This is a genomic window from Maribacter aquimarinus (assembly GCF_047345505.1).
Classification (GTDB): Bacteria; Bacteroidota; Bacteroidia; order Flavobacteriales; family Flavobacteriaceae; genus Maribacter.
The window spans coordinates 1-81,681 of record NZ_JBLFEO010000022.1 but is presented as its reverse complement, the minus strand read 5'-3'; the positions used below and the strand labels follow the sequence as shown (position 1 = coordinate 81,681).

Below are 81,681 nucleotides of genomic sequence, written 5' to 3'. Positions count from 1 at the left end.
GGACATCTCCTTTATATACCACGGATCGGTAAGACCCAGGGCGAGTGCGAATATTTCCTTGGAATTTTCCATCCCCCGAAAATAACAATTTACTAACTTACCCACTCAAAACACGATAGAGCCTTAATTAATAGGTGTTTAATTACCGACCTCAACAAATAAACATCAACAGATGAAAAGTGTCGTAATCCTATTTGTGGCAATGACCATGCTCGCAAGGCCCTTGTGGCCCATTGCCGAGTACATTGCCAATTACGACTATATTGTGAACGTGCTCTGCGAGAACAAGGACCGGCCCGAGCTGGAATGCAACGGTAAGTGCTACCTCTCCAAAATGCTGGCAGAGGCCACCGATCGGGAACAGCAAAACCCCTTCCAAGAGCATAGGGGCACGGCAGAAGTGCTGCTGGTCTTTTTGGAGGCGGCCCCCGACCATGACCTTGCCGGTCCGGCCCTGTTTGGGAAAGAGGACAATTTCAAGACCCCTTCCAAATGCATGCAAGGGCCGTACCCTGCGGACATTGCCCACCCTCCACAATTGGGCTGATCATTTTTTGGATCGTACCGTGACCCCGACCGTATGGTAGCACCATATGCGGTTTGGCAGTACCCAAAACACATCACCCATCCCCCTTAATCCGTTTCAAGATGAAAACCATATTCGTGGGCCTACGGCATGTCCGTGTCGTGGCCCCAAAGCCATGCGGACTCCTTTTGGTCCCGCTGCTTGCCCTTTTGCTGTGGGCACCCACCCTGTTATCGCAAGAAAGGCCCCAGGTGGTGCTGTACCAGGATTCCATTTTGCCCATAGACTTGAACGAGGTCATTGTTGTTTCCTTGCGCAAACAGGGCCTTGAGCACCAAAAACAACACCATCCGCTGGCCACCTTGGACGCCTATTTGGAGTCTTCCAACCGGGTGAACATGATCAAACGCGGGGCCTATGCCTGGGAGCCCATATTGAATGACATGACCACGGAACGCCTGGCCATCACCATAGACGGGATGCGCATTTTCGGGGCCTGTACGGACCGTATGGACCCCATTACGGCCTATGTGGATGTCTCCAACCTCTCCAGTGTTGCCGTAAGCAGCGGCCAACAGGGAGCGGAGCACGGCAGCACCATTGGTGGGGCCTTGGACATGCGCTTGGAAAAGAGCAACTTTAGACCTTTGGGCTGGACCACCGCCGTGGAAACCGGTTTTGAGGGGAACAACAGTGCCCAGGTCCTTGGCGGGGAGCTCAACTATTCCGGGGAACGTTTTTATGCCGATACCGATATCATCTACCGCAAAGCCGAAAACTATCTGGCCGGTGGTGGCAAAGAAATCGCATTTTCCCAGTTCACCAAGTACAACCTCTCCGTGAACACGGGCTACAAAGTGGCCGAGGGACAAAAATTGTTGGCCAGTTTTATCTTTGATGAAGCGGTGGACGTGGGCTACCCAGCCCTGCCCATGGACGTTTCCCTGGCCCGGGCCTTCATTGGCTCGGTGAGCTGGGTACAGGAGGAGTTCTTGGGAAAATTCCAGGATTGGGAGACCAAGCTCTATGCCAACAGCATTACCCATGTCATGGACGACAGCCAGCGGCCGGACGTGCCCATACGGATGGACATGCCAGGATGGAGCGACACCTACGGGTACTACACCCAGGCCAAGCTCAAGACCGGCAGGCACACCCTGATGCTCAAATGGGACGGGTTTTACAACCGCTCCCTGGCCGAGATGACCATGTACCCCAACAACCCCAACGAGATCCCCATGTTCATGCTCACTTGGCCGGATGTGCGCACCCTGAACAGTGGCATCTATGCAGAAAACGTCCTGAAGCTCAAGGAAAGCACCTTAAAGCTGAGCACGCGCTTGGCGGTACAGGGGTTTCATGTGGCAGATGAGCTTGGCCTGAACAGCCTGCGCATTTTCCATCCGCAGATGGAAGCGCGGCAGACCCGGTTTCTAAAGAGCGTGGCCGCGCAATACCGAAAGGAAATGGAAAAGCTCTCCGTGGTGGGCGGACTCTCTTTTGGAGACCGGGCGCCCACGGTCTCCGAGGGGTTTGGGTTTTATCTCTTCAACAGTTTTGACAACCACGACTATATTGGAGATCCGGACCTTAAAAACGAACAGGCCGTGGAGGGCCATGCCAGGGTGCTTTTCCCCCTAAAAAAGTTGAATTTGGGGCTGGAGGGCAATTTTTTCCACACCCGCAACTTCATCATAGGGGAAATTGATCCGGACCTGAGCACCATGACCATAGGGGCAGATGGGGTAAAAATCCACAAAAACCTGGATTACGCCAATTTGTACAATGTCTCGCTCAACGGCGAATATGACCTCACCACCCAGCTCCGGTTCAGCGGTCTGGTCTCTTACCACCGGGGCGTGGATCAAGACAATCGGAACCTGCCCTTTATAAGCCCACTGTCCTACAGCGGCACGGTGCAGTACACCTCCAACGGTTTCACGGGGGCGGTAAGCATGCGCGGGGCCGCGGACCAAGTGAACTTTAACCCCGAATTTGGGGAAGACCGCACGGATGCCTACACGGTGTTCAACATCTCCGTGGGCAAGACCTTTCGCCTCAACAATGATGAGGTGTTCGTAAAGGCGGGCGTGGAAAATATCTTTGATACGTTCTACTCCACCTATACCGATTGGAACAACCTGCCGCGCATGGGGCGCAACATCTTTGCCACGGTTTCCTACAACATAAACTAAAAGAAAGATCGAACCAAATCGAGAAGCAACAAACGCTCCATCAAAAAAAACGGAGCACAAAACAAAAAATCATGAAGATCATAAAACCCATCATCGCCATCGCTTTTTTAGCCATTGCCCTTACGTCTTGCACCGAGGAAGACAATGACCCCATAAACCTTGCTGAAAACCCCCTGGAAGAGTTTAACCTGCTCACCACCATCGAGGCCAATGCCCACAAGATCGAAGTTTACTCGGACCAAGACCAGTACACCGTTGGCTACAATGAGCTGTTTTACCGCATAAAGGACCAAAACACGGATAATTACGTGTCCAATGCGGAAATTGTACAGACCCCCATCATGCACATGACCTCCATGATGCACTCCTGCCCAAAGTCGGACATCATCAAGACCGAAGATCTCGGTGTTTACCGGGGGTTCACCGTGTTTCAAATGCCGGGGAATGCAGAGGAGCACTGGGAGTTGAACCTGGAATATACGCTGGATGGCCAAACCTTTACCGCCAGCGAACGGATCGCCGTGAAGGCACCGAAAGACGATAAAAGACGGGTGGCCAGTTTTATGGGGGCCGATGACAAGCGCTATGTTGTGGCCATGATGCCCATGGCCCCAGCCGTAAAGGTGAACGATTTTGCCGCCATGGTCTTTACCATGGAGAACATGATGCAATTCCCTGCCGTGCCCGATCACTTCTTGAAAATTGACCCCAGAATGCCCGGCATGGGCAATCACAGTTCTCCCAACAATGAAGACCTGACCTATGACGCGGCCACGGGCACCTACAAAGGAAAACTGTCCCTGACCATGACCGGATATTGGAAAATAAATCTACAGCTGATCGATCCGCAGGGCACAGTGCTAAAAGGGGAGGAAGTCACGGAAGATAACGAAGCCAGCAGCCTGTTCTTTGAACTGGAGTTTTAATCCCATTGCCTTTTTCATTTGTGTTGAAAGGCCATCCTGCAAGGGGTGGTCTTTTTTTATCACCTAAAACTGCTTTTTTGGATTACGCTCTGGGAGCTTGGGGAAAAGAACGACCCAAAGTGCCCACGGAGCGGACCCCTCCGCTTTTCCACAGTGAAGTGGAAAACCACCTCCCCTTGATCAAGGGGAAAGGCCCCCTAGCCCCCAAAGGGGGAACTTTATTCTGTCGTGGGGGGCTGATTGCCCTGAAATATGGTTTCTTTAAGGAAAGAAGCTCAAAAGACCCCCTCCTCGATCAAGGGGAGGAGCCGCCTCTGGGTTTTCAGATGCGGCCAAAGGCCAAACCGGGCCGTCTTCGCGGGGCACGAAGCGATCTGTTTGTTTCGGGTTTCCAGATTCAACAGATGGCCGCGTCGCCATTGGTCTCAATGCCGGATTTCACCTTTGTGGTGGCTACTCACCATCTCGGTTGATTCAAATGAAAGTACAAATTCAGCCTAAAATCCAAACGATGAGGTCCTGTTGAAGCCCGCTCTGGGAGCCTGGGGAAAAGAACGACCCAAAGTGCCCACGGAGCGGACCCCTCCGCTTTTCCACAGTGAAGTGGAAAACCACCTCCCCTTGATCAAGGGGAAAGGCCCCCTAGCCCCCAAAGGGGGAACTTTATTCTGTCGTGGGGGGCTGATTGCCCTGAAATATGGTTTCTTTAAGGAAAGAAGCTCAAAAGACCCCCTCCTCGATCAAGGGGAGGAGCCGCCTCCGGGTTTTCAGATGCGGCCAAAGGCCAAACCGGGCCGTCTTCGCGGGGCACGAAGCGATCTGTTTGTTTCGGGTTTCCAGATTCAACAGATGGCCGCGTCGCCATTGGTCTCAATGCCGGATTTCACCTTTGTGGTGGCTCCGCGCGATGACGGTCAATTTATCCAAAAGAATAAATGAAACCCTTTGCTGTTCCTTTATCCTCCAAAACAAAAAGGGTCAGGGCCGGTATTGGCCCCAACCCTTTCCTTGGTTGGTTGGTTGTTGTGTCCCCCATCAAAGGACAGGGTATTCCATTGGTTATCTCACGATGAATTCGGAGCGTCTGTTGCGCTCGTGCTGGTCTCTGGAGCACACGCTGCCATTGCCACAGTCGTTCTTGAGCTGCGTTTCCCCGTAGCCCTTGGCGGTCAATCGGTTGGCATCTATCCCATTCTGGACCAAGTAGTCCATAGTGGATTGCGCACGCCGTTCAGAGAGTCGCTGGTTGTAGGCGTCGTTGCCCCTGGAGTCGGTATGTGATCCTATTTCAATGCTCACATCCGGGTTTTGCTCCATGTAGGCGAGGACCTTGGCCAAGCTTTCCCGGGCATCTTCCCTGATGTTCCACTTGTCAAAATCAAAATAAATGGGCTCAATTTCCAGCAAGGCCGCCAGATCGGTTCCTTTTTCGGGCCCTGTCACCTTGTTGCCCAGGTCCAGGTCGGCATCGGTGAGGTCGCTTCCGGCCTCTTTGGTGAACATGCCGTTGGCCAGGTCGTACCCCTCTTTGGTGGCAACGATCTCATATTCGCCCTCTTCACAGTCGCCCTCCAAACGGTACATTCCGTTTTCGTCCGTTGTGGCGGTGGCCAGGGTCTCCCCCTCTGCGTTTTTCAGGGACACGGAGGCATTGGCCAGGGCGCTTCCCGTTTTGATGTCCCTCACGGTGCCGGCCACCATGGCGCTGCACTCAAACTCGAGCGGAACGTTCTCAACAAAGCCATAAATGTCATCATCTCCCTTGCCCCCTGCCCGGTTACTGGCAAAGAATCCGCTTTTGGTGTCCTCGTTTATGATAAAGGAAAAATCGTCCTGTTCGCTGTTGATTTCGCGCCCCACGTTCACAATATGCCCGTTGGACCCTTCTTCCAGGTCGGTGGCAAAAATGTCCAGTCCGCCCAGTCCGGGATGGCCGTCCGAGGCAAAGTACAGTTTGTTGGAGGCGGTAACAAAGGGGAAGGTCTCCCTGGCCTCCGTGTTCACCGTACCGCCCAGGTTTTTTGGCGTTCCATAGCTGCCATCGTCGTGTAGGTCCACGACAAAAATGTCCGAGGCGCCCAGTGTGCCGGGCATGTCAGAGGCAAAGTACAACTGCTTTTCATCCGGCCCCAGGGCAGGGTGGGCCACAGAATACTCGTCCGAGTTAAAGGGAAGTTCCTTTGGGGCGCCCCAGGTGTCCCCGTTGCGCTCGGCCCTGAATATCTTGAGCCTGCTCAGTCCGGCCTGGTCCCTTTCAAAATTGCCCCTGGAGGAATTGTTTCGCGTAAAGAACACGGTGTTGCCGTCCTTGGAGAAGGCCGATGAGGACTCATGGGTCTTCTTATTTAGCACCTTTCCCAGTTTTTTTGCCGTACTTAACGCTCCGCCCGTTGCCTCGTTTGTCTCGTAGAGGTCCAGAAAAGGTCTGTTGTTCCAGGTATGGATGTTTCGCTTGGTGATGCCGGAGTCCCGTGCCGAGGAAAAGACCAGCCTGTCCCCCTTGAAAGAGGGGGCAAAGTCAGAGAATTCCGAGTTGAAGGCCTCGTTCTTGATGGTGTACCTTCCGGAGTTCTTGGCAATCGCGTCCAGGTAGTCGGCATTTTCGGTCCATTTTGCCACCCTTCCGTCCTTGGCCTCCAGGGCCTTCAGTTTTTCCATCCACCGATCAGAGGAGCCGTAGTTCTCCAGGGACTTGAGGGCCTGTGCATATTGGAACATGGATTCCGCATCTTCCAGGTCGGGGTCCGTTGAGAACAGTTTTTCGTACCAATTGGCCGCCTCTTGATAATTGGCGTTCATATAGTGCGATTTTCCCAGGTTTTTGTAGATCTCTTTTTTGGAATACCCTTTTTCCAATAGGCTTTCATAACTCTCTATGGCCTGGTAAAAGGAGTGTTCCTTGAAATCGCCGTCCGCTTTTTTCAATCCCCTTTCCTGGGCACTGGCCAGAAAGGTTCCCACGGCACATAACAGTGCAAATGATATATGTTTTCTCATGTCTTTGGTGTGTTAGAAGAATCTTGGGGTTAGGATGCCGCGTCTCTGGTTAAGGAATTCATATCTCAGGAGCACTTCAAAAGAGCCATCGTTGAACTGTGTGCCCCCCAGTTCCGTCACTTCCCGGTCATAGGCCAGCCCCAGCATGAACTGGTCCGTGATCTGGAACCCGAACAGGGCGCTCACCGCGGCGTCCCATCTGTATGCGGCCCCCAGGGTAAACCTTTCGTTGAACATAAAATTGGCCGAGAGGTCCACTTGCAGCGGCGCCCCTGTCACTGCCTTTACCAGGGCAGCGGGCTTAAACTTGAGGTTCGGGTTAAGGTCCAGCACCACCCCGGTGATCAAATAGAGGTTCATCCGTTCCCGGGCCAAGAGCTGGGCGTTTTGCCCTGAATTGTCAAAATGTTCTGTCTGTAGGAAATTGGGAACCGAGAGTCCTGCATAGAACGTATTGGTATGGTAGTACACTCCAGCTCCAAAATTGGGTGAGAACCTTTGGTCTATGTCCTCGTTGCCCGTGGTATTGAGGGCCGGATTGTAATTTTGAAGCTGATTGAAATCAATATTGAGCAAATGGCCGCCGGCCTTGAGCCCAAACGACAGTTTTCCTTGGTCCCCGGTGGGGATGGTATAGGAGAACACAGCGTCAAAATAGGTGTCCTGGTTGGTGCCATTGCCAATTTCATCGTTCACGATGCTCAGGCCCACGCCCACCCTTTCCGAAACCGGGGTGTTAAAATTGAAGGTCTGCGTGGTCGGTGCCCCGTCCAGTCCCACCCATTGGGAGCGGTGCAGCGCATTGATGCTGAACACGCCCCGCGATCCGGCGTAGGCCGGATTAATGGCCATGGTGTTGTACATGTACTGGGTATATTGGGCGTCTTGCTGTGCGGTTGCGCCCCAAAAGGAGACGATGGTGAACAGCATTGCTAAACTTATTTTTTTCATGGTGACTTCTTTAATTCTTTAAGGGTATGGCTTATCGGTTCACGTATAGGTATCCGGACAGACTTTTGCCCTCTCCATTGTTCTCATAATCGATAACATAGAAATACACCCCTACCGGTAGTTCTTCATTCTTTTGTATGGTTGCCCTACCGTTGGATATGCCGGTGAACGCCTTGTTTTGGTTGTCATAACCTTCGGCCTCAAAGACCAGCACGCCCCAACGGTTGTATATGCGCACCGTATTGTTGGGGAACTGTTCTATGTTGATGATCCTGAAGATACCATCTCCCACACCGGGCCCCACCAGGTCATTTTCAATGCTGATGTCACAGGCGGTGCCAGCGGGCGGCGTGCCTCCTCGTGAGCTACAAGGGTCTGCCGGGTTGGTACCGTCGGTAATCTCTTGCCCGTTGGCAATGCCGTCACCGTCACAGTCCGCATCCAGATAAGCTCCGGAACGCTCCAGGGTAACGCTCGGCTCCAAGAAATCACAGGGATCTGCTGGATCGGTACCATCGGCCGCTTCGGTCTCGTTGGTAACCCCGTCGCCATCACAATCGGAGATCAAATAATCTCCAGATGTGGCCACGGTAACACTCTCCACTGCAAAATCACAGGGATCCTCGGGGTTGGTGTTGTCGCCATCGGTCAACGGATCGCCGTCGGGGCCCGCCAGCTCGTCGCCGTTGGTCACACCATCGCCGTCACAATCCGCGGCCAAATACAGGCCACCTTGGGGTTCGGTAATGCTCGCGATCTCATAATCACAGGAATCGTTGGGATCGGTACCGTCGGCGATCTCTTGATCGTCCAGTACACCGTCGCCATCGGCGTCGGCCCCTTGTCGCCAGTCCCTGTCGCCACCGCTCACCTGAACATCAGGGAAATCGGTGGGCACCTGACCATTGCTCGGGTCCGGGTTGGCGGTATCGGTATCGAAGGCATCGTCCAATCCGTCGCCATCGGCATCGATGCCGGAGGGCAGGGTTTCGGGGGTGCCGTCGCCGTCAATATCCCATCCTTCTATGGCATCGGCGATACCGTCGTTGTCGGTGTCTAGATCCAAGTAGTCGGGCAAATCGGTACCATCTGTATTTACAGGTACTATCGCCGTTCCGCCATTATCGGTATCGTAGGCATCGTCAAGACCGTCGTTGTCGGTATCGTTGCCCGTTGGGGGCACATAACCTTCGGTGGACTGTCCTTCGATGTTATCGACGATTCCATCGTCATCGGCATCGATGTCCAGGTAATCCGGACCGTCGTTCGCGTTGCCGTCCGAGTTCGGGACGGGTAACGGGGTCGCTGCCGTGGCATCGTCCAGGCCATCGCCGTCCGCATCGGTAAAGCCATCGATCTCGCCGTTTCCGTCGGCATCGAGACCACCGGCTTCGGTGGCATCGGTGATGCCATCGTTATCGGAATCGATATCCAAATGGTTGGGTCTGCCATCGCCATCGAAATCATCCGTTGGTAATGGTGTTCCAGTGCCATCCAAAGGTGCTGGTGTGTTATTATCATCGGTATCCACGCTATCTGCGAAGCCATCGTTATCAGCATCTACAAAATCGTCGATACGCCCGTCGCCATCAGCATCTGTTCCGCCTGCTTCCGTAACATCGGTAATACCGTCGTTATCAGAATCTAAGTCCAGCACATCTGGAATACCATCTCCGTCAGAATCAGGATTCTCCAATGGCGTTCCTGGAGTTGTTGGCCCAACAGGGTCAACGCTATCCGCTAATCCATCATTATCCGTATCTGTAAAGTTGTCGATCGTTCCGTCGCCGTCGGCATCGGTGCCACCGGCTTCCACCACATCGGGAATACCATCGTTGTCGGAATCAAGATCCAAGACATCCACTACACCGTCTCCGTCGGAATCAGGGTTCGGTAATGGCGTGGCTGCCGTGGCATCGTCAAGGCCATCATTGTTCGCATCCGTGAATCCGTCTATGATTCCATCGCCATCTTCATCAACGCCACCGGCTTCGCTAACATCCGGGATACCATCGTTATCGGCATCCAGATCGAACTGGTCTATGATGCCATCACCATCGGTATCGAAGTTGTCGTTGACACCATCGCCGTTCGCGTCGGTAAAGTTCGGTGCATCGGTGTCGATGTAATCAGGTGTACCGTCGTTGTCGCTGTCGGCAAAGGGATCGTTCCCTCCGTTTTCGACCACATCGGGAATACCGTCGTTGTCATCGTCCAAGTCCACATTATCGGGAATACCGTCGCCGTCGTTGTCAGGGTTGTCCCTGTAATCCACGTCTCCGCCGACCATCGTGTCGGGAAGGTTCGTAGGATCATCGATCTCATCGTTGACATCCGTTGGGTCGTTGGTGTTCGCGCCCTCGAAGCCATCATCCAGACCATCGCCATCGGCATCGGTTCCTATAAAGATTCCCCTTCCGGCCTCCACGATATCGGTAAGTCCGTCGTTGTCGGCATCCGTATCGATATAATCCGGGGTATCCGCGCCATCCGTGTTTACGGGCGTTATGGCCGTGCCACCATTATCGGTGTCGTAGGCATCGTCCAGACCATCGCCGTCCGTATCGTTTCCAGTTGGAGCGATATAGCCCGCAGTGGTCTGCGCCTCGATATTGTCGGGAATACCATCATCATCGGCATCAATGTCCAGGTAGTCCGGGCCATCGTTCGCATTGCCGTCCGAGTTCGGGATGGGTAACGGGGTCGCTGCCGTGGCATCGTCCAAGCCGTCGCCATCCGCATCGGTAAATCCGTCAATACGTCCGTCACCATCAGCGTCAACGCCTCCAGCTTCGGTAGTATCGGTGATACCATCGTTATCGGAATCCACATCCAGATGGTTGGGTCTGCCATCACCGTCAAAATCATCCGTTGGCAATGGGGTTCCCGGAGTCGCCGGCCCAACAGGGTCAACGCTATCCGCCAGACCATCATTGTCGGTATCCGTAAATCCGTCTATACGTCCGTCGCCATCGGTATCGGGGCCACCGGCTTCGGTAACATCGGTAATACCGTCGTTATCGGAATCCAAGTCCAGCACATCGGGAATACCATCGCCGTCAGTATCGGGATTCTCCAGTGGAGTGCCCGGAGTGGCTGGCCCAACCGGGTCAACACTATCCGCTAATCCATCATTATCTGTATCTGTAAAGTTGTCGATCGTTCCGTCGCCGTCAGCATCGATTCCACCGGCCTCGGTTACATCGGGAATACCGTCGTTGTCCGAATCCAGGTCCAATACATCAACAATACCGTCTCCGTCGGAATCCGGATTCTCCAATGGAGTGGCTGCCGTGGCATCGTCCAGACCATCGTTGTTCGCATCCGTGAAACCGTCTATAACACCATCGCCATCCGCATCCGTTCCACCGGCTTCGGTAACATCCGGGATACCATCGTTGTCAGAATCCAGGTCTAAATAATCTGGCGTACCATCACCGTCTGTATCTTCCGTTGGAAGTGGTGTTGTTTGCGTAGCATCATCCAAACCATTACCATCGGCATCTGTGAAACCATCAATGATTCCGTCTCCGTCGTCATCTGTTCCACCAGCTTCGGTAACATCTGGGATACCATCGTTATCAGAATCCAAGTCCTGGAAATCTGGAATACCGTCACCATCCGTATCAGGATTTTCCAATGGTGTTCCTGGCGTTGTTGGCCCTACTGGGTCAACGCTGTCCGCTAATCCATCATTATCTTCGTCTGTAAAGTTGTCAATGGTTCCATCACCATTTGCATCGGTTCCGCCAGCTTCGGTAACATCTGGAATACCATCGTTATCAGAATCCAGGTCTAGCACATCAGGAATACCGTCACCATCCGTATCAGGATTTTCTATTGGAGTTCCTGGTGTTGTTGGCCCAACTGGGTCAACGCTATCCGCTAATCCATCATTATCTTCATCTGTAAAGTTGTCGATAACACCATCGCCATCCACATCTGTTCCACCAGCTTCGGTAACATCTGGGACACCATCGTTATCAGAATCCAAGTCCTGGAAATCCGGGATACCATCACCGTCCGTATCTTCGGTCGGTAGTGGCGTAGTTGCCGTATTATCATCCAAGCCGTCGTTGTTGGCATCGGTAAATCCGTCAATGACTCCGTCTCCGTCAGCATCAAGGCCACCCGCTTCAATAACATCTGGAATACCATCATTATCAGAATCCAAGTCCAATTGGTCTATGATGCCGTCGCCGTCATTATCAAAATTATCATCGATACCATCGCCGTTTTCATCCAAGAACCCTGGGGCATCTGTATCTAAATAATCTGGGATACCATCGCCATCGGTATCATTTAAAGGATCATTCCCTCCGTTTTCAACGGCATCAGGAATACCATCATTATCGTCATCCAGGTCGATATTATCAGGAATACCATCACCATCGCTATCCGGTTGTTGTCTATAATCCACTTCATTGCCGCCTATTGCATTTGGTAAGGTCGTTGGGTCATTGATTTCATCGTTGACATCGGTTGGATCATTAACATCTGCACCTTCAAAACCATCGTCCAAACCATCGCCGTCGGTATCCGTTCCCGTGAAGGTGCCTCTATTGGCTTCCACTACATCCGTAAGACCATCGTTGTCCGAATCGGTATCCAAATAATCCGGTTCGTCAGCACCATCCGTGTTCACAGGGACTACTGCCGTGCCACCATTATCGGTGTCGTAGGCATCGTCCAGACCATCGCCATCGGCATCGTTGCCGCTAGGGGCCAGGTAGCCCACGGTGGACTGTGCCTCGATGTTGTCTGGAATACCATCATCATCGGCATCGATGTCCAAATAATCGGGACCGTCGTTGGCATTGCCGTCGGAGTTCGGGATGGGTAACGGGGTCGCTGCCGTGGCATCGTCCAACCCATCGCCATCCGCATCGGTAAAGCCGTCAATACGTCCGTCGCCATCAGCGTCCACGCCTCCAGCTTCGGTAGTATCGGTGATACCATCGTTATCGGAATCCACATCCAGATGGTTAGGTACACCATCGCCGTCGAAATCTTCGGTGGGCAATGCCGTTCCCGTACCATCCAAAGGAGCGGGGGTATTGTTGTCATCGGTATCCACGCTATCCGCGAAGCCATCGTTATCGGCATCGGCAAAGCCGTCTATACGTCCGTCGCCATCGGCATCGGTGCCACCGGCTTCGGTAACATCGGTGATCCCGTCGTTATCAGAATCAAGGTCCAACACATTTGGAATGCCATCACCATCTGAATCAGGGTTCTCCAATGGCGTTCCCGCAGTGGCTGGCCCAACAGGGTCAACGCTATCCGCAAGACCGTCATTGTCTTCATCCGTGAAACCATCAATTACACCGTCTCCATCTGTATCCGTTCCACCGGCTTCAACGACATCTGGAATACCATCGTTATCGGAATCCAAGTCCAACACATCAACAATACCATCACCGTCAGAGTCGGGGTTGGGCAGTGGGGTCGTTGCCGTATTATCATCCAATCCATCGTTGTTGGCATCGGTAAATCCGTCGATGATGCCGTCACCGTCATTATCCGTTCCACCGGCTTCAACGACATCTGGAATACCATCGTTATCGGAATCCAAGTCAAATGCATCGGGTGTTCCATCATTATCAGTGTCCAATGGCGCACAAACAGATAACCAAATATTATTTGTTTGGGCGGTAATTGAAGTTGAATAAAAAGAGACAGACTTTGCAAAACCTACCGATTCCCAAATAATACTACCGGCATTGCTTGGTGCACCGGCACCTTTTAATGCATAATAATCATTGCCAACAATAGTTGAGGTGTAACCCGTAACCAAACTTCCAGTAAAGGCATAGATGCTTGAGTCCTCAGAGAAAATACCATCTCTAATACCTGCTGCACCAGTAATAATAGAACCATGTTGTGGTCTTAACTTAACCGGAACAGTACCCGAAAACGTAAAGGTGGTTTTATCGGATAATCCCCCATTTGTCACATTAAAACCATTACTTGAATTGGTGTCACCATTAACAACGGTCACCAAAATACTACCTGTTGGATAACCAAAATTTGCACTTATGTCAACCGTTCCCGAATTATTATTTGTTGAAGGTAAAAAACCAAAATCGGCACCATTAATTTCTACGAAACCTGAACAATTGAGTTCTTCGGTATCCGGGATACCATCGTTGTCATCGTCCAAATCTGCACTATCAGGAATACCGTCACCATCGGTATCGGCTTCTATGCTTACGGTAGCGATGGCGGTACCACAAACGGCATTGTCAACGGCCAAGCAAATTTCATAGCTAATGTCATAGGTTCCGGCCGGGGTGTTGGCGGGTATGTTCAAGGTACCGTCACTATTTATGGTAACCCCTGTGAGTCCGCCGTCGGCCACGATCGAAATGTTATCATCGACATTGGCATCGTTGGCAGGGGTGCCATTTGCGACATCGGCGCCGTTGCCGTTGTCATCAAACACACTGGGGGTAGTGCCTCCTGTGAGTCCGTTAATAGGCGAGGTACTGAAGTTGTCATTTTCGGGTAAAATGGAACACGTACCGGTAGCGGATGCGTTTCGGATTACGAACACCTTTCCGTCTGCACCATCGCCATTTTGTTCTTGGGTGTAACGAATACCGTAAATTTCGGTGCCCGGGGCCAGACCAAAGGCGGTCAAGGGCCATACCGTGGCCTCAATGGCCTGGCCGTTTCCGTTGGCCATACCGGTGGGGCCGTAATTGACGCCATTGATGCTCTGTACCGTGTTGCCTATGGGGGTGCCCGAGGCATCCAAAGCCTGCATGGAAGAGCTGTTGTTGCCGCCCCTTTCGGTGGCTACCGCATATCGGTCAGCAGAAATAAAGATCGGGTTGGTGTAAAAATTGTCAACAAAATCGCCCAAAACGGTATTGGCATCCAATTTTAGGATGTTGTTCATATCACGGTCTTGTGCCTGGGCCAAAACCAAGGGGGCAAAGGAAGGCTCACCATCGGCTGCACTGCCAATGATGTTGATGTTACCATCGGTGACCACATTTTTGTTGGTATCAGGGTTGGCAAAAGAATAGGCAATGGCGTCGGGGGTCACCAGTTCGGTATAGGCTTCACCATTAACGGTAATGCCATCAAGAATGACCGGTAAACCGTCGGCACCGTTCGAGCCGCTGGGGCTGGTGAACTGAAAACCCACATTGCCAGTAGGTACCTGGTTAAGGTCGATGTCCGGGGAGATTGCGGGCCCGCAGGGACCAGTCGCAGCACAAGCCGAACTAACAGTATCGTCTAACACGGCAGCCGTACTTGCTTGGCCCCCGCCTGCCGCCACTGGAACACCATTGGCGTCAACCGCACCGCTAAGGCCACCATTTCCTGCAAGGTCTGCGGTTGTAAAAGTACCTGCTGCTTCTATGGCATCGGCACAACCGTCTTCATCACTGTCGGTGTCTAAATGGTTTGGAATGCCGTCTCCATCAATGTCGCAATCGCTACCTGATACATTGGTTTCTTGGGCAGGGTCGGCAAAGGCGGAATCATCAAAAGAATACCCGGTAGCCGAATTTCTTTTTCTCAAGGAAAAAACAATGCGATCACTTTGCACCAAATTTGCCGTCACCCAATTGTTTTGGGCGTTGGGCGTACCACTGTCGCCGCCCCTAAAACGAATATAGTCGCCGGTATCACCCAGGGCCGAGGTAGTGATTCCCGTATCAACGATAATATCAGAAGCAGGTGTTTGCGACAGGGTATATCCAATTACGTTATCCGCAAGAAACTCGACCGTTTCATCTACGCCGGTATCGTCAATATCAATAAATGTCAAGGCTACGGGAACGTTAATTGGGGTTGTGGTTCCTGCCAAGAAAAATTCCATCGACATTTCAACCCAAGCATCGCTGGTCGATCCTTGCAATGAAATGGGGAAATAGAAACCACCGGAATTGATACCAGAAATAATGGGCCTCAACCTGGAGGGGTCTGAATTTCTGAGCACCGTAAGTCTTACATCTACGGGTTGGCCCTGAAAGCTCGTAGCATTTTGATAGGTGTTGAAAGCACCTACACCATCGGTTCCGGCACCGTTTGCGTCGTAGTTTGAATTGGACGAGGTCAAATCTACGGTCACTGGAGGAAAAATGGTATTGCATTCATCCACATCCAAAATACCATCATTATCATCATCCAAATCATCCGAGGCAAGCAGACCGTCACCATCAGGATCGTCAAAATTGAAATCTTCTGAGTCATTTACGTCGTTTACCTGTTCATCACTTGTGTTTGCCGCGCTGACCAGTACTTGATTGACCAAAGGATTTGGAGCACCGATCAAAGAAACTTCTACAGTGTAGGTAATTACAAAACTTTGGCCAGGACTTAAAATATCTGCTTGGGAACCGGCCAATAGGTCAATGCCACTTCCGGTTCCGTTGCCCGTACCACCATCATAATTTGTATTGGCATTTGGAGCTGAATCGGCATCAATATTGGTTACGTTGGGGCCGCTTACCACCCCTATGAAGTTGGGGCCAAAATTACCGGCCAAATCATCAATGGCAGACAAGCGTTTCAAGTCAATGTCGTTTGCCGCATCTGCCTCTACCAAAATACGGTAAGACAAATCATAGTTTCCAGCGATACCACTGGCCGCCTGAACCGTGTTCGTCAAGGTTTTTGTGGCATTTAAAGCACCTGCATATCCAAAACGGACACCGACACCGCCTCCACAAGCATCTGCCGGTCCTCGTGAGTTTCCTTGTTCTGGATCCAAACCATGAACCGATCCCTCGGTAACCCTATTGCCCAAAACATCTTGGTTGGCAGATACTGTACCAGTTGTAAATCTATTTACATTGATCTGACTTTCGTTTATAGGACCTACGTTAAGAACAATTTCCACGTAATCGGTTTGATCAGGGGCCAAAGTGCCATTTGTGACCAAATCAATATCTGGAGCTACGCTAGCACCTCCTATGGTGGTAGCCCCTCCGTTAAAGTTTGGATTATGGGTAAGGTTTCCTCCTGCCGAGGGTGTAACCGAAATTGAATTGATTGGTAGAAAGTTGAACAAGTGATTGAAGTTGTCCGTAAATTGGATACCTGTGGCGTTAATTCCGGTTCCGCTGTTATTTTGATAGTTACCAATGGTTACCCTATAGGTGAAATCGTAGGTGCCATCTAGATTTACATCCAAGGTGGCATTATTGTTTACGGCTACCCCGGCTTGGTAGGCCTGCATTGCGGAGCCCAAGATCACATTGGAACGTGTTAAGGTTTGTGTGGTATAGTTGTCCGAATCGTTGAGCGTGGTACCTGCACCATTATCGTCTATTCCTGAAACCGATGTGGCATGGGTAAAGGTGTTACCGTCGCCTATGCCGGGAACGGTAGGATCTAAGTACACTCTAAAATTTAATGTGATCGCTTGGTTAGGAGCTATACATTTAGTCGTTGTGGGATCTATGGCGGCACCGTTTGGGCTAGCAGTGCCAAAAACACCTAAATCCGAATTGTTGAAACCAGATCCACTCAAACTTATGGCCTCTATCCTTAATATGGATGGATACCTAGGGCTAGATCCAATTAAATTGTTTATAATTTGTGGACTACATAAGTCGGTTGTCCCATTATTTACAACACGGACCCTGTGACAAACTACATACTCTCCCTCCGTAGTGTAACCACTACTGTTGTGGGAAGATTGCACCTCTACTTGCGCCTGTAGCGACCAAGAAGAAGATAAAAAGGTCAAAAGACCAAGGCATATAATCGCAAGTACATGCCGGAAATCTGTTGAAATATTTGTCATAATAGATAGTTTTTTATCACAAAGGATAGTATATGAGCTTGTTTTTATGAGCGATGTAACTTTAGTTAAATCCCCTAGAGACAACCGTAGAATGTAAGGTCTTTTTTCTTGTCCAGGTTTGTAGGAGTTACTATTGGTTAAGCTCAAATCTTTTATATTTTTAAAGTTGTCCTTTAGGTTCTTGCGATCGGCAACTCCGTTTTCAGTTTTCCTGGTAGATTGTAAAAAGGTTGTTGCCGTTCCCATGGAGGAAACATCAGCTTTTAATGAATTTCCTGACATCTTATGAGAACTTTGCTTGCGGCTCCAAGGTTTTGAGTTGTTGCTAACATCAGGTTGGCTACTGGTAAGAAAAACATCTCTTGAAAAGGAGGAGTAGCAAACGTTCCTAAAGAATCCAGATAAATTCTTCATATTCGGGGGAAATTTGGTTCGTGTTTATGTCAGGTTCAAATGCACATCTATTCGTTCAAATGCACTAAACTTCGACGAATGTAAAGGCAGCAATCGAAGCAATTCAAAGTTTGTTGGGTCGAAAAGACAAAGTTGTTGCGAAATTGGAGAAAGATGATGTTTGTCGATCAGGCACGTACCACAAGTGCCCAACAAATGGTTCAAGTCTTGGGAAATCAATGCTGTCTGCCAGATTCTTTGGTTCATTAAGGAATTGGATGCCCGCTTTTGCTGCACCGGCATCACCGCCATCAATACCATTTCCGTTGGCCGCAGTGGTGCTAGGGGACCCATGGTGTACTCTCCCCAAATTTATCCAAGCTGCATCTGCGAGGCCTGCACGGACTTTGGTTCCTACATTAATAAGGGATATGGCCTGTACCCATAAGAATAGGGTTTTGAACCATCCGAAGCGTTTTGTCAAAAAGGCATCACCGTCAGCTTTGGAAAAGCAACTGTTCCTTTTTAAAAGAAAGACGTTCCAACGGGGATTGCCATAAGCTTGCACCGATGGTGCCCATACGGGAGTAAATCGTTCAAATACAACAAAACTGAAAAAGAATTCAGATAAATTCTTCATTTGTGGAGAACATTTGGTTAGTGTTTGCTCTTCGTTCAAATGCATTTATTTTCGTTCAAATGCACAAAACTTCGACCAATGTAATGCTAGAAGCTCGTAAAGACCCAAAGTTTGTTGGGAGGAAAGGACATTGTTGTTGTGAAATGGGACAATGGTGTTGTTTGTCGATCAGGCACGTACCCTAGGCACTTAGCGGATGCCCCGTTTTTAAGGCCATCAAAGTTGTTCAAGAGTTTTTTTGGGTTCATTGGGGAATTGGCCACCTCTGGTCAATGGAATGGGTGGCCGGAAAACGGGTATGTGAGCCTTGCCATTTACCGCAACGGCCTTGGTGCCTTTCCTTGTTCCATACAAGTCTTTGAGGGAGCATCTCATTTCCCGGCAGAAGGCCGGTCAGGGAAGGACAAGGACATATTTGGCCATGGGCTTGTACCTGAAAACGGGATTGTGTAACTTTCCACATAGATGGTAAAGAACAAACAAATGATTTCCAAGAACAGCTTTACAGTATTTGCCTTAGTGTTGCTCATCACAGCTGCGCCGGCCCTGTCCCAACCAACCAGCGAAAAGTTGCGCGTACTTATCGTGGATGGCCAGAACAACCATGTGCAATGGCCCAAGGTCACCGCCATGCTCAAAGAGCACCTAGAGGGCACGGGGCTTTTCGCCGTGGATGTGGCACGCTCCGGCTATACTTGGAAAGGGGCGGAGTACATAGCCCAATATCCCCTGGAAGACATGCAGACCACCATTGCCTTGGAAGATCCCCGGGCCGACCCTGATTTTCATCCCGACTTCAAGTCGTATGATGTGGTGATCTCCAATTTTGGATGGAACGCGGCCCCCTGGCCCGTGCAAACCCAAAAGGCCTTTGAGGCCTATATGGAAAATGGCGGGGGCCTGGTGGTGTTTCACGCCGCCAACAATTCCTTTCCAAAATGGGAGGCCTACAATAAAATGATAGGCCTTGGCGGTTGGGGCGACCGTAGCGAAAAGGACGGGCCCTATGTCTATTATAATGATGCCGGTGAAATGGTGCGCGATACCACGGCGGGTCCAGGCGGCGGCCATGGGCCGCAGACCGCCTACCAGGTCATGTTGCGAAATACGGAACATCCCATTACCAAGGACCTGCCCCAACGTTGGATGCACACCAAGGACGAACTCTACAATAAGCTCAGGGGCCCGGCGACGGACATGGAAGTGCTGGCCACAGCCTATGACGACCCCAGGAACAAGGGCACCGGACGCCATGAACCCGCCCTGATGGTGCTGCGTTATGGCAAGGGCCGCATTTTTCACAATATCATGGGCCATGCCGATTATTCCGTGGCCTGCGTGGGCTTTATGACCACCATGCTCCGGGGCACCGAGTGGGCGGCAACGGGCAGGGTTACACAGGCCGTGCCAAGCAATTTTCCCACCGCCAACCAAACCAGCAGCTTAACCTATGAGTAAAAAAAAGGTGGTTTTACATTTTTTTGGCCCCATTCTTTTCGCCACCCTAACCTTAGGCTGCGCGGGCACACCCCAAATGACAAAAGGCTTTTTGCCCGTGGAGGAAGTGGCTCGGTTTTCGGAAATGGAAAAAAGCACCATATCCTTTTCACCCCAGAGCTTTGACAATACCGCACTGGGCAACAAGGCCCAGTTGGTGCACCACATTGAACACACCGGCTTCCACCTCTACAACGCGGCCGCGTTCGTAAATCCCCAAAAAGGGGTGCTTGTTGGGGGCGCGGGCCTGCGCATTGGGACCACCGCAGATGGTGGCCTAAATTGGGAAGAGCTCCGGCTGTCCCGCTATGCCAATATGTTGCACAGCGTGGCCCTTGGCAAGGAGGGTGCCTTTGCCGTAGGGGAGACCCCTTTTATCCTAAAGAGTGATGCCGAGCTAAAAAATTGGAAGGCCCTGCCACTGAAGACCCTGGAAGGCTTGGGGGAAGGGGAGCTTACCCTTTACAAGATAAGGTTTAACGGCGACATAGGTTTTGCGGCCGGCGTCCATAGCACCTATGGGGCACCGCAGCGGCCGTTGTTGCTAAAGACCGTGGACGGTGGCGTGCACTGGGATGTCATGGCCACCAAGGGATTGGAAAAAGATTCCACCGCGATATCGGATATCAGTTTGCCCCATCCCCATACGGCGTTCATTGTCACCCAACAGGGCCTTGCCCATAAGAGCGTGGATGGCGGCAGCACTTGGGAAACGGTGTTTACAACAGCAAGCCCCGGGCCACCGCTCAACTCCATTGCCTTCAAGGATGGAAAAACGGGTTTTTTGGGAGGAATGGGCGGCCAGCTCCATTTTACGGATGATGGAGGGGCCAACTGGCAAAGGCCACCCGAGTTGAAGGGCACGGGCCATTGGAACTTTTCAGACCTGGAGTATCTTCCCAATGGCATGTTGGCGCTTACAACCGCCGCCGATGACTACGATGAACGACCTGTTTTTGCCTTTGCCACGGACGGAAACGGTGGCGGGGGTTTGCACCCTTTGCTTTCAAAACAAAGGCCCTCGATTTTTTTTGAGGGCGATTCTTATGATATTTTTCCTGTGGATACGGAGCATTTGATGGTGGTGGACCGCAACAACGTTTATTTGGTAAACACCAAGAACATCGTACCAAAAACTAACCGTAAAGAAAACAAATAGCCTTTTATGGAACTTACCCTAAGCATTCCCGCGCTCTTGTTCCCGGCCATCTCTTTGACCATGTTGGCCTACAATGCCCGGTATCTGGCCATTGCCGCTTTGATCAGGCAATTGTACGAAAAGTACAGGGAGTCTTCCTCACAGCCCTTGGAACGGCAGATTTTTCAGCTCCGTAGAAGGTTGATCATCATCAAAAACATGCAGGCCAGCGCCATCTTGAGCTTTTTGCTCTCCGCGATCACCATGTTCCTCATTTACGTGGAGGTCGGTTTTTGGGCCAATGTGGTCTTTGGCGGCAGCCTGCTGTTCCTTATGCTGTCCCTATTGCTTTCCCTTAGGGAGGTGCAGCTTTCCACCAAAGCCCTGGAAATACAGTTGGCCAATATGGAATCCAATTGATTTATGTAATAAAGTTCAGGGGTTTTTGTAGTGGTTATCTTATATTCTGTTTGCCATAAATTCCATAACTTGGAAAGGCTGGGGCAACATGGGTCAGATCAGTATGAAAAACGTAAAGGACATACCATATTTTAAAAACATCCGTGAGGTTTGGGAGTTTGAGTTTGGGGTGTTCTATTTTTTTGATCAATTGGTCATTTCAGAGATAAAGGAAGGTGTTGTCTTTCAGTGGCCCATGGCAAAAAAGGCCGTAGAGGTGGCCAAGAAACGGTACGGGGAAGATGGTGTCATCGCCTATATTTCCAACCGTGTAAACACCTATTCCGTGGCCCCAACGGACTGGCTCAAGTTTTACATCAACCGGGCTCAGATCGCTTATTTCTGCACCGTGGGAAGCACCAAGGGCAGTCTGCCAAACAAGTTTTTGGAACAGATTTTCTTCAAGGATTCCCTGAGGCAGTTCAACGACCTTGAAGAGGCCATCGCCTGGGCTTTGGGAAGAATAGAACAACATTCAACCCAGAATATGCACTAGAAATGCTATTACGGCTGCAAATCCCTGCAAAATCAATCGTTGCACTGACTTTTGCTCAATCACCTTAGCGATGGCTACCCGCCGGTACCGAATGGTACATTCGGGCGGGTGCCTCCATCGCAAAAGTCTTGATTTTCTTGGGCTTTGAACCCTCATGACGAAAGTCTAATGCATATTTTGGGTTCAAAAACAATTCCCCTGCCCCGGAGCGGCCCCTCCAAATGATGGTGGTGTACCCAAACAAGGTGGTTTTTCCACAATCCATCCATAGCTGAAAGGATAAATTTTCCCATAGAAAAATGCTGAAATAATTTATCTGTTACGTGAGCTTACCAGGGTTGTCCATCTGCATCTTTTTCACTTCCCGGGCCGGGAAGCACAGTGAGGGGAAAAACCAGTGGGTAGGCGCAGCCCGGTCATTTTATGGAATGGCCCTTTCAAGAAGGCCGGTGCTGCCCACCAGCCTTTTCGCCCATTCGCCATGGCACAGGGCACTACCCATAACGGCCGTAGCGCAACTAAGGGCTTCCAAGGTGAAAAATGGCATCTCCCTGATTTACCACCGCGGTCTGGTTAATGCAGATGACAATGCCGTCAAAGGGTGCCCGGATTTCTTTGGTCCTGAGGGCGTAGGTGTCCGATACCTGGCCCAAAACCTCCCCCTTTTTTACGGCCTGCCCATTTTCAATGACGGGCATGAACATGCCGGCCGTAGGGGCCCTCAGCCATTTTCGTTTCAAAAGGTACATGGTATCCGGTTTCCCTTGGGATCCGGCCGCTCCGGTGGTCATGTTCAGGTAATGCATCACGTTTTTGATGCCGCTCACCCCTTGCGCTATGGCAAAGGTGTTAAAGCGCATGCTCTCCCCTGCCTCATAGACCACGGTGGGTATGCCCAGTTTGTGGGCCGCGTTGCGAAAAGATCCCTTGATCAGTTTGGAGGGAAAGGCAAGTGGGGCTTTAAAGGCCGCGGCCAGGGCCTTGCTTTGCGCATCGTTTTCGGTATAGCGGGCCTGCGGATAATTGTGTCGCTGTGCCCCACCGGTGTGCAGGTCAATGGCCACATCCGCTTGCCGCACCACTTCGTTCAGATACCGGCCCGCGATGCGGCTTGCCAGGGAGCCACGCTTGTTGCCCGGAAAGCTGCGGTTCACATCCTTTCCGTCCGGCACTTCGCGGGAGAAATGGATGAACCCAAAAACATTGAGCACGGGAACCGCAATGACGGCCCCTGCTTCGGGATAAAACTCCTTCTGCTGCAGCATACGTCTTACGATCTCAATACCGTTGATCTCATCGCCGTGCAGGCCTGCCTGGACCAAGAGCACCGGGCCCGGCTTTTTGGAGTTGAAGACATAAACGGGTATGTCTATCAACGTGCCCGTGGGCAGCCGGTCTATGGGAATGCTCAGACTTTTGTGCTTTCCCGGCGCCACGGCCTGCCCGTTTACCAAAATGGTCTTATTTTCCCTTACGTCGAACATTTTTTTCCAAAAATTTTATGATTTCGCCGGCCACGTTCACCCCGGTGGCGGTCTCTATGCCCTGCAATCCGGGGGAAGCGTTCACCTCAAGGAGCAGTGGTCCTTTTTTGGAGACGATCATGTCCACGCCGGCTACGCCCAGGCCCAAGTGCTTGGTGGCGTTCAGGGCCAGGAAACGTTGCCTTGGGGTAAGGATCACCGCCTCCGCACTTCCGCCGCGGTGCATGTTGGAGCGAAAATCGCCTACTTGGCAGCTCCGCCGCATGCTGGCCACTACCTTTTGCCCCACCACAATGGCACGGATGTCCTGCCCGTTGCTCTCCGCAATGTACTCCTGCAACAGCATGTTGGCGTTCATTTTGTAGAAGGTCTCCAAGATGCTCTTGGCAGATTTTATGGATTCTGCCAAGATAACGCCCATGCCTTGGGTACCCTCCTGTATCTTTATGATCAGCGGGGCACCGCCCAAAATATCCAATTGCCGGTCCAGGGAGCCGGGGTCTATGGAAAACAGGGTCCGGGGAATGGGAAGGCCCTTGCGGGACAGGATCTGCAGTGCCCGTACCTTGTTGCGGGCACGGTCTATGGCCATTGCCTTGGCCGTGCTAAAAATGCCGTTCATCTCAAATTGCTTCACAATGGCCACCCCGTGCCGGCTCACCTTGGTGCCTATCCGCGGCACAATGGCATCAAAGGCGTGGGTAATGTCCTCTCCGTCCATAAAGATCTTGGGCTTGCCCTCGCCCAAGAGTACCGCGCATTTGGTGTGGTCCACCTGTTCCACATAGTGGCCGGAAAGTTGTGCCTCTTCCGCAATACGTTTGGTGGAATAGACGTTCATACTCACGGAAAGAAGGGCAATGTCCATGAAAACCAGGTTATGTTTAAGTGGGCTAAAAATAGGTTTTATCGCCGAGAACCGATCGCCATCACGTTGTTTAAGCGCAACAAGGGGACATTTTAAAGGATGCTCCATAGGTTTTTAGGTTGGTTTACCTGCGGCTTTGGCCCGGAACTTTTTTTTAAAGTACCTTGGTGGGCAGGTGTAAAAAGAGGCTGCCATGTAAAAACGTTTAAGTTTTTGGCCGCTTGGCAACCTTTCCCAAGGCAATGGTTAAACAAGTTTTTAGCGTCCGATCAAAATGGGTCTAAATAGAAGCGAAAACGAAACAAAAGGTTGTCTGAGACCCTGGCGTGCCGTAAATTTGTTAACACAAAAATTTTAAATAATGAGCGGATTGATGAAGTCTTCTATAGCCCGTAAGGTAGTCATGGCCCTGTCGGGATTGTTTTTGGTGTTCTTCTTGGCGCAGCACTTCACCATCAACATCACATCGGTCATTGCCCCCGATGTTTTTAACTCCTGGTCGCACTTTATGGGTTACAATCCCTTGGTGCAGTACGTGCTGCAGCCCATTTTGATCGCTGGTGTCATCATCCACTTTGTGGTGGGCTTTATTTTGGAGGTCCAGAACAGGAAGGCACGTTCCGTGAAGTACGTGAAGTTCGATGGGGGTGCCAATGCCCCTTGGGTCTCCCGGAACATGATCATATCCGGCGCTGTGGTACTGGCCTTCATTGGCCTGCACATGTACGATTTCTGGGTGCACGAAATGGCCTATAAGTACATTGAGGCCAAGCCGGAAGACCCCACCCGGTACTATGCCGAGACCGTGGAGAAATTTGAGCCGATCTGGCGCGTGGTGCTCTATGTGATCTCCTTCGCCCTGCTCAGCCTGCATCTCTTGCACGGGTTTGCCTCGTCTTTCCAGACCATGGGCCTCAACAACAAGTACAGTGCCGGCATACAAGTATTTACCAAAGCATTTGCGATCGTCATTCCCCTTGGGTTTGCCTTCATCGCCATATACCATCACCTTAACCCAATAACACACTAATTATGGGAGTATTGGATTCTAAGGTCCCCAAAGGCCCCTTGGCCGAGAAATGGACCCGACACAAAAACGAGATAAACCTGGTGAACCCCGCCAACAAGCGGAACATTGATGTCATTGTCGTGGGCACCGGCCTTGCGGGAGGTTCCGCCGCCGCCACCTTGGCAGAACTGGGCTACAACGTAAAGACCTTTTGCTATCAAGATTCGCCCCGGCGTGCGCACTCCATCGCCGCCCAGGGCGGTGTAAACGCCGCCAAGAACTATCAAGGGGACGGTGATAGTGTGTACCGCCTGTTCTACGATACCGTAAAAGGGGGCGATTACCGTTCCCGGGAAGCCAACGTGTATCGTTTGGCCGAGGTGAGTACCAACATCATTGACCAGTGCGTGGCGCAAGGGGTTCCCTTTGCCCGTGAGTACGGTGGCCTGTTGGACAACCGTTCCTTTGGAGGCGTACTGGTGTCCCGAACGTTTTACGCCAAAGGGCAGACCGGGCAACAATTGCTTTTGGGGGCCTATGCGGCCATGAACAGGCAGATACAGCGGGGCAAGATCAAGAGTCATACCCGCCACGAAATGTTGGATTTGGTCTTGGTCGATGGCAAGGCACGCGGCATCATTGCCCGAAACCTGGTCACGGGAGAGATTGAAAGACATTCGGCCCACGCCGTGGTGTTGGCCACCGGTGGATACGGAAACCTCTTCTTCCTTTCCACCTATTGCATGGGCGCCAATGTCATGGCCGCATGGAAGGCCCACAAGCGCGGAGCCTATTTTGCCAATCCCTGCTTTACGCAGATACACCCCACCTGCATCCCCGTCTCGGGAGACCATCAGTCCAAGTTGACATTGATGTCCGAATCCCTCCGGAACGACGGGCGCATTTGGGTGCCCAAAAAATTGGAAGACGCCCAAGCCATACGCGAGGGCAAACTGAAGCCCACCGAACTGGCCGAAGAGGACAGGGATTACTACTTGGAGCGCAGGTACCCGGCTTTCGGGAACTTGGTGCCCAGGGACGTGGCCTCCCGTGCTGCCAAAGAGCGTTGCGATGCCGGTTATGGCGTCAATAAGACCGGAGAGGCCGTTTACCTGGATTTCAGTGCCGCCATCATGCGCTACGGCCGCGAAAAGGCACTGACCTCGGGAATGAAAAACCCCAGTGACGATACCGTAAGGCAACTGGGCGAGGAAGTGGTGGAGGCCAAATACGGCAACCTCTTCCAGATGTACGAGAAAATTGTGGACCAAAACCCCTACAAGACCCCAATGATGATCTACCCCGCGGTGCACTACACCATGGGCGGATTGTGGGTGGACTATAACCTAATGACCACCATTCCCGGTTGTTATGCGGCCGGAGAGGCCAATTTTAGCGATCACGGGGCCAACCGCCTGGGGGCATCTGCCTTGATGCAGGGACTTGCAGATGGTTATTTTGTGCTGCCCTACACCATTGGTGACTACCTTTCCGTGGATATACGGACCGGGGCCATTTCTACCGAGTCCCCGGAATTTGAGGAGGCCGAGAAGAACGTCAAGGACCGCATTGCAAAACTGATGGGCGCCAAGGGCAAGCACTCCGTGGACCACTACCACAAAAAATTGGGCAAGATCATGTGGAACAAATGCGGTATGGCCAGAAATGCCAAGGACTTAAAAGCCGCCATGGAGGAGATCGCCGCCCTACGGGCCGATTTCTGGGAAAACGTGAACGTGCCCGGCAGTGCCGATGCCAAGAACCAAGAACTGGAAAAGGCGGGCCGTGTGGCCGATTTCCTTGAACTTGGGGAGCTGTTCGCCAAAGATGCCCTGGAACGTAACGAGTCATGCGGAGGCCATTTTAGGGAAGAATACCAGACCCCAGAGGGCGAGGCGCTGCGAGACGATGAGAATTTTACCTATGTGGCCGCCTGGGAATACAAGGGAGAGCCCAGCAAGGCCGTGCTGCACAAGGAGGAGTTGAACTATGAAAACATTGAGGTTAAGACCCGTAGCTACAAGTAGCAAGGACGCGGACCAAGGGTTTTACCACAGAACGATAAAAAAATAGAGCTATGAAACTTTTTTTGAAAATCTGGAGACAGCAGAGTGCCAAAACAAAGGGAAGTATGGTGAGTTATACCCTGGATGGGATAGAAAGCGATATGTCCTTTTTGGAAATGCTGGATGTCCTGAACGAAGAATTGATCAACAAGGGCGAAGAGCCCGTGGAGTTTGATCATGATTGTCGTGAGGGCATTTGTGGCACCTGTTCCCTAATGATCAACGGAAGGCCCCACGGGCCGGACAGCCGCATTACCGTGTGCCAGTTGCACATGCGCAGTTTTAACGATGGGGACACCATTGTCATAGAGCCATGGAGGGCAAAGGCCTTCCCGGTGGTAAAGGACCTGATCGTAGATCGCAGCGCCTTTGACCGCATACAACAGGCTGGGGGCTACATTTCCGTGAACACCTCTGGCCGCCCGGTGGACGCCAACGCCATTCCCATTGAAAAAGAGGCCGCGGACGCCTCTTTCAATGCCGCTACCTGTATTGGGTGCGGGGCCTGTGTGGCCGCCTGTAAAAACGCCAGTGCCATGCTCTTTACCTCTGCCAAGGTATCGCAGTTTGCACTGCTCCCGCAAGGGCAGGTAGAGGCCACGGACAGGGTCTTGAACATGGTGCGGCAAATGGATATTGAAGGCTTTGGGAACTGCACCAATACCGGTGCCTGCGAAGTGGAGTGCCCCAAGGGCATCTCACTGGAGAACATTGCCCGCATGAACCGCGAGTACCTCAGTGCCAGTGTAAAGGGATAGCTGGGGCAAACACAGCATCAGAACCCAAATTCCCCCAGGGAGTTTGGGTTTTTTTGTACCTTGGGATCATGGCCAAAACGTATTCCGAAGAACCCATAAAGGTACCGCGCTTCAACGAGGAATCCGGTTTTTACACCACGCCCCAGCGTTCCAAGATCATGTCCAAGATCCGGGGCAGGAACACCAAGCCGGAGCTTGCTTTCAGGAAGGCCCTTTGGGCAGAGGGGTATCGCTACCGCATTGACTATAAAAAATTGATAGGCAAGCCAGACATCGTCCTAAAAAAGTACCGCACGGCCATTTTCATAGATGGGGAGTTCTGGCACGGCTATGATTGGCAGGAGCGCAAGAAAAGGATCAAGAGCAACCGAAAGTTCTGGATTCCCAAGATAGAGCGCAATATCCAAAGGGACAGGGAAGTGAACGCCAAATTGGAGGAACTGGGATATACGGTGTTCCGGTTTTGGGAACGGGAAGTGAACAAAAACTTGGCCCTATGCCTAAAACAGGTCATTGAGCATTTAAAGGAGCATGAAGAGCATTGAACCGAAATTGCCAGAGGTGGGCACCACCATTTTCACCAAGATGGGCGCCCTGGCCCGGCAGTACAACGCTGTGGACCTCTCCCAAGGCTTTCCCAACTTTGCGCCAAATGGGGAACTGCTCTCCCTGGTCACAGATGCCATGAAGAAAGGGCATAACCAGTATGCCCCCATGCAGGGCATTTTGCCCTTGAGGGAACGGATTTCAGAAAAAATTGCGGCCCGTCATGCCCACCATTACCACCCGGAGACGGAGATCACCGTTACCGCAGGGGCCACCCAGGCCCTCTTTACGGCCATTATGGCCTTTGTGCACCCCGGCGAAGAGGTCGTTGTGCTGGAACCCGCTTTCGATTGCTATGCGCCCGCCATTACGCTGGCAGGGGGCAAAATGGTGCCCGTGCCCTTGGATACCCAAGATTTTGGCGTGCCCTGGAAGCGGTTGGCGGAAAGCCTCACGGCCAAGACCCGCATGGTGATCATCAACTCGCCCCACAATCCCTCCGGGAGGGTGTTGAACCGCTCGGACATGGAACAATTGCAAACGCTTTTAAAGGGTACCGACGTTTTGCTGCTGAGCGATGAGGTCTATGAGCACATGGTCTTTGACGGTGCAGACCACGAAAGTGCTTGCCGCTTCCCGGATCTGGCACAGCGCAGTCTCATCTGCGCCTCCTTTGGCAAGACCTTTCATGTCACGGGCTGGAAATTGGGCTATATGGCGGGGCCCAAGGAACTGATGGACATTTTTAACAAGGTGCACCAGTTTAACGTGTTCTGTGTGAACCACCCCATGCAATGGGCCGTGGCCAACTACTTGGGGTCGCCGAAGGCCTATTTGGAGCTGAACCGTTTTTATCAGGAAAAGCGCGATTATTTCCTGGAAGCCGTGGCGCCCTCCCGGTTTACCGCCGTGCCCTCACAAGGGACGTATTTCCAGGTGATGGATTACCGTGCCCTGACCGGCGAGCCTGACCTGGATTTTGCCGTGCGGTTGATCAAGGAACACCGCTTGGCCACCATTCCCCTCTCGGTCTTCAACCATAACGGCAGGGAGCACGGCAAGCTGCGCTTTTGCTTTGCCAAGACCACGGAGACGCTGGACCGTGCCGCCGACATCATAAATGCCATTACCGCATAGCCGCGTACAACAAACGCATGAAATCGCCCATTTTGTTGGGCTCCAGCCATCGGGTCACCACCACAAGGCCCCTTTCTTGGTCCACCACAATGAAGTTACCGCCAAACCCGGCCGCGTAGAACAAGTGTTCGGGCAAGTTTTCCCAGTACCGGTTTCCCTGCTCGTTCAACCACCACATATACCCGTAGTTGGGATTGGCTTTGGAGGGGGCAAGGGCCTCTTTGATCCATGCTTCACTGATGGGCTGTTTGTCTTCCCAGCCACCATTGTTCAAAAAGAGCAGGCCAAAACGCGCCATATCCTGGGCAGTCATAAAAATGCCACCGCCCGAGTGGCCGCCCCCGGTCACGGATTTCATCCGTAGGCCATCAATTTCGGTCCAAGCGTCCCCATATCCGTGCCAACGCCAGGTGGTAGAGGCCCCAATGGGATCCATGATCTGTTCTTTGAGCACCATGGGCAAGGGTTTTCGCCACACATGGGTAAGGGCGTAGGCCAACACGTTTACGCGCACGTCATTGTACTCCATGACCGTTCCCGGCGCCTTGGGCGCCTCAAATTTCCAGTCGTCCACCCCGCCCTCGCGTGGCGGCCGATCGGCCCAGTCCTTGACGCCCCAAAGGGTGCCGGACCAGGCAGAGGTCTGTTGCAGCAGCTGGGTCCAGGTGATCTTGCCGTTGTGTTCCCCGCCAAAGGTGCCGTCCCACACATAGTTTGCCACCCTGTCCGCTGTGTTGGCAATGAGCTTGTGGTCCACCGCCAGGCCCGCAACGGTGCTCAGAAAACTCTTGGTAACGCTAAAGGCCATGTCCACACGGTCCGTAGCTCCCCAAGAGGCCACCAGATAGCCGTTCTTGAGGATCATTCCTGCGGGGCCTCCCCTTTTCTTGGTGGGCCCCAAGATTTCATGGTACGGCTCGCGCTCAAAACCCTTTAAGATGGCAATGCGAAGGTCGCGGCTGCCGGAATATTCATTTTCCTTGGCAAACTGGACCGCTTTCAACAGGGCGTCTGGATCCATTTTTGCCTTTTCGGCATCCATTTTGGCCCAAGGGCCGTTCTTTGGGGGAAAATGGATTTCCTGGGCGTTGAGGGCCAAGGCCAGTGTGGTGAACGCGGTAAGGAATAGAAGGTGTTTCATGGTCGTCTTTGTTTTGGTTACAAGAATTGAGCCCCAGATGGGGCAAAAAATATGCTTTGGCCCCACGCCATCATGGAATTTGAAGGCATAGCGCCAGAACTACGGGCAAAACACGGGCTTTTTGATCCTTTCCACTTCGGTCAAAGGCCGTTTCCATCCACCAGGGTTACCGCTCTGTTTCCCTTGGGCCGCATACCACATTGTACTTCATGAGCCAATCCGTTTGTTTGTCCGAGCCGATATGGTAGGGATGGGAACCAAATTTTGTAAAGCCCAGTTTTTCATAGAATGCAATGGCGCGGAGATTCTTTTCCCAGACCCCCAGCCACAAGCAGGACTTGTTCGCCGCCATGGCCAGGTCCAAGGCCTTGCGCACCATTTGGTGGCCGTATCCCATATTTTGGTGCTCTTGGAGCACATAGATGCGTTCCAGCTCCATACCGTGCCGCCACTTCAGGTCTGTTTGGGCCTCGTTCTGGTTTACCTTTAGGTAGCCACAAGGGGTCTTTCCCCGGAGGGCCAGATAAAAGGCACTGTCCTTTTCCTTTAGTTGGCGCAAGAGCTGCTCCCTACTGAAGGCGACATCCATATAGGTCTTGAAATCTTCGGCCTTGTTCTGCAGCTCAAAAGCGTCCTTGAAGGTCTTACGGCCAATGGCGAGCAAGGCTTCAATATCTTTTGGACCCCATTTTTTAAACGCAAGGTTCATTGCCCTAAAATAAGGTTCTTTTGGGCAAAGCCATTGGTTTTCCAAGGCAATTTTAGCTGTTTTCTTGCTTTTGGCATAAAACAGTTGGGTAGCGGGCGGTGCACTATCTGCGGGGCAGGGGTCATGGCCATCTGTAAAAATCATTTTTACTTGGGGGCACCCCGGGTTTGGAAGGTCTTACCGAAAAAAATCCGCTTACAACGATCATTTGGCCCAAGATACGCGAGGTTTGCTTTCTTTGGCGTACCCAAATCCCAAACCTATACCCTATGCCCCATAGTGCGTGGAATCCATTATTGCGTAAACAGATCGAATCTTTGTCATTGACCCAAAGGCAGTTGGAGGGTATGGCGCCCTTCCTGCATCTGGTGAACGAGTCTTACCGAAATTTTCAACGGGCCGAAAGGCAGTCCAGACAGTTGCTGGACATTCAGCAAAAACAAAAGAAGCATGCCGACCTTAAAATAGAAAACTTTAAGCGCCGCGCGGAGAATGCCGTGAACAATATAGAGGAAGTGGTCTTTGAGGTTGATTTGGATGGCCGTTGGATCTACCTGAACCCCGCCTGGGAGAAGCTCACCGGAAAAACGGTGCTGGATTCCTTGGGAAGACCCTTTTGGGAACAACTGGAAGATTTTGACATTGAGGATTATTCGCGCCTCACCTCTTTTTTTAAAAGTGCGGACCTATCTGTCTGTGAAGTGCTCAAAGTGACCAAGAACAAGGAAGTGTACTGGTTTGAGGTCAATGTTAAAAAATTGTTTCACTTCAACGGCAAGCCCAAGGTGTACATTGGCACCATTAACGATGTAAGCGCGCAGAAGCGCACGGAATTGGCGCTGATGCGGGAGAAAGACAGGGAAACCCTTTCCAACAAGGCCAAGGACGAATTTCTGAGCACCATCTCCCATGAGATACGCACCCCGCTAAATGCGGTCATTGGCACCACCCATCTCTTGCTCATGGAGCATCCCAGGGAAGAGCAGATGGAGAACCTCAACGTGCTCAAGTACGCCTCGGAACATTTGCTGACCTTGGTAAACGATATTCTTGATTTTGGAAAAATAGACAGCGGAAAAATAACCCTGGAGAACACCAGTTTCCATTTGGACAAGCGCCTGCATGCCCTAAAGGCCACCTACGGCAACATGGCCCAGGAAAACAACATTGGTTTCAAGATCAACAGGGACAGGAACATTCCCCCCATTTTGTTCGGTGATCCCAACCGGTTGACCCAGATATTGACCAATCTCATTGGGAACGCCATAAAGTTCACGCCCCGCGGGGAAGTGGCATTGAACATAAGCATGGTGTCCAAAAAGGCGCGATCGGTGAAGCTTTGTTTTGAGGTGGTGGATACGGGCATTGGCATATCCGAAAGTCAGCAAGAAATCATTTTTGATGCCTTTACCCAAGCGGACGCCAACATTGGCCGAAAATTTGGCGGGTCCGGATTGGGCCTCAGCATCAGTAAAAAATTGGTGGCTTTGATGGGTGGCGACATTGCCCTGACCAGTGAGCCTGGGGTGGGCTCTGTGTTCTTCTTTAATCTGGAGTTGGCCCTGCCCCCAAAGGACGTTAAATTGAAATTAACGGAGGATGGCAAGGAGGGCTGCCCCAAATCATTGGAAGGCATTAAGGTGCTCATTGCCGAAGACAACAAGGTGAACATTCTAATGCTGAAAAAATTCCTGTCCAAATGGCGCATTACCTCCCATTTCGTTGAAAATGGCGCCGATGCCGTGGCGGCCTGCAAGGAAAATGATTACGACCTTATTTTAATGGACATCTTAATGCCGGTGATGAACGGGTTTGAGGCCACCACGGCCATTAGGGCCTTTGACAAGGATACGCCCATTGTGGCACTTTCCGCCTCATCTGCCGCCCATATCCGGGAAGAATATGAGGAGGGCGGTTTCGATGCCCATCTGGGCAAGCCCTTTAACCCCAATAGCTTGTTTGACATTATGAAGCAGCTGCACGAGAACAAAGGGCAGAACACCCCGCACGACCTGGGATTGTTTTAACCCAGTTTAAGCCAATGTTGTCTGCGGCACGGGGGTTGCTTCAGCTTGCAAGCAAGCGCCCGTGTTTGGTTTTCAGATGCGGCCCAAAGCCAAACCGGGCCGTCTTCGCGGGGCACGAAGCCATCTGTTTTTTCCGGGTTTCCAGATTCAACAGATGGCCGCGTCGCCATCGGCCTCAATACCAGATTTCACCTTTGTGGTGGCTCCTCGCCATGACGTTTCCTTCAAATGAAAGAACGAATTCAGCCCAAAATCCAAGCGATGAAGTCCTGTTGAAGCCCGCGCTGGGAGCTTGGGGAAAAGAACGACCCAAAGTGCCCACGGAGCGGACCCCTCCGCTTTTCCACAGTGAAGTGGAAAACCACCTCCCCTTGATCAAGGGGAGGAGCCGGCTCTGGGTTTTCAGATGCGGCCCAAGGCCAAACTGGGCCGTCATGGCGGGGCAGGAAGCGATCTGTTTGTTTCGGGTTTCCAGATTCAACAGATGGCCGCGTCGCCATTGGTCTCAATGCCAGATTTCACCTTTGTGGTGGCTCCTTGTTATAACGGTTGCTTCAAATGCAAATGCAACTTCAGCCTAAAATCCAAGCGATGAGGTCCTGTTGAAGCCCGCTCTGGGAGCCTGGGGAAAAGAACGACCCAAAGTGCCCACGGAGTGGACCCCTCCGCTTTTCCACAGTGAAGTGGAAAACCACCTCCCCTTGATCAACCACTTAAGGTTTGTCCGTGATTTGGAGAGGAAAACCAGACGCCCATATGCCAATCGACATCTGCAAATTGAACTATCGCGATATGGCTATTGGGCCTCGGAAATGAGCTTGGTGTCCATTTTGCAAACGGGACAGCTGCCCGCCTCGGCATAGGTCTTTCCATCTTCACAATCCATTGGGCATTGGTACTGGTCGCCGGCAGCCATTTCGGTCTTGGCATCCTCGCCAGATTCCTTGGGCTTGTCCTTGCAACTGCCCAAGAACAGCACGGAGACCAAGGCCAACATAAAAGTAAGGTACGTAAATTTCATGGTGTTTCTATTTAAAACTAAAAATACAGAAACGCGGTCATTCCCGCACCACAACAGCCTCTTTTTTGGGTCTTTTTGGAGGCCCTTGGGATTCACGACCATTCTACAAGCTCAAAAAACTCCGGCCTTGCTGAATATCGGACACCAGGTCCTGAACAGAGGTACTGCCAAGGTTCTCCACAAATTTGGTCTTGGTGTCGCCCACAAAATGGTGAATGGGGCAGGGATGCTCATGGTCGCACTTGTGCAGGCCCAACATGCAGGAGGTAAGGCGATCGTCCCCGTCTATGAGGGTTACAATGTCCAGTAGGCTCACTTGCCGGTTCTCATCGGTGAGGTAAAAGCCGCCGTTGGGCCCGCGCACGGAACTGATCAACTTGTGCCTGGTGAGCTCTTGCATGAGTTTGGAGAGATAGGCCTTGGGCACCTTGGTGCCTTCACTGATCTGCACGGCCATCAATTTTTTTTCTTCGGAGGAATGTACGGCCAGATACAGCACGGCATTCAGTGCGTACTTGGAAGAATTGGACAACATGGAAACTGTTTTTTACAAAGATAAAGATTAAAATACTTTTTTATCCTTTATATGATATTTATCATGTTTTATACGTGTGGGGCTGGCTATTTTTGACCCATTCTTGAAAAGAACACCTTGTCTCACGGCAATAATCATGGCGAAAGCGTTGATCGTGATCCCCATTTTATGTGATCTTCTCATAAGTGATGAACCATAACCATAAATGATTGAAGAAATGAAAACAAAATTTTTGATCACCTCCGTTTTACTGTCCTTTCTGTTGTTGGCCTGTGGAGGCAAGGAAGAAAAAAAGAAAGATGGGTTTAGCGTGGATCGCCAAAAGACCACGGAAAAGACCGAAACCACCCCGGCCCAAAGTGACATTCCGCCTTCCCAACAGGTTACCCTGGATGAAAAGGGCGTGGGCCAAATAAAGGAAATAACACTGGATCCGGTAATTGACCAAGAAATGGCCGCAAGGGGCGAGGCGCTCTTTAAAAGCAATTGTATGGCCTGCCACAAACTGGACAGACGGTTCATTGGCCCTTCTCCCCAAGGCATCATGGAGCGCAGAAGTCCGGAATGGATCATGAACATGATCTTGGACCCTGCCTTGATGGTGGCGGAAGACCGTTGCGCCAAAGACCTTTTGATCGAGTTCAACGGGGCGGCCATGAGCAACCAAAACCTCACCGTGGAAGAGGTTCGCTCCATCCTGGAATTCTACAGGACCCTATAGATCATCTGGGAACCCTTGGTTCCCATACATATGCTAATCACCTAAAACAAACATTATGAAAACAACCCAGTTCACATCCGTATTCGGCGCGTTCCTGTTGCTGCTCTTTGTCTGCAGCTGCAAAGGGGAACCCAAAAACAACGAAAGTGCGCCCGCAGCCACGAGTGAGGCCGCAAGCACAGAAAAACAGGGACAGGCCTTTATAGAGGACGATGGCTCCCGGCCCAATGTGCTGCAGATCGCCATTGGTTCGGAAGACCACACCACCCTAGTGGCCGCCGTACAGGCCGCAGGTCTTGAGAACGCCCTGGTAAACGCAGGACCGCTCATGGTCTTTGCCCCCACGAACGCTGCGTTCGATGCCCTGCCCCCGGGCACGGTGGAAGATTTGTTGAAACCCGAGAACAAGGACAAATTGGCCCTGATCCTAAAGCACCACGTAACGGCGGGCAACTATAACATGGACCTCCTAAAAAAAATAAAGAAACTGGGCCAGGCCAGTGACCTGAGCACCACGGTAGAGGTAAAGGGAGAGGACATCTACGTGGGCGGCGCCAAGATCTTGGGCAGCGTGGATGCCGGCAACGGTACCGTATATGTGGTGGACAAGGTAATTCTTCCCCCATCGGAATAACATAAATATAAAACCCAATAACCCTTCTTAAATAAACATAAAATGAAAAAGTACACCTATCATTTATTTGCCTTGCTGGGATCGGCCTTGATGCTCACCGGCTGCGGCAACCAAAACGGCAGCTCCAGCAATGGGGCGCTCAGCGGCAGTGCCGCGGAAAAGGTCTATGTGGCCCCGGGCGAGCAAGACGAGTTCTACGCCTTTATGTCCGGTGGATACAGCGGCAACCTTACCGTCTATGGACTGCCCTCCGGGCGCATGTTCAAGGAGATACCGGTATTTTCCCAGTTTCCCACTTCGGGCTACGGATACTCCGAGGAGACCAAGCCCATGCTGGAAACCTCCTTTGGCTTTGTGCCCTGGGACGATGCCCACCACCCGGACATTTCCCAGACCAACGGGGAACTGGACGGCAGATGGATCTTCATAAACGGCAACAACACCCCACGCATAGCGCGGATAAGCTTGGAAACGTTTGAGACCGAAGAGATCATTGAGGTGCCCAACAGCGCGGGGAACCACAGTTCTTCCTTTATCACGGAAAACACCGAGTACGTGGTGGCCGGAACACGTTTTTCCGTGCCCGTGCCCCAACGGGACATGCCCATTAACGAGTACAAGGGAGAGTTCAAGGGGGCGCTTTCCTTCATTAGCATTGACCCGGAACACGGCCATATGGACCTGAAATTTCAGTTGATGATGCCGGGCTTTAACTATGACCTGTCCCATCCCGGACGCGGAAAATCGCACGGCTGGTTCTTCTTTACCACCTATAACACGGAAGAGGCCAGTTCGCTATTGGAGGTAAATGCCTCCCAAAACGACAAGGACTTCATAGCCGCCGTGAACTGGAAAAAGATAGAAGAGTACGTGAACAACGGCGGCGGAACCACCATGCCGGCGGAATATGCCCACAACATCTACGATGAGGCCACGCACACCGGTACCTCCACCATGAAAAAAGAGGTGCTCACGGTAAATCCCCTGGACGTGCCCGGAGCGGTGTATTTCCTGCCCACCCCAAAATCGCCCCACGGTTGCGATGTGGACCCTTCCGGAGAGTACATCATTGGCAACGGAAAACTTTCCGCAGACCTGACCATACACTCCTTTGACAAGATGATCGCGGCCATTGAGGGCGAAAAATTCGATGGCGAGGCCTATGGCATTCCCATTCTAAATTTTGATGATGTATTGGCCGGGGTTGTCAAGAGCGGTGGCCTTGGGCCCCTGCACACCGAGTTTGATGACAAGGGCAATGCCTATACCACTTTCTTCATCTCGTCCGAGGTGGTGAAATGGAAATTGGGCACTTGGGAAGTGATCGATAGGAAACCCACCTTTTACTCCGTGGGCCACTTGATGATCCCCGGGGGCAACTCCAGAAAGCCCTTTGGCAAGTACGTGGTGGCCATGAACAAGATCACCAAGGACAGGTACCTGCCCACAGGGCCAGAATTGGAGCACTCCGCACAACTCTATGACATAACGGGCGAAAAAATGGAACTTCTCTATGATTTCCCCACCCACGGGGAGCCCCATTATGCCGCGGGCATCCCTGCGGACATCCTGGCACCGAAGTCCAAGAAAATCTATCGCCTGGATGACAACAAGCACCCAGCCGCCGTGCTCACCCCCGATCAAGCAAGGGTAGAGCGCAACGGCAACGAGGTACATGTGTACATGTCCATGATTAGAAGCCACTTTACCCCGGACAACATCGAGGGCATTAAAGTGGGGGACAAAGTGTATTTCCACATTACCAACCACGAACAGGATTTTGACGTGCCGCACGGCTTTGCCATGATCGGACAGAACACCTCGGAGCTGCTGATCATGCCCGGACAGACCAAAACATCGGTCTGGGAACCCAAAAAAGTGGGGGTATGGCCCTTCTATTGTACGGACTTCTGTTCTGCCCTGCACCAAGAAATGCAAGGCTACGTCAGGGTATCCCCGGCAGATTCGGACATAGAGCTCTCTTGGTCCCTGGGAGAATAGCATCGGGCCCACGTAAAGGATAAGAAGATCATTTTTTTCAAACGAAAAGCGGGTAGCGTTTTATAACCTGCCCGCTTTTTAAATTACCACAAAAACGACCTTCCAAAACAACATCGTATTTGTGCATAATTTAAACATGACGAAATGAAAAAAGCAAGTATTTTAATGATTCTGGGATCGCTGTTGCTCTTGGGACTGTTCGTGTTTCCCCTGTGGAACATAGAACTGGGCGCACCCCAATATCCCGAGCCCCTGGGCATGGACATCTATATTGATGGCATTCAGGGCCAGAATGAATTTGACATCCAGAACATAGATGGCCTTAACCATTACATTGGCATGAAAACCCTGCCAAAACCCGAGGAAATGTGGGAGTTTACCGTGTTTCCCCTGGTCATTGGCGGCATGGCCGCCCTGGGGGTTTTGATTGGCCTCCTGGGCTATTTTAAAAAGGTGTCCCACAAGTGGTTCTTTGGATGGCTCATTCTCATGACCGTTCTAGGGGTGCTGGGCATGTACGACTTCAATGCGTGGATGACCGACTACGGAACCAATCTAGATCCCAAGGCCATTATGAAATTGGCCAACCCGGACGGCACCCCAATGAGCTACAAGCCCCCATTGCTGGGCCATAAAAAAATGTTGAACTTTGATGCCTACTCCTATCCCAGATTGGGCGCGTACCTTATGTTTTTGGGAATGGCCCTGACCTTTGTGGCGGGCTACTTGGGATGGAAAAGGCCGGAACGCCCCTAACGGGGCAGGTAACCCATTGTTTTTCCCGTGACCACCAGCCAAGGCACTTGGCGGCCGTTTCCTGAAAAGAAGGGTAAAAAGTGGTGAGCCAGGGCCCTTTGTTAAGGGCAACTTGGCCAGATGATGGAAAACAAGACAGTGTTAAAGGCGCAGCTCGCAGGGCACAAGGCCGGGCAGAGGGCGCATCATCTTAAATTATTGACATGGACATGAAACAAAACCTTATGACCCCAATGATCCTGGCACTGCTTCTGGCATCTTGCTCCGGCAAGCCCAGACCCGTGGCCTACGGATCGGACGGCTGCCACTTTTGCAAAATGACCATTGTGGACAAGCAGTATGCCGCGCAGTACATGACCCAAAAAGGAAAGACCTTTTCCTTTGACGCCACCGAATGTGTGCTTAACCAGCTCAAGGAAGTGGACGGTTCCGACATCGCCCTTTATTTGGTGAACAACTTCAATGCCCCGGGAGATTTTTGGATGCCACAACGGCCACTTACCTCATCAGCGAAAACCTTCCCAGCCCCATGGGCGAATACATCACGGCATTTGCCACGGAAGAGGAGGCCAAGAAGGCACAGGCCCGGCACCAGGGCGAACTGTTCAGCTGGGAATCCCTGAAGACACGTTTTAAACTGTAGCGCCCATGATCACAACCTTGCCACCCCGGGCGTGCGAATCTACCTTGAGCGCCAATTTTATTGGTCGGTTGGCCTATCTGGGCAACAACCGGCCCCACGTGGTGCCCACCACCTATTTCTATGACGGGCAGGAACGGACCATTCTCTGTTTTGCCGGCAGTGGCCACAGGGTCCGTGCCATGCGCAAGGCCGCACAGGTCTCTTTTCAGGTAGATGAGATCCCGTCCATGCAAGAATGGTGCTCCGTACAGGCGCACGGCAGTTTCCGTGAAATTGGCAGGGACATGGCCGGCACCTACCTGAAACGCTTCGCAAGGGGCGTACTGGAAACGGCCGCCAGGCGAAGGGAAGAGGCTCCCGGCTTCCTCTCCCATTTTTTATCCGATCTCCCCGAAGTGGAAATGCCCATTGTGTACGCCATTGAGGTGCAGGAGCTAACGGGCAAGCAAAAAAAGCCCGTGCCAAACCTTTCTTCAACCTAAAACAAAGACCTCATGTACCAAGTGAAAAAGACCATAAAGACCCAAGCATACGATCAACTCACCATAACAAAATTGGTAAAGACCGATCATTTGGAAATCCTGGCCATAAGCCTTGAAAAAGGAACCGTTTTCCCGGAGCACACCTCGCCCACGGATGCCACCTTGGTACTCTTGGAAGGGGACATTGTCTTCCACATCCACGGAGAGGACCACGAGGTGAAACCACTGGAACACCTCAGGTTCCCCAAGGAAGAAAAGCACTGGGTAGAGGCTTTTGAGAACTCCAAATTCCTCATCATACGCTAAGATGCTCCAAGCCCTTGTTTTCCTCCACCTCATTGCCGCTACCATCTGGACGGGCGGCCACCTCATATTGGCCTTGCGCTATCTGCCAAAAGCGTTGAAAAAGAAGGATTTTGGCATCATTGAAGCCTTTGAGAAACAATATGAGCCCATTGGGCTGCCCTCCCTGCTTGTCTTAGCGGCCACGGGCATCTATTTTGCCACCCAATATGCCCCGGACTTTTTTGTTTTGGACCTGGGCGATCACCACACCCGCCATGTGGCCATAAAACTGGGCCTGCTGCTGGCAACGGTGCTGTTGGCCCTGCACGCGCGCCTGGTGCTGATCCCCAAAAGAGCGCTGCAGCCCTTGGCCGTGCACATCATTGCCGTGACCGTTTTGTCGGTTGCGTTTGTTTTTGTAGGTTTTAGTGCTAGAAGTGGAGGACTGTTATGAAGAGAAGAGCGCATATTTTTTTGTTGTTGATGGTCCTGCTGGGGCTCTGGCAGGGCATGATGGCCAACACCATCACCATTTGCCCGGACTGTGAGGTGGGCTCCATTAAGGAGGGCATCTCCATAGCCGCAGATTTTGATACCCTGTTGATCAAAAAGGGCACCTACAAAGAATACAACATTCTGGTGGACAAGCCCCTGACCCTTCTCGGTGAAGGCTACCCCGTCATTGACGCCGAAGAGAAAGGGGAGATCATAAGGGTGGTGAGCGATCATGTTACCCTGGACGGTCTCTTCCTGATCAACGTGGGGGTGAGCTACACCTCCGATCACGCGGCCATACGCGTGGTAAAGAGCGAGCACTTCCTTATCCAGAACATTGTGCTGGAAAAACTGTTTTTTGGCATTTACCTGGAAAAATCCAACAACGGCAAGGTGTACCACAACAAGATCATCGGTGAGGCAAGGGACGAGTACAATAGCGGAAACGGCATACAACTATGGTACAGCAACAATGTGGTGGTGGACCGCAACATTGTGCAAGGCACCCGGGACGGCATTTATTTGGAATTCTCTGACCACGTTACCATTAACAACAACCTCAGCAGCAACAACCTGCGCTATGGACTGCACTTCATGTTCAGCAACAACGACGTCTATTCCAACAATACCTTTGAGAACAACGGGGCCGGCGTGGCCGTGATGTTCTCCAAGGACATAAAAATGATCAACAACACCTTTAGGAAGAACTGGGGCACGGCGGCCTATGGCATGCTGCTCAAGGAGATCAACGATGCCGAGATCATTGGCAACACTTTTGAGGAGAACACCATTGGGATCAACATTGAGGGCTCCAACAGAATTCTTTACAAAAACAACGATTTTGTGCACAACGGCTGGGCCCTGAAAGTACTCGGCGCCTGTTACACCAACACCTTTGAAGGCAACAATTTTTTGTACAACAGTTTTGACCTCTCTTACAACAGCAAGCTCAACGACAACAAGATCGCCGGCAATTACTGGAGCAACTACACCGGATATGACCTGGACAAGGATGGTGTGGGCGATGTGCCCTACCGTCCGGTAAAGCTCTTTTCATACATTGTGAACCGTACCCCCGAGACCATAATTCTCCTGCGGAGCCTGTTCATGGACATCATTGATTTTTCTGAAAAGGTATCTCCCATTTTTACACCGGACAACCTCTTGGACCAGACCCCCTTGATGAAAAAAGTGGACATTTCCGCACACCAAACAGGGGCCAACGGCCCGATCAAAGATTAAAGAACCTTGTTCCCCGTACAAAAACAGAAGCAGCATCCCCTATGATACAAATAGAAAATTTACATAAAAAGTTTGGCAAGAACCAAGTGCTCTCTGCCCTGGACCTGACCATTGAAAAGGGCGGTATCTTTGCCGTGCTGGGCCCCAACGGATCGGGAAAGACCACCCTCATAAAAAGCATTTTGGGCATGGTGGTGCCCAACAAGGGCAACATTCTGGTAGATGGGCAGCCCGTTGAACACAAATGGAAATACCGCCAAGACATTCAATACTTGCCGCAGATCGCCAATTTCCCGGGCAACCTTAGGGTAAAGGAACTGATCCGCATGATCAAGGACCTGAGACAGCGGCCCAGCGAAGAGGAATACCTCATAGACCTTTTTGGCCTGCAACCCTTTTTGGACAAGAAACTGGCCACCCTCTCCGGGGGCACCAAGCAAAAAGTGAACATTGTACTAACCTTTATGTACAACAGTCCGCTGCTGATCTTGGACGAACCCACCACGGGGCTGGACCCCGCATCGCTCATCAACCTAAAAAAACTCATAGCCAAGGAAAAGGGGCGTGGCAAGACCATTCTCATTACCTCGCACATCATGCAGTTCGTGGCCGAAGTGGCCGATAGTGTGATCTATCTGCTCGAGGGCACGATCTACTTCAAGGGCAGCATAGCCCAACTTCAGGAAAAGACACAACAGACCAATCTAGAACACGCCATTGCGGCCATTGCAACCACCCCCGCCCATGCTTAAGATACTTAAATACAGTTTTTACGATTTGATCCGCAGCCGCTGGAGCTATGTCTATTTTTTGTTCTATCTCCTCTTGGGCTTTGTGCTCCTCTTTTTGAACAATGATGTCTCCAAGGCCGTTATTACCCTCATGAACATCATCATTGTCTTGGTGCCGCTCATTGGCACCATCTTTGGCATCATGTATTTTTACAATTCCAAGGAGTTCACGGAACTGCTGCTGGCCCAGCCCATAAAGCGCAGCTCCATTTTCCTGGGCCAGTACTTGGGCGTTGCCGGTTCCCTGGCCCTGAGCCTGGTGCTTGGACTGGGCATTCCTTTCTTGCTCTACGGTTTGCTGCGGAGCGATGCCATTTTCGACTTTTCCCTGCTTTTGGTGGTCGGGGCCTTTCTTACCTTCATTTTCACCGCCCTGTCCTTTAACCTTGCCCTATCCAACGAAAACAAGATCAAGGGGTTTGGCTACGCCGTGCTCTTGTGGCTGTTCTTGGCGGTGATCTATGACGGTCTCTTTCTCATGTCGCTCATTATCTTCCAAGATTACCCCCTGGACAATTTTTCGCTCCTGGCCACCCTTTTCAACCCCATTGACCTCTCCAGGACGTTGATCCTCCTAAAGCTGGACATCTCTGCGCTCTTGGGGTACACGGGAGCGGTTTTTAAACAATTCCTGGGCACGGATAAGGGACTCCTTGTTTCTTTGCTCATGCTGGTGCTTTGGACCGTTTTGCCCATTTGGCGGCTCTTGGCCAAAAGCAAAAAGAAAGATTTCTAGGCCAACCCTGGACCTCAGCAGGGGCAACCCAGATGGTGCATTAAAAATTGCACTACGGTTGCAAATCCCAGCAAAACCGGTCGCTGCCCTGACTTTTGCCCCATGGTGGTGGCGATGGTCGCCCGCCCAAACGTCTTCATTCCATTGGGCTTGCACCCTCCATTGCGAACGTCCAATACATCATTGGAAGTCAGAAGCGGACAAAAAGGGTTTCACCGGGGTCCATAAAAGGCCCGGGAAAAGAAGGCGTGTTTACGCCCCAAGTGGCAGAAAACAATGGGGCCACAAGTGCACGCAAGACGCGTCCAAAATAAATCACGCCCAAAAAGAACAAGAAAAGGCACCACAGTTTAGGACACCAGGTCTCCCGGCGCCATTTGGAGCAACTGCACCATTGACCGGAGCACCAGCCGCGATCCGTTTAGCTGCACCGCGATACAGCTGGGCGATGCCTCCAAGTGGTCTTTGTCCGTTGTGAGCATTCCTTCGTAATAGGCAATGCCCTCCTCCAGGTTCTTGCCAAAACTGAGGAGTTGTTTTTGGCGCTTTTCGGAAAAGTCCCTTTTGTTCTCTTCGATCTGCTCTTGAAAATACTCCAGATATAGGTGCAGTTCCTTAATGAACATGTGCGGGCGCTGCCCATGGGTCATGACATTGGTTCTTCCGTAGATATGGTCCGTCATTTGTGCCAGGGAGACCACTTTTGAGAAATACGCCATATTGGGTCCCGGGCAAACGGAAACGCCCGTACCCTCTTCCCTGGTATCCAAACCATAGGCAAGCAGGGCAGTGGTTCCCAGCCCCACGCAGGTACATGACTTTTCGGTGATTTTTTGGTATTGATGATCGTAATCGGCCTGGGACAACCCTTCTTTTCCCAGGGCCTTCAATCGGGCCGCTTGGTATTGGCGGGACGCCGTGCAGAGTCCCTTTTCCTTGAAGTCCTTGTTCAGGGCCACAAACTTCTTGGGGCACGGACTGCCCGGACGGCCATTGGCAATTCTCTGGGCCTTTTCCCCGTCTTTGGTGTTGCCCCTTAAGCTGTGGAAGGGGATGCCCAAGGGAGAGGTATTGCTCAGATACAGATCGGCTTCCCTGGCGGTGGCCAGCTTCTGCAAAGTGGCCGTATCCACCGTGGTGGCCTCCGGAACCAGGAGAAAGGCAGAGCCCCAACCCACGGAATCCACGCCATAACGCTCCATTAAGAAGGTGTGCTCTTCCGCGGTTCCCACCCCGCCCTGGGCGGTGATCCGTAGGGGCAGGCCAGCGGCCGGCACCGGAATGCCCTTATCTTCAAGGGCGGCGGCACAAATTTCAAAAACGGACTGTTTCAAGGTTTCCCGGTTTTCTTTGAACTGTTCCAGAATGGGCCCCAAGAGATGCCCATCCGTGGCAAAGGCATGGCCCCCACAGTTAAGGCCGGATTCTATGCGGTATTCTGATACCCAAAGCCCTTTTTTGGCCAAGAATTTGCCCTGAATCAGGGCCGAACGGTAATCGCTCACCTTGAGAACGATCTTTTTCTTTAACCCACCCCGGGCATCTGGATAAAAATCCTTGAAAGAGGCCATATAGCTGTACAACCTGGGATTCATCCCGGCAGACAGCACCAAGGAAGAAGAAAGGTCACTGTTGGCAAAGCCCCTCAGGGCGGCGTGCGCATCATTGTACTGGGCTGGAAGCTTTGTAGCCTTGGAATAGTTGTCCTTGTCCACCTTGGTCATGATGTTCACGTCTATGCTGCCCAGGGGCATTGCCTGCCGGAGCCAAGTGGCCATGTCATCAAACGTATGGCTGCCCTCCAGGCGCCTGTAAAACTCCCTTTTTAGGGCAGCGGTATCCGGAAGGCTTTCCATATAGGCCTCCATGGCCTTGCCCGTTACGGTGGCGCTTTTTTTAAATGCCTCATATTTCTCCTTGACCAGGCCGTTCACCATATCCAGATAGGCGGTGATGCGTCTGGCCCGGTAATCTTCCGTACCCTCCGCAATGGCCTCATAGCCAAGGTCATGTTTGCCGCAGTACATTTTCCTCAGTTTCTCCAACAAAATATCATCTACCAAGGAGATGACGGAGTCTATCCCCAAATGGGCCACTTTTAGGGGGGAATCTATGGTAAAACCAATGCCCATAACGGGAATATGAAAAGAATGTGCGTATGTCATTTTATGGATTTATTTTTGATTTTTGAGCCCCATAAAAGAAGTGTTGGGGGCGTTCACAGCGAACAAAAATCGGGGGTGGCATAGGCCTGAACTATGATATTTGTCAGGTTCTACGGATAAATCCGGATATCTTTGGCGTTACGCCCAACCCGCAGTCCGGGGCAAAGCACTATCTTGCAATGAGACCATGATTTCTTTAAGACCCCACATACGCACGGCCTTGGGCTATTTCTTTATGGCCGCCCTCTTGGGTGCCGTATTGCGCTTCTTCCATGTGCTGGAAATCGGGGTCACCTACAAATTTGTGGTGCACGGCCATTCGCACATTGCACTACTGGGATGGGTGTACCTGGTGCTTACCACGCTGATCTACAAGAGCCATATACAGCAAGAGCACCAAGATGCGCGGCACCTTCGCATCTTTTGGTTCACCCAGGTAACCCTGATCGGAATGCTGATCACCTTTCCCTTACAGGGCTACGCCTTTTTCTCCATTCTGTTTTCCACCCTGTTTTTATTTGCCTCCTACGCCTTTCTTTGGTTTTTTCTGAAACACGGCAAACAAGAATCAAGGGGCACCCCCTCCCACACCATGCTTAAGGCGGCGTTGTGGTACATGGCGCTCTCCAGTCTGGGGCCCTGGGCCCTGGGCGGCATTATGACCTTTATGGGACCGGAATCGTTTTGGTACCGCATGGCCATTTATTTCTACCTGCACTTTCAATACAACGCTTGGATGGTCATGGCCTTGCTGGGTCTTTTCTTCTATCTGCTGGAAAAAAAGAACATTGTTTTTTCCCCGGGGTGGTTCCGGTCTTTTTTCTGGCAGTTGAACGCCGGCGTGCTGTTATCCGTCTTTTTGTCCGCCCTTTTCCAAGACCCTCCCTGGTATCTTTATCTCCTTGGCGGCATGGGGGCGGTATTGCAGCTCTTGGCCTTTTTGCGGCTGGGGCACACCCTGTTCAAAACCGGAAAGCGCTTCCTTGTTGATGGTATGGCCAAATGGCTCTTTTGGGCCACCACCCTGTGCCTGGGTATAAAAATGGTGCTGCAGTTGCTCTCTGCCCTGCCCTATTTTGCCCAATTGGCCAATGTTCACAAAGATCTGGTGATCGGATACCTACATTGGACCTTCCTGGGCGCCCTTGGCCTGGGGCTCTTGTTCCTTTGCCACTGTATGGCCCTCTTAACCATCAAGAAATGGACTTTTGGCTGCTACCTGTTGGGGTTTTTGGGCACGGAGATTCTCATTTTTTATCGGGGCATTGCCGCTTGGCTGGGCACGGGCCACTTTGCGGGCCACCAACAGGCCCTGGCCTGGGCAAGCATGTTGATGGCCCTGGCCGTGGCCGCGCTCCTCTTTACCAACCTGGGGAACCCATCCCAGAAAGCACCTTGAGGGACAAACACCCAATATGCACCATTAATAATGAAATTACGGTGATATTTATCATGTTTTAAAAAATTGCTTCCTTGTAATTTCATACCCTTAATCAATGAGAATCCCTTACCATGAAAAAGCGTGTACCCGTATCACAGATAATGACCAAAAACGTGCTGACCCTTAGCATCAAGGACGACTTGGACCAGGCAGAGGCCCTTTTTAAAAAGCACAACATACGCCATATTCCCATCACCGCCGGAAAGCAGGTCATGGGCATGCTGAGCTATACCGACCTAATGCGCATCAGTTTTGCCGATGCCGTGGGCGAGGACGAATATGATGTGGACACCACCGTTTACAACATGTTCAGCATAGAACAGGTCATGGTCAAGGATGTGATCTGTGTGAGCCCGCAGACCACCATATATGAAGTGGCCGCCTTTTTGGCCCAAAGGGAGTTCCATGCCCTCCCCGTGGTACAGGACGACCAACTGGTGGGCATTGTGACCACCACGGACCTGATCAACTATCTCTTGGCCCAGTACTGACCACCGGGGCCTTTTTTAAAAAGCTGCGTAGCGGTAAGTGGTTGGTTACGTATTTTAAATCCAATTTAGGCTAAAAATGTCAGGCTGTACGCCCGCCTAAAAGGTGCTAAAAACATAGGGTTTTGCACCTTTTTTTTGTGCCCAACAACGGCCCTTTTTGGCCCTGCCAAAGCATTTGGACCCCGACCGGGCGGCTCCCTGGGGGCCCGCGTTCAACCCAGATGGTGCATTGGGCTTTCATGATCAGGGCACAAGCTCCAACAACATTGCGACTCTTACGATCAAAGTGTGGCCATTGCCTTGGTGATTGGGGAAAAGCCGGCGCGACCATCGGTATTGCCAAATTTACAGCCGCAAGACCTGCCCAGCGGCAAACGGGAAATCTGAACACATGACCCGGAGTTACCCAACAAACCCTTGAAAGCGTTCATGCGCAGCACGCTGCAGCGCCTCTTGGTGGTCCGGATGGGCAATGGAAATAAGGGCCTTGGCCCGTTGTTTCAAATTCTTCCCGAAAAGGTCCACAACACCAAACTCCGTGGCCACATAGTGCACGTGGGCCCTAGTAGTGGTAACGCCCGCCCCGGTCTTTAAAAAGGGGGTGATCTTGGAGGCTCCTTTTTTTGTGGTGGCCGACATGGCAAAAATGGGTTTGCCTTCGTGGGAGAGCGAGGCCCCGCGAATAAAGTCCATCTGCCCGCCCACACCGGAATATTGAAAACTGCCAATGGTATCTGCACATACCTGTCCCGTTAGATCGATCTCTATGGCACTGTTAATGGCCGTTACCTTGGGGTTTCTTCGTATGCGCGCCGTATCGTTGGTATAGGCGGCGTCCCTAAAATCACAAATGGGATTGTCATCCACAAAATCATAGAGCTTCCTGGATCCAACGGCAAAACAGCTCACGATCTTGCCCCTTTTCACCACTTTGTCCTCTCCGGTGATCACCCCACGCTCCAGCAACGGCAGCACCCCATCGGAAAACATTTCCGTATGGATGCCCAAACGCCTGTGGTCTCCCAAATTGGCCAGTACGGCATCCGGTATGCTTCCAATGCCCATTTGCAGGGTGGCACCATCATCGATCAGGGTGGCCACATGGGCCCCTATCTTTTGCTCCGTATCCGAGATTTTGGGCGGGGCGTGTTCATGAATGGGGCGATCCACCTCTACGGCAAAGGCAATGTCATCCACATGCACCAGGCCCGTGCCGTGCGTTCTGGGCACGTGGGGATTGATCTGTGCCACGATCTTCTTGGCCGTTCTAATGGCGGGCAGGGCCACATCCACGGAAACGCCAAGGGAGCAGTAGCCGTGACGGTCCGGAGGGGATACCTGCACAAAGGCCACGTCCAAGGGAAGGATCTGCCTTTGGAAAAGCAAATGGATCTCGCTCAAAAAAATGGGGATGTAATCTCCGCTGGCCGTATTGATGCCCTGACGGACATTGCCGCCCACAAAACAGGAATTGATCTTAAAAGAGGTATGGTAAGGTGCCTGGACATAGGGCGCATGGCCTTCCGTATGGATGGTCACAATCTCCACGTCCGTTAACTCCCTGTACCGTTCACAAAGGGCGTCAATGAGCTCATTGGGGGTCATGGCCGCCCCGTGAAAAAAGAGGCGGTCCCCGGAATTGACCATGCCCACCGCCTCGTCCATATTGGTCAGTTTCATCTGTTCTGTGTTTTATATGTTGAAAATCCCAAGGCTCCCCGCGATGAAGGCACCTTTGCTTCATGGCTTGCAACCGCGCCCAATGCGCCTTTTCCATAGTATGGGAAACCATGCAAAGCTGCAACCTTTATTGCTCTTAAAACTATGACATCCATCAGGTTTTGGCGGGCATTTGCCCCCTATCTTTGTGGTATGGTAAAATGTAATCATGCTATGTTGGGCCCTTTTTTGGGCATGAGTGCCCTGACTGAAGCGCAAAAAGCCCTTTTGTTGCAACGATCCGAGCATATCTCCCTGTCCAAGGGTTCACAGGTGTTCTTGGAGAAACAAACGCTACAGTCCATCTTCCTCATTCATTCCGGGGCCTGCAAGTTTCATTTTTCCGATGAAGGGGAAGACGAGCAGATCACCCGCTTTTTGGGCAAGGGCGACCTTATGGGAAAACGATCGGTAACCTTGGGCGGGGGCACCAGGGTAACGGCCACCACCATGGAACCCACCGAACTCTGCCGCATTGACAAGAAATCCTTTCTGCAACTCTTACGCACCGATGCCCACTTCTGCCAAGGTTTCCTGAAATGGGTGCTAAGGGACATGAACGAGGACGAGGAAGGCCGCATGTGGTCGCATCCAAAAAAGAGCATAAAGAAACGATTGGCCGGACTCCTCTTGTTCCTGGCCAAGAAATTTGGAACCGATGTAACGGGCAAATTACTGGTGCGCATTAAACGGGACGAAATGGCATCATTTCTCGGCACCTCCCAAGAGTATGTCATTTCCCTTTTAAGAAAATTTAACCAACTGAATTACATACAGTTGAAAAAAAGAAACATCTACATCAGCTCTTTATCGGACCTTAAAAAACTTGCTTTTTGAAACCTAAAATATTTTAACTTTCATTTGTCGGGGAAATCTTATTTTTGTTATTCAGGTATAAAATTTCTTTAATGGAAAAGAGCAGATGTGAAAATTGTATCGTAAGACAATTCAATTCCCTGCGCGCCATGAGCAAGGCCGAATTGAAAAAAGTATCCGATTCAAAAACTTCCAAAATCATTAGAAAAGGAGAGGCCCTGTTTGAGGAGGGCGAGAAATTGAAAGGGGTGTTCTGTGTGCGCGGCGGTGTTTCCAAACTGTCCAAACTGAGCCCCAATGGAAAGGACCAGATCGTAAAGCTGGCCAGCAAGGGCTCGGTCATGGGCCAACGCTCCGTTATTGCGGAGGAAGCCGTGAACCTGAGCGCCGTGGCGGTGAGCGATATGGAGGTGTGCTTCATACCCAAGGAGAGCATTACCACCACCCTGCAAAAAAACCCCGATTTTACCCTGGAGGTGCTGCGGCACATGGCCCATGACCTAAAGGAAGCGGACGATGTGGTGGTGAACATGTCCCAGAAAACCGTAAAACAGCGCATTGCGGAAGCCTTTCTCTACCTTAAGAACAACTTTGGGGAAGACCATGAGGGTTTTTTGGCCTTAACCTTGTCCAGGGAAGACATTGGCAATGTGGTGGGCACCGCCACCGAATCTGCCATACGGATCATATCCGAATTCAAGAAAAAAGGCCTGATCCACACCTCGGGCAAAAAAATTGGCATCAAGGACGAACGCAAGTTGATGGACATCGTTGAGGGCTTTTGATCCCTTGACGGAGCTTCCTGACCTTATCTTACCATTTTTTTTATCCACAAAACACGGATTACATCGCTGAGCGGACCAAGTCATGCCGTACAACGATTTTTTTTCTCCCAGCCCGATTTTCTCGTCCGCTTCGCAATAAATGGAAGACCTTTAGGGCTCGTAAGTAGCATATTTCCAAAATATGAGCCGTAAAAAACCTTTGTTTTTTGGTGTTGATTTGGTGATGTGCATAAAAGTGGAAATGATGAGAAAGTGCATTCTATTGGTTGTGGTCTATTCCATATTTTTATTCTTGTACTAAAACGGGGCCATGCCCGCGTAGAACAACGGAAATCCTTTTTTGGGACCCTATTACGGCCGCAAAGGAAGGTGTGGGCAATGCCGTAAAAGGAGGCTGCCGCGCCGTTGGCGCCAAAAGGAATCCCAAGAGCCCGTTTTTGTTGCCCCGAAATAGGGCACCCAAGCTTGGTTGTTCTTGGGTGAACAGGGCGCTTTATGTCCGCAATATGGTCCTGGCCCGGTTCCGGAAACGGATAAAGCAAGGCTAGGTCCGTTCTTCTTTTTCCCTGTCCTTGATGGCCCGCCTTTTGGTAGTGGTCTTCATGTCCGCATAACGGGGATCCTGCACATAATCTTGTTTTTGCATCTTCATGACCTCTATGCTCAAGAAACCGAATTCGCTCACCACCTTTCCGTAGAAACGGTAAATGCCCTTTCCCCGAAAAGGATATGCAGCCATTACGGGCGGGAAGTGCACGGTATCGAAAACTTCGCCGCGCCGATCGATCAGGGTGGCAAACCCCATGCGCTTGCCGGTATGGGTCTTGGTGCTCTTAACGGTGACCAGGTAGCCGTAGATATCAATGTGCCTGCCCAAAAACCGGGGCAAGTCCCTGGCACAGCGTTGGCTTTGGGGCCGCTGCACCAAAAGATCAAAGGGGGAGCAGAGGCAGAAGCCCAACAGCTCCATCTGTGTAAAGGCCGTCTCCAGGTGCGTGGTATAAAACTCGGGAATCTCAAAGGAACGCTGTTTTGGCGGAAAGAGCTTTGGGTGCGCCACCTTGGAACGGCTCAAGCTAAGGTGGGCCTTCCAGAGCAAGTGGTGTTTGTTGGCCCCCGTGAACCGGAAGGCATCAATGCGGATCAAGATGCCCAACTGTTCCATGGAGATGGGCACGCGGTCCATAAAATCTTCCAGGGAGTGAAACCGGCCCTTGGCGTTCCGTTCCCTTACGATCCTTGCCGCCACAAGGGCCTCCAGGTCCCGCAGCCAGGCCAGGCCCAAAAAGATGTCGGTGCCGTGGATCACATTGGCCTCCCCACTGTTGTTCACGCAGGGAGGGTGCACAGTGGCGCCCAGCATACGGGCCTCGTGCACATAGTGTTCCGGGCGGTAAAACCCGCCCCCGTTGTTTAGCACGGCCACCATGTATTCCAAGGGAAAATAGGCCCGCAAGAACAAGGTTTGATAGCTCTCCACGGCATAGGAGGCAGAATGTCCCTTGGCAAAGGCGTAGCCCGCAAAACTGGCGATCTGTTCCCAGATCTCAAAAATGAGGCTGTCTTCATACCCCTTTTCCCTACAGTTGGCAATGAACTTGTCCTTGACCTTTTGGAACTCGGTCCGGGAACGGAACTTGCCGCTCATGCCGCGCCGCAGTACATCTGCCTCGCCCAGGTCCAGATCGGCAAAATAATGGGCCACCTTGATCACATCTTCTTGATAGACCATGACCCCATAGGTTTCCGGCATGATCTGCAGCATCACGGGATGTGCCCTTTCTTGGGCCCTTCCCGGGTTTCGGTGCCGCAGGATATACTCGCGCATCATGCCGCTCTTGGCCACCCCGGGCCGTATGATGGAGCTTGCCGCCACCAATCCCAGATAGGTATCTACCCGCAATTTCTTTAACAGCATGCGCATGGCGGGAGACTCCACATAAAAACAGCCCATGCACTGTGCCGTCCTTACCAGGTCATTGATCTTGGGGTCCTTTTTAAAGGCCTTGATGTCATGGATGTCCACCTTGGCGTAGCGTTCCGGATGCTCTTGGGCAATGATGGCCATGGCCTCCTGGATCTTGGAAAGTCCGCGCTGCCCCAAAATATCGAACTTATAAAGGCCCACATCTTCTGCGATCACCATATCAAAATGTACGGTGGGAAAGCCCTTGGGCGGCAAATGCGTGGCAGAAAACCAGTGCAGGGAAACATCACCGATCAAAATGCCCCCGGCATGGATGCCCAAATAATTGGGCATGCCCATGATGAGCCTGCCGTACTTTAGCACCAAGACGGACATCCCGTCCAGTTCTTGTGGCCTAAACTGCCCGTCTGCCAGGCGATCGATCTCGCCCTTGGGCAGCCCAAACACCTTGCCCAGTTCACGGATAACGCCCCGTTGCTTAAAAGTGACATAGGTGCCCAACAGCGCCACGTGCTTAAAACGCTGAAAGATATATTGGGTCATGGCGGGCCTGTCCCTGTGGGAAAAATCAATGTCGAAATCGGGCGGGTTGGCCCGGTAAAGGTTCATGAAACGCTCAAAATACAGGTCCAGCTCCATGGGGTCCACATCGGTGATGCGCAAGATGTAGGCCACGATGCTATTGGCGCCACTGCCCCTTCCTACATAGAAGAACCCCCTGCGCCTGGCCTCCGAGACAATGTCCCAATTGATGAGAAAGTAGGAGACAAAACCCATTTTTTTAATGAGCGAAAGTTCTTTGTCCAGGCGTTGCAGCACCGCTTTATCTGCTTTTGGGTAACGGTAGGGCAAGCCCTCTTGGCAGAGCTTTTCCAGCAGAACCACATCCTGGGCCACCGTTTTGGTATAGGTACGCTGGTTTTGCGGCTTTCGCGTGGCGGAAAAGTCAAAGTGTACGTGGCACTCCCCCATGAGCCTTTCCGTGTTCTCCAGAATAAAGGGGTGGTCACTGAAGGCGGCCACCAATTGGGGCAAGGGCAGCATTTGCTCCGTTTCCGGGGCCTGCTCGGTGGGGCACAGCTTGCTTAGCAGGGTGTTGTTGTCAATGGCGCGGAGCAGCCTATGGGCATTGTGGTCCCGCTTGTTCCTAAAGGTCACCGGCTGTTGTACCACCAGGCGGTCTTTCCATTTCAGGAGGCCCGAAAAGGGCAAGCGCCGCATGTCCTGTACGGAGACCCCTATGAATTCATGCGGCAAAAACTCCTTTTTTTCATGGTAGAGCACTTTTTCAAAAGGATAGATCACATAGGCCTGCCCAAAAGCCGGTGCGTTGGCCGGAATCCGTGTTTTTTCATGGAGGTGTTGGGACAAAAATTGGTTCAGCTCCATATAGCCGGCATTGTTCTTGGCAATGGCCACAAAACACGCATCCACCCCGTTCCTGAAATCAATGCCCAGAAGGGGCTTAATGTTGAATTCTGCCGCCCTGCGCACAAAATTGAGACCGGCGGAGGTGTTGTTGATGTCCGTAAGTGCCAATTGGCCCACCCCACATTCTTTGGCCTGTTCCAGCAGTGCCACCTCGGAGAAGGTACCGTAGCGAAGACTGTAATATGTGTGGCAATTGAGGTAAATGGCTTTTTCTTTTTTTAGGTTGATGAAAGAGACGAGATGCAAGATGTAAGATGTAAGATGTAAAAATCAATCTATACTTTTGATTTTCAAACCCTTAACAACCATCCCCCCAAAACCACCCACTACACAAGATTCATCTACTTCATACTCAACACCAAGCATCCAAATCTCAATAGATGGCGGCGTCGCATCCACTTTCTTTTGGCTTCAACATTTCGTTGGCTCCTCGCCATGACGGGTGTTGAAGAGACAAGATGTAAGATGTAAGATGTAAGATGCAAAAATCAATCTATACTTTTGATTTTCAAACCCTTAACAACCATCCCCTCAAAACCACCCACTACCCTCTAACAACTACCCTCTACCCTTTACAAACTACCCACTACCCTCTAACAACTATCCTCTAAAAACCACCCTCCAACACTCCCTTCACTGCTTTCTGTGCGCCAGGATAATGGGCGGCCTGCCATCGAACGGGTTGGCGATCCGGCCTATGGAATGGGCACCCATGCCGGAGGCGCGTATTACGCTCTTGTCTCCATAGCGCTTGCGTATGGTGTCCAAGGCGTTATAGAGGCGCAGGGCCTCTTCCGTGTCATCAAAAAGGTCTATCTGGTAGTTGCCGCCCACCAAATGGCTGAACTTGATCCCAATGAGCCGCACCAAGAGCCGCCGGTTGTACAACAGTTTAAAGAGCTCCAATATCTTGGGGATCAGAATGTGGTCCGCACTGGTATAGGGAATGCGCATCTGCCTGGAATAGGTGTTAAAATCGGAATAGCGCAACTTTACCGTGATGCACGCCGTGAGCTTGTTGCCCCGCCGCAACTGGTAGGCGAGGTTCTCGGTCATGGCGATCAATATGCCCCGCAGCCGGGCCACGTCTATGGTGTCTTTGTTAAAGGTGCGCTCCGTACTGATGCTCTTGCGCTCACAAAAGGGCACCACGGGCCTGGTATCGATGCCGTTGGCCCTTTTCCAAATGACCGCGCCGTTCTTTCCCAGCACCCGCTGCATGATGTCCATGGGCATTTCCTGTATGGTGCGTACCTGGCGCAGCCCCAAATTTCTCAAGGTCTGGTAGGTCTTGTCTCCCACCATGGGGATCTTTTTTATGGAGAGCGGCGCCAAAAAGGGCTTTTCGGAACCGTAATCTATCTTTAGCTGATTGTTGGGCTTGGCCTCTCCCGTGGCCACTTTGGAGACCACCTTGTTCACGGACAGGCCAAAGGAAATGGGCAGCCCGGTCTCTTTCATGATCTTTTGGCGCAGCTCCGTGGCATAGCGGTAGGCACCAAAAAACCGATCCATCCCGGTAAGATCGGCATAAAATTCATCTATGCTGGATTTCTCAAAAAGCGGCACACGTTCCTTGATGATCTCCGTGACCTCATCCGAATGTTTGCTGTAGGCACCGGAATTTCCCTTGATGGCCACGGCCTCCGGGCACAGCTCCTTGGCCATTTTCATGGGCATGCCGGAATGCACGCCAAAGCTCCGGGTCTCATAGCTGCAGGCCGCCACCACACCACGGTCGCTGAGGCCGCCCACCAAAATGGGCCTGTTGCGCAAACGGCTGTCCAGACGGCGCTCCACGGAGACAAAAAAGGTGTCCAGATCCAAATGTAAAACGGTCTTTTTCATCTGTTTATATTTAGTTGTTTTTTAAGGTCAGACCTGCCCGTTCCGTTTCAGGCGGGTGGCTAAATTTCAAAAGCCTTGGTTTTATTGGAGGTAGCACCCTTGCCACAAACCCCCAACACACCATCTGGGTTAAAATTGGGGAGGACTAAATTATGGAATATTTACTATTTTTTGGATTTATTCCCAATAATTAACTTCTGTACTTTTCGGTATATGGTTACGAACCGGGGATAAGGACGGTGACGTGCAAATGTTCGGGGCGGTGGGGTTTAAGGAAACGGCGAGGTAGGCTCCCAACCTAATGGGGATCCGTATCGTTTTGGAACAGGGAATCTTCGTTTAGGTAGAGCAGCTCTGCCACTGAAATGAGGTTTTTGATGATCTCGTTCAGGTTGTCCTTGTCATTGAGCAGGGAAGAGGCCATATCGGCATTGATGCGGTTTTCCGCGATCAAGGTGTTGATCGAGGCATTGGCCAGGTGCTTTCCCTTTTTGGCTTCCCTGCGCAGGGCCAAGAGCTCGTCATGGTACCGTTGTTTGTCCGCTTCGGTCTTGAACTGGTAAATGACCCGCAGCACTTTTACAAGTTTCTTGCGAAAGGCATCGTACTCGCCCTCCATATCCTTGTTGCCCGCGCCCAAATATTGGGATATGTTGATGCGCATCTCTATGGTGGCCTTGATGATCTCCACCATTTTGCGGTTGGCCACGATGATCTCCGAAAGGGTATCGTTCTGTTCCTTGGCCATTTTTTGGGTGCTCTGCAAGGTGGTGGCATACCTAATGATCTCCCCGTAAATGGTCTTTACCTTGCTGTAGTAGAGCTCACGGACATCGACCCCAAAATCGTCCTTGGAATTTTTTACCACCTCCTTGGTCTCCAGGTCCGATCGCACATCTTCCCGGTGGATGTTCATGGCGTGGGTAACAATCTCAAAAATGGCATTCTCGTAGAGGTACCTGGTTTCCTTCATCAAAGCGTTCACAGCGGTGCCCGGAAGTTCCATAATGGTTTCGTTCAAGAACTTGGGCTCCTCTATGCCCTTCTCCTTTTTTTCCTTGAGGAGCCAGAGCAGAAAACGTTCTATCTGTTGCATGAACGGCAGTACAATGATAACGCCCATGATATTAAAGACCGTGTGGAACATGGCCAGTTTTAGGGTAAAATCGTCCTCGGCAATGCCCATTTCCCGGATCAGGAAATCCACAAGATCCATCAAGGGGTACAAAATGGCCAGGGCCACAATGCCGGTGACGAGCTTAAAGATCAAATGTGCGCCCGCCAACCGCTTCCCGGCCACATTGGAGCTTATGGAGCCCAAGATCGCGGTAATGGTGGTGCCTATGTTGGCCCCAATGGTAAGGCCCAGGGCATTGTCATATTCGATCTGGCCGGCGGCCAGGGCGGTAAGTATCAAGGCCAATGTGGCGCTGCTGGACTGTAGCATGGCCGTAATGACAATGCCCACCCCAATATAGACCAAGATGCCCATGAAACCGGGGATCGCATATTCGGTAAGGTCTATGAATTCCTTAAAGGTGTCAAAACCCTCTTTCATATAGAAGATGCCCAGAAAGAAGAACCCCAAACCGGCCAAAATACTGCCCAAGCCCTTTAGGGAGGGCCGTTTTTGCAGGGAAAATACTATGCCAAAAACAAGCATGGGCATGGCCAGGGCAGATATCTTTATCTTGAGCCCAAAGGCGGCCACCAACCAAGCGGTGGCCGTGGTGCCCATATTGGCCCCAAAAATGAGCCCCATGCCCCCGACCAAACCGATCAATCCGGCACTGACAAAGGAAATGGCGACAATGGACACCAAGGAGCTGGACTGTATAAAGGCCGTGACCAGGGCACCCGCGGCAAGACTTTTGTACACCTTATCGGTGGTTTTTTTCAATATGGTCTGCAGGGGGCCTTTGGCAAACACCTTAAAGCCCTCTTCCAGCATGATCATTCCAAATAGGAGAATGGCAATGCCCGCGGCAACGGTCTCAAAGTTGGGATTGCGGTACAGCACATATCCCAATACCGCCAGAAGTACATAAAAAGCTGCTTTTTTGATCATAAACCGTGGTTCCCGTGACTGTGCGGAAGGCCAAAAGACCTGTTCCTTAATTTAAGGTAAACATAATGTAAATTAATTGCAACTGCACGCCCTGTTTCCCATGACAACGATCGGGCGAGAATTGAGGGGGTTCATGTTGTGGAAACCGGCACCGCGCCCAGCTGAAATGGGCGGTTTGCGGCCAAACCGCCTTCAAGGGCCTTAAAAAGCAAGGGGCGTTTTCAAACATTTTCCAAAAAAATACGTTATGGCAGTGCATTCCATTTCCTGAAGTGCCGGGCACGGGAAGGGAGAATGCCAAAAAGCAATGGGATAAACCAAACGATTGTCCAATTGAAACGCTATGAAACCATTCCTCCGAACAGTATGCCTTTGTCTTGCGGTCTTCGCCCAGACGGGATACGGGCAAAAATCTGCCATTACCATTGAGGAGCCCACCAAGGGCACGGTCTGGACCGTTGAAGAAATGGCCCGGATACGCTGGTCCACGGACAACATTTCCCCGGAAAAATCCATTCGGTTTTTTCTGGTGCGCAATGAAATGGTGGTACAGGAACTGGGCTCCTTTGAGAACAACGGGTTCAAGGATGCCATTGCCCTGGCCAAGAACATTGGCTCTGGAGACCAGTACCAAGTGGTGGGCATTGAACTCTTTCCGGAAGACAAATTCAACATTGCAAAATTTGTGACGCCCCTGTTCAGCATTGTGAACAAAGCTTCGGATGCACGCAGAAAGCAGCAGGAGCTTAAAAATGCACCGCCCGAAAAACCATCAAAAAAGAACAAGAGGAAACGACGCTCCAAACGCAACACGCCGCTCCCCAGGACAACGGAAGACACTTCGCCAAAGACGGACCAGCGCATGGAGTTCAACGGCAGAACGATCTCCTATACAAAGGAACTGGAATTTTCCAGTGATGAGATCACCGTGAAGATATGGGACCACGGCAGGCAGGACGGAGACATTGTATCCATTTACCTCAATGGCCGATCGGTGGTCTCCAAACACTACCTCACCTATTGGAAACGGGAGTTTAAGATAAAACTGAACCCCCAAAAGACCAACGATCTGTTCCTTTATGCCCACAATTTGGGCGATGCCCCGCCCAATACCGTAGCGGTTGAGATCAGTGATGGCATAAAATCGGAGAACATCGTTTTAAACTCCGATCTCCAAAGCTGTGAAGCGGTGATGATCAGCGTTAACAAATAGCGGTTCACCATTGGTGGCAACGATCATGACGCCCTTGTGCGTTCCCGCAAAGCCCCAACCAAATCCCTTCCGGTTTCCAAAACCCCTTGTCCGCAACACACCCGCCCTTTGCGATCGGTGACAGGAGGACCAAAGGTGCCTTGGCCCCTTCGGTTTTAAGGGGTTCCTTTGTCTGGGAGATCAGATCCTGGCAGCAGGGCTGTTTCACGAATAAAATCCAGGTACAACAAAGTCCAATTGGCCCATAAACCGTACTTTTGGGACATCTCTTTGGGAAAAAGTGTCCCCGACCTTTGCAAGGTGCGGGAGCGTCCCTATAAATTGATTTTGGATTTTTTTAATGTGCCTTTAAAGATGATGCCCACCAAACCGCCATTAAAGTTTGTACCGCCCGGTACCATCACATTTCTGTCCATTGCCCTTTTGCTATGCTTCACGGCCTGCCGGGACCACCCCGTGGACGGAGCGCCAAGCCTGGAAAAAACAACGGCCCACGTGGATCCCTTTATTGGCACCGGGGGCCACGGCCATACCTATCCCGGGGCCAGTGCGCCCTTTGGCATGGTACAGCCCAGTCCGGACAACGGCACCAGCGGTTGGGATTGGTGCTCCGGTTACCACATCACGGACTCCATCATATCCGGTTTTGGACAGTTGCACCTCAGTGGCACCGGTATTGGCGATCTCACCGATGTGTTGCTGATGCCCACCAACGCTCCGGTGGACGTGACCCGCTTTGGCACGGCACGGGACACCCTGCCCTACACCTCGGGCTTTTCACACGACAATGAAGCCGCTTCGCCAGGGTACTACCGGGTGCTGCTGGACGCCCCAAAAGTGGAAGTGGAGCTTACGGCAAACGAAATGGTGGCCTTTCACCGATACACCTACCGGAAGCAGCAAGCGCCCTCCTTTATCCTGGACCTGGGATATGCGGTGAATTGGGACAAACCCACCCAAAGCGGGGTCACCGTTGAAAATGAACACCTCATCTCGGGACACCGTTTTAGCACGGGATGGGCCAAGAACCAAAAGGTATTTTTTGTGATCGAAAGCGCAACGCCCATCACTAAATACCAATTGGTATCAGACGGGAGCCCCCTGGCTCAGGGGGCAAACGCCACCGGCACCAAAACGGGCGGCCAGTTTTTTGTGAAGGCGCGGGAGAACACACCCTTGCTCCTTAAAATTGCCCTTTCTTCCGTAAGTGTTGCCAATGCCAAGGAAAATCTGGAACGCCACGGAAAAGAGATCGGCTTTGCCCAGGCCAAGACCGCAGCGGAACGGGATTGGGAGGGACTCCTGTCCAGAATTGAGGTGGAAACCCCTGTAGATTCCCTGAAAACCATCTTTTATTCTGCCCTGTACCATACCCAACTGGCGCCGGTGCGCTTTAACGACTCCAACGGGCAGTTCCGTTTGCAGAACGACAGCATTGCCCAGATGGACGGCACCGCCTACACCACCTTGTCCCTCTGGGACACCTTCAGGGCCCAAAATCCGCTCTTGACCCTGATGCACCCCGACAGGGTGAACGATATCATTGCCTCCATGCTCCGCTATTATGAAGAACAGGGCCGGCTGCCGGTCTGGAACCTGTACGGGAACGAAACCGATACCATGACCGGGAACCACGGGGTTTCCGTCATTGCCGAGGCCTACCTCAAAGGCATTAGGGGCTATGATGTGGAAAAAGCCTATGCCGCGGTGGTACAGAGCATGATGGCAGACAACCGAGGTCTGGACGCCTACAAAGCGTACGGTTACATTCCCCATACCGCCCTGGACGAGTCCGTGAGCATTACCTTGGAATACGCCTACAATGACTGGTGCGTGGCCCAAATGGCCAAGGAAATGGGAAAGATGGAAGATTACGAGTATTTCGGGAATCGTTCACGGGCGTACACCCACCTTTTTGATGCCGGGACCGGATTCATGCGGGGAAGGGATGCCGAAGGAAAAATGCGGGACACGCCCTTTGACCCCAAGCACTCCAGCCATAGGGTAGATTCTGACTATGTGGAAGGCAATGCCTGGCAGCACAGTTGGTTCGTACTGCACGATGTGCCCAATTTCATTGACCTCCACGGTGGTGACCAAGCCTTTGCGGAAAAGTTGGAACAGCTCTTTTCGGAGAGCTCAGAAATAACCGGGGACAATGTATCCGTGGACATTACCGGGCTGATCGGGCAATATGCCCACGGGAATGAACCCAGCCACCACATTGCCTATATGTTCAACACCGCCAAGCAACCCTGGCGCACCCAGTTTTGGGTAAGGGAGATTATGGACAGCCAGTACAGCACCCTACCGGACGGCCTCAGTGGCAATGAGGACTGCGGCCAGATGTCTGCCTGGTACGTGTTGAGCTCCTTGGGCTTCTACCCCATGAACCCGGTTTCGGGAACCTATGAACTGGGGAGCCCGCTTTTCCAAAAGGCCGTCATCTCCCTTCCACAAGGCAAAAAATTTACCATTTTGGCCCCCAACACCTCGGACACCAACAAATACATAAATAACGTAAGCCTTAACGGAACCCCGCTTGAACGCACCCACATTACCCACGCAGAGATCATGGCCGGCGGCACCTTGGCGTTTGATATGGCGTCCGAGCCCAATACCAACTGGGGCATCAACTAAACCAACCCACATGCACGCACTGGACCTTTCGATCATTTTCCTGTACATTGTACTGACCCTCTTCGTGGGCATTTGGGTGTCCAAAAAGGCCTCAAAGGGCCTGGATTCCTATTTCTTGGGCGGCAACAACATAAAATGGTACTACCTGGGCCTGAGCAACGGTTCTGGCATGTTCGATATTTCCGGCACCGCCTGGATGGTGGGCATCCTTTTTCTTTATGGCGCCAAAAGCTTTATGTTCATGTGGCTTTGGCCGGTCTGGAACCAAGTGTTCATCATGATCTTTTTGGCCGTTTGGATACGGCGCTCCAATATCATGACGGGTTCGGAATGGATCTTGACCCGCTTTGGCGATGGGCGGGCAGGGCGGGCCTCGCACAGTATTGTTGCCGTTTTTGCCGTGGTGTCCGCAGTGGGCTTCATTGCTTATTTCTTTGAGGGGATCGGAAAGTTCATGACCGTTATCCTGCCTTGGGACCTCTCCCTGACCCTGGGGGATACCTTACTGCTCACCGCCGACCAATCTTACGCCCTGATCATCATCTTCCTCACCACCCTCTACACCATAAAGGGGGGCATGTTCTCCGTGGTGGCCACTGAGGTGCTACAGTACGGCATAATGGTCTTGGCCGGGCTGCTGGTGGCCGGCTACACCTTTTTTGCCATTACCGATATGGAGATCAATGCCATCATCTCGGAGGAATGGAAGAACATCTTCTTTAGCACGGAACTGGGCCCTCATTGGAGCAGTGACTTCCAAGCCTTTAACGACCTGATCGACTCCGAGGGCTACAAAATGTTCGGGGCGCTGATCGGCATGACCCTTTTCAAGGGCTTCTTTGCCAGTATCGCGGGGCCGGTGCCCAGCTATGATTTTCAGCGCATCCTCTCCACGCGAACGGTAAAGGAGGCAGCTTATATGAGCGGTTTTACCAACCTGGTGCTGTTTATACCACGCTACCTGTTGATCACCGGCATCGTGGTCATTGCCCTGGTGGTGCTGGGCCCCGCCATGAGCGCGGACCCCAATCTCTCCGGGGGCGACCTGGAAGTGATCCTGCCCAAGGTGATCAATGACCATATTCCCATTGGCATCAAAGGATTGATGCTGGCCGGGCTGCTGGCCGCGTTCATGTCTACCTTCTCGGCCTTTGTGAATTCTGGCCCTGCCTACATCGTAAACGACATTTACAAGAAGTATTTTAAGCCGGTGGCACCGAGCGCCCACTACATCAAGGCCAGCTACCTGGCCTCTTTTGGCGTTGTGGCCCTAGGGGTGTTCATGGGCTTTTTTGCAGACTCGATCAACTCCCTGACCCTCTGGATCACCAGTGCGCTCTACGGAGGGTACGTGGCCGCCAATTTCCTGAAATGGGTATGGTGGCGCTTTAACGGTTGGGGCTATTTTTGGGGCATGCTGGCCGGCCTGCTCGTGGCCACGCTGCAGTTCTTTTTGGATCAGAACAAGGCCGGTTTCGCGGAGGGCAGCCTGCTTTATGAACTCAGCAACGTGCATGCCATTTATCTGTTTCCGATCATTTTTGGGTTCTCCCTTTTGGGCTCCTTCCTGGGCACCTATTTTTCCAAGCCCACCGATATGGCCACCCTAAAGTCCTTCTACGCCTCGGTGAAGCCGTGGGGCTGGTGGAAACCGGTATGCAAGGCCCTAAAGGGCGAGGATCCAAACTTTAAAAGGAACACCGATTTTGGCATGGACATGATGAACTGTGCCGTGGGCATCATCTGGCAGTCCAGCATGATCTTGTTGCCCATTTATCTGCTCATAAGGGACTACCCCAAGATGTGGGTGGCCCTGGCCGTTTTCTTGGTCTCCTCCCTGGTCCTAAAGTTTACCTGGTTGGACAAGGTGCGACAAATACCCGACTGATGGACGACGGCAATTTCCAAAAAAAAACGACGGTGCCCTTTGGGACCCTTTTGGAAGCCGTGGCCTCCCCCGGTTTCAACGTAAACTACCTCGGGGCAAGCTCACGAGGCATTCATAAGAAACTGAATTTTAATTTCGAGTCTAACCTCGGAGCATCAAATCCCTTTGGCGGTGCCAATGAACGCCCTGGAGCACATCGACCTTAAAAATAAAACATCAACATAAAAAAGTAAAAAGATGACAAGCCCAATGCCTTGGCAAGATAGACCCAAAAACAGTACCGATGTGGTGTGGCGCTATAGCGAAAACCCCATTATAGAGCGGAATGCCATCCCCAGTTCCAACAGCGTGTTCAACAGTGCCGTGGTGCCTTTTGAAGGTGGCTATGCCGGAGTGTTCCGATGTGACAACAAGGCCGTGCAAATGAACCTATTTGCCGGATTCAGCAAAGATGGCCTCCAATGGAACATTGAGCATGACCCCATTTCCTTTGTGGCCGGCAACACCGAAATGATAGAGAGCGATTACAAGTACGACCCCCGCGTTACCTTTATTGAAGACCGCTTTTGGATCACCTGGTGCAATGGCTACCACGGACCCACCATTGGCATTGGCTACACCTTTGACTTCAAGACCTTTTATCAGTGCGAAAATGCCTTTTTGCCCTTTAACCGAAATGGGGTGCTCTTTCCCGAAAAGATAAACGGCAAGTTTGCCATGCTGAGCCGCCCCAGTGATAACGGGCACACCCCTTTTGGCGACATTTACCTGAGCTATAGCCCGGATATGAAGTACTGGGGAGAACACCGCTGTGTCATGAAGGCCACCCGCTTTGAGGACAGCGCTTGGCAGTGCACCAAAATTGGCGCCGGATCGGTTCCCATTTTAACCAAGGAAGGTTGGCTCATGTTCTACCACGGTGTCATAAACACCTGCAACGGGTTTAGGTACGCCATGGGTTCCGCCATTTTGGAGCAGGACAGGCCCGATCGGGTAAAATACAGGACCCAGCCCTATCTGCTAACTCCCCAAACACCCTATGAGTGCATGGGCGATGTGCCCAATGTGATCTTCCCTTGTGCTTCCCTGCACCACACGGAAGCCGATAAAGTGGCCATTTACTACGGTGCGGCAGACACGGTGGTGGGGCTTGCCTTTGGCCACATTTCCGAAATTTTGGCCTTTACCAAAGAGAATAGTTTATAGACAAAGACCATTGGGGCTGGGCAAAAATGCCCTCCAATGCAACCTTAGATGTATGCGAACCCATTACCAGACCACCTTGTTCCGCCTGTTGCCGCTATGGGTAGCCTTGGCCGTAAGCTGTACCGAACCCCCGGCAAAAGCGGTGGCCGCTGAATCGCTCACCACCCATGTAAATCCGTTCATTGGAACGGACGGGCCCGGCAACACCTATCCGGGAGCCACCCTGCCCTTTGGCATGGTACAGCTGAGCCCGGACATTGGCATTCCCGGATGGGACCGCATTGCCGGCTATTATTGGCCAGATTCCATTCTCAGTGGTTTTTCGCACACCCACCTTTCCGGAACCGGGGCGGGAGACCTCTACGATATCCTGGTCATGCCCACCAACGGGCGCTTTTCCCAACGTATTGCTGCCAACGGCCACCGTCCCTTCTCTAGGTACGACCACGATAGGGAAGGTGCATCGCCCGGCCATTATTGGGTGCATCTGTTGGATTACGGCATCAAGGCAGAGCTTACCGCCACCAAACGGGTGGGCGTGCACCGCTACACCTTTCCCCGGGACACCACTTCCGCCATTCACGTAGATCTGGGCTACTCCCTGAACTGGGACCGTGCCACGGACACCCACATCAGCGTGGTGAACGACTCTACCATAAGGGGCCACCGGATGTCCACCGGATGGGCCAGGAACCAACGCCTGTTTTTTGAAATGCGCCTGTCCAAGCCCTTTAAGCACCACACCCTCACCGAGCAAATGGTAAACGGCAGCCGGCATGCCAAGATCAGCCTGCACTACACCACCGGGGAGCAGGAGGCCATTACCGTTAGAACAGGGCTGTCTTCCGTGAGCACTGAAGCTGCGGCAAAAGCGATTGACCAAGAGGCCCTGGCCCCCTTTGACGGTCTGCGAAATGCGGCAGACCGGATTTGGGAAGAACAGTTGAAAAAAGTGACCATTACGGAAAGCGACCCCGACAAGAAAGCTGTCTTTTACACCATGCTCTACCAATCCATGCTGGCCCCTACCCTGTACAGCGATATTGACGGACACTACAAAACGGCCAATGACGATCAGGGGGCCTATTTGCCCGGTAAGGATTCGGTGAGCCGGGCCCTGGGTTTTGAACGTTATGACACCTTTTCCCTCTGGGACACCTTCAGGGCGGCCCACCCCTTGCAGACCCTGATCCACCCAGATAAGGTGCCGCACTTTGTGCGCTCCCTTTTGGCCCACTACCAAGAGACCCAAGTACTGCCGGTGTGGTCCATGCAGGGCAGCGAGACCAACATAATGATCGGGTACCACGCCATCCCGGTCATTGTGGATGCCTATTTCAAGGGATATCCATTTGATGCCGAACTGGCCTACGAAGCCTGCAAGGCCAGCGCCATGGTGAACGATCGGCAATTGGACATTTACAAGGAAAAAGGGTACATCCCCACGGGAGAGCAAGATGAAAACTGGTCTGTTTCCAAGACCATGGAGTACGCCTTTGGGGATTGGTGCGTGGCCATGTTTGCCAAGGACCTGGGAAAGGAGGAAGACCACCACTATTTCTTAAAGCGATCGGAAAACTGGAAGAACCTGTACAATGCCCAAAACTCCTGGATCCAGCCCAAGGATCCCGCAGGTGTGTTTTTGAGCCCCTTTGTGCCCAAGGAATACAGCGCCCATTTTTGTGAGAGCAATGCCTGGCACTACTATTGGTTTGTTCCCCAAGACATTCCGGGGCTTATGGCCCACACAGGGGGCAAGGCGCGCTTTGAGCAAAAACTGGATTCCATGTTCACCCATGCCCCGGCACCCGAAGACAAACTGCCCCTTTTTAGCACGGGAATGATAGGCCAGTATGCACACGGGAATGAGCCCAGCCACCACGTGGCCTATCTCTATAATTATGTGAACAGACCCTCCAAGGCACAGCGGCGCATACGCCAAATTTTGGAAGGCCAGTACCAAAACGCCCCCAATGGCCACTGTGGCAACGAAGATTGCGGGCAAATGTCCTCTTGGTACGTTCTCAGTGCCCTTGGGCTCTACCCCGTGAACCCTGCACAGGGCGTCTATGACCTGGGCATTCCCCTGTATGAGAAAGCCGTGGTGGACGTGGGCAACGGAAAACCGCTTACCATTGTGGCCCAGGGCGGTGTGGAAAAGCCCTTTGTGAAATGTGTGTCCCTAAACGGCAAGACCTTGAACAGGAGCTACGTGACCCACAGAGAGCTCCAGGCAGGGGGCACCCTGACCTTTTTTATGACGGACGATGCAAAAGAGGCAGATGAGCGCCCGTTAAAATCGCCCGAAACGAATAAAGTGTACCATTGATTCACATAATGTTGAGAAGATGACAACTTAGACAGCTACCTTTGGTTTTGCCGAAGCTATGTTAGAAGCAAAAGCCAACAAGGTCTATTTTAGGGCGACTGCGGAAAGTGTAAACCCCTTCATTGAAAAAAGAGATAAACGATATGCCCTGCCTATTTTAACGACTTGATTTTGGGCAGATACGAACATAATAACATAAGCGAAGAATGAGTTTTCAAAAAGTATTGGACAAATACAGAAAATTTGCCTTTTCCGAGCGTGATAAGGGTGACCGATTCGAAAGGCTGATGCAAGCCTATTTGCAAACGGACCCGAAGTACGCCTTTAAATTCAAGAATGTTTGGATGTGGAATGAGTTTCCGGGCAAAATTGAATTGGGCGGTGGCGATACAGGAATTGACTTAGTTGCGCTAACACAGGAAGGCGATTATTGGGCCGTTCAATGCAAATGCTTTCAGGAAAATGCAACCATAGACAAACCTGCGGTTGACAGCTTTCTCTCCACTTCCAGCAGGGAATTCAAAAATGAGCAGATGCAAACAGTGCGTTTCGCTCAGCGCCTTTGGATATCCACCACCAACAAATGGGGCAGCAATGCGGAACAGGCCATCAGAAACCAAAACCCGCCCGTTGCCCGGATCAACCTCTTTGATTTGATCGAATCGCCAGTGGATTGGGACAAACTTGAAAGTGGCATCCATGGAGAAGCTGCCCGTACCCCAAAAAAAACGCTGCGCCCGCACCAAAAGGATGCACTTGACAAAACCCACCAATATTTTAAGACCCATGACCGTGGCAAGCTCATTATGGCTTGCGGGACGGGAAAAACATTCAATGCGCTGCGCATTTCTGAAAACGAAACAGATGGAAAAGGATTGATCCTTTTTCTTGTCCCCTCCATTGCATTGCTCGGGCAAACCTTACGGGAGTGGAGTGCCGATGCCAATGAGCCAATTAACGCCATTGCCATTTGTTCTGACCCCGGCATAACCAAACAGAAAAAGAAAAATGAAGATTCGGATTCCTTCAGTATCGTGGATTTGGCTTTCCCTGCCTCAACGGATTCCGATTATATCCTCAATCAATTCGAACAAATAAGGAAAACGGGGAATACCGGGATGACGGTGGTTTTTTCCACGTATCAATCCATTGAGGTCATTGCACGGGCGCAAAAAGTACTGCTAAAAAATGGCTTTCCCAAATTTGACCTGATCGTGTGTGATGAAGCCCACCGAACCACGGGCGTTTCGTTGGCAGGTGAAGATGAATCGGCTTTTACAAAAGTGCATGACGCAGATTTCATAAAAGCCAAAAAGCGGCTCTATATGACCGCCACGCCCAGGCTCTACGATGACAATACCAAAAGTAAGGCTGCGCAGGCGGAAGCCGTCCTTTGCTCCATGGACGACCCCGCCCTGTACGGTGAAGAAATATACCGTATTGGTTTTGGCGAAGCGGTGGAACGCGATTTGCTCACCGATTACAAAGTGCTGATCCTTACCCTGAACGACAAAGATGTACCACCTGCCGTGCAACGGATGATTGCCGATGGTGAATCTGAAATAAATTCAGATGATGCCTCGAAGCTTATTGGCTGCATCAATGCCTTGAGCAAACAGTTTTTGGGAGACGATGGCAGCACCAAAAAAGCCGACCCCTTGCCCATGAAACGGGCAGTGGCCTTTTGTGCCAATATTGCCACTTCAAAAAAAATTACCGCTACCTATAACACCGCCACCGACGCTTATCTAAGCTCGCTGCCCGCAGAAAAAAAAGAACAAATGGTGAGCGTGGCTTCCAAACACATGGACGGCACCATGGCCGCTCCAGAGCGCGATCAAATGCTCTCTTGGCTCAAAGAGGAAACCCCAGACAATGAATGCCGCATCATTACCAATGTAAGGGTACTGAGCGAAGGGGTGGACGTGCCTTCCTTGGATTCGGTCTTGTTTCTCTCCGCCCGAAATTCCCAAGTGGATGTGGTACAATCCGTTGGGCGGGTAATGCGCAGGTCCCCGGGCAAAAAATATGGCTACATAGTGATCCCCGTTGTTGTGCCCGCCGATGTGGAAGCCGATAAGGCGCTGGACGATAATGAACGTTACAAAGTGGTCTGGACGGTGCTCAATGCCCTTCGCGCCCACGACGACCGTTTCAATGCCACGGTAAACAAGCTTGAACTGAACAAAAGGAAACCCAACAACATTTTGGTGGGCAGACCTGAATATTCTTTTGACGGTGATGGCAATGCCTTTGAAGTAAATGAAGGTGGGGCCGCTTACCAAACCACCAAAGACATCAACCGCCAAATGGCATTGCAGTTTGAGCAGTTGCAAGCCGTGGTATTTGCCCGGATGGTAAAAAAGGTGGGCGATCGCAGGTATTGGGAACAATGGGCAAAAGATGTGGCCCAGATCGCCGATCGCCAAATTGAACGCATAAAACACTTGATCGACACCAAAACCGATCAGCGCAAAGCCTTTGATAATTTCTTGGCAGGCTTGCAGAAAAACATCAATCCCAGTATTTCGGAATCCCAGGCCATTGATATGTTGGCGCAGCACATCATTACCAAACCCATTTTTGAAGCTCTTTTTGAAGGGTATTCCTTTGTGAAGAGCAATGCTGTTTCCACCGCCATGCAGGCCATGTTGCATGCTTTGGAAGGCAAATCAGTGGCCGAGGAATCGGAAACCCTGCAAAAATTCTATGACTCGGTGCGCAAACGTGCCGAAGGCATTGACAATGCCGAGGGCAAGCAGCGCATCATCATTGAACTGTACGATAAGTTCTTTAAGACCGCTTTCCCAAAAATGGTGGAGCAATTGGGCATTGTCTATACGCCCGTGGAAGTGGTGGATTTCATCATCCATTCGGTCAACGATGTGCTGAAACAGGAATTTGGCCGCAGCATCTCCGATGAAAACATCCACGTGCTGGACCCCTTTACGGGCACGGGAACCTTCATTACCCGCTTGCTCCAAAGCGGATTGATCGAGGGAAAAGACCTAGCCCGAAAATACCAACACGAACTGCATGCCAATGAAATTGTGCTCCTCGCCTATTACATTGCCGCCGTAAATATTGAAAACGCTTTTCACGACCAATTGGGTGAAGACTCTGAATACGAACCCTTTGATGGCATCGTCCTCACGGACACCTTCCAATTGGGCGAAACAGACAAAAGCAAGAAGCTTTTCTCCGAAATGTTTCCGCAGAACTCCGCACGTGTTCAACGCCAAAAGAAAGCCCCGTTGCGGGTAATCATGGGAAATCCGCCTTATTCCATTGGGCAAAAATCGGCCAATGACAATGCAGCCAATCAGAAATACAAAAAGTTGGATGCGGATATTGCAAATACCTATGCCGCACTATCTTCCGCAGGCTTGAACAAATCTCTGTATGACGCCTACATAAAAGCCTTCCGCTGGAGCACCGACCGGTTGGACCCAAAGAATGGGGGCATCATTGCCTTTGTGAGCAATGGCGCCTGGCTGGATGGCAACAGTACGGACGGTTTCCGCAAAGCCATTGAAAAAGAGTTTTCCAGTATTTGGGTATTTAACCTGCGCGGCAACCAACGCACCAGTGGCGAATTGAGCCGCAAGGAAGGTGGGAAGATCTTTGGCTCGGGGTCACGAACGCCCATTTCCATTACGCTTTTGGTCAAGAATCCTGGATCAAAGGCGGATAAAGCCACTATTCACTACCATGACATTGGTGACTATCTAAGCCAAAAAGAAAAGCTATCCATTATCAGTAAATTCAAATCGGTGGGCAATGGCGAAATGAAATGGAAGACCATACAGCCCAATGAGCACGGCGATTGGCTTAACCAACGTAATGATGTGTTTGACACCTTTATTCCGATGGCTCCTGAAAAGAAGTTTGATGCGAAGAGTAATTCTTTTTTCAGCACTTATGCCATTGGCGTAGCTACCAACAGAGATGCTTGGGTTTACAACTTCTCGACCAAAGAGATTGAGAACAATATGAAACGAACCATAGCTTTCTACAATGAACAGCAATCGAAATTTAAGGATGCGAAAGGGAAAAACTCAAAATTGAAAGTTGAAAATTTCATTGATGCTGATCCGACTAGAATTAGTTGGACTGTAAACTTGAAAAAAGATTTAGAAAAGGGTACTGAACTCGATTTTAAGAAGGATGTGATTAAAACGGGCATTTATAGACCATATACAAAACAGCATCTTTATTTTCATAAACCATTTATTGAACGTCCTGGGTTAAGTCCAAAACTTTTTCCAAATGAAAAATTAGAAAATAAGCTTATTACCATCACAGGTGCAGGGGCAAGCAAAAATTTTTCGGCTTTGATTACGGATAAAATCACAAATCTTGATGCCGTAGAAAAAGCACAATGTTTTCCGTTTTTTCATTATGAAAAACGCGAAAAAAACAGCCCTGGCCTATTTGATGCCAAGGGAGACAGCGAATACATTCGCAGCGATGGCGTTTCGGATTTCATTTTAGAGCGGGCCAAAAAGGTCTATGGCAAAAATGTTGGCAAGGAAGATATTTTCTACTATGTCTATGGCATCTTGCACAGCCCCGATTACCGCGCTGCCTTTGCCAATGATTTAAAGAAAATGCTGCCCCGTATTCCCTTGGTGGAAGATGTACGGGATTTTTGGAAATTCAGCAAAGCAGGTCGGGCATTGGCAGAGCTGCACATCAATTATGAAGATTATCCGAAACCGGAAGAAGTACTGGTCATGAAGGCTGTAGGTGAAGATGTCCACTATCGTGTTTCCAAAATGCGCTTTCCAATCAATCACAAATTTGACAAAAGGGACATAATTTATAACGAAACTATAATGATTCAAAATATACCTTCGAAGGCCTACGAATACGTGGTCAACGGAAAATCTGCTATCGAGTGGATCATGGAACGCTACCAGGTTAAAACCGACAAGAAAAGCGGCATCAAAAACGATCCCAATGATTGGGCAGAAGAAGTGGGCAACCCACGTTACATTTTAGATTTACTGCTAAGCATTATCAACGTGAGCGTTCAGACGGTGGAGATTGTGGAAGGCTTGCCCAAATTGGAATTTGAAACGGCATAAACTCACGGGAGGTGGCACCGACAAAAACTATTTGAGGTTCCTTAAAATGCTCGGGGTGCTGCCCATAAGGTACAGAAATGGCTATTTTTATACCTTCGGAAAAGAGAACCCGAAGCAATGCGCCTTTTCTTTGGGAACGGGCAAATGCAAAAAAATAGGCCGGGGCCAGACGGAAGGTCAAATGCCCGTGCCCGCGCCACGGAAACAAACACCAGGGATATGAAAACAAGACCAAACCACCGCAACCTCATTTTTACCCTCTTTGCCCTTACAGGCCTTCTCGTGTCCTGTGGCACGGAGAACGCCCAGGAGACCCGCCCGGCAACCGCAGCGGAAGAAACCACCTACTTGGATTACGTGAACCCCTTGATGGGCACGGATTCCGAATTCAGTTTTTCCAACGGCAACACCTACCCGGCCATTGCAACGCCCTGGGGCATGCACTTTTGGACGCCCATGACCTCCAAAATGGGCGATGGATGGACCTACAAGTACGATGAGATGACCCTGCGCGGCATAAAACAGACGCACCAGCCCAGCCCCTGGCTCAATGATTACGGTGCCTTTTCCTTTATGGCCGTTACCGGAGACCTGAAATTTGAGGAAAACGAACGCGCCTCCTTCTTTTCGCACAAGGCCGAAACGGTACGCCCCGACCACTACAGTGTGTACCTCGCAGATTACGATGTGGTGGCCGAGGTAACACCCACCGAACGGGCGGCCCATTTTAGGTTCACCTTTCCCGAAACGGACGAAGCCTACATCTTGCTCGATGCCTTTTTGCAGGGTTCCAAAGTAACCATCTTGCCCGAGGAACGTAAAATTGTGGGCCACAGCAGAAACAACCACGGTGGGGTCCCGGACAACTTCCACAACTATTTTGTGGCCGAGTTCGATACGGATTTTGACCTTACCCAGACCTGGACCGATGGCTGGGAACTCCAGGAGAACTCCTTGGCCAGCGAAGGACAGCACGTGGGGGCCATTATTGGGTTCAAGACCAAACGCGGGCAGACCGTGAACGTTAAGGTGGCCTCCTCCTTTATAAGTCCCGCCCAGGCCCAGTTGAATCTGGACCGCGAAATTGGCGACCAAGATTTTGACCGCACCCGGTCCCTGGCCGCGGCCGCCTGGGAAAAGGAACTGGGCAGAATACGGGTGGAAAGTGAAAACGTGGACCATCTGCGCACCTTTTACTCCTGCCTGTACCGCGTACTGCTCTTCCCCAGAAAGTTCTACGAGCACAACGCCCAGGGCGAAGTGGTGCACTACAGCCCCTACAACGGGGAGGTGCTCCCCGGTTATATGTTCACGGACAACGGTTTTTGGGACACGTTCAGGGCGGTGTTCCCCTTTTTTAACATGATGTACCCCGATCTTAACAGCAAGATCATGGAGGGGCTCGCCAACACCTACAAGGAATCGGGTTGGTTGCCGGAATGGGCCAGCCCGGGGCACCGGGACGTCATGATCGGATCCAACTCTGCCCCCATCATCGTGGACGCCCACCTGAGCGGGGTAAAGGACATGGACAATGAGGTGCTCTTGGAGGCCATCTTAAAAAATGCCACCGTGGCCCATGGGAGGCCCGTGAACAGCGTGGGGCGTGCCGGGCTGGAAGACTACAACGCCCTGGGCTACGTGCCCTATGATGTGGGCGTAAACGAAAACGCGGCCCGTACCCTGGAATATGCCTATGCCGACTTCACCATTGCCCAAATGGCAAGGTCCATGGGAAAGGACAGTCTGGCCCAAGTGTACTATAAAAAATCAATGAACTACAAGAACCTCTTTGACCCCAGTACCAAGCTCATGCGGGGCAAGAACAAGGACGGCACGTTTCAATCGCCCTTTAACCCCTTGAAATGGGGCGATGCCTTTACCGAGGGCAACAGCCTCCATTACACTTGGAGCGTGTTTCACGATATTCACGGACTCATGGACCTCATGGGCGGTGAGGACGACTTTGTGGCCATGCTGGACGGGGTGTTTGACATGCCACCGAAGTTTGACGACAGCTACTACGGTTTCACCATTCACGAAATACGGGAAATGCAGGTCATGAACATGGGCAACTACGCCCACGGCAACCAACCCATACAGCACATGATCTACCTGTACAACTACGGCGGGCAGCCGTGGAAAACGCAGGAGAAGATCCGTGAGGTGCTCACCAAACTGTACCAGCCCACCCCGGATGGGTACTGTGGGGACGAGGACAACGGACAGACCTCTGCCTGGTACGTGTTCAGTGCCCTGGGCTTTTATCCCGTGGCACCGGCCACCGGCCAATATGTGCTGGGAAGCCCTTTGTTTGACAAGGTGAGCCTCTCGCTGGAGAACGGCAATACCTTTAGCATCACCACGGACAACAACGGCAAGGGACGGCCCTACATACAAAGCGCCCAATTGAACGGGAAGCCGTTCGATCAAACCTTTATTGCCACAGAAACCGTGCAAGCGGGCGGCCAGTTGCACTTTGAAATGGGCGGGGAACCCCATACCGATTGGGGCACCGGTCCCGAAGCGGCACCCTATTCCTTGAGCAAAGCGGCAGATTGGCCCTGGTAGGGCAAGGAAACAAGGGTGGCCGGGGCAAAGGATCCAGAAGAAAACTACACCCTGTTAAAAAACCGCAGCGTGTCCACCAAATGTTCTTGCCAGTAGGCCCATTGGTGTCCGCCTTCAAATTCCTCATACATGTGCGGCACTTTTTTTTGGGTCAGGGCCTGGTGCAGGGCCCTGTTGTGCTCCAATAAAAGATCGTCCGTGCCGCAATCGAAACGGAGTTTGGGCAAGGTGGCCGGCAACTTGCCCACCACGGAATGTTCGCGGGCATCCGCTTGGGAGTACCCCGCCAGTTCCTCTTCCACAAACAGCGCCATCTGATCCAAGTGGGTAATGGACGAATGGGCCGAGATGGCCTTGAACGTTTCGGGGTATTTGATCCCCAGGCGCAAGGCCCCAAAACCGCCCATGGACAGGCCGGAGATGAACAGGGGCGATGCCCGGCCCACAATGGGAATATGCTGCCGTACGGCCGCTGGTACATCGTCCACGATCCATTTTTCAAAATCCTTTTGGTGGTGGGGCAGATAGCCCGACCCGTCTCCCCAGAGCCCGTCCGAGGGCATGGCGATGACCATGGGCCCCACTTCCCCTTTTTGCATCAGCTCCCAAGCGGTGCGGTGGGCGCCCCCCTGCTGCGACCAGGACCAAGCACTGCCGTAAACACCGTGCAGCAGCAGTACCAAAGGGATATTGGCCAGGTTTTCCAAGGGCGGGACAAAAACACAGATATCTCCCCTGCCCCTTAGGTGGTTGCTCTTTACCGTGATGAACCTAAGGTTGTCGCTTTCAAAGGCAGGGTCTGAAATTTCGCTTGTTCTAAACTGTTCTTCCATTTTAAAAAAGGATGACACCCTTGGCATTTTTTCCCGAGAGCATGTCTTCAAAGGCTTGTGGCAACTGCTCCAAGGTATAGGTTTTTGTGATCATTTCCTCCAATTGCAAGGCACCGCTGGCGTAGTGTTCCAATATTTTGGGGAAATCCCGTTGGGGCCGGCAACCGCCATAGAGCGGGTTAATATAGGTCTTGTCCCATTCAAAAAGGTTCATGTCAAAAGGGATTTCCTGCTCTATGCCACTAACCTGCACGGCCGTGCCCGCGTTGCGTACCATGGCCAAGGGCGCCGCGCCCAGTTCGGGGACGGCGGTACACTCAAAGGCATAATCGGCCCCACGGCCATTTGTAAGTTCCTTCACCTCCAAGGCCGCTTGCAAAAGGCCTTTGTCCGCCCTATTGGCAAGGATGGTGTGCGTGGCACCGAACTGCGCGGCCATTTGCAGGCGTTTTTTGTTGATGTCCACCGCAATGATCTTATCGGCCTTGGCAATTTTAGCACCCTGCACCACGCTGAGACCCACACCGCCCGTACCGAGCACCACCACGGAACTCCCGGGCCTTACTTTTGCAATGTTGATGACGGAACCGTAGCCCGTCATGACCCCGCAGCTCACGATACTGGCCGCGGCGAAGGAAATGGTCTTCAATGGGTTTTTGACCACGGCCGATGCCTTTACCAAGGTAAATTGGGACAAGGTGCCGATGTTGAAGGAACGCTCCATGGGCGCCCCTTGGTAGGTTGTGCCCTCCAAATGCGCGTGGCCCTGGGTATATCCGTTGGCACCGGCAACCACGGGCGAATTGTTTTCGCAGATATGTTCGTTGCCAAGCCCACATTGAAAGCAACTGTTGCAGGGCGTGGCCCAGTTGAGGATAACCGCATCGCCCACGGCCACGTGCTCCACGTCTTTCCCAATGGCACTGACAATGCCGGCCCCTTCGTGACCCATTACCATGGGCTTGCCCCAGGAGAGCGAATCGTGATCGGTATGGCAGAGGCCTGCCGCTTTTAACTGTACCAGTACCTCGTCCGGTTTTGGGTCGGACACGGTCACGTGGTCTATCATAAAGGTGCCGTCGCCTTTGGCAATGGCACTTTTGGAGGTTATGGGCATAGGTTCCTGTGGTTGGTGCCTTGAATGAAAGGGAGTTTTTTGCTCTAAAATACCACATTAACCGGAAATTGTCCCCAATACAGGGCACGAAGGCTTTGCTACCCTTGTGAACGTTTTTTTGCTTTGTGCTTTGCCCCGGGCGCTTTTTTGCTTTGAAGATGGCCCAATTTCTCCAGGTTGGTGTGCGCTGCAAATTGCCGTAACAACAGCCGCAGCTTTGGGTTGATGAAGGACTGGCAAAAGGGTTTTTCCGGATTGCTGAAATAATAATGCTGAACCTCCTCGCCCGAGGCCTTAAAGGCCGAAAACGGGACCACCTGTGTCACCAATGGTTCACTGAACAGTGCTTGCAATTCCTGCAACACCCTTCTACATTGCAGGGCCTGCTCCTCGGAAAAGGTGTAAATGGCCGAACGGTATTTGGACCGCATCGCGTGATTGGACGTACTGCTGTGGGTGCGCAGATGAATTTCCACCAGCACGGGCAAGGGTATGGTCTCTTGGTTAAAATGGACGATCACGGCTTCGGAAAACACTTCGTTACCGTTCACGGAGGCCACAAAGCCCTGCTCCACTTTTTCAACTCCGTTCAAGGATTGGAAAACGGCTTCGGTGCACCAATGGCAGCCCCCGCCCAAGGCGATCTTTTGTGTCTTCATTTTTTTATGGCGCTACTATTCCAAGATGTTCTTGTCATAGGGGATGTTGCAGGTTTTGCAGTTGTAGGTGTCTTTTTTTATCGTGGTACCGTCCATGTTGTTCCAACAAACTCCTTGATGAAATGCTTAGGGGCATCGCCGCCATAATGGCCCATGCATCCGGTGCATTCTTAAAGCAGGCTTCAATGTTTTCTAAAATGCCCATTGTTTTTATTTTTTAGATTTCTGGTGCACTATCGGCCGGAAAAAACAGCTTTCGCCAGCATACACCAGCTGCTGTACCGTCCTTGTTGGTGCAAGCTGCTTTATTGCCAGTTTAATCGTTTCCGCTCTTCCCAATAATCGGCAGACGCCACTTTACAGGTTTTTAGTTTTTCCACCTCCTCTTCCGAAAGTGTAATGCCCTCCGCTTTTAAGTTGGCCTCCAAATGCGCCACGTTGGAAGCACCGCTCAACACCATACTGTCCGGTAGGGTCTGCGCGCAAAATTGCAGGGCAATGGCATCCGTGCCAACGTCGTATTTTTTGGCCAAGGATTCCAACATCCGGTAGCAACCGCCGTAATGGGGATAATCTGCATTGCTAAAAATCCTCCCGTTGGCCAAGGCTTCCTTCACGAGCACTTTTTTATGTTGATGTTTCAATGCTTGGCAAACCCCTTCCAGGCCTTGCTCCAGCACGTTATAGGTTACCTGGAACGCATCGAACAGCTGCGTACCGTTCACGGCAACATCCAAGGCCTTTTTTACGATCTCCGTTTGATTTGCTCCCGAGGTGGTCACGCCCATTTGGAGCTTATGTTCCATTTTAAGGGCGTACAAGCTGTTAAGCACCTGCTCATTTTCCAGCACACCGGTATCCAAAGTGGCAGAATGGATCTGGTACAATTTTAAATGGGGCAACAGGCCTCGTGAAACCTGCCATTGGGCGTTTAGCTTGGCCAGACTGTGCTCCTTTACTTCGTGTACGGTGGCCTTGGGATCAAAATTGGCCACATAGGTGTAGCCCCATTTTGTGGAAACCTCAATGGATGCATCGTTCTTGGTTTGCAGCCAATCCAGCATCAATTGCTCCGCCAGTCCGTAACCGGGCGCGGTATCAAAAAAACGAATTCCCGAACGGTAGGCCACTTCCAACACCTGAATGCCTTTCTCCTTAAAAGCATCCAGATCTTGTACCGTGTTTTCTTCCTGTTTAAGGTTTATGTATTGTGGCCGGCCCAAGGCAGCGGTTCCCAATCCTATTGCCATTGGCTGTTTATTTTAAAAACGGTGTTTCGCCCTGTGCCAATTTAAGACGTGTCCAAACGTTCATGTTTATGATGATGGCGGCTATTTCGGCAATCTCCTTTTCGTTAAAATGTGCTGCCAGGGCATCGTGATAGCGCTGAAAATCTTTTGAGATTCCATCGGTCAGCACATCGCAATAGGCCAATGCCGTTTTTTCCACATCGGTGTAGAGTTCGCTGTTGTACCAAGACGAAATGTTATCTGTTTTAGCATCGGAAATGCCAATGTCCCGGGATGCTTTGGAATGCAAGATCACGCAGTAGGCACATTCGTTCTTTTGCGCTACCCTTAGCCTTAATAATTGTGCCAGTTCCTTGTTCACATCCAGATCGGCCGTATATCCCACGGCTTTGGCCATTTCCTTTGCCAAACCGTGAAACGGGGTCACATCCGGATCAAATCTGGTGTTCTTAAATGTTACTTCGTGCATTGTTTCATGTTTATGTAAAGACAACGGGAACAAACGGCATATTGCTTACGGAAAGAACGGGGCTGGTCTTGCGCCAAGGCCGCTTCCGTATATCACAATGAAGACCTGTTTACACTTATGTCTTTGGTTCGTGGTTCAATTTTGTTTAAAAACAACACAAGGGCCCACCTAACCATGTGGGCCCTTGTGCAATATTAGGACACCGTATCCAAGAAGGAGTCTTCCCATCTTAAAAAATGACAGGTGTACCCGTTGGGGTTCTTTACCAAATAATCTTGATGGTAGTCCTCGGCAACCCAAAAGGGTGAAAAGGGTTCTAGGGTGGTCACCACCTCTGCCTCCCATTTTCCGGATTTGTTCACGATATCAATGACCTCTTCCGCAATTCTTTTTTCTTCTTCATCTTGATAAAAGATAGCGGAACGGTAACTGGATCCCCGATCGTTCCCCTGCCGATCTACCGTTGTGGGATTGTGTATCCTGAAGAAAAAGTCCAGGATCTCCCTAAAGGATGTTTCCGTGGGGTCATAGGTCAGTTCAATGCCCTCGGCGTGGCCCGGATGGTTTTTGTAGGTGGGGTTTTCGTTTTCACCGCCTTGGTATCCCACTTCTGTGTCTTTTATGCCCGGTCTTGAACGGAACAAATCTTCCATTCCCCAAAAGCAACCTCCTGCGATGTACGCTTTCTTATAATTTTCCATTGTGTTCTTTTTTTTACGATTACCATTTCTTTTTCAACACGTACAAAATTACGGAATAATGCCGCTTTGAAACGGGTACAAATTGCCCCAATGTTTATACCATTTTCCTTTAATACCAATTATAATTTATAATTAGCTTAATTTTTTGTATCTTCCCTTTATGGGAATGACATCGGATTTAGTGATTACGGAAAGTTTGGAAGCTCTTCAAAAGGAGCTCAAAGCAGCCAAGAACTTTAAGGTGCGCCAACGCATCCAAAGCCTTTTGCTGCTAAAGAAGGGAAAATTCAAGCGTCAGGCGGACCTGGCAGAATTCTTGGGTGTGGGCCACTCGACTTTGAAGACCTGGATAAAGCGCTACAGGGAAGATGGTCTGGAAGCCCTGACCACGCTTCGCAGCGGTGGGCACTACAAGGGCGTGGTCAGTGCGCAGCTCCACAAGGCCCTGGAGGAGAAGGTCAACGATTCGCACAACCCACTTCTGGGCTATTGGCACGCCGTTGAGTGGGTAGAGGAGCACCACGGCCAAAAGATCAACTACCAGACCCTGAGGGCCTACCTGATACGACATTTCAAGACCAAGAAAAAGCACCCCAGAAAGTCACATTACAAAAAAGACCAACAGGCCCTAGAGGTCTTCAAAAAAACTCCCTGATGCCCTGGACCTATTAAGAACAAGTCTTGATAAAGGTTACGGCTCCCACAACCTCTACTTTATGGATGAGAGCCGCTTTGGGCTGATGACCCACGTGGGAACGGTACTCACCGCCAAAGGTGTAAAGCCCATTGTGGGGTTTCAACAAGCCTTTAAGAACACCTATCTCTATGGTAGGGCTTGCTGATTTTCGCAAGGATTATAAACTTTAGGCCGCTACGATTCGGGGCGCATTTCGGCCACCATTTCCGATCGGTGCAAAAACCTTGCTTAAGAGCCCCTTTATGACGCCAGG

Annotated in this window: 61 protein-coding genes; 39 read left to right on the top strand and 22 right to left on the bottom strand. The window is 51.6% G+C overall.

What is annotated here, in order from left to right; all coding sequences use genetic code 11:
* The first annotated feature begins 172 nt into the window (after window positions 1-172).
* The 5 genes from ACKWCC_RS14805 to ACKWCC_RS14785 all read left to right on the top strand — a co-directional run bounded on the left by ACKWCC_RS14805 (window position 173) and on the right by ACKWCC_RS14785 (window position 4,586).
* Window positions 173-547, top strand: coding sequence for a hypothetical protein (locus tag ACKWCC_RS14805; RefSeq protein ID WP_413996730.1), 375 nt, complete (start codon window positions 173-175; stop codon window positions 545-547).
* A 101-nt stretch (window positions 548-648) separates the two neighbouring features.
* Window positions 649-2,721, top strand: coding sequence for a TonB-dependent receptor (locus ACKWCC_RS14800; protein ID WP_413996729.1), 2,073 nt, complete (start codon window positions 649-651; stop codon window positions 2,719-2,721).
* A 71-nt stretch (window positions 2,722-2,792) separates the two neighbouring features.
* Window positions 2,793-3,647, top strand: a complete 855-nt coding sequence (locus ACKWCC_RS14795) for a hypothetical protein (RefSeq protein WP_413996728.1) — start codon at window positions 2,793-2,795, stop codon at window positions 3,645-3,647.
* Between the two features lie 176 nt (window positions 3,648-3,823).
* The gene (locus ACKWCC_RS14790) at window positions 3,824-4,120 is read left to right on the top strand and encodes a hypothetical protein (RefSeq protein WP_413996727.1); all 297 of its coding nucleotides are present in this window, start codon (window positions 3,824-3,826) and stop codon (window positions 4,118-4,120) included.
* A gap of 148 nt (window positions 4,121-4,268) precedes the next feature.
* Entirely contained in the window at window positions 4,269-4,586 is a 318-nt protein-coding gene (locus ACKWCC_RS14785) for a hypothetical protein (protein ID WP_413996726.1), read from the top strand.
* Window positions 4,587-4,706: 120 nt separating this feature from the next.
* Here ACKWCC_RS14785 and ACKWCC_RS14780 read toward each other — a convergent pair whose 3' ends face one another.
* The 4 genes from ACKWCC_RS14780 to ACKWCC_RS14765 all read right to left on the bottom strand — a co-directional run bounded on the left by ACKWCC_RS14780 (window position 4,707) and on the right by ACKWCC_RS14765 (window position 18,436).
* Complete coding sequence (locus ACKWCC_RS14780; RefSeq protein ID WP_413996725.1) at window positions 4,707-6,644, bottom strand: OmpA family protein; 1,938 nt, start codon at window positions 6,642-6,644, stop codon at window positions 4,707-4,709.
* Between the two features lie 12 nt (window positions 6,645-6,656).
* Entirely contained in the window at window positions 6,657-7,595 is a 939-nt protein-coding gene (locus tag ACKWCC_RS14775; RefSeq protein ID WP_413996724.1) for a PorP/SprF family type IX secretion system membrane protein, read from the bottom strand.
* Window positions 7,596-7,626: 31 nt separating this feature from the next.
* On the bottom strand, window positions 7,627-16,959 hold the full coding sequence (locus tag ACKWCC_RS14770; protein WP_413996723.1) for a T9SS type B sorting domain-containing protein: 9,333 nt from the start codon (window positions 16,957-16,959) through the stop codon (window positions 7,627-7,629).
* A gap of 922 nt (window positions 16,960-17,881) precedes the next feature.
* Window positions 17,882-18,436, bottom strand: coding sequence for a hypothetical protein (locus ACKWCC_RS14765; RefSeq protein WP_413996722.1), 555 nt, complete (start codon window positions 18,434-18,436; stop codon window positions 17,882-17,884).
* Window positions 18,437-18,880: 444 nt separating this feature from the next.
* Here ACKWCC_RS14765 and ACKWCC_RS14760 point away from each other — a divergent pair, with 444 nt between their 5' ends.
* From ACKWCC_RS14760 to ACKWCC_RS14745, 4 genes are all read left to right on the top strand, one after another.
* Complete coding sequence (locus ACKWCC_RS14760) at window positions 18,881-19,855, top strand: ThuA domain-containing protein (protein ID WP_413996721.1); 975 nt, start codon at window positions 18,881-18,883, stop codon at window positions 19,853-19,855.
* The gene (locus ACKWCC_RS14755; protein WP_413996720.1) at window positions 19,848-21,053 is read left to right on the top strand and encodes a WD40/YVTN/BNR-like repeat-containing protein; all 1,206 of its coding nucleotides are present in this window, start codon (window positions 19,848-19,850) and stop codon (window positions 21,051-21,053) included. The genes ACKWCC_RS14760 and ACKWCC_RS14755 overlap by 8 nt, the downstream gene beginning before the upstream one ends.
* Before the next feature lie 6 nt (window positions 21,054-21,059).
* Window positions 21,060-21,452, top strand: coding sequence for a DUF2721 domain-containing protein (locus tag ACKWCC_RS14750; RefSeq protein ID WP_413996719.1), 393 nt, complete (start codon window positions 21,060-21,062; stop codon window positions 21,450-21,452).
* Window positions 21,453-21,555: 103 nt separating this feature from the next.
* On the top strand, window positions 21,556-21,987 hold the full coding sequence (locus tag ACKWCC_RS14745; RefSeq protein WP_413996718.1) for a hypothetical protein: 432 nt from the start codon (window positions 21,556-21,558) through the stop codon (window positions 21,985-21,987).
* 518 nt (window positions 21,988-22,505) lie between these two features.
* Here ACKWCC_RS14745 and ACKWCC_RS14740 read toward each other — a convergent pair.
* Window positions 22,506-23,471 (bottom strand): succinylglutamate desuccinylase/aspartoacylase family protein, encoded by a 966-nt coding sequence (locus ACKWCC_RS14740; protein WP_413996717.1) that lies wholly within the window; start codon window positions 23,469-23,471, stop codon window positions 22,506-22,508.
* A complete protein-coding gene (locus tag ACKWCC_RS14735) occupies window positions 23,449-24,339 on the bottom strand; it encodes a RimK family alpha-L-glutamate ligase (protein WP_413996716.1) in 891 nt (296 codons plus the stop codon). The genes ACKWCC_RS14740 and ACKWCC_RS14735 overlap by 23 nt, the downstream gene beginning before the upstream one ends.
* A gap of 361 nt (window positions 24,340-24,700) precedes the next feature.
* Between ACKWCC_RS14735 and ACKWCC_RS14730 the strand changes: the two genes are divergently transcribed.
* From ACKWCC_RS14730 to ACKWCC_RS14710, 5 genes are all read left to right on the top strand, one after another.
* On the top strand, window positions 24,701-25,369 hold the full coding sequence (locus tag ACKWCC_RS14730; protein WP_413996715.1) for a succinate dehydrogenase cytochrome b subunit: 669 nt from the start codon (window positions 24,701-24,703) through the stop codon (window positions 25,367-25,369).
* Between the two features lie 2 nt (window positions 25,370-25,371).
* Window positions 25,372-27,375: a fumarate reductase/succinate dehydrogenase flavoprotein subunit gene (locus ACKWCC_RS14725; protein WP_413996714.1), complete on the top strand. Its 2,004-nt coding sequence runs from the start codon at window positions 25,372-25,374 to the stop codon at window positions 27,373-27,375.
* Between the two features lie 50 nt (window positions 27,376-27,425).
* On the top strand, window positions 27,426-28,172 hold the full coding sequence (locus ACKWCC_RS14720) for a succinate dehydrogenase/fumarate reductase iron-sulfur subunit (protein ID WP_413996713.1): 747 nt from the start codon (window positions 27,426-27,428) through the stop codon (window positions 28,170-28,172).
* Between the two features lie 68 nt (window positions 28,173-28,240).
* Entirely contained in the window at window positions 28,241-28,717 is a 477-nt protein-coding gene (locus ACKWCC_RS14715) for a very short patch repair endonuclease (protein WP_413996712.1), read from the top strand.
* Window positions 28,704-29,855, top strand: a complete 1,152-nt coding sequence (locus tag ACKWCC_RS14710) for a methionine aminotransferase (protein WP_413996711.1) — start codon at window positions 28,704-28,706, stop codon at window positions 29,853-29,855. Before ACKWCC_RS14715 ends, ACKWCC_RS14710 begins: the two co-directional genes overlap by 14 nt.
* On the opposite strand, the gene ACKWCC_RS14705 is transcribed toward ACKWCC_RS14710, so the two are convergent.
* On the bottom strand, window positions 29,845-30,996 hold the full coding sequence (locus ACKWCC_RS14705) for a serine hydrolase domain-containing protein (protein ID WP_413996710.1): 1,152 nt from the start codon (window positions 30,994-30,996) through the stop codon (window positions 29,845-29,847). The genes ACKWCC_RS14710 and ACKWCC_RS14705 overlap by 11 nt on opposite strands.
* A 166-nt stretch (window positions 30,997-31,162) precedes the next feature.
* A complete protein-coding gene (locus tag ACKWCC_RS14700; RefSeq protein WP_413996709.1) occupies window positions 31,163-31,849 on the bottom strand; it encodes a GNAT family N-acetyltransferase in 687 nt (228 codons plus the stop codon).
* Window positions 31,850-32,022: 173 nt separating this feature from the next.
* On the opposite strand from ACKWCC_RS14700, the gene ACKWCC_RS14695 reads away from it, so the two are divergent.
* Window positions 32,023-33,732 carry a PAS domain-containing hybrid sensor histidine kinase/response regulator gene (locus ACKWCC_RS14695; RefSeq protein WP_413996708.1) on the top strand — a complete coding sequence of 570 codons (1,710 nt, stop codon included), beginning with the start codon at window positions 32,023-32,025 and terminating at the stop codon, window positions 33,730-33,732.
* A gap of 796 nt (window positions 33,733-34,528) precedes the next feature.
* On the opposite strand, the gene ACKWCC_RS14690 is transcribed toward ACKWCC_RS14695, so the two are convergent.
* Together ACKWCC_RS14690 and ACKWCC_RS14685 are read right to left on the bottom strand one after the other, a co-directional pair.
* Window positions 34,529-34,753, bottom strand: coding sequence for a heavy metal-binding domain-containing protein (locus ACKWCC_RS14690; RefSeq protein WP_413996707.1), 225 nt, complete (start codon window positions 34,751-34,753; stop codon window positions 34,529-34,531).
* A 103-nt stretch (window positions 34,754-34,856) separates the two neighbouring features.
* Window positions 34,857-35,288 carry an RrF2 family transcriptional regulator gene (locus ACKWCC_RS14685; protein WP_413996706.1) on the bottom strand — a complete coding sequence of 144 codons (432 nt, stop codon included), beginning with the start codon at window positions 35,286-35,288 and terminating at the stop codon, window positions 34,857-34,859.
* Window positions 35,289-35,505: 217 nt separating this feature from the next.
* Between ACKWCC_RS14685 and ACKWCC_RS14680 the strand changes: the two genes are divergently transcribed.
* From ACKWCC_RS14680 to ACKWCC_RS14630, 11 genes are all read left to right on the top strand, one after another.
* Window positions 35,506-36,009: a c-type cytochrome gene (locus ACKWCC_RS14680; RefSeq protein WP_413996705.1), complete on the top strand. Its 504-nt coding sequence runs from the start codon at window positions 35,506-35,508 to the stop codon at window positions 36,007-36,009.
* 55 nt (window positions 36,010-36,064) lie between these two features.
* Window positions 36,065-36,643, top strand: coding sequence for a fasciclin domain-containing protein (locus ACKWCC_RS14675; protein WP_413996704.1), 579 nt, complete (start codon window positions 36,065-36,067; stop codon window positions 36,641-36,643).
* A gap of 42 nt (window positions 36,644-36,685) precedes the next feature.
* Window positions 36,686-38,644 carry a Sec-dependent nitrous-oxide reductase gene (gene nosZ / locus ACKWCC_RS14670; protein WP_413996703.1) on the top strand — a complete coding sequence of 653 codons (1,959 nt, stop codon included), beginning with the start codon at window positions 36,686-36,688 and terminating at the stop codon, window positions 38,642-38,644.
* Between the two features lie 144 nt (window positions 38,645-38,788).
* Window positions 38,789-39,400, top strand: coding sequence for a hypothetical protein (locus ACKWCC_RS14665; protein WP_413996702.1), 612 nt, complete (start codon window positions 38,789-38,791; stop codon window positions 39,398-39,400).
* 529 nt (window positions 39,401-39,929) lie between these two features.
* Entirely contained in the window at window positions 39,930-40,043 is a 114-nt protein-coding gene (locus ACKWCC_RS14660; RefSeq protein ID WP_413996734.1) for a hypothetical protein, read from the top strand.
* 5 nt (window positions 40,044-40,048) lie between these two features.
* Window positions 40,049-40,525 carry a pyridoxamine 5'-phosphate oxidase family protein gene (locus tag ACKWCC_RS14655; RefSeq protein WP_413996701.1) on the top strand — a complete coding sequence of 159 codons (477 nt, stop codon included), beginning with the start codon at window positions 40,049-40,051 and terminating at the stop codon, window positions 40,523-40,525.
* Window positions 40,526-40,537: 12 nt separating this feature from the next.
* Window positions 40,538-40,831, top strand: a complete 294-nt coding sequence (locus tag ACKWCC_RS14650) for a cupin domain-containing protein (protein WP_413996700.1) — start codon at window positions 40,538-40,540, stop codon at window positions 40,829-40,831.
* A 1-nt stretch (window position 40,832) separates the two neighbouring features.
* A complete protein-coding gene (locus ACKWCC_RS14645; protein WP_413996699.1) occupies window positions 40,833-41,264 on the top strand; it encodes a CopD family protein in 432 nt (143 codons plus the stop codon).
* Window positions 41,265-41,320: 56 nt separating this feature from the next.
* Window positions 41,321-42,547 (top strand): nitrous oxide reductase family maturation protein NosD, encoded by a 1,227-nt coding sequence (locus ACKWCC_RS14640; protein WP_413996733.1) that lies wholly within the window; start codon window positions 41,321-41,323, stop codon window positions 42,545-42,547.
* Between the two features lie 41 nt (window positions 42,548-42,588).
* Window positions 42,589-43,299, top strand: coding sequence for an ABC transporter ATP-binding protein (locus ACKWCC_RS14635; protein ID WP_413996698.1), 711 nt, complete (start codon window positions 42,589-42,591; stop codon window positions 43,297-43,299).
* Entirely contained in the window at window positions 43,292-44,074 is a 783-nt protein-coding gene (locus ACKWCC_RS14630; RefSeq protein WP_413996697.1) for an ABC transporter permease, read from the top strand. Before ACKWCC_RS14635 ends, ACKWCC_RS14630 begins: the two co-directional genes overlap by 8 nt.
* A gap of 350 nt (window positions 44,075-44,424) precedes the next feature.
* On the opposite strand, the gene ACKWCC_RS14625 is transcribed toward ACKWCC_RS14630, so the two are convergent.
* Entirely contained in the window at window positions 44,425-46,239 is a 1,815-nt protein-coding gene (locus ACKWCC_RS14625) for a hypothetical protein (protein WP_413996696.1), read from the bottom strand.
* A gap of 187 nt (window positions 46,240-46,426) precedes the next feature.
* Between ACKWCC_RS14625 and ACKWCC_RS14620 the strand changes: the two genes are divergently transcribed.
* Window positions 46,427-47,638: a hypothetical protein gene (locus ACKWCC_RS14620; RefSeq protein ID WP_413996695.1), complete on the top strand. Its 1,212-nt coding sequence runs from the start codon at window positions 46,427-46,429 to the stop codon at window positions 47,636-47,638.
* Between the two features lie 113 nt (window positions 47,639-47,751).
* A complete protein-coding gene (locus ACKWCC_RS14615; protein WP_413996694.1) occupies window positions 47,752-48,171 on the top strand; it encodes a CBS domain-containing protein in 420 nt (139 codons plus the stop codon).
* 402 nt (window positions 48,172-48,573) lie between these two features.
* On the opposite strand, the gene ACKWCC_RS14610 is transcribed toward ACKWCC_RS14615, so the two are convergent.
* Entirely contained in the window at window positions 48,574-49,851 is a 1,278-nt protein-coding gene (locus ACKWCC_RS14610) for an acetyl-CoA hydrolase/transferase family protein (RefSeq protein ID WP_413996693.1), read from the bottom strand.
* Window positions 49,852-50,064: 213 nt separating this feature from the next.
* On the opposite strand from ACKWCC_RS14610, the gene ACKWCC_RS14605 reads away from it, so the two are divergent.
* Window positions 50,065-50,727, top strand: coding sequence for a Crp/Fnr family transcriptional regulator (locus ACKWCC_RS14605; protein WP_413996692.1), 663 nt, complete (start codon window positions 50,065-50,067; stop codon window positions 50,725-50,727).
* Between the two features lie 71 nt (window positions 50,728-50,798).
* Window positions 50,799-51,491, top strand: coding sequence for a Crp/Fnr family transcriptional regulator (locus ACKWCC_RS14600; RefSeq protein WP_413996691.1), 693 nt, complete (start codon window positions 50,799-50,801; stop codon window positions 51,489-51,491).
* 544 nt (window positions 51,492-52,035) lie between these two features.
* Here the strand turns inward: ACKWCC_RS14600 and ACKWCC_RS14595 are convergent.
* From ACKWCC_RS14595 to ACKWCC_RS14585, 3 genes are all read right to left on the bottom strand, one after another.
* Window positions 52,036-55,053: a DNA polymerase III subunit alpha gene (locus tag ACKWCC_RS14595; RefSeq protein WP_413996732.1), complete on the bottom strand. Its 3,018-nt coding sequence runs from the start codon at window positions 55,051-55,053 to the stop codon at window positions 52,036-52,038.
* A 429-nt stretch (window positions 55,054-55,482) separates the two neighbouring features.
* Window positions 55,483-56,697, bottom strand: a complete 1,215-nt coding sequence (gene dinB, locus ACKWCC_RS14590; RefSeq protein ID WP_413996690.1) for a DNA polymerase IV — start codon at window positions 56,695-56,697, stop codon at window positions 55,483-55,485.
* 298 nt (window positions 56,698-56,995) lie between these two features.
* The gene (locus ACKWCC_RS14585; RefSeq protein ID WP_413996689.1) at window positions 56,996-58,765 is read right to left on the bottom strand and encodes a Na/Pi cotransporter family protein; all 1,770 of its coding nucleotides are present in this window, start codon (window positions 58,763-58,765) and stop codon (window positions 56,996-56,998) included.
* A gap of 343 nt (window positions 58,766-59,108) precedes the next feature.
* On the opposite strand from ACKWCC_RS14585, the gene ACKWCC_RS14580 reads away from it, so the two are divergent.
* The 7 genes from ACKWCC_RS14580 to ACKWCC_RS14550 all read left to right on the top strand — a co-directional run bounded on the left by ACKWCC_RS14580 (window position 59,109) and on the right by ACKWCC_RS14550 (window position 75,702).
* The gene (locus tag ACKWCC_RS14580; protein WP_413996688.1) at window positions 59,109-59,978 is read left to right on the top strand and encodes a hypothetical protein; all 870 of its coding nucleotides are present in this window, start codon (window positions 59,109-59,111) and stop codon (window positions 59,976-59,978) included.
* A 357-nt stretch (window positions 59,979-60,335) separates the two neighbouring features.
* The gene (locus tag ACKWCC_RS14575) at window positions 60,336-62,618 is read left to right on the top strand and encodes a GH92 family glycosyl hydrolase (RefSeq protein WP_413996731.1); all 2,283 of its coding nucleotides are present in this window, start codon (window positions 60,336-60,338) and stop codon (window positions 62,616-62,618) included.
* 10 nt (window positions 62,619-62,628) lie between these two features.
* Window positions 62,629-64,506 carry a sodium:solute symporter family protein gene (locus tag ACKWCC_RS14570; RefSeq protein WP_413996687.1) on the top strand — a complete coding sequence of 626 codons (1,878 nt, stop codon included), beginning with the start codon at window positions 62,629-62,631 and terminating at the stop codon, window positions 64,504-64,506.
* Window positions 64,507-64,743: 237 nt separating this feature from the next.
* Window positions 64,744-65,712 (top strand): glycoside hydrolase family 130 protein, encoded by a 969-nt coding sequence (locus tag ACKWCC_RS14565; RefSeq protein ID WP_413996686.1) that lies wholly within the window; start codon window positions 64,744-64,746, stop codon window positions 65,710-65,712.
* Window positions 65,713-65,764: 52 nt separating this feature from the next.
* Window positions 65,765-68,041, top strand: a complete 2,277-nt coding sequence (locus tag ACKWCC_RS14560) for a GH92 family glycosyl hydrolase (protein WP_413996685.1) — start codon at window positions 65,765-65,767, stop codon at window positions 68,039-68,041.
* 206 nt (window positions 68,042-68,247) lie between these two features.
* Window positions 68,248-73,131 (top strand): DEAD/DEAH box helicase, encoded by a 4,884-nt coding sequence (locus ACKWCC_RS14555; RefSeq protein ID WP_413996684.1) that lies wholly within the window; start codon window positions 68,248-68,250, stop codon window positions 73,129-73,131.
* 219 nt (window positions 73,132-73,350) lie between these two features.
* On the top strand, window positions 73,351-75,702 hold the full coding sequence (locus ACKWCC_RS14550; RefSeq protein ID WP_413996683.1) for a GH92 family glycosyl hydrolase: 2,352 nt from the start codon (window positions 73,351-73,353) through the stop codon (window positions 75,700-75,702).
* A 44-nt stretch (window positions 75,703-75,746) separates the two neighbouring features.
* Here ACKWCC_RS14550 and ACKWCC_RS14545 read toward each other — a convergent pair whose 3' ends face one another.
* The 7 genes from ACKWCC_RS14545 to msrA all read right to left on the bottom strand — a co-directional run bounded on the left by ACKWCC_RS14545 (window position 75,747) and on the right by msrA (window position 80,731).
* A complete protein-coding gene (locus ACKWCC_RS14545) occupies window positions 75,747-76,553 on the bottom strand; it encodes an alpha/beta hydrolase (RefSeq protein ID WP_413996682.1) in 807 nt (268 codons plus the stop codon).
* Window positions 76,537-77,652 carry a zinc-binding dehydrogenase gene (locus ACKWCC_RS14540; RefSeq protein WP_413996681.1) on the bottom strand — a complete coding sequence of 372 codons (1,116 nt, stop codon included), beginning with the start codon at window positions 77,650-77,652 and terminating at the stop codon, window positions 76,537-76,539. The genes ACKWCC_RS14545 and ACKWCC_RS14540 overlap by 17 nt, the downstream gene beginning before the upstream one ends.
* A 98-nt stretch (window positions 77,653-77,750) precedes the next feature.
* Window positions 77,751-78,311 (bottom strand): peptide-methionine (S)-S-oxide reductase, encoded by a 561-nt coding sequence (locus ACKWCC_RS14535; protein WP_413996680.1) that lies wholly within the window; start codon window positions 78,309-78,311, stop codon window positions 77,751-77,753.
* Window positions 78,312-78,345: 34 nt separating this feature from the next.
* Window positions 78,346-78,516 (bottom strand): hypothetical protein, encoded by a 171-nt coding sequence (locus ACKWCC_RS14530; protein WP_413996679.1) that lies wholly within the window; start codon window positions 78,514-78,516, stop codon window positions 78,346-78,348.
* Window positions 78,517-78,616: 100 nt separating this feature from the next.
* Window positions 78,617-79,561 (bottom strand): aldo/keto reductase, encoded by a 945-nt coding sequence (locus ACKWCC_RS14525; RefSeq protein ID WP_413996678.1) that lies wholly within the window; start codon window positions 79,559-79,561, stop codon window positions 78,617-78,619.
* A gap of 7 nt (window positions 79,562-79,568) precedes the next feature.
* On the bottom strand, window positions 79,569-80,030 hold the full coding sequence (locus ACKWCC_RS14520; RefSeq protein WP_413996677.1) for a carboxymuconolactone decarboxylase family protein: 462 nt from the start codon (window positions 80,028-80,030) through the stop codon (window positions 79,569-79,571).
* 194 nt (window positions 80,031-80,224) lie between these two features.
* Window positions 80,225-80,731: a peptide-methionine (S)-S-oxide reductase MsrA gene (gene msrA / locus ACKWCC_RS14515; protein ID WP_413996676.1), complete on the bottom strand. Its 507-nt coding sequence runs from the start codon at window positions 80,729-80,731 to the stop codon at window positions 80,225-80,227.
* Between the two features lie 166 nt (window positions 80,732-80,897).
* Here msrA and ACKWCC_RS14510 point away from each other — a divergent pair, with 166 nt between their 5' ends.
* Window positions 80,898-81,386, top strand: coding sequence for a helix-turn-helix domain-containing protein (locus ACKWCC_RS14510; RefSeq protein WP_413996675.1), 489 nt, complete (start codon window positions 80,898-80,900; stop codon window positions 81,384-81,386).
* Between the two features lie 61 nt (window positions 81,387-81,447).
* Window positions 81,448-81,573 (top strand): hypothetical protein, encoded by a 126-nt coding sequence (locus tag ACKWCC_RS14505; RefSeq protein WP_413996674.1) that lies wholly within the window; start codon window positions 81,448-81,450, stop codon window positions 81,571-81,573.
* Window positions 81,574-81,681 lie beyond the last annotated feature (108 nt).

Bases quoted from the DNA above. Each gene is read 5' to 3' on its own strand.
- ACKWCC_RS14660 (WP_413996734.1), top strand. From the start codon at position 39,930: ATGGGCGAATACATCACGGCATTTGCCACGGAAGAGGAGGCCAAGAAG.
- ACKWCC_RS14675 (WP_413996704.1), top strand. From the start codon at position 36,065: ATGAAAACAACCCAGTTCACATCCGTATTCGGCGCGTTCCTGTTGCTG.
- ACKWCC_RS14745 (WP_413996718.1), top strand. From the start codon at position 21,556: ATGAAAAACGTAAAGGACATACCATATTTTAAAAACATCCGTGAGGTT.
- msrA (WP_413996676.1), bottom strand. From the start codon at position 80,731: ATGGAAAATTATAAGAAAGCGTACATCGCAGGAGGTTGCTTTTGGGGA.
- ACKWCC_RS14605 (WP_413996692.1), top strand. From the start codon at position 50,065: ATGTTGGGCCCTTTTTTGGGCATGAGTGCCCTGACTGAAGCGCAAAAA.
- ACKWCC_RS14685 (WP_413996706.1), bottom strand. From the start codon at position 35,288: ATGTTGTCCAATTCTTCCAAGTACGCACTGAATGCCGTGCTGTATCTG.
- ACKWCC_RS14550 (WP_413996683.1), top strand. From the start codon at position 73,351: ATGAAAACAAGACCAAACCACCGCAACCTCATTTTTACCCTCTTTGCC.
- ACKWCC_RS14715 (WP_413996712.1), top strand. From the start codon at position 28,241: ATGGCCAAAACGTATTCCGAAGAACCCATAAAGGTACCGCGCTTCAAC.
- ACKWCC_RS14730 (WP_413996715.1), top strand. From the start codon at position 24,701: ATGAGCGGATTGATGAAGTCTTCTATAGCCCGTAAGGTAGTCATGGCC.
- ACKWCC_RS14800 (WP_413996729.1), top strand. From the start codon at position 649: ATGAAAACCATATTCGTGGGCCTACGGCATGTCCGTGTCGTGGCCCCA.
- ACKWCC_RS14615 (WP_413996694.1), top strand. From the start codon at position 47,752: ATGAAAAAGCGTGTACCCGTATCACAGATAATGACCAAAAACGTGCTG.
- ACKWCC_RS14750 (WP_413996719.1), top strand. From the start codon at position 21,060: ATGGAACTTACCCTAAGCATTCCCGCGCTCTTGTTCCCGGCCATCTCT.
- ACKWCC_RS14555 (WP_413996684.1), top strand. From the start codon at position 68,248: ATGAGTTTTCAAAAAGTATTGGACAAATACAGAAAATTTGCCTTTTCC.
- ACKWCC_RS14735 (WP_413996716.1), bottom strand. From the start codon at position 24,339: ATGGACATTGCCCTTCTTTCCGTGAGTATGAACGTCTATTCCACCAAA.
- ACKWCC_RS14540 (WP_413996681.1), bottom strand. From the start codon at position 77,652: ATGCCCATAACCTCCAAAAGTGCCATTGCCAAAGGCGACGGCACCTTT.
- ACKWCC_RS14585 (WP_413996689.1), bottom strand. From the start codon at position 58,765: ATGATCAAAAAAGCAGCTTTTTATGTACTTCTGGCGGTATTGGGATAT.
- ACKWCC_RS14725 (WP_413996714.1), top strand. From the start codon at position 25,372: ATGGGAGTATTGGATTCTAAGGTCCCCAAAGGCCCCTTGGCCGAGAAA.
- ACKWCC_RS14560 (WP_413996685.1), top strand. From the start codon at position 65,765: ATGCGAACCCATTACCAGACCACCTTGTTCCGCCTGTTGCCGCTATGG.
- ACKWCC_RS14795 (WP_413996728.1), top strand. From the start codon at position 2,793: ATGAAGATCATAAAACCCATCATCGCCATCGCTTTTTTAGCCATTGCC.
- ACKWCC_RS14755 (WP_413996720.1), top strand. From the start codon at position 19,848: ATGAGTAAAAAAAAGGTGGTTTTACATTTTTTTGGCCCCATTCTTTTC.
- ACKWCC_RS14505 (WP_413996674.1), top strand. From the start codon at position 81,448: ATGGATGAGAGCCGCTTTGGGCTGATGACCCACGTGGGAACGGTACTC.
- ACKWCC_RS14680 (WP_413996705.1), top strand. From the start codon at position 35,506: ATGAAAACAAAATTTTTGATCACCTCCGTTTTACTGTCCTTTCTGTTG.
- ACKWCC_RS14760 (WP_413996721.1), top strand. From the start codon at position 18,881: ATGATTTCCAAGAACAGCTTTACAGTATTTGCCTTAGTGTTGCTCATC.
- ACKWCC_RS14525 (WP_413996678.1), bottom strand. From the start codon at position 79,561: ATGGCAATAGGATTGGGAACCGCTGCCTTGGGCCGGCCACAATACATA.
- ACKWCC_RS14645 (WP_413996699.1), top strand. From the start codon at position 40,833: ATGCTCCAAGCCCTTGTTTTCCTCCACCTCATTGCCGCTACCATCTGG.
- ACKWCC_RS14535 (WP_413996680.1), bottom strand. From the start codon at position 78,311: ATGAAGACACAAAAGATCGCCTTGGGCGGGGGCTGCCATTGGTGCACC.
- ACKWCC_RS14510 (WP_413996675.1), top strand. From the start codon at position 80,898: ATGACATCGGATTTAGTGATTACGGAAAGTTTGGAAGCTCTTCAAAAG.
- ACKWCC_RS14620 (WP_413996695.1), top strand. From the start codon at position 46,427: ATGATTTCTTTAAGACCCCACATACGCACGGCCTTGGGCTATTTCTTT.
- ACKWCC_RS14520 (WP_413996677.1), bottom strand. From the start codon at position 80,030: ATGCACGAAGTAACATTTAAGAACACCAGATTTGATCCGGATGTGACC.
- ACKWCC_RS14600 (WP_413996691.1), top strand. From the start codon at position 50,799: ATGGAAAAGAGCAGATGTGAAAATTGTATCGTAAGACAATTCAATTCC.
- ACKWCC_RS14610 (WP_413996693.1), bottom strand. From the start codon at position 49,851: ATGAAACTGACCAATATGGACGAGGCGGTGGGCATGGTCAATTCCGGG.
- ACKWCC_RS14720 (WP_413996713.1), top strand. From the start codon at position 27,426: ATGAAACTTTTTTTGAAAATCTGGAGACAGCAGAGTGCCAAAACAAAG.
- ACKWCC_RS14740 (WP_413996717.1), bottom strand. From the start codon at position 23,471: ATGTTCGACGTAAGGGAAAATAAGACCATTTTGGTAAACGGGCAGGCC.
- ACKWCC_RS14580 (WP_413996688.1), top strand. From the start codon at position 59,109: ATGAAACCATTCCTCCGAACAGTATGCCTTTGTCTTGCGGTCTTCGCC.
- ACKWCC_RS14655 (WP_413996701.1), top strand. From the start codon at position 40,049: ATGATCACAACCTTGCCACCCCGGGCGTGCGAATCTACCTTGAGCGCC.
- ACKWCC_RS14575 (WP_413996731.1), top strand. From the start codon at position 60,336: ATGCCCACCAAACCGCCATTAAAGTTTGTACCGCCCGGTACCATCACA.
- ACKWCC_RS14650 (WP_413996700.1), top strand. From the start codon at position 40,538: ATGTACCAAGTGAAAAAGACCATAAAGACCCAAGCATACGATCAACTC.
- ACKWCC_RS14690 (WP_413996707.1), bottom strand. From the start codon at position 34,753: ATGAAATTTACGTACCTTACTTTTATGTTGGCCTTGGTCTCCGTGCTG.
- ACKWCC_RS14775 (WP_413996724.1), bottom strand. From the start codon at position 7,595: ATGAAAAAAATAAGTTTAGCAATGCTGTTCACCATCGTCTCCTTTTGG.
- nosZ (WP_413996703.1), top strand. From the start codon at position 36,686: ATGAAAAAGTACACCTATCATTTATTTGCCTTGCTGGGATCGGCCTTG.
- ACKWCC_RS14530 (WP_413996679.1), bottom strand. From the start codon at position 78,516: ATGGGCATTTTAGAAAACATTGAAGCCTGCTTTAAGAATGCACCGGAT.
- dinB (WP_413996690.1), bottom strand. From the start codon at position 56,697: ATGAAAAAGACCGTTTTACATTTGGATCTGGACACCTTTTTTGTCTCC.
- ACKWCC_RS14780 (WP_413996725.1), bottom strand. From the start codon at position 6,644: ATGAGAAAACATATATCATTTGCACTGTTATGTGCCGTGGGAACCTTT.
- ACKWCC_RS14570 (WP_413996687.1), top strand. From the start codon at position 62,629: ATGCACGCACTGGACCTTTCGATCATTTTCCTGTACATTGTACTGACC.
- ACKWCC_RS14640 (WP_413996733.1), top strand. From the start codon at position 41,321: ATGATGGCCAACACCATCACCATTTGCCCGGACTGTGAGGTGGGCTCC.
- ACKWCC_RS14665 (WP_413996702.1), top strand. From the start codon at position 38,789: ATGAAAAAAGCAAGTATTTTAATGATTCTGGGATCGCTGTTGCTCTTG.
- ACKWCC_RS14705 (WP_413996710.1), bottom strand. From the start codon at position 30,996: ATGAAACACCTTCTATTCCTTACCGCGTTCACCACACTGGCCTTGGCC.
- ACKWCC_RS14565 (WP_413996686.1), top strand. From the start codon at position 64,744: ATGACAAGCCCAATGCCTTGGCAAGATAGACCCAAAAACAGTACCGAT.
- ACKWCC_RS14805 (WP_413996730.1), top strand. From the start codon at position 173: ATGAAAAGTGTCGTAATCCTATTTGTGGCAATGACCATGCTCGCAAGG.
- ACKWCC_RS14700 (WP_413996709.1), bottom strand. From the start codon at position 31,849: ATGATTTTTACAGATGGCCATGACCCCTGCCCCGCAGATAGTGCACCG.
- ACKWCC_RS14635 (WP_413996698.1), top strand. From the start codon at position 42,589: ATGATACAAATAGAAAATTTACATAAAAAGTTTGGCAAGAACCAAGTG.
- ACKWCC_RS14630 (WP_413996697.1), top strand. From the start codon at position 43,292: ATGCTTAAGATACTTAAATACAGTTTTTACGATTTGATCCGCAGCCGC.
- ACKWCC_RS14625 (WP_413996696.1), bottom strand. From the start codon at position 46,239: ATGACATACGCACATTCTTTTCATATTCCCGTTATGGGCATTGGTTTT.
- ACKWCC_RS14710 (WP_413996711.1), top strand. From the start codon at position 28,704: ATGAAGAGCATTGAACCGAAATTGCCAGAGGTGGGCACCACCATTTTC.